Raw genomic sequence first — 115,343 nt, 5'->3', positions numbered from 1 at the left:
ATTTACCAAACTCACAAACCTTGCAAACAGCCTTAAAAAAGAGCTTCCTACCATCAAAGATATAAATCACAAAAATTTCGTCAGCGAAGGCACTCTAAGGCTATTTGACGAACTGCTAAAGCAAAACAAGGCTGACTTAAACCTGCTTGAAACTTCCAAAAAGCTGTTTGATAATTTAATCGAGCAACTTGACAGCTTCAAACTCTACGTTTAGTCTAAATTTAGCGTTTGCAATGTAGCTGTTATTAAATTTTCGTTATAATCTCGCAATTTGAAAATAAGGAAATTTTTATGAATGCGCAAGAGATGATAACTCAAATGCTAAATTTACAGCAAATTTTAAACGACGAAACCAACGGCATAGGCTGGGAAGAAGGCATAAATAAAAACGGCAAGCTTATAAACTGGAGACGCTGCATATATATGGAGTGCGCCGAGCTCATAGACAGCTTTGCATGGAAGCACTGGAAAGACATAAACGCGCCTACGAACAAAGAAAATTTACGCGTTGAAGTTGTTGATATCTGGCACTTTTTGATGAGCCTTATGCTTGAACAATACAAGATAAAAAATTTAGGAGATATAACTAAGCTAAGCGAAGATATCTGCGCCTCAAGCGGATTTAACGAATTTTGCAAAGACGCTTACAATATCGAAGACGAGAGCATTTATGAAGTGATGAACGACATAGAGATGCTCATACACAAATCAAGCGGATTTGAATTTCAGCTGTTTGACCTGCTTAAAGTGTATTTTGCGATGAGCCTAAAATGCGGCGTAAATTTACACTCGCTATATGAATGCTACATCGGCAAAAACGTGCTCAATCGCTTCCGCCAAAACAACGGCTATAAAGACGGCTCATATAAAAAAGTCTGGAACGGCAAGGAAGATAATGTCGTCATGAGCGAAGTTTTAAAGCTAAATTTAAACGGCATAGACGAGATATATGAAGCCCTTGAAACAGAGTATAAAAAAGTAAAATGATAAAGAATTTTAACCTCGCCGTTAAGGACTTCTTAACGGCTAAATTTCTTATCCTTTCGACCCTGCCGCTTGTGCTTAGCATTATTATTTTAGGTGCGCTCATGATATTTGGCGGCAAGGAAATTTACACAGCCTTAAGCATGGGTGCCGCAAGCGGGGATTTTAGCTTTTTAGACGAAAGTGCTCATCCTTATATCACCACGATTTTATCATACGGCGTTACGAAGTGGATAGTTTCTGCCCTCTTTTATCTAACGGGTACATTTTTCGTGCTTATACTTTCGGTTTTTATAGCGCTCATCGTGGCAGGGTTTTTAACTCCGGTAGTAACTGACGAGATAAACAAAAGACACTACAAACTGCCCAAATTTGAAACCATATCGCTAGCTAGATCATTAAAGCTTATGGCGATCGTGATAGGCAAATTTAGCCTTCTTTTTCTCATAAGCCTCCCGCTTTTATTTGTGCCGGTCTTAAATTTATTCATCATAAACGTGCCGTTTTTTTATCTTTACTATTCGCTTTTATTTATCGATATCGGCTCAAATACGCTTAGCAAAAACCGCTTTGAGATAGCTCTGCTTGACATGGGTGGATATGAGTATAAATTTACCGCTCTTATATTTTATCTGCTTTGTTTGATACCGCTTGTCGGACTGTTTTTGCAAATTTTCTTTGTGATTTACTTTTCGCACTTTTTCTTTCAAAAAGAGCAAATTCATCTTTAAATTTGCTACAATTTGCATTGACTTAAGTCATCTTGGCTTTTTAAATTTCAAGTTAAAATAAGCAAAATTTCAAAAAGGATTTATAATGAAAATAAACGGAATGTATGTGTGTAACGTCTGCGGAATAACCAGCGAAGAAAACTCAAACGCCGTATTTATCCATGCCCACAAAAACGGTCAAGAGGTTGAAATTTGCACGAGTTGCATTCCAAGCGTAGTGCATGGCTCAGGAGTAGTCGTTAAGTCAAACGAAGAGTTGCTTGACGATATGGACTAATCTCAGGATGGAAGATGGCAACTTGCACTACCACCTCAAAGATAAACTGCGATATCAAAAGAGTTTGGCAAGTTGTTACTTCTTTTAAAGAGTGTGCGTGGCGCAGCGATCTAAAAGAGACTAAAATTTTAGATGAAACTCACTTTGTAGAAATTTCAAAAAACTCTCGCCAAACAAATTTTAAAATCACTCTTTCTAAGCCTCACGAAAGGCTTGAGCTTAAGATAGAAAATGAGAGTATAAAGGGAACTTGGATCGGAATTTTCAAAGAAGAAAACTCGCAAACCATCTTAAATTTCACAGAAAACATAAAACCTAAAAATATTTTTCTAACACCGATTTTATATTTTTATCTAAAAAGACAGCAAAATTTGTATATTTCAGACTTAAAAAGAGCTCTAAACTGCTAAAGTTTGGCTCTTTAACTTTAAAGCGGATAAGTTAAGCAACAACTTCGCTTTACGCTCTCAACGAAGCTTACATCAAGAGCAGTATCGTAAAGCTGGCTTAAATTTTCGCTTTTTATTATCTCGCTTACACTCCCGCACTAGACTTCTCTGCCGCTTTTTACAACCAGTGAGAGCCGAACTAATCAAACACTATCAGTTTAGATCAGCGGTAGATATTTTCAAAGCACAAATTACAATTTAATACTTTATACAGATAAATTTGTAAATTTATATCTAAAATAAAAAAACCAAAATATGGGAAACAAAAAAGTAAAGAAAATTGTTCCGACTTAAAGACTCACAAAAAAACTAGCAAGATAACTTAAGCAAAACAAAATAGCATAAATCACAGGATAGGCAAAGCCAAATTTCTTTTTAAGATAGATACTTGAGATGATTAAATATATCCACAAAAAAGCTTGCAGTGCAAAACAAAACAATACTAGCAAATCTTTTTTATCTGTCTCGCTAGAGTTTGCAAATAGATAGATAAAAAATACTACAAATGAAGTTAATATAGCAAATAACACTCCAGTTGCATTTGTGCGAATTTGAGTTTGTTTAAGTAAAATTAAATAAATACAAAAAGCTATAAAAGCAAGATCAAAAGTAAAGTCCGAAAATCCCCAAGCAAAATTCCATCCTAAGCTTTCTAATCTAGACATATTTTCCGGAGTAATAATTGCCATGTAGATTAAAATACAATAAAGCGCTTTAAGCCCTACAAACGAAAGCGTCATAGCAAGAGGACTTAAAAGCAACTTTTCGCGTAAAAAATGCTCTAAATTTGTAAATTTCATTTTTTGTCTTTAAGATTATAAAAGCCTGATAAAACGGCGATACTAATTAAATCTACAATAGCTAAATTAAAACCCGTGCAGCCTCTTTAACTCTTCATCAATCGGCTTTTTAACTCCGTCTTTCGTCACACTTACGTAGGTTGCGATCGCGCTTGTTACGTGTATACACTCACGGAAACCGTCTTTATTTAGTCTTTGAGCCGTTACTTCTATCTGCGTTTTTATCGATGTTTTGCCCACTGCAAGAATTTTAGCGTAGCAGCTAACCACATCACCGATAAAAACAGGCTCTTTAAAAATAACCTCTTGCATAGATATCGTCACAACTCTCTCAGGCGCTACCTCACGAGCAGCCGTAGCTCCCGCAAGGTCGATTTGACTCATTATCCAACCGCCAAATATATTGCCCGCAGAGTTTGTATCCTTTGGTAGCGCAACTACTTTTATGCGCGGTTCTCCCATAGCCTCTATCACACACTCTCCTTTTTGTATATTTCATTCGCTCTTTCTTGCCATCTTTCCCACTCGCCGCTATTATCGATCTCATTGCCGATTTTTTGGTACAAGTCAAAGTAAAATTTGACAAATTCTCTTACATTTTCATCTTTTGGCAGATAGCTTTGTCCGTCAGGTTCGCAAAATTTAGCCAAAAACTCGCCCGCTTCAGCCTTTTTAACATAATGAGTGGCTAAATCCTCATAATTTTTCATACAAATTTCTTTGAATTTCTCGTAGCTTTGCAAGCTAAAATTCACGCTTAATTTCTCATCTTTAAAACCAAGCACACCCGCTTTAAAAAGCAAGCTAAGATGGATAAGCCCTTCGCAATAATACGCTCTAACCTCATCAACCTCACGCCAAGCTATAAGCCCCACGCAGCGCGCTATAAGCTCATGGAATACGGGCAGCTTATACTTTTCTTCTTCGTGCAAAAAGAAATTCACAAGCCCGCCGGTTGTTGCCTTATACTCTTCTATAAATTTAAACACGCCACCAGTATTCATCTCTTTTTCGCTATCTTCGCTAACAAAAAGCACGTGTCCGAATTCATGTCCGATCGTTGAAATTTCATAAACTCTTCTCCAAACTTCAGGCTTGGTAAACAAAATTTCTCTTCCGAAATTTAAAAAATCTTTATCAAAAATTTCGCTTGAAAGCCTCATGAACGGTCTTGCTTTAGCGCTTTCATAGACGTGATTTACAAAAGCAAAAATTTTCTTACCGCATTTTTTGCTTACGAATTCGTCATTTGGAACGACTTGTGCCGAAAATAGTCCGTTAAGCTCGGCACCGTAATAAATCATAGGATTTGAGATGTAAAGCTGAGTTTTATTTATGTTTGAAAGCACCAATTCATGCATTTTCAGGCTATTAGCAACTACTTGTTTGTAAATTTTTTCAAAGCTATCTTTTATATCTTGCTTAAATTTATCCTCGTTAAATTCACTTACTTCAGCAAGCCTGATATCCCATTCAAGCGCGACTGCATGGGTATAAGCATCCTCATAGTATTCAAGCGGATGTCCGACTTGAAGAGGCGAGCGCACATCCATCCATGCTATTTCCGCCTCTTGCCATACAGAGATTACTTTGGAATTTTCCCTTTGGCAAAACGCCTCTTTAAGCTTTATAAAATAGTTTATATAAGCGCTTTGCTCCTCGTTGGTAGCTATTTTTTTAAGAGCGGCGATCATCTCGTCAAATTTGCTCTCAAGCCTATTAATGTCACTTTCAAACACTGCCGCATAAGGCTTAAACTCAAATTTTTCGCCGTTTTTAACGACTACACCGTAAGTCCTATCGCAAACCTCGCCGTTGGTATCAAGCTGAAAAAGCCCGTTTTGAGAGATAAAGTCACGCGCCTCGTTCATATCCTTAAATTTAGCCTCAAATTCTTTATTTATCCCGTCTATTATATGAGCTTGCCACGACTTTTGCATATCGTTTATCACTACTCCGACGTTATGTACGCCATTAATAAGCTCAAGATAAAACTCGTCTAAAATTTGCTCTTCTTTTATCTTTTTTATAAGTTCAGTATGCAAATTTTCATGAATTTCTCTTGTATAGTCATACATCTTTTTGCGAATTTCAAGGATCTCTTCTTCATTTCGTCCAAGCTTTTTAAGCTCATTTATCAAAGGATCAACCTTAAGATCTACAATTCGTCTTAAGATAGCTGTTTTTTCACTCTGGCTTCCTTGAAATTTAGCTATCTCAAGCCCTCTTTTTACAAGCTCGTTATCATAGTCTTTATAAAGGGAATTTAGCTTGCTTTTAAGCTCTTTGTTTAACTCGTTTAATCTTTTAAAATCATTCATACATTTCCTTTTAAAAGGCTAATTTTATCACATAAGTGTTAAATGAAAATAATATAACAAGATAATATAATAAGAAATTTTAGCCCGAAAAATTCGGGCTAAAATCGTTAAAGAGATTGAAGTATGACAGGTTTTGAAAACGCCTTAATAGGCTTAATCTCACCTTTAAATTTCTCAATTTGCGCCAAAGTCGTGTGAGCGGTGTTGCTTTGAGCAAGCTTACTTGTACCTTTGTCTATAGTTAAGACGTTTACGCAACCGTGTTGGCAAAGGCTCTTTTCTCCCCAAACCTCAGGATCATACCAAGCGCCTTCGCATATAGCCGCTACTTTTTCTTGAACAAGATCAGTTACCAGCACGCCGGCTAAAATTTCGCCGCGATCGTTAAATACTCTTACTATATCGCCGGTGGCAAGTCCGCGATCTTTAGCATCTTTTGGATTCATCAAGATAGGCTCTCTACCGCTAACTTCGGCAAAGCTTCTGATGATAGAGTTGTTTAGCTGAGAGTGTAAGCGATATCTTGAGTGAGGGCTTACGATGTGAATCGGATACTTAGCCGTCTTTTTTGCATCCCCCAACCATTCGATAGGCTCGATCCAAGTAACGTGACCAGGGCAGTCTGCATAGCCGAATTTCGCTATCGTAGGCGAGTAAATTTCTATCTTACCCGATGGCGTTCCAAGGCGATTTTTAGTAGGATTTTCTCTAAAAGCTTCAAGTCTGGTGTAAAGCTCGGTCTCTTTTTTATCTTGCTCAAATCTCACAAAGCCTTTTTCCCAAAATTCTTCAAATTTAGGCATAGATATATTAAGCCCCTTTGCTTGCGCCATAGCGTCTTCATATAGCTCTTTTGCCCATCCTAGCTCATCTTTGCCTTCTGTAAACACCTCTGCCATGCCCCAGCGTTTGCAAATTTGCTCACAAATCCAAAAGTCGCTCTTGCTCTCGCCCATCGGCTCTACAAGCGGTCTATACGCTACGATATATTCGCCGTTTGGAGCGGTTTGGTTGATATCGTTTCTCTCAACTTCAATAGCCACAGGAAATACTATATCGGATAGTTTTGCAGTGCTGGTCCAATAAGGCTCTGCAGTGATAACGGTCTCAAACTTCTTCCATTGTTTAACGATATTATTTACATCTTGATGGCGTGTAAACATAGAGCCTGACGCGTTAAAGGCCACTCTCATGTGCGGAAGCTTGATCTTTTTGCCGTTATAGTCAATCTCCTTGCCCGGATGCTCAAGAGCCTCGATAGAGCGTGATGAAGGAATGGTTACGTTTTTAAATTTCTTCCAAGGAGCGTCAGGAGTTTCGTATTTTTCACTAATTCTTGTGCTTAGTCCTTTTAAGATAGGAGCTATCTTATCGCCTGCGCCTGCTGAGTTATAACCAAGGCTAAACTCAAAGCCAAGTCCTTGTTTGCCCACATGTCCAAGCATCGCACTAAGAGTTACTAAAGCCCAGAAAATTTGCTCGCCGTGATCTGCTCTTTGAAGTGCGCGACCTATTACGATAGTGCTTGGCTCTTTTGCCAGTTTTTCTGCAAATTTAGCGATATATTCGGGCTTAACGCCACAAATTTTACTCGCCCAATTTACATCTTTTATCACCTTATCTTCAGTTCCTAGGAAATAATCTTTAAATTTGTTAAAGCCTACGGTGTAAGTTTTGATAAATTCCTCATCATAAAGCTTATTTTCATATAGATAGTGGCACATTCCGATTATCATTGCGGTATCGGTATTTGGCTTAACGATGACGTTTTCAGAGCCAAGATATCTTGAAGTGTCGTTAATCATGACGTTTACGCTATAGGTTTTAATGCCTGATTTTTTAAGATCCATAACTCCAAGATAGTTATCGTGCGTCGGAGGAACGGAGGCGATTTGGTTTGTAACTATGGGATCAGTACCCCAAAATACTACGTTTTTAGCGTTTTTAACGATAGCTTTCCACTTAGTAGGCGTGTCATAAACCGCACTTCCGCCAACAACGTGAGGCATGATGACAAGCCCTGCACCCGTTGAATAATCCCCGCTTTCTTCAACATATCCGCCAAGAATTTTTAGCATTCTATGCACTACGGTTCTACCCCAGCTCACTTTACCGCTACCACCCCACCAGTAGCACTCGCCGTAAATACTCTCAGGACCGTATTTGTCGAAATTTTCTTTTAACGCTTTTGCCGCTAGATCAAGCGCAACGTCCCAGCTAACGCGCACGAACTCATCCTTGCCTCTTAGTTCGCTTTTTGAAGGACCTTTGGCTTTTAGATAGCTTTTTCTAACCATCGGGTAAAGCACTCTGTTTTCGTTTTGTATAACGTCAGGAAGCGAGTAGTTCATGGTATTTGGGAACTTATCGCCCTCGAATTTGTCCACGGAAACAATTTGTCCCGAATTGATGTTCGCCCAAAACGTACCGAATCTATTTGCGCCAAACAGCTTTTTGTTATCAAAAATCGTTTGCGTTACGCCTTCGATCCTGCTTGCGCTTAGCGTACTAGCGCCCAAAACGGCTGAAGTCTTTATAAAGTCTCGTCTCTTCACCTTTTCTCCTTTATTAAAATTGATTAGCTTTTTCAAGTAAAGAACAGTATAAAATTTGATTTTTGTGGTTGCAAACTTTATATTTTTCTATTTTTAAAAATTTATTTAAAAATAGTTTATTGAAATTTTATAGATTTTGTACTTAAAGTTATATTGGTATATTTTAAAATTTTTTTATGGGTGTCTTTAGAATTATTAATTTAAATTGTAATTTTAGCTTTGTTTTTTGAGTATAAATAAAAGCTCGTTTACATGCAAGCTTCGGCTTTTTAGATTTCTACTTCCGCGAAAAGCGTTATACTTCTGCTCTTTTAATTCTACCTTGCCAAATTTCTTAAGATTTTTTTCAAAGCTCTCTTTTGAGATAAACCCTTCGGAGTTAAAAGATATGATCACAAATTTAGCCTTCAGCTTGCCAATGAGATCAAAAAACGCTTCGGCAGTGTTTGCTCTTTGATTATAAACGGAGCGATTCCAATTTTTAGCTATGCCTGAAACTTTTGAAATTTCACTTGGACGCTCGTATTTGGCAATCAAATTCAGCATAAAATAGTTTGAGCCGTAAGGGTGCTGGTTATAAGGAGGATCAAGATATGCGAGATCAATCTTGCCAATCTCGCCTGCCAGTAAATTTGCGTCCTTTTGTATAACTTCAAATTCAACGTTAAAATTAGAAAAAACAGGCATTTTAAGCTCAATAGGAGCTAGAATTCTTTTTAACGCGTTTTTTCCTTCGCCGCCAAACTGCCCTATTTTGTCTTTATTTTTATAAAAGCCCTTAAAAACGCCGCTCGTATTTGCATGCACGCTAGCAGAATGCAAAAGCGGGGCTAGAAAAAACGGCTTTATCTCTTCATCCAAAAGCTCAATGCCAGCTCTTGCGGTATCGATATAGCGCGCATTATAAGGTGTATAAAAAACCCTATCATTTGGCGCTATGCTAGCTTCATCTTTTGGGGAGTAAAGCTCTGTTATAAAGCCGCTTTTAAAATTGCTTTTTATCTCTTTTTTCAGTTTTGCCAAAGTAGTTTTGAGTTCGGCTTTAAGCTCGGGTGTTAAATTTGCAAGGTAGCACTCATTTGTGATTTTAGAATATAGCTCAAGATCGTTTGCAACGATAAAATTTGCATGTCGCTTTAAAAATCTGGCCACAATTCCCGAGCCCGAAAAGACATCCGCGCAACTTAACTTATCTCGCCTTAATTCGCTTTTAGCGTGCAATACGCCCTGCTCTATAAAGCCAAGCAAGGAGCGCTTATTGCCAAGATAGGTTAAAATTTGCTCGGTTAGAAAAGCCTTATTTTCGCTTGAAATTTCAGGCTTTACATCGCTAATCATCTGCGTCAAATTTAACTCACAAGCCCATAGCTTTTAGATCAAGTCTTATCTCGTCGTTGTTAATGATGCCAAGTCCGCTTTTTAAAATTTTATTTGCGATTGTATGCGCCTCTTCAAGCGAATGCATCTTGTAAGTACCGCACTGATACTCGTTAAGCTCCGGAATTTCGCTTTGGTTTTTTACGTTTAAGACATCGCTCATTGATTTAAGCCAAGCTTGCTTTACGTCTTCTTCGCTAGGAGTTCCTATCAAACTCATATAAAACCCCGTTCTGCAGCCCATCGGCGAGATATCGATGATCTCAACTCCGTTGCCGTTTAAGTGATCTCTCATAAAGCCCGCAAACAAATGTTCAAGAGTGTGAATTCCTTTTTCAGGCAAAATTTCCTCGTTTGGCTTACAAAATCTAAGATCAAAAACGCTTATATCATCGCCTTTTGGCGTTTTCATCGTTTTAGCAAGACGAACTCCAGGCGCGTTCATCTTTACGTGATCTACGCAAAAACTATCAAGCAATGGCATCATATCTCCTTTTTTTCGTGAGATTGTAGCGAAAATTTAATAAAATACAAAAGTTTTTAAGCTAAATTTGAAGCTAAAAACGCCCAAATTTTAGCTATCTTTTTGGCTATTAAAAATTCCATCGGGAATAATATTTAAGATGAGAATATAAAGAAAATTTAAAGCGATCAAAGCCTTATAAATAGCAATTTCACTAAGCTCTTTGTATGTGCCGTCAAAGCCTGTAAGGAGGTTAAGCACGATATAAAAATCAACCATAAATATCACAACAAAAAGCATCAAAGCCCAAAAATAAAATCTCTTAAAAAATGTAAAAATCTTGATAAAAATATAAATAGCAAGAGCGAAAAAAGCAAATTTCATCGTGTCGCTAGTCTCTGCAAATCCGCCTGAAGCAAAATCAAATTTCAGATCTATCATAGCTATCAAAGCTAAAATCATACTTGATAAAACAGCTAAGAATAAAGCCGATTTAAGCTCTTTAGTACTTATAAAATTCCTTAAATTTCTAAACATCTCTATCCAAATTTTAAATTTTAAAAGATTTTATATATTTTGAAGTTAAATTTGTATGAATTTTAAAAAAGAAAGGCAAATTCCCCAAAAAGGGGAAAGATGTATTATGCAAATTGAGGTTTTATCTGCTCGATCCAAGCAAGAATTCTTGGCTCTGTTTGATCGCTTTCATTATCCGCATCAAGCGCAAGTCCTACGAATTTGCCGTCGCGAACAGAATCGGAACTATCAAAGCTATATCCGTCTGTTGATACGCTACCTACGACTTTTCCGCCTTGTTTGACAACATAATCGTAAAGCTTGCCCATAGCATTGCAAAACTCGTCGCTATAGCTCTCGCTGTCGCCCATTCCAAATACTGCAACAGTTTTGCCGCTAAGCTCAAGACCTTCGAAATCAAACGCATCCCAATCATCTTGCAAATCGCCGCTTCCCCATGTAGAAGTGCCAAGGATCAGCTTATCGAAGCTGTTTATCTTATCCGCATCGCAATCGCTTACATTCAAAAGCTCGTTTTCAAGCCCTAAATTTTCAGACAAAAATTTTGCCGCCTCTTCAGTATTTCCCATACTGCTTCCAAAAATTATTCCTATCATAAACTTTCCTTAAATTAAAATACGTTATGAACGATGGTGTAAGGAACGAGCTTAAGCCTAGCCTCACCGCCATAGTTTCCGCAACAAGTATTAACCTCTATGTGTTTTAAGAAGTTTGTGTTGCGCGGAAAAACAACAAACATCCTATCAAATCCGTTCTCATCAAGAGCCTTAAAAGCCCTTGCGATTTCGTAATTTGCAAGATGAAACCTATCTTTTGAAATCTCCTTAAAGCTAGGCAAAACTCCAAAAATTTTTCTGCCGTTATGCTCCGCAAAGATTATGCCGTCTTGAAAATAAACATTTTTATCAAGATGTTTTTTACGGATTTTATCATAAACAAACTGAGAAAACATTATATCCGCATCAAAACAAATTCCGTTTTGTGATTTAAGTAGCATGAGTAGCTTTGCGGCAGGGTGTTTAGGAGTGCCTGCGATAACGGGGATTTCATCTAAATTTCCATTTTTAAAAGCATGGATTATAGCGTTTGAAGCCACACAAAAGCTAGTTGGTTTTTTAAAGCTTTGATGTTTAAATTTGCATAACTCATGAACTCTTTTCAAAAAGATATTTTGCAAACTAAGCCCGAATTTATAATAATTCTTAGGGATTTTTAGCTCATCTTCTACGCATGAGTTATACAAATTTATAAAAATTTTTGCTTTTTTTACCCTATCAAGCTTTGAAAAAATATTTGGAGTTATTTCTCCAATATCTGATAAAAAGCCGAATTTCATTTAGCAATCTTTTGATTTGCATTTGAATTCCTTGTCTAGCCCAAAGACCTTGCAGTATTCGCAAAATACGCAGCTAACGCTTCTTTTTGCGCATACTATCGGGATATTTCGTTTTTTGGCTTGAGTTTTGATAGTTTTCATCGTATTGTGATTTAAAAAGCTCGTTAGCATCACTACGCATTTAGTATCTTGCGGGATTGGTTTGCGATTTACTCTGTTTTCGTTTCTTGCATCCCAATGCTCTATCTTCTCAGCTCCCAAATCTCTTAAAACCGCTTTTATCGGCGTTATCTCGTCGGCTCCGATTACTAAAACTGACATTATGAACTCCTAGCTTTTTATTTGTCTTGATATCGATTATTATAAACTATCTTTGCTAAATTATTTCTTAGTCTTGATACCTATTATCAGTTTAGTGTAAATTTGTAACCTTTATTAAAGACAGTAAAAATTATATTTAATCACTTTATTTTTACTTTTTGGTTCATTAAATTTGTATTGTTTACTTGAGGGTTGTATAAATTTAGTAGTTTTGTTTTATTAATTTTAACAGTATTTGCATTTACAAAGTGAGAAATAATGCGAGAATATCTGCTTACTGCTTTTATAACAGTCGGTGAAAACGCTCTCGCAAAGGTCGTTTTTTAAGAAGTATTCATTTAAATGTCCTTGCCGTCAAAATAATCCCGCCACCACAGAGCTACACCGCACTCTGCATTAAACTCGTGAACAATCTTGGACGGCAGAGGTTTAGCCTTGGATAGACTGCACCCATCGCATTTACGCCGTAGAGCTCCACGGCGCTGTAATGTAGCATTTAGAGCTTACCGTCATAAAGCTTGCCATTTACGTAGTAAAGCCCGTTTTCTCAGTCGCTTTTGGCTGAAATTCGTATTTTGGCTCTAATGCTTGCGCATCGATCGCCACAAGCGGAAGCAAGAATAGAAATTTTAGGTTTTTCATAGTTTTCCTATTTTATTTATTTTAGGAAATTTTAAAATTTGAAACTAAATTTAAGATGAAGTTCATGCCGCTGGTTTTTGTTTCTTAATAATTAATTCGCAAGTTGCTTTTTGATAATATTTCACATAATATAAATTTTAGTACATACCTGATAGCGAGGCTTAAAAGTGGTTTTAGATATAAATAAAATTTTGGAAGCGCAAAAAGAAAAAATTGAGCAAAAAGAACTTGAAAGATTTCAGGAGCTTGGGATTCTCAGTGGCAAAGTAGATATTTGGTATGCATTAGGAGATAACGATGCGGGATGTTATGTTAGAAAATGCAAACACGAGGGGCAAGTTTTCTTTATTTTTAATTATTTTGTCTTTGATTCAGAATTAAAAGATAAAAATAGCATAAATTTAGAAAAATATCTGCAAAGCAACGAATCAAACTTGATCCTTAGAAATTGCCAACGAGTAAAAAATCAAGAAACTATAAAAAATTTAAATAAAATCAAGCAGGCAATCATAGTTGTTGATTCTGAGATTCCCAATATCAGTTCTTGCGAATTTGAAAATGAAGTATTTTTACGCAATATTAGCAATAACACGTTTAGCAGATGTAAATTTACAAAAGAAGTTTACGTGGATGGATATGCGTGTTTTCATTCGTGCACATTTAACGATGATTTCGTATCCAAACACGCCAGAGAAGACATAGATTTTATAAATTGTGTTTTTAATAAATCTTTTGAATTGGCTACAATAAATAAATTACGGGGTATAAATTTTGAAGGAACGCATTTCAATCAAAAATTTACTATGGATATTAGAGAATTTAATGATTTAAATTTTCACACACCGTATTTGATTGTAAATTTAACTTAAAATCCAAACAGATTAATGGAGAAGTGGTAAATTTTGCTGAAGCCATATTTAAAAAAGAAGTAAGTTTTTATCGAAAAACAATTAACTGTAGAATATATTTTGAAGAAGCTTGTTTTGAAAGTAACTTAATCTTTACTGAAGCTAATTTTAATAATGAAATAATTTTAGATAAAGCAAACTTTAAAGAGGAAGCGAAATTTTATGGAACTAAATTTAAAAGAGTAATATTAACAGGAACAAATTTTGAAAATAAAGCCAATTTTTCAAATGCAGTTTTTAACGAAAAAGCGTATTTTACAGATGCCGTTTTTGAAATGAGTGTAGATTTTAGTTCCGCTACTTTTGCCAACGAAGCAAGGTTTTTCAATACAAATTTTAAAGATACCACGACTTTTGCAAATGTCAAATTTGAAAGCAAAGCAGACTTTAAAACAGACAGAAATCTTGCTTTTGAAAATGAGGTAAATTTCAGCAATACGACTTTTCAAGATAATGCTTATTTTAATAATAGAATTTTTGAAAATTTTGTTGATTTTCATGAAGTTGATTTTAAAAAAGTCGCTTGCTTTTACGGCGTTATTTTTAAAAAGCCGGTTAATTTCTCATCAAGTATTTTTGACGGCGCTTTAAATTTCGTAAATGCAAAAACAGATTTTACATACGAAGAGCTCAAAAAGCTTATAGAGGTCAAAAGCGCAAGCAATGAAAGCGTCAAAAATATAGATAAATGTATAAGTATGGCAAATGATTTTAGGGACGGTTTTAGGCTTATGAAACACGCTTTAAACAACAAAAGCAATGCGCTAGACGCAAGCTTGTTTCATCGCCTAGAACTGTATTGTAAAGAGTTAGAACTAGAATTTACTCTCGAAAATACAAAAGCCAAAAATAGCGAAAATAGTAAAGAAGTAAAATCTGCCGATGAAGTAAAAGTCGAGCATAAAAATAAAAATAGTATTGATATTTTTTTAGATTTGATAACATTGAAATTATATAGAAACACTAGCGACCATCATACAAATTTACTACAAATTATAAATTTTATGGTTTTAACTATTGCGGTATATGGATTTTCTATTTATATGTATGAAAATTATATTTTAACTTGGCTTGTTAATTATTCATATGAATGGGCGTGTTTGGTATTAGTGCTTTCATTGGCTCTTTGTATGATATGTCGCAAAACTACCAAATACAATATAACGTGGAAAAATATGCTTATAGAGTTTATCCTACTTGCATTGATGTCTATGCTTATAGTCTTTTTGGTCAATGTTAAATATATTGCTTATATTGCGCTTTTTGTTGCATCATATTTATTGCTGTATTTTTTTGCTATTTTAAAATCTAAACATAACTGGGTATATCTGTTTTATTATGGTTGCTTTATCGCTATATTTTTTATAAAACCATTTTTAATAGCGCCATTTATAGGCATGTTTACATCAGAGCAAATAGTCGAAAGCAAATTTAAAGAATACACCATAAGATATAACGAAAACGGCTTAGATGATATGCTCTTGGATGCAAATCTCACTAATACAAAAAAAGAAAACAAATTAGATTTTATAGTTAAAAATAGAAAAATAATTTTAGAAGAGTTGGATTGCGATAAAACTCTATTGATTAACTCGAAAAATAAATGCGCCAAATATACTAATGAACTTATAGACCTCAACGCAAGTGACAAAAACACACAAGATACTCTTAAAAAACCGTATGTCGAAGCTCTAAACGCTCTAAAATACGACGAGATAATGCAATCAACGCAAAAAAGTGCAAACTTCCTTTACGGCTTCATCATGCTACTCGTTATTTATTCGCTTACAAAAACTGCGCGAAAAAATTCAGTCGTGCCTAGCTAGCGATTTATGTTATTCTACTAAGCGATGAGCTAAACATTTTTTAAATTTGTACTGAGCCCCACTGGAAGTGATTTTATGGATCTGCGTAGTAAAATCCAAATTTACGAGAAACGACAGATGGGAAAGAGTTAAGAATTAAAATGTTATATTTTTGTTGAGAATCGGTTTAAAAGGATAGGTTTGAATTTCACTCATTGTGAACCTTTTAAATGTTTTTAAAACTAATGTCGCTAAATTTATCCGCCACTTTCACTTCTTAGACTATATTAATTTAGTATAAATTGTAACCAAAGAGACTAAAATTTTGCCGCGCAAAGTCACCTACGAAATTTATTATAATTTCGAGATAAAAAAGCAAATTTGGCCGTTAATTGGCAACTAAATTTAAAGGTGTAAACTAAAAATCTCGTATCCCAAATTTCATTAAATTTAAAGCCAAATCCTCTCGCTCGTAAAATTTGAGCGAGAGAAAGTCTTACTCGCCGTTTTGGCTAGGCTAGGCTTCCCGCGCTAGCTCAACCTCATCGCTAAAATCAGCTACAGACAAGCGTTTTAGCTGGCGATAGCGACGTTTAGCGTCATCCTCGTTTTTCTTTAAAAGTGCGTCTGCGTGCTCAGGATTTGTCTTCTTAAGCGCGCTATATCTAACCTCATTTAACAAGAACTCCTCATAAAGGCTCCAGTCAGGCTCTTTAGATGTCATCTTAAGCGGGTTTTTACCCTCTTTAGCTAGCCTTGGATCATAGACATAAGTTGGCCAGTAACCGCATTTTGTCGCAAGTTCAGCCTGATTGCCGGAATAGCTAAGTCCGCCTTTAATACCGTGAGCGATACAAGGCGAGTAGGCTATCACAAGGCTTGGTCCGTCATACGCTTCAGCCGCTAAAATCGCTTTTATCGTATTTGCTTGGCTTGCGTTTGAGTTTATCTGCGCTACGAAAATATTTCCGTAAGTCATCGCGATATAGCCTAGATCTTTTTTCTGAGCAGGCTTTCCCGAAGCGGTAAATTGGGCTATAGAGCCTGCACGGCTTGATTTTGAACTTTGACCGCCTGTGTTTGAATAAACCTCAGTATCAAGCACAAGCACATTTACGTTTTCTCCGCTTGCAAGCACGTGGTCAAGTCCGCCAAATCCGATATCATACGCCCAGCCGTCGCCGCCGATGATCCATTGAGATTTTCTAATGAGGTATTTTTTAAGGCTTAAAATTTCTTTTACACCTTCAACTTGCGAATTTTGCTCTAAAATCGGCACTAAAATTTTAGCTATCTCTTTGGTTTTAGCGCTATCGTTTTTAAATTCACACCAGTCGGTATAAAGTGCGCTAAGCGCGTTTGGCACGATATCTTTTGTGCGAAGCATTATATCTTCTATGCGGTGACGAATAGTTTGCGTAGCTACTTCCATACCCATACCAAATTCGGCATTATCTTCAAACAGCGAATTCGCCCAAGCCACGCCGTGTCCGTCTTTATTTGTGGTGTATGGCGTAGAAGGCGCGCTTCCTCCGTAAATCGAGCTACAACCTGTCGCATTCGCCACTATCATATGATCGCCAAACAACCTTGTAATAAGTCCTAGATAAGGAGTTTCGCCGCATCCCGGGCAAGCTGCGTGGAATTCAAAAAGAGGCTGAGCAAAGCTTGAGCCTTTGACGCTTTCTTTGCTCATAAGATCGTCTTTATAAGTTACATTTTTAAATAGATAATCGGCATTTACCTGCTCGTTTTTCTCTTGCTCTTCCTCAAAAGGCACCATTACAAGAGATTTTTCTTTGCTAGGGCAGTTTTGCGCGCACAGCTCACAGCCGGTACAGTCTAGAATACTAACTTGAATTTTATATTTTAGACCTTTTAGCTCCTTGCCTTTTGCGTCCAGTACGTGATCTTTTACGGTTTGAGGAGCCGCTTCAAGTTCGTTATCATCTATCAAGAACGGTCTTATGACGGCATGCGGACATACAAATGCGCATTGGTTACACTGGATACAATTTTCCTCTATCCATTTTGGCACCATCACTCCTACGCCGCGCTTTTCATAAGCCGTTGTTCCTGACTCGAAGTGTCCGTCTTCATAGCCCAAAAACGCGGATACCGGCAGGCTATCGCCCTTAGCCGCATTTATTGGTTTTACTACCTTTTCGACAAAATCGGTTCCGATATATTGTTCTTTCGTATCGCTCTCATCGTTTAAATTTGCCCAAGCAGGATCTACTGGTACTTTTACAAGCTCACCGGCACCCATATCGATAGCCTTATAGTTCATCTCGACTATCGCTTCGCCCTTTTTGGAGTATGCTTTGTGAGCGTATTCTTTCATGTATTTTTGCGCATCTTCAAAAGGTATGATATCTGCAAGCTTAAAAAAGGCTGACTGCATAATAGTATTTGTGCGATTCTTAAGCCCGATATCATGAGCCAGCTTAGTAGCGTTTATGATGTAGAAATTTACGTTTTTGCGAGCCAAAATTCTCTTGACTCTGTTTGGAATTTTAGCCAAAGTCTCCTCTGCATCCCAGATTGAGTTTAATAAAAACGTTCCGTTTTGTCTTATGCCGTCTATAACCTCGTAAAGTTCAAGATACGCCGCGACCGAGCAAGCTACAAAATGCGGGTTTGAGACAAGATATGTCGAGCGGATAGGATTTTTGCCAAATCTTAAATGCGAGCGTGTGTATCCGCCTGATTTTTTACTATCGTATGCGAAATAAGCCTGAGCGTAAAGGTCGGTCTTATCGCCGATAATTTTAATGGAGTTTTTATTAGCTCCAACCGTTCCGTCCGCGCCAAGTCCGTAAAACAAACACTCTTTTACACTATCGTCACTCAGTGAAATTTTCTCTTTTACCTCAAGCGAAGTAAATGTAACATCATCTACGATTCCTACGGTAAAGCCGTTTTTAGGCTCATTTAGTTTTAAATTTTCAAATACGGCTATCATCTGAGCAGGATCGACATCTTTTGAGCTAAGTCCGTATCTACCGCCGACTACGACAGGCTTTAATTCGCTTTCATAAAATGCAGCTTTTATGTCAAGATATAGCGGTTCGCCCAAGCTTCCTGGCTCTTTTGTGCGGTCTAAAACGGCGATTTTCTTAACGCTTTTTGGCATAACATCAAACAAGTATTTTAAGCTAAACGGACGATACAAATGAACTTTGACAATGCCTACTTTTTCGCCTTTTTCTCTTAAGTGATCAACAACCTCCTCAAGAGTTTGAGTTACCGAACCCATAGCTATTATAATTCGCTCCGCTTGCGGATCTCCATAGTAGTTAAACGGCTTATACTCGCGTCCTGTTATTTTTGAAATTTCAGCCAAATAATCAGCAACTATATCAGGAACCGCGTCATAAAAGCGGTTGGTTAGTTCTCTGGTTTGAAAGTAAATATCGTCGTTTTGAGCAGTACCTCTAGTCTTTGGACTCTCGGGGTTTAGCGCCTCATCTCTAAATTTTTGAACCGCCTCTTTATCCAAAAGTCTATCAAAATGAGCATAATCCATAACTTCAATCTTTTGAATTTCGTGACTTGTTCTAAATCCGTCAAAGAAGTGCAAAAACGGCACGCGACCCTTAATAGCCGCCAAATGCGCAACGCCTGCGATATCCATAACCTCTTGAACAGAACCGCTTGCCAGCATCGCAAACCCCGTTTGGCGACAGGCATAGATATCTTGATGATCACCAAATATAGAAAGCGCCTGAGCGGCGATAGAGCGAGCACTCACATGAATAACTCCGGGAAGAAGCTGCCCTGCGATCTTATACATATTAGGAATTTTTAAAAGCAGACCTTGAGAAGCCGTGTAAGTAGTGGTAAGCGCGCCTACTTGAAGTGAGCCGTGAACCGTTCCTGCCGCGCCTCCTTCGCTTTGCATTTCAACGACTTTAACGGGCATTCCAAATAAATTTTTCTTTCCTGCCGCAGCCCAAGCGTCAGTGTAATCAGCCATCGGAGAACTCGGAGTAATAGGATAAATTCCCGCAACCTCCGTAAATGCGTAAGAAGCGTAAGCCGCCGCCTCGTTACCGTCCATAGTTTTCATAATTTTGCTCATATTTTTCCTTAAATTTCTTTCAATTATACAATTTTTTTAATTATAAAACGAAATTTCAAAATAGATGTTTAATGCAATTAACTAATAATTATTTTAAATTTGGTTCAAATTTTCTCTATTTTACGATAAATTAAATATATTTATGAAAATAGAAAAATTAAAACAAAAACTAAATATGCTTTGTTTAATTAAAACTAAAGATTTTGAATATATCTAACAGCCTCAAGAGAGTTGCTAAAAATTTTATCAGAGCAAGTTTGTAAAACATCAAACGTGCCATAACCGCAAAGTAGCGCTAAGCCATTAACCTTAGCCGCTCTTGCAGCACACATATCCATACAGGTATCACCTATCATAAAAGTATTTGCTCTATCTTGAGGACCATCTTTGCCAAGCCTTGCTAAAGCTAAATTTATAGGCTCAGGATTTGGCTTTGGATTTGCCACATCATTTCTTCCGATAAGAGTTTTAACATACTGCATAATGTCAAGATGCTCAAGCAATATCGCCGAAAATTTAGAAGTCTTAGTAGTAACTACACCAACATCTGCTATCTGGGAAGCTAGTTTAACTGCCTCTTTGGCAAATTTTAAAAGCGTAGTTTGATCTAAATAGATTTCCTGATATCTAGCCTTATAAGCCTCTATATAGCTATCTATGAGTTCATTATTTACGCCTAATCTAGCAAACATAATATCAAGAGGGTGCCCTACAAGCGATTTTATATCTTGGCTATTTGGTTCAAAAGCACCGTGCGCTCTAAAAGCCTGATTAAAGCCGTCTAAAATAGCAGGAGTTGAATCAATAAGAGTTCCGTCAAGATCAAAGAGTATAGTTTTATTCACTCTGCTTCTTTTGTGGATAGTGGATATTAAGTTGAGGGAAAGGTATAGAGATGCCTTGATTATCAAACTCTAATTTTACAGCTTCAAGCATACTAAACTGAACATCCATAAAATCTCCACTCAAACACCAAAGTCTAGCAGCTAAATTTACACTATTGTCTCCAAGACTACTTACTCCTACGAAAGGGACCGGGTTTTTTAAAACTTTTGGATTTTCATTAGCTATTTTTAAAATAATCTCCTTAGCAAGCTTTAAATCATCGTTATAGTCAATACCAAATACTATTTCAACGCGTCTTGTACCCTCTTTTGAGTAATTTATAATATTATCGTTGATAATCTGCCCGTTTGGAACGATAATAGTTTTATTGTCTCCTGTTTTTAAGATAGTGCTAAATATACTTATTTCGCTAACTACCCCCAAAACACCTGAAACTTCAACGGTATCACCGATCTTAAAAGGTCTAAAAAATACTATCAAAATACCCGCGCCGATATTAGAAAAAGTATCTTTAAATGCCATACCTATAGCAAGACCAAGGGCTCCAAATGCTGCTACAAACATAGAAGTTTCTATGCCTAAATTTGATATAGCGGCTATGATTACAAAGACTATTAGAAGAGTTTTTATTACATTAAGTATAAATCTTGAAAGAGTTTCATCAAATTTTGAAACAGTTATAACTTTAGAAAGAAGTTTAGAAACTCTATCGACAAGCCACTTTCCTATAAGCAGGATGGCGATAGAGCCTAAAATTTTAAGCGAGTATGAGGATATCAAAGACCAAATAGTATCAAAATTAATATCGCCCATACTCATAATTTAATTTAATTATTTATTAAATCTAGCTTCAACACGTCTGTTTTCAGCTCTACCTTGTTTTGTTTTATTGTCAGCTATAGGCTTAAGCTCACCATAACCTACAGTTGTGATTTTGCTTGCGCTTACACCAAGACCCTCAAGAGCTTTAGCAACGGCATTTGCTCTTTTTTCAGATAGTTTTTGGTTGTAAGCCTCAGCGCCCGTGCTATCAGTATGTCCTTCTAGTACAACACGGTAGCTTGGATTTTCGCTCATAAATTCAGCAACCTTTTTAATCTCCTCAAAATATTCAGGAGTTACTTTATAGCTATCAAATGCAAAATTTACACCGATATCTCTAAGAACTATAACCTTATCACAACCAGTCTCATCAACTACAACACCTGCCGGTGTATTAGGGCATTTATCAACGTCATTTAAAACGCCGTCGTTGTCATCGTCAAGATTTACAGGTTTTGGTGCCACTGGATTAGCAGGTACTTTTATAGGCTCCGTTACAGCAGCAACTACAGGAGAAGCTTTCTCTCCAAATCCTACAGCAAAACCAAGCGTATAGAATAGATTGTGATCTCCATGCTCAAATTTGATAGCATCAACAGCTTCTGCACGAAGTGCAAAGTTGTCTGTAACTTTATACTTTAAACCTAAGCCGTACTGACCAAATCCGCCATCTTCATTATCTACAAATTTAGCAGACACATCTTCCCAACCGGCACCAAGTAGTCCGTATAGAGATAGGTTGTTTGTGAGACCAAAATCTTTAATAACGTTTACAAAATACCTTGCAGCCTTACCTTTTTCGTTAAATTCTTTAACATTATTTGAATAGTTGAAGCCTAACTCAACTTGATCAAGGAAAAAATTCTCAAGATTTCTGCCAACTCTTAAACCGATAGCAGCATGATCGTTTGTTCCAAGATTTCCTTCAGGGTGAACTCCTCCAATAGTTGGAGTCAACTCGTAGTTATATGCCGAATCAGCGGCAAAAAGCGCAGTAGCAGCAACTAAAGCAATAGCAATCTTTTTCATAGAATGTCCTTTCTTTGCATATTTTTAAATGCAAGTTGAAATGTTATCACAAATTTTATAAATGTTATTTAAACACTTTGTCTATTATTATACAAAAAAATAATTTATAATACAAATTTACTGTTTTTTATCATAGAATTTAAAAAGATAAAACGAGTGAAATCGTATTTAAGAAGAATAAATTCAAAGCCCCAAAAAGGAGCTTTGAGAAGTATAAATATTGATTAACGTTTAGAGAATTGTGGGCTTCTTCTAGCTTTTCTTCTGCCGAATTTTTTACGCTCAACAACGCGTGAATCACGAGTTAGCAAGCCTTTTGGTTTAAGAGTAGCTCTGAAATCAGCATCCATCTCTGCTAAAGCTTTTGAAATTCCGTGTCTTAAAGCCTCGGCTTGTGCTGAGTATCCACCGCCAAGAGTTGTAGCGGTTACGTCTATGCTGCCGTCTTGCTTTGTTAAAAGAAGTGGTTGAACAACTTTTAGCTTGATCGCCTCATGACCGCCAAGCCAAGTATTAAGATCCATTCCGTTTACTATGATTTTACCGCTTCCTGATTTTATCCAAACCTTAGCTACAGCAGTTTTTCTTTTACCTGTTGCATAAACTTTTGCCATAATTATTTTCCTTCTTTAGCAATTTGAGCTGTATGAGGATGTTCGCTACCCGCATAAACTTTTAATTTCTTAATCATCTCTTTACCAAGCTTTGTCTTTGGAAGCATTCCACGAACGGCAAGCTTAAATAGTTTTTCCGGTTTATTTGCAAGCAAATCACCGAATTTCTCGCTCTTTACGCTACCAAAATATCCAGAATGTCTGTGATAAAGCTTATCTTCGGCTTTATTGTTGCCTGTAAATTCTACCTTTGAAGCGTTTATTATGATAACATAGTCGCCACAATCAACGTTTGGAGTGAAATTTGGCTTATTTTTACCGCGAAGTATAGTTGCAACTTCGGTTAATAATCTACCAAAACGCTTGCCGGATGCATCAAGCAAAATCCAATCGCGCTTAACTTCGTTTGGCTTTGTTATTTTTGTCATTTTCTTACCTTTGCCAATAATTTTAGAGTGTGATTGTATTTAAAAATAGCTTATATTAACCTTAATTTAAGTAATATTTAAATTTCAATCCACTCTACCTTATCCTTAAAGGCATAAAACAGTGCGGCTCTAACATTAAAATTCGGATAAAACTGCCCTATAGCATCTTTATACTGCGTTATTTGAGCGATATTTTCCTCAGTATTTTTCTTTGAAGTTTTATAATCAATTATACAAATTTCATCATCTTTAAAACATAGCAAATCAATCTGTCTAAGGGAGTTTTGAAATCTAATAGGCTGCTCTTTAAACACAAATTTAGAATTTGTAAATTCTTTAAATTTCTCATCTTTAATCAAATTTAAAGCACTCTTATAAACATCGTCAAGCTCGTTTTGCGTAAGAAATTTACTAAATCTATTTTGCATTGAAATTTTCGCTATTTCAAGCTCATTTTCATCAAATTTAGCCGTCATTTCAAGCAGGTAATGAAGCGCCAGCCCGACATAAATGGCATGCAAATTCTTGCTACTTTGCCTTTGGGATTCATCAATTTCTTGCTTTGAAATTTTAACTATGTCAAGATGATCGTGTGATATTTTCCCATTTGCACTTTCACTTTTACTAGGCAAAATTTTTCCAAAACTAAAGTCATTTAAATTTAGATACTCCACATTTTTTCCGCTTGATTCATACGTGCTAAAAAAGCTAGGATTTTTGCCGTTTGCTTCCAGTTTTTTTACAACCACAAGCGAACAAATAGCGCGTGTAAAAGCAACATAGAGTTTATTGATATCCTCTGCGTATTCAAGCTCTTTAACTCTTTGTTTAAGACTTGCAAATTCATCGTCAAAACTCTCTTTTTTTACATTATGTCTTATCTGCCAACCGCTGTTTATATCGTATTCGGTGATAAAATTTGAACTATCGTTTTTATCTCCGCCTATCTTATCACATACTATCACATGCTCGAACTGAAGCCCCTTTGACTTATGTACGGTCATTATTTTTACGCCGTTTTTACTTTTTGAGCTAGCTTTTTCTTGGGTTTTTTCAAGGTTAAATATAAAATTAGCCAAATTTCCAAACTCTTGCGCCATCTCATAAAGCCTTAAAACATCGCTATTATCGCTACTTACTCCAAGTTTATCGGCTAAGTATTTTAAGCTTTGAAACGCCGGTTTAGCTTCATCTATTTTTAGCCTTACGGCTTTTACATCCAAAATCGCTTCTGTATTTAGCTTATAAATTTCATCGCCAAACAGGCAAAATTTAGCATACTCCAAGAGTGCGCCCACATAAGGGCTTTTGATTAGCTCGGTAGCTCCTTCGCCTAGACTTTTTATGTCGCTAGATTCAAGTGCTATGCTAAGGCGATCTATGTCTTCGTTTTTCCAGCAAAGTATCGTTATATCATCTTCTTTTACTCCGTTTGCAAGCAGGTTTTTAGTCTGCTCTACCGCCTCGCTTACGATATCTTCACTGCTTACGACACGCAAAAATCCATGATCGTTAGACTCGCTTTTAAAATACTCGCACTCATCCAAAACCTGCACGCCATCTATGCGCTCATCATTTTTTACAGATGCTTTTTGCTCTATAAAATTTGCGATCTTATCCTTAAAAACCGCATTTGAAAACTTCACAAGAGCCTTGAAACTTCGGTAATTCGTATCTAAATTTTCATTTTCTATCTGGATAAAATCGCTCTTTAACTTATCAAAAAGCTCCTTTTTCCCACCGCGAAATCCGTAAATACTCTGCTTGGTATCACCCACATAAAAAAAGCTTCCAAGCCCGTTTTGTCCGTATCCCGCAACTATTTCGGCAATTAATGGCTTCATAATCTCATACTGCGTCACGTTTGTGTCTTGAAATTCATCGATCAAGAGGTGATTTATCCTACCGTCAAGCCTAAAATAAAGCATCTGGTTATCAAGCTTGCCACAAAGCAGCTCATAAACAAGTGCGTTTATGTCGCTAAAAGTAAGAGTATTTAGCTTTTGATTAAGCTCAAGTTTTACTCGTTTATATATTTCTAAAAACCGCCCAAGCTCATTTATCTTATAAGCTTCAAGTTCGTCAAAATAGCTCTTTAGCTCATTTTTAAGCTCAAAAAACAGCTCATCAAGCTTAGGGGTGTAAATTTTAGAGTAAGTGCGGTATTCAAGGCTTTCTTTGCTTATGAAAGAACGTTTGATAAGCTCTATTGGCTCCGCCTCGCTAAATGAATCAACCGCCGTTTTTGAACCGCCATTATTTTCAGCATATTCGCGCAAATTTAAAAGAGCTTTTTTAACTCCGTCAGGATTTGGAAATTTGGCATTTTCATCCCGTTTTAGCGAGCTAAAATTCTCATAAAACATCTCAAGCGTTTCAAAGAAGTTGTTTTGGCTCTTTTGTGCAGTTGCGATTGAAGCGGCAAGCGCTTTTAAAAGCGCATTATCTTTTGAAATTTGAGCTATAAATTCTGCTCTTTGAAGCTCTTTTAAATTTGAACTTATATCAAAATCGGAGCTTAACCCCAAATTTAAGCTAAACTGCCTTAAGATGCTAGCAAAAAACGAATCAAAAGTGCCTATTTTAAGATTTGATTCTAAAAATTTAGCCTTTTGCTTGTCGCGCATTTTTAAAATTTCTTCTTCGCTTTTTTTAAGCATTTTTGATAGTTCGGCAAGCTCGGCTACGTGAGTTTCAAGAGCTAAAAAAGTCTTGATGATACGCTCTTTCATCTCGTTTGCAGCTTTTTTAGTAAATGTAAGCGCAACTATCTCGTTTGGGCTTGCTCCGTTTAAAATCGTAGCGATAAATCTCACGCTAAGCGCAAATGTCTTGCCGCTTCCCGCACTTGCTTCAAGGGCTAAAAACGGCTTCATAGTTCGCCCTTACAAATCGTTTTAAACTCACAGTATCTGCACTCTGCGGAGATATTTTGAGCGAAATTTATATGAGTGTTATTTATGCTTTTTAGATTTTCCATCTCTGCTTGAAGTTCATCTAAATTTGAGCTATTTTCTAGCAAATTCATCTCGTTTTTAAGGTCATAATATCTTGTTTCGCATTCTTTGCCGATAAGCGCTTGATAAAATGGAAGCTGTAAGGACTTTTTTTCTATCAAGCCGCTTTTATAATCAATGAGCATCATCTGCTCATTTTTAACGTCAATCCTATCTATAACGCCGATTATATGCACGCCACAAAACGTATTTTCAAGCCTCTTTTCACACTCCAAAACTCGCCAACCCTCTTTAAATCTAGACTCCTCAACTTCGCTAAATTTTTCAAATTTAACCATCAAAATTTCAAAATCAAGCGGGCTGATATCTTTTTGCAAAAGGATATTTTTAAATTTGCTTAAATCAAATTCCTTAAAATTTTGATAATACTCGCAAAGTGCGGCATGAAGCTTTAATCCTACTTCAAAGCCTCTTTTTTCATAAGGCATATTAGCAGGCTTAATGCCATTAATATAAGCATAATAATACTTTCTGGCGCACTTTAAAAATGTGTTAAGTCTTGAAAAAGAAAGCGGTCTAGCAAAAAAATCATGCTTTAAAACAACCTCTTCATCAAAGCCATTAAGAGTAGCCGAATTTGAACCGCCAAGCAGTTTCATATAGCTTTCGTCACTAAATTTAACGTCCTCAACCACACTAAATTCGTTTAAAAATCTCGAAGCTATCTTTTCTTCGTTTAAGACATAACCGATCGCTACTTTTTTGGCTGAATTTATAAGGCTTTCATAATAAAACCTCTGCAAATTTTCACGCTCGGCGTAGCTTATAAGACCTGCTTTTTCTCTAACGCGAGAGTTTAAAAACATCTCATTTACACTTCTTTTTGGTATTAGATCGTCGTTAAAATCAAGCAATATAACGCCCTCAAATTTCATACCGCGACTTTCAAGAACGCCGATCACGCTAACCTTTCCGCCGCCTACATCATCAAGGCTAAGCGCTCTTAGACGTATTAAAAATATCTCGCAAATTTGCCTTAAACTAAAGCTAAAATAGCGCGATAAATTCTGCACGAAAAAGAGCTCTTCAAGTACCTTTTCTTCTACTCTAGTATCATTTTGCAAGGCTAAAATTTCATCCATTAGCTCTTTAAATTTTTCAAACGAACAAGCACTTTCATAGCCGTTTTTAAATTTATTAAAAAGTTCGTCGCTAACGCCAAATGAGTTTAACACAAACTCGAATTCACTAAATTTTAGGCTGTTTTCGGAACTTAAATTTATGCTTTTCTTATCGTTTATCGCGTCGTTTATATAGCTTAGCGTCTGAAAAATTTTAGTATGCGTAAAGCTCTCGCCCATTGCAAAGTTAAATAGCCTGTTAAAATCATGCAGTTTTAAAATCTCGCCAAAGCTCTCGTCAGGTAATATGACAGCTATCTTTTCAGGCGCGATACCTTCGCGTACAAACTCGCTAACTTTAGCCATAGCGTAAGCGCACTGCAAGCTTCTAACACTAAACGAGCGAGCCTTAATAGCTCTTTTTCGCTCTATTTTTTCAAGACTTTTGAGGCTTTTTGCGCTGAGATTTAGCTCAAATTTTGTATAAGGGGTGAAATTTTCTATCTCGATGCTTGAAATTTGAGCTATCTTCTCAATAAGTTTTTTATTAAATTTACTTGTTTGAAAGATGATTTTTAGAGTTGTTAAATTTGAAATTTTACCGATGAGCTCCCATTCAAATTCGCTTAAAAATCCGTCTATTTCAATTATAATTTCACTATAAGAGCCTATAAACCGAGTATTTAGTTCATAAATTTCACTCAAAGTTATCTCATCGTATAAATTCTCGGCTTCAAGCAGAGCTTTATACTCTTTAAAAACCGCTTCAAGAATATCAAGGTGCTCCTCAAAATCAGCGTATATATCGCTAAATTTGATGTCTGAGATAGCTCTTTTTTGGATAGCAAGCTCTTTAAAAAAGCTAAAAAGATAGTCGTTGTTTTTTAAAAAGGCAAAAAATTCATTCGGGATTTTTAGCTTTAAATTTGCTTCTTTTACGCTTGACGTGGCTCTTTGCATCAAAACAAGCAGATAAGTAGGATCAGCCTCAAATTTATCTCTTACAAAAACCGCCTTTTTCTCAAATTCAGCTATTGTAAGAGCTTTTGGTATGAGTTTGTTTTCAAAATTTGAGTTAAATTCGCGAATTTTTCGTGAGTTTGTAAATACAAAAAGCGAATTTTGTCTATCTATCACGCGCAAGCCTTTTGAAATCTAAAAAGCGCAGTTAGCTATCTAGTGGCGTTTATATCGAATTTATAAAACCCCGTATCCGCACCGTCATTTATCTTAAGCAAAATTTGCCATCTGCCCTCTTTGGCTAATTTTACCTTGGCTGTTTTTAAAACTTCCTTTTGTTGAGTTAAGCTTAACTCCTCGTTAAATTCGTTCGTTTCAGGCTTAGTAAGCAAAATTTGCGTTTTGAAATTCGGCACTTGGGCACTTTTAGGAGTGATTTTAAACTCAAACTCGCCCTCCATAGCCCTTGGATTTGGATTATCAAACGCAACTGCGTATTTGGCTTCAAAGCGTTTGTGAGTATCCCTTATCTCGTTTATGTTTTCATCGACATTTTGATATCTATCCATATAAAAGTTATCCATCTGCACTGGATTTTTAAGCGCGATAACGATAGTTGCGATGCAAGCTATCACTATGGCGATGATGGAAAGCACTATCGCGTGAGGCCAAAACGTCTTTGTGTTATTTTGCATTTCTTCTCCTAAATTTAGCAAACATTATCACGCCTATAACTAAAATAACCGACCCGTAAACGGCAAATCTTAAAATATCAAGCGTGATTTTATTTGAGCTGCCGATAGCATTTTCTAGTTTAACACCTTTTGATTTTGCGATCTGCTCGGCGATATCGGCATAGCCATTTAACATAGAAGCGTTATAAATATCCTTGCCGTTTTTTGAAGTAAGTATCGGAAGTATCGATCCACGAGCCGGATATGGGCTTAAAATTTGCTCTTTATCAAAAAGCTTTAGCGTATCTTCATCGGCAAAAATTTCAAGCTTATGCTCGCTCTTTGCAAGCATTAAAAATGCATACGGCGGCTTTAAATTTAACTCTTTAAATTTCTCGTTTATGCTTTTACCGCCCAAATTTTCAAAAATTCCAAGCCCCGCATAGATGCCGGTTTTTTCGCGTAACTCCTCACCGATAGTTGAAATTTTACTCTCAACTTTATCGCTTAGGATGTTTTGGTTAATAAGGACAATTTTATTTGCAAAAATAGGTGATAGAAAAAGGATAAGGGCGAGAAAAACGCCCTTAAAATTTAAAATTTTCATCCTACGAATAGATGATTTGGAGTTAGAACCGACCACGCGCAAATCGCTGCTGCGACGATAAGCAAAACAAGTATAGCTTTTTCTAAAATTGCCGACATAACCTACTCCTTAATTTTCACGTGCTTGGCGTTTTCAACGCTTTTCATCTGAATACCGCTTGGGTTTTCTAAGACATAAGGCTTTAGAGCAACCTCTTTTTGAGCCGAAATTCCAAGACAAGTAAGCACCGCCAAGATAGTAAGCAAAAGCACCGTGGCTATAAGCATACCAGTTACGCCGTTTAGCGCAAAAACGTTTCGATTTGTATTTTCCACTTGCCGCCTCCTTATTTGCTAAGCGAGAGTATATACTCGCCTACAGCTTTTTGCTGGATATCGTTTAGCCTGCCGTCGTCAAATTTAGGCATAGCGCCGATCGCGCCTTTTTTGCCACGTCTTAACACGTCCATCACAAACTCGCTAGTGCCATATTTTGTAAGATCGGGACTCATGCCGTCCATTCCTTTGCCATCATCCCCATGGCATGACGCACAGACCGCAAACTGCGCTCTGCCGACTTCAACTAAATCTTCATTGGATGTTTTTTTAATACCCGAAAGCTCTTTGGCTATGTAAGCGGCGATAGCTTTTGCACCCTCCTCATCGGCCATTCCTCCAGGCATTTCACCCATAGGATAATCAAGTCCTTTTGAGCCGTTTAATATCACATCGACAAGTGCTTTTTCGCTTCCCCATGCGGTAAGATCAGCCGCCTTTCCGTTAATGCCGTCAGCCGTTATGCCGTGACACGCAGAGCACTGAACCAAATAGATACTCTCGCCCATTGCGTGAAGAGTTTTTAGATCAGGGTTTGCCCACTCTTTTTCAAATTTGGCGTTCATAGTCTTAACCTCTTCGTTGTATTCGCCGATTTGAGAATACGAATTAAGCGGATAGCCCACCAAATAGTACCAAATCGCCCACACAAGAGTAAGCACAAACATCACCGCCCAACCTATAGGAAGAGGGTTTTTATACTCGCCTATACCGTCCCAATTATGCTCGCTAAGCTCTCCTTCGGATTTGCTCTCTTTCATCTGTTTCATATATTTGCCAACCACAAAAACGGTAAGCAAGATGATAGCCAATGCGCCGATAAGAGAGAGGAGATTGATATTGTCTTCTAAATTAAACCATTGCATTTTAACTTTCCTTTTTTGTATTATCCGAGGATACAGACTCTAAAATTTCGCTATCAAGGTTGTCGTTAAGTGCTAAATTCGAGTACTTCTCGTAGTTTCTTCTGCCCGTTTTTTCGGATTTATAAAGATGATAATAATAGCTATAAAGCACGATTACCAAAAATACGGTAAAGAAGAAAAATCCATAGCCCTGAAGCTCTCTTATAGTCTGCATATCCATCGTTTTTCCTATTTCAAGCTGTTTAAGTATGCGATTATTGCGACGATCTCTTTGATCTCGCCTCTTGCAAACGCATCTTTTACGCCTTGATCTTTCATCTCATCAACTATAGCCTGAGCCTCTTCTTTTACGATTGCTTGAGTCTCTTCCCAAGAACCAAGTTTAGGCATGTCCTCGGTATCGTAAGGAACTCCAAATACTTTTTTTGCAGTAACCGCTTCGCCGTAAGCCGTCTCTATGTCGGCATTGTTTTTAAACATATGCTTATAGGCAGGCATGATAGAGCCAGGAACTACGGATGTAGGATCTAGCATATGGTTTTCATGCCAGTCTGTCGTGCGGTAGTTGCCTACGCGTTTTAGATCAGGTCCGGTTCTTTTTGAACCCCAAAGATGAGGACGATCATAAGCATACTCGCCGCTTAGAGAATACATACCGTATCTATCGGTTTCAGATTTAAACGGACGGATCATCTGCGTATGGCAGGCGTTACAGCTGTCTTTCATGTAGATATGCTTGCCTGCAAGCTGAAGCACCGTAGGGGGCTTAACTCCCTCAAGCGGTCTTGCACGATTTGCAAAATCAGGCAAAATTTCGATAATGCCCGCATAAGCGATAACTATAAAAACCGCAACAGCAAAAAAGAATGGATTTTTTTCTAACCAACTAAACATTTTTTGCCTCCTTTACGCCACAGCAAATTCCTGCCGGGCTTGCATTTGCAGGCTCTTTATCAAGCACTCTTGCAGACATGGATTTGTAGATATTGTAAGTAAATATAAAAAATCCTATCAAGTAAAGCAGTCCGCCAACCGCTCTAATCCAATAATAAGGGATAAGAACCGTAACCGTATCTATAAATGAATAGGCTAAATTTCCAAACTGATCAGTCGCTCTCCACATCATACCTTGAGTGATGCCCGCCACCCACATTGACGCGAAATACAGCACGATACCCGTAGTTTGGATCCAGAACTGAACTTCCATTAAGGATTTTGAGTAAATTTCACGCTTCATAATGCGCGGAGTCATATGATAAAGTGCCGCCATAGTCATAAACCCAACCCATCCAAGAGTACCGTCATGAACGTGTCCCGGGATCCAATCCGTAAAGTGAGCAAGAGCGTTTACCGATTTGATAGAAAGGATCGGTCCTTCAAGCGTTGAGAACATATAAAAAGTTGAAGCCAAAATCATAAATTTGATCAACGGATTTTCACGAAGCTGAACCCACTCGCCCTTCATCGTAAGAAGCATGTTTATCGCAGAACCCCAAGACGGAAGGATAAGAACGATAGAAAATATCGATCCCATAGTCTGCATCCAGTCAGGAACGGTCGAGTAAATAAGGTGGTGTCCGCCCGCCCAAAGATAGACAAACATAAGTCCCCAGAATGCAAAAAGCGATAATTTATATGAAAATACAGGCTGTCCGCTCTCTTTTGGAAGAAAGTAATAAATTTGAGCTATGATTGCAACGGTAAATACGAAAGCAACCGCGTTGTGCCCGTACCACCACTGAACTAAAGCGTCGTTTGTGCCGGCATACATGGAAACCGAATGCCACCAGTCGCCGTATCCTGAAATAAATTTCGTAGGAACCGCCATATTGTTAAACAAATACAGCATAGCAACGCCAAGAAACGTAGCTATATAGTACCAAAGCGAGATATAAAGCGTCTTTTCACGGCGAATTCCGATAAGTCCAAATATACTAACACCCCAAAGAACCCACACCACAACTACGCCTATATCAAGCGGCCACTCAAGCTCGGCATACTCTTTTGATGTGCTAACACCTGCAAAAAGGCTGATTACGGCGACTATCATCAAAACCATATAGAGCCAAAAATGAAGCTTGCCGATAAACATCAAAAACGGCGATTCGTTCATAGAGACCTTTAAAACTCTTTGTCCTATGTAGTACCAAGTCGCAAAAATTCCCGAGAGCATAAATCCAAAGATAACGCCCGAGGTATGAAGCGGTCTAAGACGGCTGAAAGTTCCATATTCGCCAGCCAAGTAGTTCAGGTCAGGATATGCCATCTGAAACGCTATAATCACGCCGATAGCCATACCGATGATACCAAACAATATGGTTGCAAACATAAAATACTTAGCTACCGTGTAATCGTAGTTTAATGCATTTGATGGTCGCATTAAAAACCTCCTTTTCAAATTTATCACTTTAACGTAATTTTATAGTGATATTTTAAAGTAAATAATATATAAATATTCTTAAATTAAGCAAATTTTTATAAATTTATTTCAGATCTATCTTGTATCCAAGTCCCGGGATGTTTTTGATAAATTCCGCTCCAACTTTGTCTCTAACACGCTTTACAAAGGTTCTTATAGCAGCTTCGCTTACTTTTTCGCCAACCCAAACGACATTTTTTATCTCTTCAATCAAAACAAGAGTGCCAAGGCGCTTAACGAGTAAAGATATAAATGCAAGCTCTTTTTTCGTAAGGGCTATCTCCACTCCGTCTTTAACTAAAACTCTTTTGGTCTGATTGAAAAAATATCCATCCGCAATATCTATCAAGTTTGCACTTTCTATCTTTGATTTTGCTATGTTTTCAAGCACTGTAAAAAGCTCATCCATATCAATAGGCTTCATCAAATACTTATCTATGCCCACATCTATGGCTTTTAGCAGTCTTTCTTTCTCGCTAAATGCGCTTAGAACGATTATCGGAGTGTTTTTAGAAATTTCTTTTATCTCTTTTGACATATCAAGTCCGTCCATGATAGGCATGGCGATATCCGTTACCACGATATCAGGACTAAATTTCTTAAATTTCTTAAGCCCCTCATCTCCGTTGCCAGCAGTTATTACCTTCTTAAATTCGCTTGCAAAAACTTCGCCCATAGACTCTCTTACTCTATGTTCATCCTCTACCAAAAGTATTGTTAGATCTTTTAAATTTCCCATTATCCCTCTTTCTTAATTATCTTCGTCTGCAATAGGTAATCTTATCTCAAAGCAAGCTCCAAAGGGTTCGTTTCGCACATTTATACTTCCACACATGTTCTCAACTATAGTCTTAAGCATATATAGCCCTATACCTGTTCCTGCGCTTGGATGCTTAGTAGTAAAATAAGGCTCAAAAATTTTATCTATAATCTCATCTTTGATGCCGCCGCCGTTATCCAAAACCTGAATTATTACAAATTTATCCTCTATATTTATTGAAATGGTAACAACTTTATCATAATTTTTATCCTTCATCGCATCTTTTGCATTACTAAGCAAGATGATTATAGCTTGAGCAAGTTGCGAATGAAAGCCTAAAATTTCAGCTTCATTTTCCAAATTTAACTTTAGCTCAATGCCTTCTTTTTGATAGGTCTTTTCAACCATCTGCATAGCGTTTTTAACCGAAATCGAAGGCAAAAAAAGCTCCTTATCCCTATCCACGTTAAAGAAATTTCTAAACTCTTCAATAGTATGAGACATATCCTTGATAATCCGCTTTGAGTGATCATAGCCACTCTTAAACCTCTCATCATCCTTGCCCGCAGCCTCTTTGAGTTTAAAAAGCGTTATACTAAGCTCATTTAGAGGCTGCCTCCACTGATGAGCTATATTTGAAAGCATCTCTCCCATGCTCGCAAGACGAGATTGCACTATAAGCATCTTGGTTTTTTCTTCGTTTTTCTTTATCTCTTCTTGCACGAGTCGCTCTAAATTTTCATTTAGATTTAAAAGCTCTTTAGTCTGCTCTTTGACCCTTTTTTCAAGCGTTTTATTAAGATCCTCAAGCTCTTGTTTGGTCTTTAAAAGCTCGTTATTTAAATTTATCGTATCGGTTATGTCGTGACGGATTGCCACAAATTCTTCTATCTCGCCGCTTAAGTCCAAAATAGGAATTATGGTCGTATTTAGATAGACGTCTTTGCCGTCTTTAGTGCGGTTTCTAACGATAGCCTTATGAACTTTTTTGGCTAAAATCGTATTCCAAAGTTTTTTAAATACATTTTCATTAACTTCGGGATGGCGAACTATGTTGTGATTTGCACCGATAAGCTCCTCTCTTGAAAAGCCGGAAATTTTACAAAATTCATCGTTTACAAAGGTAATAATGCCGTTTATATCGGTTTTTGATACGATATTACTAGCCTCTATCGCCTCTTGATACTGCTTGAATTTCTTTTCTATTTTATTCATACTCTTAACTCTAATTTAATTTACTTCGTCGCCATAAATCCCAAAAACGCCAAATAAATACCGTATCCTACGATCAAAACGCCGGATACGTAAAGCATAAAATTCCTAAATTTATCACTTAGCAGTTTAAACAAAAGAGCATACGTACTCATCATAACCAAACTAACAGCGCCAAAAAGTCCCATCACAAAAGCTCCTTTTGCTGCACTTCCTGAAGCGATGGCAAGCGCTAGGAAATAATACACCACGCCGCAAGGCAAAAAACCGTTTAAAAACCCAAGTATCAAAAAGCCAAATTTGCTCTTCTTAGATATCAAAGCTCGCATATTTGAGTTTATAAACTTATAAAACGGCGAATTTGTCTCGATCAAATTTAAAATTTTCCCGCGACGAATAAGCGCGATTCCTAAAATCACTAAAAAAACTCCAAGAGCAAAAAACAGATATCCTCTTGCCTTTAAAGAGAGCACAAACACTCCTCCAAATGCACCAAAAATAGCACCTTGCAGGATATATGCGCTAACTCTTGAAGCATTATAGCCTACAATGACAAATATATTTTTTACTGATTTTTTTTGATCTAAAAAGCTTGAAAGTGCGATTACAAAGCCTCCACACATTCCTGTGCAGTGGGCCAGTGAGCTAGATAGCGCAACGGTTATGATCGAAAAAACTGTCGCACTATCCATAAATTTTATAAAATTTCAACAAATTGCTTAAATATATACTTGCTCTCATTTGGTCCTGAACTAGCTTCAGGGTGATGCTGGACGGAAAATACGGGGTAGTCTTTGTATTTAACCCCTTCGATAGTGCCGTCAAATAAATTCTTGTGAGTTATTTCGGCAACCTCGCAAATGTTTTCCGGCACGTTGTAGTTATGATTTTGCGCTGTAATTTCAACGCTTTTTGTGTCTAAATTTATAACAGGGTGATTTGCGCCGTGCTGTCCGAATTTAAGCTTGTAAGTCTCGTAACCAAACGCATTGCTAAGCAGCTGATGTCCAAGGCAAATTCCAAATATCGGCATTTTAGCTTCAACTAAAATTTTTATCTGCTCTATCTCGGTTTTTAAGCTCTTTGGCTCGCCCGGTCCGTTTGATAAAAATACGCCGTGAATTTCGCCTTTTTTAAACTTGTCTATTAAAATTTCAGCCTTCGTATCGTAAGGATAAACCTCAACATCAAGACCAACTTCACAAAGCTCGTTTAGTATATTTCTTTTAACGCCAAAATCAATTACCGCGACTTTTTTGCCGACATTTTTTGAAGACTCAAAAGGTTTTTGTCCGTATTTGCAAGGTGATTTTTCATAAGAGTAAATTTCTTTTGTGCTAACCTCTTTGACATAGTTTATTTCGGATATATCAGGCGACGCTTCAAGGCGTCTTTTAAGCTCGTCTTTATCGCTAATTTCAGTTGATATAAAGGCTCTAATATTACCTTTATCTCTTAAAATTTTAGTAAGATAGCGAGTATCCACGTCATAAACGCCGAATTTGCCCTTTGATTCGAAAAATTCGGCTAAATTCTTTTGAGAGCGGAAATTTGAAGTCATCTCGTTATAGCTTCTCATGATAACGCCGCTTGCATAAATATGAGAGCTTTCCATATCGTCGTCATTTGTGCCCACTATACCGATTTCAGGCATAGTAAATACTATAAACTGCCCGGCATAGCTTGGATCGCTCATTATCTCTTGATAACCGCTCATGGATGTGTTAAAGACTAGTTCGCCAAATGCGCTTCCGCCCTTACCAAAAGCTTTAGCTTCTAAAAATACGCCGTTTTCAAGATAGATATAAGCTTTCATTAAAGCATTCCTTTTTTTCTTAGCTCTTCTTCATAAAGTTTTTCAAACACGATATCATACTCTTCGGTACCTGGTATCAGCTTGCGCTTATAGTTATCAATCTTTGCAATAACCTCATCTTCAAGCTTTTCGTAGGTTTTGATATAGTTTTCTATCGAGCCGTAAATTATGTTTTTAATTCTATTTTCAGAAACGGTATAGTCCATCAGGCTTTTTTTCCAAGCGGCCTCAAGGATAAGGTGAGCAACGTTATTAAAACGATCTTCATAAGCAAGTATCACGTTATACTCTTTTGCGAGTTTTTTCTTAACGAGCCAAAACATATTTTTTCGATCCACTTGCATAAATTCCATCTCGTTTTCATTCTCTTCCAAGACCTCATTAACTCGCTCTTCAAGCGCTCTTTCGCGGTTTAAATCATCATCTAAAATTTCTTTAGCAAGAGCTGCAAGAGGCTCAACGCCTTTATTTAAAGTAACAAATCCGGATTTTAATAGATCAATTGCGATTTTTTGTGCAATATAGGGAGTGTGTGGTAGTTTAATACGCATATTTACCTCTCTTTTTGGCTGAATTTTAGCCAAAAAAAGGTAAAAGTAGGTTAAATTTTAAAAATTTAGCAGATTTCCCGCAGGTCCTTCGGGCGAACTCTCACTGCCTGAAGTCGCGTTTGATTCGCTATGCATAAACGGCGGACCCTTTTGAAGCAGCAATGTTATCTCCGAAGCTATATTAGGCGGCATTTTAGCCATGATAGTTGAAATTTTTTTAGGAGCTAGCGCATACATTATAGTAGCGGCATTTGCTCTATCCATAGCGCTTAGCACGTCGGCGGCGGATTGATCCTTCATCTTGCCGTAAGCTTCGCTAACCTTATCGGTAGTCATCGTCTTAAGCTCGGCTAAAATTTCATCGTTTCTCTTGAGCAAATTTTCGATATCTTTCTTTTTCGCTTCGATTTTTTCGAGCGTTGCGTTTATCTCGGCTTCTTTTTTAGCAAGTTGGGTATTGCGCTCGTTAAATAGAGCTTTTGACGAAGCCTGAAATGCCTCAAGTCCTTGTTTGGCTTCATCTATCTTTTCAACTTCTTTTAAAAGCTCGGCTTTTCTGGATTCAAATATAGAAACACAATCAACCGGCACTTCAAAACCAAAAATAGCCAAATTTAGTAGCGATAAAATTAAAATTTTTTTCAATTCCCACTCTCTTTAAGATAGGTGTGTCTGATAGAGCCGAATTCATCAAGCATATTTTGCTCGGCTCTTTTTATCTTGGCGATTTGAGATTTAAAATCCTCGCTTTCAAGATACTTGATCTTTTCATACTCTAAATTTGCGTTTTTATATTGGTGCTCATAGTGCATTATGCTTTTTTTGGTAAGCTCAAGCCTTTGAGTTAAAATTTCTTTTTCCTTGCGAGCCAAATTTAAAAGCTCCAAAGAGCTTTTCATTTGCGAAATTTGACCGCTTTGGGGCAGCTTTATGGAGGCTATCTGCTCGTTTGCTTCAGCGATAAACCCCTCTATCATCACGGCTTCAGCCCTACTTCTTGCAAGACGCATGCCTATTTTATCCAAATTTTGTTTTTTTACTTTTATGATTTGGCTAAATTTGCTCTTCATCTTATGATAGTATCTTCTCTTTCAGGGCTCGTAGAGATGATGCCTACTCTAACTCCGGTTAGCTCCTCTATGCGTCTTATGTAAGCCTTTGCATTTTCAGGAAGGTCTTTAAATTCACGCACGCCGACTACGCTATCCCAACCGTCAAGCTCTTCGTAAACCGGCTTTACGTTTTCCAAATCGGTAGGAAAACAATCCGTTTCCCTGCCCTTGTACTCATACGCTCTGCAAATTTTAACCTTGCTAAATCCATCAAGCACGTCAAGCTTCATAAGCGCAAATTTATCCACTCCGTCAAGTCTGGCAGCGTATCTTACGGCAACCGCATCAAACCAACCACAGCGTCTTCTTCTGCCTGTCGTAGTGCCGACTTCCTTACCCACATCACACATACGATCGCCATCTTTTCCAAAGTCTTCAGACGGGAAAGCTCCGTTGCCAACGCGAGTAGTGTAAGCTTTGATGATACCGATTACCTCTCCTACTTCTTTAGGGTTTATGCCTATACCTGCGCAACTACCTGCGGTTACGGTGTTTGAGCTGGTTACATAAGGATAGGTGCCGTGATCTATATCAAGCAAGGTTCCTTGCGCACCTTCAAGCAATATCTTTTTATTATTGTCAAGCTCTTTCCAAACAAGCCTTGTGGTGTTGGTTATAAATTTCGCCAGTTTCTCTTTATAAAATTTAAGCTCTTTTAAAAGCTCCTCTTCGCTTGGAATTTCTATTTCAAGCGCGTCAAGAAAGCACCTGTTTTCTTCAAAATCACTCATTATAGCCTTGGAAAGTTTATCAGGATCGTTTAGTTCGCCCATTCTATGACCGCTTCTGCTTATCTTATCGCTATAAGCAGGTCCTATGCCTTTGCCTGTAGTTCCTATGGCGTTTTTGCCTTTTAAACGCTCTTTTGCACGATCTATGAGTGCGTGATGAGGTAAATTTAAATGCGCCTTGTCACTTATAAAAAATCTTCCCTCAAGATCCTCAAACTGCTCAAGCTCTTTAATTAAAAACTCAGGACTTACTACGACACCGTTGCCGATCACGTTTATAATATTTCTATGCAAAATTCCCGAAGGCACAAGGTGAAGCGCGTATTTTACGCCGTTTGTCCAGATGGTATGACCGGCGTTGTGTCCACCTTGACACCTGCAAACCACATCGTACTTGGCACTTAGCATATCAACTATCTTGCCTTTTCCCTCGTCTCCCCATTGAACTCCGACTACAATATCAGCTTTAGTCATCTTAAATCCTTGATTAGTTTTTATTTCAAATTTTCTAATAAAGCGTCGGTATAAACACCAAAACCGCTACTTTTAATGCCTTCTATATCGTAATTTCCGCCGCCGCTTAAAATTTGATTACCGCTTAAAAATCTAAAAAACAGATTATCGTAATATCTCATTTTAGAGTAGTATAACGGCACTATTCTTAAATTTTCATATCGCGACAGACTCGCAAGCTCTTTTATCTCGCAAAGAGGCTCTTTTAACTCATTTGGCACCATGCTTAAAATTTCTTCGATGTCTTTAATCGAATTTGCAAAAACAAGCTTTCTTAGCCACTCTTTATCCTGATTTAGAATTTTCTCAAGCTCGCCATGCTCAAATATACTAATAGGCAAATTTAAAAGTTCGCATACGATATGAGGTATCTTTATGTGGCTTATTTGAAGATAGGGTTTTAAATTTAACCTTTCAAAGAGACTTTTAGCGATATTTACGCTTGTTATAAGATCTTTTTCGCCTATTAACTCGGCTCCTATCTGATAAAATTCGCTACTTGGGTATTTAAAAATCGGCTGGATATAAAACCATCTTTTCGGCTCGCTATCTTTTAGCCTTCTTAGCACTATCCTTACGACATCGACGGTGCTATCGGCTCTTAAGCTTACTTCGTGATTTGCATGATCGCTAAATCTAAGAAGTTGAGTAGGAGCTACGCTTAAGTGCTGATGGTGTGAAAAATAAGGCGTTACTATCTCATTAAAGCTGTTTTGGGTTAAAATTTCACTGGCTATACTTTCAACTTCTCGCTTAAGAGATGCGCTCTTGCCGAAATAAAGCCTGCTTCCTACCGGGATCTCATGCTCAAATATATTTGCGTCAAAATTTTTAAACTCCATAGCCCGTCCTTACTCTAAATCAAGCAGCTTATCTCGCTTAGTTTTTAAATTTAACACAAGTTTAGAGATATCTTGCTTGCTGTCAAGATTTGTCAAAATATTCATGATTATATCGCTTATCTCTACATGAATGGCTACTTTGTGCGTATCCTCTATATGTTTTTTATAAGAACTTATCATTGCGTTTGAATACTCTTTAGCAAAGACCTCGGTATCGAATTTTGCCAAATTTTTAGAGCTTAACATATCAAGTAAGCTTCTTATCCAAACTCTATGCATAACGGCTAAATTACACCATATCATATCCGTTTCGCTTAGCGCTTTTAACTTTTTGAACTGTTCAGGAATTTTATATCCCTCATACCACTTTTGAATACTGTCAAATTTAATAGGAGGGGTAATATATCCGCCTTGAAGATTCTCGTAGCCGGCCTTTATAAGCAAAGACATGCTACCTGCGGTTTCAACTCCCTTGGCTATAACATCTTTAGAAAAAGCATTTGAAAGAGTAAGTATAGTACGAAGAATAATAAGACTATCGGCGCCATTTACCGCACTTAGACTTAAATATTTAGATACTTTCAGTCTATCTGCATATATATCTTTTAAAATTTGCAATGAGGCGGAGTTTGAACCGAATTCATCCAGTGCAAAAGTAATGCCTCTTTCTATATAGATATCTAAAATTTCATCCGCATCTTCAGGCTGCTTAAATGAATTTGAGTTGTTTATATTAAATTCTATCATATTAATATTATCGCAATTTTCACTCTCTAATAGCAATTTGAACTTCTCTATAAAACTCATCTTATACAATAACTCAAGAGTAACGTTTATGCTTATTTTTAAATTTAGCCCATAATCTTCAGCAAGAATACTTTGATCTCTTAATACGTTCTTAATATTCCAAATAACCAGATCATCATATATGTAGTCTTTAGAAACGACAGGCAAAATTTCATCGCTTAATATAGAAGAGTTATTTGATTTCCATTTGATAAAAGATTCAATACTTGAAATTTTACCCGTCTTAATATTAATGATAGGCTGATATACTATTAAAAAGTCATTATTCGTAAGGCTTGTCGCTATTCTATCGGCTACAGCATAATAATCTCTAAAATTTTTATCCGTTACCGGATTAAATATATAATATTTATTTTTACCGGATAGCTTTGACTGATACATTGCCCAATCGGCTTGCTCTAAAAGAATATCTTGCTTAACCTCTGTTTTTTGAGGATATAAGCTTACGCCTATACTTACGCTTACTTTTAGTCTTTTGTAATTTATAAATATGTCTTTATTGGCAGCTCTTAGTATGTTATTTAGTATCTGCTCAACTTGTTTTTTATCATATAAATCACCTATAATAGCTACAAACTCATCTCCTCCTATTCTAGCAAGAGTGTCGGAGCTTTTAATAACGCTATTTATATTTCTTGTCGCTTCGATTAGAAATTGATCTCCTATGGTATGCCCATAAAGATCGTTAATAGGTTTAAAGTCATCTATGTCTATATAAACCAGCATCAAAAACGTATTTGATTGTATCGCATGCCTAATTGACTCTTCAAGTTTTCTAGAAAATAAAAATCTATTTGGAAGTTTTGTGAGAGGATCATAGTATGCTATCTGTTCAAGTCTATCCTCCCTGGCCTTCATTCTTGTAATATCTGAAAAAATAGCCAAAAAGTACTCTATACCCCCACTACCGTTATAAATCGCACTTATTGTTAAAAATTCAAGATATTTCTCGCCATTTTTTCGCTTATTCCATATATTACCGCTCCAATAACCCGTTTCAACTATTTTTTTCCAAAGAGATGAGTAAAATTTCTGATCATGAACTCCTGATTTTAAAATCCCCGTACTACTACCTATAGACTCTTCTTTGCTAAAGCCAGTAATTTCTGTAAATGCATCATTTACATCTATAAATTTAGCATCCGTACTTACTATAGCAATTCCCTCTTTTGAATGTAAAAATAAATTTGAAACTATATTTTTATATTTGTGTGCAATTGCTCTATAGTCTTTTACTGTGCGCTTTTTACTAAGCTCTATTGTCTTTTGTATTTCTGTGTTTTCATTTTCTATGCGAGATATAAGTTCGTTATTTATAAAATAACCTATTACCTCATCCACATATCTACCGTCTTTTGAGATAAATTTAATAAATATATTACAAACAATAACCTCTAAATTTTTCTTAACAAGCCTGCACACATGTAAAGATTCATAATCTTTCTTTGCGAAATTTAAACTAAAAACACGTAGTTTTATATTAAATTCATTAAACACCTTATCGAAATCCTCAGGATGTATAATGTCTCTAAAGTTAAAACTATCGCTTAGCATCTCTTCGATCTTATAGCCTAGAACTATCTCGCTATTTGGCGAAACACTTAGGATCTCTTCTAAAAAATTATTTTTCCAAGAAACGGTAAACATAGGGGAGTACAAATTGGTCTTGTTTTCATTATCTAAATTTCTTTTAACCAAATTTGAATACGTTATATCGTTTATGATACAAAAGCCTATTTTATATCCGCTTAAATCTATACTCTTCTTACTGATCAAGATATCTTTAATCTCAGAATTGGCAAGTCTATGTTTGGTTTCATAAACCATCATATCATCGTCATTGCTGTAAGAGATGATATTCATATCCTTTACATCTATAGCATTTAAAGAGTTTAAATTTTTGCCGTTCATCTCATCTTGACTAAATCCATAAAATTCCAAAGCCTTAGAGCTCGCCTCTATAATACCCCCTGTTTTTAGGTCGATAAGCAGTATAAGAAGAGGGCCTTTTTTAAACAAATAGCCAAATTTTCGTTCATACTCCAAATAAGTAGCTTTTCTCTCTTCAAAGTCCTTGTTTATCTTAACTATACTACCTATAATATCATTAAAATCTTTTATATACTCAGAATCGGGATATCCGGTTATACTCTCTTCATTTTCAACTTTTTTTATCAGTTTTTTTATCGTAAGTATAGGCTTAACTATACTGTCTCTAGTTGATCCTACGTCAATTAATATAAAAAATAAGCATAAAAATAAAAACGTAACACATATCAAAATAAACCAAAAATTTTCCATAAATATGCTGTCAAATGAGCGATAAGTAACCACGGCTACTCCATCTTCCGGCATAAAACTAATCATATATATGTCAAAATTTTTAGATCCGAAATCACTTATTTTAATACCGTTATCCGATAGATAATCATCTTCCACATCATAAAGATCAAATATAGTCTTATTTTTTAAAACCAGATCAATATCTTGATGAAATAAAATTTTTCCATCTTTATCTATAATAAAAGAGTTTGCTCGCTCATCATCATATGTCTGCATGAGCTCCTCATATACAAAATCGTATTTAATTTCGGAAATTAAAAATTTTTCACTTTCAAGCTCTTTGACTATAAACCTACGAGGAACATCGCTAGCATGAAAACTAAATTCGGACTTATAGATTCCGCCTGCAAGATTTCCATTCCAAGGCTGAGAAGCAAAGAATTCTCTATGATGTTTATTTATTTTTCTTTCTTCCAAAGTTGAAAATTTAATATTACCTTGACCGTCCACTATATAAAGAGCATAACACTCCTGCCTACTATTTAAAGCATAGTTTATAACAGTCTTAGAATCCATATTTTCAGACAATATATATCTTTGTAAAAGCCCTAGTTCGATACTTATATTCTCTGATTTATAGATGAGTGTATTTTTTAAATGCTGATTATTTGAATAAAGATTCTCTTTTACATCATAAAATTTTAGACTAATTCCAAATATAATAATGCAAAAAATGGCTACAGTAGTTATTAAATTTGCAAAATATATCTTATTTAAAACGGTGAAAGATAAATTTTTATTTTTATACAAAAACATAACCGACTAATTCCTAAATTTATAAAGACTCCATTAAACTATCGTATTATATCGGATTTTTCTTTTTTTAATATAATTTAAACATTAAAATAAAAATGTAATTAGTTAGGAATTGGCGAGAGGATGAGAGAATCGAACTCCCCACGAAGCGGTCAACCGCCCCGTCATCGGATTTGAAGTCCGCGAGCGCCACCAGATCGCTTTATCCTCCAAAGACTATGTGGATTATATCAGATTTATATAAATTTTAGTTTGAATTTTATACGATTTCAGGCAAATTATTAACGAGTTGTTTATGAAATTTAGATTTGTATTTATAAATTTGTTTTTTGCACTGTTTTTAAACGGATGTTTAGAAATTTTTACCAGCATCCCATCTCCGCTTACAGGACTAAACGTCTATGACGCATATCTCATCTCTCAAGACGAGCGAGGAATTTACGCAATAACAAAAGACAAGGTTATCAAAACAAAAATTCAAAGCAAAATTTTAGCCTCATCGGGACTTAGCAACCTTGATATCGACGTAGAGAGCTTTTACGGCAACGTCTATCTAATAGGCATAGTGCCTGATATGGATCATAAAACAAAACTCATAAATTTAGCCAAAGATACCGCCGAGGTTGAAAAAATTTACACTTATATAAGATTTCCAAGCGACGAAAAAGAGTGCAAAAGTAACCTAAACATAATGCTTGCGCTTAAAAACAACCTCTTTGCCGATAGCAAAATAAGCGGCACTAGCGTAAGGGTTAGCGTAGTGCAATGCAATGTCGTATTTACAGGCATAATAACCGATATTGAGCAAGAAAAGCATGCGATATGGTATGCTAAGCATATCGAAGGCGTAAATGACGTTTATTCGTTTTTAAGAGTTATAAAGTAAAGTTTCTACTTGGCAGCGCTTTTTGCATAAAACGTATGAATAAGCGCAGGTAAAAGCACCAATGCACCAAGTAGCATCATAACCATAACCAAATCAGTAAGAAGTCCAAAGTAGATAGTCGGGATAAAGTTACTCGTAACCATCACGCTAAAGCCTAAAAATATAGCAAAGGAAGTGTAATACATCGCGTAACCTATGCTTGCGTGCGAGGCTTTTATACTCTCCGCCACACTCTTGCTTCGTCGCTCTTCGCGGTATCTATGGATATAATGAATAATATCATCCACACCGATACCGATACTTATGGAAGCTATAGTAATACTCATGATATCAAGCGGAATCGCCGCTGCACCCATCACTCCAAAGACTACGCAAAGCGGGATGATATTTGTGATAATGCTGATAATCGCAAGTTTTACACTCTTAAAAATAACGCAAAATATCACAAAAAGAGTTAAAACGACAAAACCGAAAGAATCAATCTGCGAGTAAATAAGGCTTTGAAGCATATTGTTATAAAGCACCATTGCGCCGCTTATCTCTACCTTCACATTATCGTCTTTGGTTAAATTTACGATCTCGCTTTCAAGCGTTTTTAAAAACTCATCTCGTCTAAGCCTCTCATCAGAGTCAATAGTCCTAAGCGAAAATCTCACTTGATTACCCACGATGCTAACATAAGGGCTTAAAATGATATCTTTATAAATTTCAGGCATCTGCTCATACATAACGCTTAGCAAGAAATCATCAATCACTCCGTTGTTTAAAATCTCAATGATCTCTAAAAGCGTGCCAAGACTTGAAACCTTGCCGACAAATTCCTTGCCTTCAAGATGAGTATGCACCTTTTTTACAATATTCATCTTGTGGCTGTTAAACCAATACTTAGCCTCGTTTTCATTAGCCTTAAACTCATCTTCAAATTCATCTTTCGCTTCGTTTATGCCCTCGTCTTTACTTGTGTCTTTAAATGTTATAAGTACATCCACAGGCACTGTGCCGCCGAGTTTAGTGTCGATTATCTGCATGCCTTTATTGATCTCGGTTGAGCTTTTAAAATACTCAATAAAGCTATTTTCAACGCGAAGTTTTGAAATTCCGTAAATTCCAAAAGCAAGCATAAGTCCGCTTACGGCAAAAACGGCAAATTTGGATTTCAGAGCAAATTTTGCACAAATTTTAGTAAAGTTAAATTTGCTCTCAAACGTCCTAACAGGAGCGAGCTTATCAAGAAGAGAGACTACGCTGCCAAATAATAAAAACGCAAGCACAAGCGAAATGGATATGCTCGTACTCATCATCACTCCAAGCATTATAACGGGCTTTATGTCGGAAAACGCAAGCGATAAAAAGCCGATAACGGTCGTAAATATCGCAAAGAAAGATGGCTGAAATTTATCCCTAAGCGTTAGATATACAAGCTGGTGCTGATTTAAGCTCGGCTTGGTTATAAAAAATTCCCTATAGCTAACCGTTAAGTGAATCACCACAGAGATAGTAATGATAAGCTGAAGAGCTATGAAATTTGATGAGATAACCGTTATCTCCCAGCCCAAAAAGCCAAAAAGTCCCGTTGCAAATATAACGCTAACCGCGCATATAAATATAGGCAGCACGATCCAGCGAATTTGCCTAAAAAAGAGCCAAAGGCTAAATATCAAAAGCAAGGCGACACTTATACCGTAAGTATAAAGATCCGATTTTACGAAGCTTACCATGTCGCTTGCGATCATATTTACTCCGCCTAAAAACAGCGTCTCATCGCCTCTAAATTTATCTATCACGCCCCTTATATGCTCTATACTAGCCTGCTCTTTTGCACGTAATGAGTCGCGATAGGATTTAAACTCAATATTTACACTTTTTAAATTTTGCTTATCGCCTTTGCTTAAAGTACCGTTTAGTTCTTTATTTAAGAGCAAATTTCTAGCGTTTAAAAGCTCCGTGTATCTTTTATCGTCTTTTAAATTTAAGATGATCGCCGTTGTTTTTAGGTCTTTGCTTACAAGGGCGTTTGTATATAGCGGACTGCTCGCAAATTCCAGCTTCACGGCGGTTTTATTTATATCTTGATCTTCAAGAGTAGGAACTCGCTTTACGATATCGCTAAGCGAACCGCCTGAGCTTTGAAGCAGAGGGACATTTAGTATGGATACGACATTTTTAACAAGCTCGTTTTGCTCAAATTCGCTTGATAAATTTCTAATCTTTTCAAGCGTAACGTCATCTAAAAGCTCGTTTTTTGGAGTGTATGCGACAACTAAGTAGTTAGGGCTTGCATATCTTTTAGCAACATCCCTAAACAAAGCCAAGTCTTTATCGTTTTCAAGCAAAAGCGTCTCAGTGGAGGCATCAACGGCAAGTTTTGTGGAAAAATATCCAAAAACAAGCGTTAAAAGCAAGACTGAAACAATAACTCGCTTGGGATAAAAAACGATAAATTTAAAGATGGATTTCATTAAATTTATTTGCTATCCTCAGGCAAATTTACGCTTTCTAACCTTTTTAACAAATCATCAAAGCTGCCATTTTCAAGCAGGCTTCCAAACTGACTTCGATAAGTCTGAACTATACTAACGCCTAAAATATCAAGGTCATATATAAGCCAACCGCGCTCTTTAGCGTCATAAAATTTATAGACAAAAGGATAGCTTTTACCTTCGCTTACAACCTCGCCGTTTAGCCAGTATCTTTTATCGTTTGGTTTTGTGTGCTCTTTTAAATTTATCTCTTGGTCGTTATAGCTTAAAAGCTTATCCACATACGAGCTTTTAAGTCTTGTTTCAAACGCCTTGTCAAACTGCTGCTTTTGAGTATCGCTTAAGGCGTCGTATCGCTTTGAAAGGCTTATTTTAGCCATTTGTTTATAGTCAAAAAACGGATCAAATATAGCAAAAATTTTATCGGCTTTTTGATCGTTGTTTAAACCCTTATTCTTTAAAACCGAAATAGCGTTTTTTGTCGCCGCCTCAACACTTGGCTTTATCTCACTCTCGGTTATAGCATAAAGTGAAACGCTTAAAAACAAAGCGCAAATAATTTTAAAAAATTTCATCTTATTCCTTTATCAAATAATTACGACGCTGTTCGTATGCATCTCGTAAAAACGGATATAAATCAACCGCGTCTTTTTTTAAATTTTCATAAGCATCAGGATCAAGCGACCATGAGTTGCCTCTTCTATAAATTTGAATACCGCTCGCCCTTGAACTAGGATTTATATAGCTTATAGGATCGGCGAAATAATCTCCCGCTAAGCCCACTATATCGCGTAAATTTGAAGGTCCCAAAATCGGCAAAACCACGTGAAAACCGCTTCCGACACCCCAATATCCAAGAGTTTGCCCAAAATCCTCATCATGTCTTTGCAAGTCATAGTATTTAGCCCCGTCGGTTAGTCCGCCAAAGCCTATTATCGTATTTGCGACAAACCTAAGCGTCTCTTCGCCCGCTTCTTTAAATTTAAATTGAAGCAAGTTATTTACAAACCTAAGAGGAAATAAAAGATTATCAAAGAAATTTCCAGCAGCTTCTCTTGCAGGCTGTGGAACTACGTAGTTGTAACCTCTTATAGCGGGATTAAAAATATTTACGTACAAAAAGTCATTTACGTTTGTCATTACTCTATTGTATCCCGAAAGCGGATCAAACACTTCAGTCTTATCTTTGAATTCATCATCAAATTCATCAATTTCATTTCCAAAAACCAAAACAAAACCAAGCATTAAAGATATAAAAATTTTCATAGCTTCCTTTCAAACTGCTAATATTAGCAAAATAATTATAACAAAATCAAAAATATTAAATTTTTACGGCTATTACAAATTTATAAAATCTTTTTTAGATCGGAGTATTTGAGTTTTGTTTTAAGTTGCTTTTTATATATACTATTTTATACTTAAAAGCTTTTTTATATATAAACCGATTAAAGTTAGCATTATAATTAAATATACAAATATAATATAAGGGATAAGAGATGAAAGCAGATATAAGTTTAGAGTTATTTTTAGATAGCGGAGTGCCTGTTTTAACTAAGCATATAAATTTGCTAAAAGCGATTGACGAGACAAAAAGCATAACTAAAGCAGCCGAATTCGTAGGCATTTCATACAAAAACGCCTGGGATAGCCTAGATGCGCTAAACAACCGCTCGGATAAGCCTCTAATAGCCCGCATGCAAGGAAATAAAAAAAACAGCGGAAGCGAGCTAACCGAATACGGCAGAAAGATGATCAGCCTATATGAAGCTATGCTTGAGTCGCAAAAAATATTTTTAGAAAAAGTATGTGCAAACATAGATATCTCTACTGCCGAAATAGCAAATTTACAACGTATGAGTATGAGTTTAAGCGCTAGAAACCAACTATCGTGCGAAATAATTGAGATAAAAACAGGAGCGGTAAGCTCTGAAGTAGTAGCAAAACTCTCAAATGATGAAATTTTAAGAGCGGTCATAACCGTAGAATCCGAAAAGAGCCTAAATTTGCAAGTCGGCAAAAAAGTAGTATTTATATTTAAAGCCCCAAGCGTTATGCTTGCCAAGGACGAAAATCTAAACATAAGTGCAGCAAATCAACTAAAAGGCAAGGTGATAGAGGCTAAAATCGGCTCGGTAAGCGCTGAAATAGTCCTTGAGATAAACGATCATCAAACCATCACCGCAATCATAACAAAAGATAGCGCAATGGAGATGAAAATAGGCGTTGGCGACGAACTAACAGCCTTAATTAAATCAAGTCAAATCATAATAGGAGTGTAAATATGAAAAAAACTTTCTTTTCGTTAGTTTTAGCGGCAATCGCGACTTTTAATCTAAACGCTGGCGAGATCAACGTCTTTGCCGCAGCAAACGTAACTTATGCGTTTGATGAGCTAAAGGCTGAATTTGCCAAGACAAATCCGGACACAAAAGTAACCGTAACGCTTGGCGGAAGCGGCGCTTTGACAACTCAGATCAAAAACGGCGCACCTGCTGACGTATTTATGGCGGCAAATATGAAATTTGTTGAAAATCTCGATGAAGCCGGCTTTTCTGCGACTCGTCCGATAGTTTATGCCCAGGGTGCGCTTGCACTATTTAGTATCCGCGACATAGATTTTACAAAAGGCATCAAAGCGGTTGAGGGATTAAAAGCCGTTGCTATCGCACTTCCCGAGTCAGCTCCTTACGGCAAGGCAAGTATTGAAGCGCTTAAAAAAGATGGAATTTTTGATAAAGTTGAAAAAAACATCATCTACACAAAATCGATTTCAGAGGCTCTAAGCTCGGCTCTAAGCGCAGCAGATGCGGGATTTATCGCAGCTAGCGCGATGTACGATCCGAAAATGGCCAAGTATAAAGAGAGTAAAAATTTCATCCTAGTTAATCCTGATCTTTACACTCCGATCGATCAAGGCGTAATCCTTCTAAAACGCGGCGAAAACAACCCTGAAGCCAAGGCGTTTTATGATTTTATCTTAAGCGAAAAAGCAAAAGAGATCTTTAGAAAATTCGGATACAACATATAATGATAAAGGCCCAAGTTTCAAATATAACCGGTAGCGAGGATGTAAATCTCTTTGAATTTACTTCAGGCGAGATGAAATTTTATATGCTTGGGCTTGAAAATTTAGATGAGTTTAAAATAGGCGACAGCGTAAAACTCGCATTTAAAAGCTCAGATGTCATCATCGCAACAACTCCTTTGAAAAACTGCTCGCTTACAAACGAGATAAAAGCGACAATCTCAAATTTAACCAAAGGCAATATCACAAGCGTTTTGCATTTAAAGTCTTTAAATTTCGAATTTGAAAGCATAATAACTACAAAATCTTGCGAGAGGTTAAATCTTAAACAAAATGACGAAATTTACGCTTACGTAAAAGCCACTTCACTTTATATCAGCGATAAAAACCGTGATTGAATTTAGATGCAAAAAGACCTTAAACGGGTCTAGCGGACAGTTTTGCCTTGACATTGATCTAGATATCAAAAAAGGCGAATTCGTAGCACTTTACGGCAAAAGCGGAAGCGGCAAAACTACACTTTTACGCTTGCTTGCAGGCTTTGAAACTCCTGATAGCGGAGTGATAAAAGTTAAGGACAAATTCTTTTTCAAGGCGGGAAAATCATTGCCGCCTCAAAAGAGAAATATAGGATTTTTATTTCAAGATTACGCTCTGTTTGAAAATATGAACGTGCTTAAAAATTTGCTTTTTGCAAACAATGATTTAAAGCTTGCAAACCACTTGCTTGATCTGGTCGAGCTAACATCGCTTAAAAACGCTCAAATTTCAAAGCTCTCAGGCGGTCAAAAGCAACGTGTGGCGCTAGCTAGAGCGCTTATGCGAAAGCCTGAGATCATGCTGCTTGACGAACCGCTTTCCGCGCTTGATATATCTATGCGCGAGAAGCTGCAAGACTATCTACTTAAAATTCACCGCGAATTTGATATGACGACCATCTTGGTAAGTCACGATATAGCTGAAATTTATAAACTTACTTCAAAGGTATTTGTCCTAAGCGAAGGTGTGATAGAGCGCTGCGGAAGTGCTGGCGAGATATTTTTAAAGCACTCAAATTCCCAAAAGCTTAGCTTTCATGCCAAAATTTTAGAAATTCAAAAGCGCGACTGTATCTATGTGGCGATCACTCTTGTCGGACAGCAGCTTTGCGAAGTAGTCTTAAGCCATCAAGAAGCGGCCAATCTAAAAGCGGGCGATGAGGCTACGCTTAGCGCAAAAGCATTTGCGGCAACTCTTAGAAAAAGCAAAAGCGATGTTTGATATATCAAGTATTGATTTTACGCCATTTTATCTATCGTTAAAACTTGCTTTTGTCACGACGATTATATTGTTTTTTGCCACTCTGCCGCTTGCCTACTGGCTAAGCAGATCAAATTTCAAAGCAAAACCGATAATCGAGTCTATAGTGGCTCTTCCGCTTGTTTTGCCACCATCGGTGCTTGGATTTTATATGCTTGTATTTCTTTCGCCATACAATTTCTTTGGCAAATTTATGGAAGAAAATTTCGATATACGCTTGGTTTTTAACTTCTCAGGGCTTGTAATAGCTAGCTGTATCTACTCGCTTCCGTTTATGTTTCAGCCGTTGCAAGCAGGCTTTTCAAGCTTGCCAAAGAGCCTTTTTGAGGCAAGTTATTCACTGGGTAAAGGCAAATGGGCTACGCTTTTTATGGTTGCATTGCCAAATATCAAGCCTTCGCTTTTAACTGCGCTTATCGTTAGCTTTGCCCATACTTTGGGCGAATTTGGTGTAGTACTGATGATAGGAGGAAGTGTCGGTGATAAGACAAAGGTCGCAAGCATAGCCATTTACGAAGCGGTCGAGCTGATGGATTATCAAAAAGCGCATGTTTACTCCGCACTCATGCTCATAATCAGCTTTGTGGTGCTATTTTTAGTCTATTTCTTTAACGCTAAACAGAAAAAAGCCTAAATTTTAAGCTCAAATTTTACTGATTGTAGCTCTACCCGCGCAGCTTTAGCGCAAATTTATGCTATCATAAAATCAAATTTAACAAGGATAAAGTATGAGCGTAAAAGATATAAACGGAAACGAAATTGATTTTTTAGAACTGATTAAAAATAAAAACTGCGTTTTAATCGTCTATCCCAAAATGGGCGAGAGCGGTAAATTCCTACCTGAAGAGCTAAAGCAGACAAAAGGCTTAACGGGTTGTACAAACCAATGCAAAGCTTATGAAGCTAATTTAAAAGAGATTGAAAAATTTGGATTTGAGGTTATCGCGCTTGGGGCTTTAAACGTAGCAAAAACGAAAGAATTTAAAGAGGCTTTAGGCGTGAATTTCAGCTTTTTCAGCGATGAAAATTTTAATCTTGCGGATAAATTAAATTTAAAAACCTTTAGCACGGATGACGGAAAGAAATTTTATCACCGTCAAACTCTAATAATAAAAAAAGGCGAAATTTTAAAGCGATTTGATCTTGTAGCAAACCCCGAAGAAGACGCGCTAAATGCCCTAAAAACTCTAGCTGAAATTTAAGAGGCGAACATATAAATCGCCTCTTTATTTATCAAGCTATTTTATCCAAGTAACCACATCGCTCATTTCACGGCGATATTTTGGCGGTTGAGGGTTTAGACGATATCCAAACGGTATCATCACGGCGACACGCTGTTTGGTCGTATCAAGATTTAATACTTTATTTAAAGCGTCCGCGTCAAATCCTTCTATAGGGCAACTGTCTATACCCAGAGTCGCGGCTGCGGTCATCATATTTGCAGCGGCGATGTAGCACTGCTTACTTGACCAGTGATATGTAAGTTCGTCGTCATTTTTGAAATTTGCGGTTAGAAAATCTTGATAAAATTTCTCTCTTTGAGCGATTAGCTCAGGTTCCTTATCAACTCGTCTTGAGATGATCTTTTTTATGTATTCATTTCCCGGTTTTACTTCAGATATCTTTGCCAGTATCACAAGAAGGTGCGAGCAAGAGGTCATCTGAACCTGATTCCAAGATACTTCACGGATCTTTTGTCTTAAATCCGCATTTTGTACCACAAGAAAGTCCCACTGCTCAAGTCCTGTCGAGCTTGGGCTAAGCCTTCCGGCTTCTAAGATAAGACCAAATTCATCATCGCTTATTTTTTTATTTTCATCAAAAATTTTGCAAGCGTGGCGAAAATTCATAGCTTCTAAAAAATCCATACAAACTCCTTTATAAAATTTACAAAATCATATAAAAAAGGTATTGATTTCTAGCTTAATGCTAAAAAGCTAAATAGATGAAAATTTAAGTTAATAATATAAATTTAATCTATCCATTTGACTACATCGCTCATTTCACGGCGATATTTTGGCGGTTGAGGGTTTAGACGATATCCAAATGGCACAATGATAGCAACGCGATGCTTAAGCGGATCGATTCCTAAAATTTTACCCACCTCATCACGCTCAAAGCCCTCCATCGGACAACTGTCTATGCCGATACTTGCAGCGGCATTCATCATATTTAGCGCAGCGAACAAGCACTGCTCATGAGACCACTGAAAAATTATCTCGTCGTTGTTTTGAAGCTTTTGATGAAGTCTTGTCTTGTAAAATTCCTCTTTAGCCATACGATCTTGCTCGGAACTAAAAGCAAGACGATCAATCATCTTATCGATATACTCGCTTCCACTTTTTAATTCGGCAATCTTAGCAAGCACGACAACAAGATGAGAGGAAGTAGTTATCTGAGGCTGACCCCATGATTTTTCTTTTATCTTTTCACGCAAAGCTTTGTTTTGCACAACGAGAAAGTCCCACTGCTCAAGTCCGAGCGAGCTTGGACTAAGTCTGCCTGCCTCAAGGATGAACTCAAAATCAGCTTTTCTGATCTTTTTATTTTCATCAAAAATTTTGCAAGCGTGGCGAAAATTTATGATTTCCAAATAGTCCTTATTGTCCAAAGCGTCCATGTAGTCTCCTTATCGTAGATAAATTTACGCGACTGGCAAATTATCTTTTAAAAAGTTTAACCAAGGCAGGCATGATTAAATTTCTATCTATGAAGCTTATCAATGCGTCAGCGATTCTGCCTTGGTTTATAAATTTAAGCTCGTTTGAGACATCAAATCCGGGATCGTTTAAAAGCAGTCTTAATTTAGCCTCTTCAAGCCTTAATCGTTTTTTATTGTTATCTCTTCCTTCAAGCATAGATACTACTACGCTTAACTTTTCTTTTGTCATTTTGTTTTCCACAGCGCAACCCTATAAAAAATAAATGCCGAAATAAAAGCTATACAAGCGGTAGTTAAATATGCCGCAACTTCGTTAAACATCGAAACTAAGAGTATGTTTAACCCTATGAGGAAAAACACAAATCCTATTATCGCCAAAATATGCGCCACCACAAGTATCAAAAAGCTATCGGCACTCTTAAAAAAAGAGTGCCTGATATCATCTGCTTGGGCTTCTACTAGCTCTACGACAGAGACTAGGAATTCAGATATATTTGCCATTATTTTTTAAGTATCCAACCTATTAAAAACCCAACACCTGCGGCTATCGCAACGCTTTTAATCGGATCTTCTTTGATAGTATCATTTACGGTTTCTATGCCGTCTTTGCCTTTTGCCTTAAGATCGTCGATGTATTTTTTGATCTCTTCGGTATCCAAGTGATCTAAAATTTTATCTTTGCCGGCTTCAATCTGCTTGGCTCCGATATCTTTTATAGACTTAACTATATCTTTTAGATCAGTTTTTAGCGAATCGATATCTTTTTTTAAACTCTCTAAATTTAAATCTTGTGCAGCCATTTTACATCCTTTTATTTGAAATCTTTCAGACTTGCCGTGCATGCAAAACAACAAATCCTTAAGTTTCACTTTACAATAGCTTTGATAACACTTATTAAATCAAAACAAAATTTGAACATATTCTAACCGCAATTTAACAAAAAGAAACAAATTGAAAATTTAGGATTTTAAAAGAGGAATTTGAGCGGTTAAAATTCGCCGCTCAAATTTAAATTTTAATTACATTAAAGGATTGTCAAGCTCGACAACTTCTACTTTACCGTCTTTGTGAGCTAGAGTAAATAAGCTATCGCCTTTTATAGCAAGTCCTGATATATCACCGATCTGAGGCATCTCATAAGCGTCAATAACCTTTGCGCTTGCAAGATCTATCACAAGCAAGGTGTTGTAGTTTTTAGAGTATGCTAAGAATTTACCGTCAGTTATATCGCCTGCCGTTACGTAATAATCCTTAATATCACGCTTTTCTTTAAGAGCAAGCGATGAAGTAATGATGGTTTCGCCGCTTAGCAATCTATCTTTAGTATCAACTTTTATAAGTATCATACCTTTAACACGATCATTTGGCACGGATATCATATACATAAAATTGCTGTTTTGATCCTTGCTTAGCGTCAGGATGTATTGTTTTTTGGCTCTTATGGTAAGAAGTGCAGGACGATCTGTATGCCAAGGCATCTCAAGTCCTCCGGTGGTCTCGCGGAACGTTACCCACTCTTTATAAGGATCAATCTTGTCTTTTGATACTTGTTTTACTGCAAAAATCGTCTTATTAAACCCTGAAGTTACCAACATATCGCCTACGAAAGTTGAAGCGACTGATTTTTTGATATTTCTGCCGTTTGGCTTATCTATGATGGCATGAGCTATCTCTTTGAAATTCGCATCTGTAAAATAAACACTTCCTTCGGTGTTTGAGATACCGAATACATCGTCTTTAGCGTTATAAGCAAGTCCTGATGTAACACCCTTGCCGAAAATTCCTTTTGTAATAAACGGAAGCGGGAAGCTATTTTTAACAGCTATGGCAGGTTTTACATCTACAAAAGCACCGTCTTTAGCGTTTGCGCTAAATTTAATGCTCTTTTCTTTTGGTTCGCCAGCTATAAACGGATCCTCAACTACGTTTGAACCCGTAAATGAAAACGGCTTTTCAAATCTCTTCCAAACGCCTGTAGTCCAAGTGTTGTTTAGGCTTATTCTCTCAGGGCTTCCCTTACCGCTATATGGAGGGTATCCTGCCGAAATAAGCGCTTGAACCGCGTTTGAAAGCACTACGATAAGGCTAAGTGCGATAACGAAGGTTGAGTATTTAGAAAGCGGTTTTATACGAGTATGTTCTCTTGATATATCTTCGGCCACTACTTTATCTTTTGCAAATAGCATGAAAATTCCCATTACGACAACCACAACCCAATATACTAAAATTCCCCAAGTATAAGTGTGAGCGCCGAAAATATCTCCGCCAAAGCCCATACCAACGTCTCTATACACGCTAAAGCTTGCATGACGAAGCGTCATAAATATACCGTAAGCCGCCGCAAATAAAATAGCTGCGATATATCTTGCTCTAAGTCCGTATCTAAGGATAAGAATTCCGGCTCCTCCTACTACTACCATACCCATTCTCTCCCACCAGCAAAGCGTGCATGGACCTTCGCCGATCACATATCCAAGATAAAAATTTGCGATTCCAACAGGTATAGCAAGCACTAAAAGCACTGCCGTCGCCATAAAAAAGTCAAAATTCTTTTCGTTAAAAAATCCCACTTTTAACCTCCTAATAAGCCGCATAAGGTAGCAACGACGGCCAACTGGCGATAAAAAACATAATAAAGCAAACCGCCGTGCCAAGCACGAACGCACCAAATGCAAGCCCCTCTTTTTCGGGCTTCTTCCAAGCAATAAAAATCGAAAGAGCAAAGAATAAAAATCCCAACAATTCCATATTTATTGTCTCCTTTCTTAATATTTTTAAAATTAACTTGCTGATTTTATTTTAAATTTATTTATATCTTTCTTAAAGAGCTTCTCTTGTAAAAGATATACTTTAATTTCATATTTTAATATCATAATCTTGTGTCATTTTATAATAAAATATGCACTAAAAAGAGTATTTTATAATATAAATTTCAGATATCAAGAGAGAATTTATAAGCATTAACGGTTTTAAAGTTTATATTTTGATTGTAAATATCAATAGCTATTAAATAATAGTAAAGTATGATATATCTTTTAAATTATTATATTTATTTCATAAAATTTATATTATATTTCATATTAAACTTAAAATATTATATATTAGTTACTACTTGTCCGAGTTAAATTTGCCACAAGACTGATAGGAGGATAAATTTATTTCACGATACTAAAAGCGATAAAGATATATGCAAAGTCTAAAGTGGCATTAAACCAATCTGATACGGCAACTGCCGCTTTTTACTACGCCAACCGCTTGACTCATCTCATATCCTGCTTCTTTTAGTCGCTTAAGAGCTAAATTTGCATGTTTTTCATCAACCGCAAGCAAAAGTCCGCCTGAAGTTTGAGCGTCGTAAAGCAACATATCGGCCTCCTTGCCGCTTACAAATTTACTAGCAAATTCGCGATTTTTATAACTTCCTGCAGGCAAGAGTCCCATCGCTGCAACTTCTTTGGCGCTGGATAAAATCGGGACTTTATCGGCAAGAATTTCAAAGCCTATATCAGCTCTTAGCATCTCGCTCAAATGCCCTAAAAATCCAAATCCCGTTACATCAGTCGCCGCATTAACGCAAATTTCACTCATCGCCTCTACGGCATAAAAATTTAGCTGAGCCATATAGCTAACAGCCTCTTTGATTTGGTCCAAATTTAGCATATCGGCTTTTATGGCAGTGCTTAAAGCCCCCATCCCAAGCGGTTTTGTAAGGATCAGCACATCGCCCTCGCAAGCCGTATTATTCGCCCAAAATTTATTCGGTCTAACGCTTCCTGTTACGCTAAGTCCGTAATACATCTCTTTAGTCTCTATCGTATGTCCGCCCACAAGAGCACCGCCGCACTCACGCACTTTACTTAACCCGCCTTGCAGAATTTCGCTTAAAATTTCAGGCTCAAGGTTGCAACTATCAAAACCAACGATATTTAGTGCGTTTATTACTTTTGCGCCCATTGCAAATATATCGCTTAGCGAATTTGCCGCGGCAATCTGCCCATAAAGATACGGATCATCGACAACAGGAGTTATAAAGTCAAGTGTCTGCACAAGCGCAAGCTCGTCGTTTATCTTAAATACGCTTGCATCCTCGTTGGTGTCTATGCGAGTAAGCAAATTCGGATGGCCCAGATCAAGCTTGCCGACACTTTTGTTTAGACCCGACGGGTCCAGTTTGGCAGCTCAACCCGCAGCGGATACAAATTTAGTAAGTCTTTTATCGTTATATATCATAGCTTTATCACATCGTATTTATCAAGCAGACTCACGACTTCATACGCGTTTGTCATCTCGCCGATACTTAATTTATCAACCAGTTTATAAGCCTCCAAACAGCTTCCGCAACTTAGAATTTTTACGCCTGCTTTTTCAAGCTCTTTTAACGGCGCAAAGCTGACGTGTCCGCGGTCAGTCGTCATTTTAACCGCGTTATTTACGCAAATCACCGCATAAGGCTTGGTTTCAAGCTGAAGAAGAGCGCCTATAAATTTGCTCATAAGCCCAACGCCCACGGCTCCGCTTCCTGCGTACTCTTCGTTTATATACACAACTTTACCGACCTTGCTAGGAGTTTTGCAAAGAAATTCATCAAAATTTTCACTCTTTATCTCAGCCCCGCTTTTAACGGCTCTAATTATCACTTCATCATTATCTTCGGTCATAGTAAATTTGATATTTTGAGAAGTTAAAAAGCGACTGATATTTTCTTTTGGAGCTACGGCATTTACTAAAATTTCTAAAATTTCGCCGTTTTTTAGCTCATTTAAGGCGTTTTTCGTGTTTATAACAGGCTGTGGACACTCTAAATTTCTACAATCTATTTGCATATTTTTCCTTTTTACTGTCTCTTCAAACCGGCTCTGGCCGATAAACCTTGAAGCTTAGAAGTGATTATAACATTTTAAATTTTAAATAGTTAAAAGAGATTTGTGAATTTTATTAGAAATGATTTTAGAAGTGACGGCGCCCGGGTTTATTGAGCGCCTTTTGTGGTTGTTATTTGTTGATGAAGTTTTTCTCAAGCCATTCTATAGCTTTTGCTTCGCTTTCGAATTTTCCGCTCTTTGCAACTTGATTTTGACCTTCGTAAAAGCGAATTCTGATACCGTCTTGAACGCTATCAACTTTTACTCTGGTGATCTTATCTTTGTTAAGATAGACTCTGTCGTTTAGTTTGATATACATATTTTCTCCCTTGTATAAATTTGGTTGTTATTTCTCTTCTTTTTTTATAAACAGCTCTTTAAAACGCTTGTTTGCATACTCTTCGATATCGGCTTGAAGCTGCTTATAAGCGTTAATAAGCTCATAAGCTCTTTCATTTAGCGTAGTTCCCGCGTTATCCCCGCCACCTTGCTTTGTGTTTACAAGATCTTCTTTCATATTTTTTTGTAAAATTTGCAGGTGATTCCAGCATTTTTTATAATTCATTCCTAAAATTTCAGCTGCTTTTGAGATCGAGCCCACTTGAGCTATTACTTCAAGAACTTCGGTTTTGCCTTTGCCAAAGATTAATTCGCCCTCTGCGTTTTCTATCCATGTTTTAGTTTTTACTACCATTTTCTTGCCTTTTTTTTCTTTAAAACAGCCTAGCTTGCAGTACTTGACATCTATTTTATAATCTTTTAAAGTTGAGCGAATTTTCTTTAAGCCTACCCCTTGCGCCGCATTTCTTCCATCGGCGCAAAATATTCTTCTTTTATCATCTAAAAACGGCTCAAGCTTGGACAAAACCTCTACGCTTCCACTATCACAATCAAGCTTTCCAAACTGTCCAAGCTCGCAGTTATCGATCTTAACCCCGATATCTGTGGCTATCTTGCCAACTTCTTCTATAGGCGTGTTTGTCTTGGCTGAAATTTTAAAAGCCGAACCGCAATCAAGTCTGCCGTTTGAATTTAGCAGATCATTTATCAAATTTTCGACCTCTTTACTCATCCTATAATCCTCTCAAGACCGCTATAAACGTTCATATTTTCGCCCCTTGCAAATCCGCAAAGAGTAAGGTTAAATTTACGCGCTATCAGCACTCCAAGGCTAGTCGGAGCCGTTCGTGAAATAAGTGCCGGCACTCCGTGCATAACAGCCTTTGCCACCATTTCAGAGCTTAATCTTCCGCTAACCATCAAAAACGTCTTGCCAAGATCAACTCCTGCTAAACAGGCCTTGCCAACGGCTTTATCAATAGTGTTGTGCTGAGCGATATCCTCTCCGATAAAGAAAGTATTTTCATCCACATAAAGCTTTGCCGTATGCACGCAACCCGTCATCTCATAAAGCTCGCACTGCGTGTAAAACTGCCCCATCTGCTTTAAAATTTCATCTTTTTTAAATTTGACATCGGCTTTTACCACTCTTGCCGCCATCGCCTCCGGATCAATGTTAGCTGTTTGTCCTCTACCGCATCCGCTTATGATGATAGCCTCTTCATCAAAGCGTTTCATACTCTTTTCATTTACTTTTGCGGCTATTTTTACCGTAAGTCCGTCATCCTCAAGCCTAACTTCGCTTATATCTTTTGGACTAGCTATTATATTCTCGCTTATAAGATAACCCACGGCAAGTGCTTCTTGATCCACAGGTGTCGCCATCATAGCACCGAAGCGTTTGTCGTTGATCTGAATTTCAAGCTTGATCTCACGAACCAAAATATCATCTTTTAAAATTTGCTCATCACCCTTAAATTTGGTAATTTGCGTAGTATAAATCGGTTGCATCGACTTCCTTTAAATTTTAATAAAACATAGTTATTCTATTAAAATTTACATTTGAATTGTATTAGATTTTAACTTAAATAAAGCATAAAACTTAAACTTATTTTATATCGTAATATTGGGTATCTTGAAGCTATTTGTTATGATTTTTTAGCACATTTCTTAAATTTTAAATTTAAAGGGAATTTGAATCCAAATTCCCCTATTTATAAATTTAAATTTGACCTTTACTTTGAAGCTCTTTATACCAATAGCTATGAAGTATAGCCACCTCTTCTTCCTCTTTATAGCCCGTAACCATAGACCAAATCGCTCCGTGAATAGCGATTGCAGCCATATAGATATGCACAAAGAAGAAAGTAGCGCAAACTATACCAAGTATGTTGTGGATGATAGCTGAAAGTCTAAGAACCTCTATCTGACTCATTCCAAGCCAGCCTGCAACGTTTGGAGTTGAGAAGTCTAGGAAATACATCGCTGCTCCCGTTGCTATCATGACAAGACCGCCGGGAATCGCTATCCAATACCACGCCTTTTGACCGGCGTTAAATTTACCAGCAGGCACAGGTCGCTTAACCTTTGAAAGATAGCCGCCCACTATCATCATCCATTTGATGTCATAGATCGCAGGAAGCATTCTTTTTGTCCAGTAAATCATCATCGGAGGCACGGAAACCGCAAAGATAATAGTTGCTATACCGTGCAAATTCTTACAGACTCTAACAAACGTTCCGCCACCAAACAAATCGCCCCACATCATGATTATGCCCGTTGGAACAAGCACTATCCAGGATACCGCCGCAAGAGCGTGAGATACGCGCTCAATCACTCCAAAAGCGTAAATTTTCTTTCCGTCATGACTGAAATGCTTTGGACCTATGATCAAAAAGTGAAGAACAAAGGCAAATACAACGGCAGCAAGTATGGCAACTACGCCAAACGCGAAGTAGTCATTTCCTTGGATAAAAGTAAAAAGGGGACCAAATCCGTCTTCGTAAGGCTTGATGTTTTCTACTCTACCCTCAGCCCAGATGTTGCTGTTGTATTGATTTACGCTGTTACCGGCAGATAACGCGAAACTAAACATTACAGAGATTAAAGCAAAAATTCTTGTCATACTCTATCCTTTGTGTAGTAAGCGATCTTCCAAGAAGGCGATTCTTTGATATTTTTCACGCCGTATCCTCTTGCACTTACTCTATCTTGATAAATTTGCTCAATTATATCAGATTCTCCCACAAGCAAAGCTTTAGTAGAACACATAGCCGCACAAACAGGAACCTTACCCTCAGAAATTCTGTTTTGTCCATACTCTTCGCGCTCATGTTCGCTATTTGTAGGCTCAGGACCTCCCGCACACATCGTACACTTATCCATAGAGCCCTTAACGCCAAATACGCTGGTTTTTGGAAACTGAGGAGCACCGAAAGGACAAGCATACAAGCAGTATCCGCAGCCTATACAAATTTCTTTATCATGAAGAACGATTCCGTCATTTCTTATATAAAAACAATCAACAGGGCAAACCAAAGAGCACGGAGCGTCTTCGCAGTGCATACAAGCAATAGAAGTCGAAACCTCTTTGCCCACTACGCCTTCGTTTAAGGTTATAACACGGCGGCGGCGAACCCCCATAGGAAGCTCATGCGCTTCGTCGCACGCTACCGAACAACCGTTACAATCGATACATCTATCATCATCGCAATAAAATTTAAGTCTTGTTATCGCACTCATCTTACGCCTTTTCTATGCGGCATAGACCGCCTTTTGTCTCTGGAATTTGAGTAACTATGTCATATCCGTAGTTTGTTACCGTATTTGCGCTTTCGCCCCATGCATACGGCTTTGTTCCATCAGGGAAATTTCCTGTCATATCGACACCTTGCATAACGCCCGTAAAGTGAAACGGTAAAAATACCATATCCGCTGCAACGGAATGTACTATTCTTGTCTTAACTTTGATCTTGGTTCCCTCAGGTGAGTGGATCCAAATCATGTCGCCGTTTTTAAGCTTATATTTGCTAGCTAAATCAGGATGCACATCGGCAAACATTTCAGGCGTTAAGCGCGCTAGATACATACTAGCCCTATTTTCCATTCCCGCACCGTTTAGATTTACAAGTCTGCCCGTAACCAAATTTAACGGGAATTCTTTAGCGAAATCCTTGCTTTGTTGCAAGCTTTCATACTGCGTAAATACACGGTAGTGGTTTGGCTTATCTTTAAAGCTTGGATACTTCTTAGCAAGATCCGTTCTTGGAGAGTGAATCGGCTCTCTGTGGATAGGAATTTGATCCGCAAATGTCCATACTATAGCCCTTGCTCTTGCGTTTCCGTAAGGAGCGATGCCTTTTTCCATACATTTTTCGGCTATTATATTGCTATCATCAGTAGCCCAAGTAGCCCCCATCTTGGCTTTTTCTTCTTCGGTTAAAGTAATACCCAAAACGGATTCTATATTCTCTTTAGTAATCTGAGGATATCCGCCTTTTACTACCGAATCCACAGGCGCAGAACCGTCCGCAGCAAGCTGATTTACGCCGTTATGCTCTAAACCGAAGCGATTTCTAAAGCCCATTCCGCCATCACTTACAGGTTTATTTATAGCATATAAATTTGGACTTCCGCAGTGGCTTGTAGTCCAGCAAGGCCACGGCAAGCCGTAGTATTCGCCCTCTACAGGAGTGCCCTTTTTACCCATAAGTGTTTTTTCATCGAATTTATCCCAGTTTTCTTGATGTTTTTTCAGCCTTTCAGGAGTCCAGCCCGTAAGTCCGATGCTCTTTACTATGCTTGCAATTTCTCTAGTAGCGGCTTCAGGCCACTCAATTTTGCCGCTTTCATCGCGAATAGTTCTAGTTAGCTCGTCATAAAATCCTATGCGCTTAGCAAGCTCAAATAAAATTTCTTGATCTGGCTTGCTCTCAAACAAAGGCTCAACAGCTTGAGATCTCCATTGACCGCTTCTGTTTGTAGCTACGACCGAACCGCTTGTCTCAAATTGAGTAGCAGAAGGAAGCAAGAATATATTATCTTTTTTGTTTGTTATGATACCCGCTTCATTTACAAAAGGATCGGCTAGTATTAAAAGCTCAAGATTATCAAGTCCTTCTTGAACTTTAGCTTGCTGAGCGGTAGATGTGATACCGTTTCCTATTACAAACAGAGCTTTTAAGCTGGTTCCAGCGTTATCTATCGGATCGTTTCCGTTCTTTCCGTCAAGCGGTCCCGCCCACCAGCGAGCAAGAGTAAAGCCCGGCTTAAACATCCACTCAGGTTTTACGAAATTTCCTTGCAACCACTCGTAATCAACCTTCCACATCTTAGCAAAATATTTCCAAGAGCCTTCATTCTTAGAATAATATCCAGGCAAGCTGTCAGGAGCGTTTGCCATATCGCTTGCGCCTTGAACGTTATCGTGTCCGCGAAGGATGTTACATCCGCCGCCGCTTACGCCCATATTGCCAAGTATTAGCTGAAGTATAGGAGCTATACGAGTGTTTGAGCTTCCTATAGTATGCTGAGTTAGACCCATAGCCCACACGACGGAACCCGGTTTGTTTTTAACAAAAACTTCCGTTATCTCTTTTAGTGTGCTAGCCTTTACTCCCGTTACGTCCTCAACCACTTCAGGAGTCCATTTTTTAGCCTCTTCACGGATAAGATCTATACCGTAAGTTCTATCTTCTATGAATTTTTTATCTTCCCAGCCGTTTTCAAAGATCAAATGCATCATTCCATACATAAACGGTATGTCCGTTCCTGGACGAATTTGAGCGAAATAATCAGCCTTTGCCGCAGTTCTTGTATATCTAGGATCTACAACTATTAGCTTAGCTCCGTTGTTTTCCTTAGCTTTTAAAAAATGTCTAAATCCCACAGGGTGATTAACTGCCGGATTTGCGCCTATTATAAATATAGATTTCGCGCTTTGGATATCTCCAAGGTGGTTTGTCATAGCGCCGTAACCCCAAGTATTCGCCACACCGGCGACTGTTGCACTATGTCAAATTCTAGCTTGATGATCCAGGTTGTTCGTTCCAAACATAGCAGCGAATTTGCTTATATAGTAGCTTTGTTCGTTGCTAACTTTGGCAGAACCCAGAAACATCACTTGCTCTGGATTTTCCTCTCTATATTTTTTAAGTTGAGCGCCTATTCTGTCAAGAGCTTCTTCGTAGCTTATTCTTTTCCACTTTCCGTTTTCTTTAACCATAGGGTATTTAACGCGACAATGAGAGCGAACCATATCGATCATATCGCTGCCCTTACAGCAGTGTCCGCCTGCACTTACAGGGTGGTCTTGAGCTACTTCTTGACGAACCCAAACGCCGTTTTCAACTTCTGCTATAACTCCGCATCCTACGGAACACGCCGTACAGACGCTTTTTACAATGCGAGAATTAGAAAATGGATTTTTCATCTCCTCGTTGCTTGCCTCTCTAGTTACTCCGCTCGCGGCAAGTCCGCTAACAGAGCCAATAGCCGTAGCAAGCGACGCCATCTTGAGAAACGATCTACGACCGATTCTGTTTGGCGCAAGTGTGCTAGGTGTATTAGCTTGCGACATATATTTTCCTTTTTTAAAATTTCTTAGATTTTATTAGTTTGCTTGTTTATAATAAAATTCCCAAGTTTTGCTTCTTGTATAAAGCACCTCGTTTTTCTTACTCTTTCCGCTTTTTAAATTTGAGCCGGCTGCATATGCCGCCCCTGCGGAAGCTACGGCAACGCTACCTGCAACGCCGAGCTTTTTTAAAAACTCTCGTCTGTTTTTCTCCATCAAATCTCTCCTTGTGATTTTAGTTTTCTAACTCTATTTTTCTCTCGTCTAATCATCTCAGAGCGTGCAAGCCCTGAGCTTTTTTTACTAAGTTCGCTATCATTGATAGGTCTTGGCACATCATAGTAGATTCTTTCAAACTCTATGAAATTTCCAAGCAAAATCGCAACGTCTTTATAGATTTCAGAAGCATCGTGCATAAATAGCTTATCGCAAAATTCATCTATGCAAGGGTTTATAATATCCTTAAAAAGCTCAGCCGAAATCTCTTCATACTCGCTTTTTCCATCTATCACTCTTTGTATAAATTCGCTCATAAGCGTAAATACAAACCCTACACTATCTTCGTTTTCTTTAAATTTCTTCTCATCTCTTCTAATATCTGTTTTTAGAAGCAGTTTTTTGATCTGAACACAGGCGTTTCCGACCTCATAGCCCTCATCATAATACGAAAATGTATTTCTAAGCGGCCTTGGCGGAGAGTGAAATATATCATCATACTCCTGCACTACGCTTTGCGGATTAGGCTCACTAAAATTTAAGCTAAGCCTCATAGCTGCAGCATTTGACTCCTCGTCCAAACTAGCCGCGCTAATAAGCCCAAGCATCTTGCTTACGCCGTCAAATCTATCTTCTTTAAAGCTAAATGCAAAAAGCCTTGAAAAAAGAGAATAGTAAAGCGCTCTAGCAGCAGCTATATCAGAAGCGTTCGCCACAAAAAATCCTTTTAAATCATCTAGTCATCGAGCTCTCACGCTTTTTGACAATGAAACTATACTACCAAAAAGCTTAGCTAATATACTTAAAAAAATATAAATTATAAAAATTAAAGTTGCCTTAAATATGCCTTAACAGCATAATGTTTAAATTGCGAATTTTGGGTAATCTTTATAAAAATTTAAGGAGACAGGATATAGTGTATTTTGATAACAACCAAAGCAAAATTTAAACTTTGGCAGTTATCAAAAAATGTTGAATTTGAAAAAATTTAAGGACTAATTTCGTCTTTTATACTCTTCGTAACCAAATTCTCTAAGCGTTTTTATCTCGCCGTCTTTTGTCAAAAGGAGCAAATCAGGCAGCTTAATGCCGTTAAAAGTCGTATTTTTTACGATAGTGTAGTGAATTTGATCTTCAAATATCACCCTATCGCCAATCTTAAGCTCTTCATCAAATTTATATTCGGCATTGCCGGCGTCAATTCCGACGATATCGCCTGCAAGACAGGTATTGCCGCCAAAACGATAGCTAAATTTACCGTTTTTACTCTCGTTTCTAACGGCGGGTCGATAAGGCATTAGTATAGTATCTGGCATATGCGCTTCTGCGGAAGTATCTAAAATAGCGATATTCTTTTCGTTTTCTACGATATCAAGGACGCTTGAGATCAAAAATCCCGTCTGCCAGCCGACCGCTTCTCCGGGCTCAAGATAGACCTCAACGCCGTATTTTGCACGGAAATTTTTAATCAAATTTATAAGAAGCTCGATATTATAATCTTTTCTGGTTATGTGATGTCCGCCGCCGAAATTTATCCATTTCATCTTAGGTATAAACTCGCCGAATTTCTCTTCAAACGCCATAAGTACAGTCTCTAAGCTCTCGGCGCTCTCCTCGCAAAGAGCGTGAAAATGAAGTCCCGTGATGCCATCAAGTAGATCGGCTCTAAAATTCTTAGCCGTTATGCCTAAACGGCTAAATCTACCACATGGATTATACATATCAGTAGGCGCAACCGAACTTTCAGGATTTACTCTAAGTCCGCATTCAACTCCGCTTTTTAAGGCTTTATCTTTAAATTTTTGCCACTGATTAAAGCTATTAAAAACCACATGCTTTGAGATAGCCAAAATTTCATCAAATTCCTCATCTTTAAAGGCCGGGCTGTATGTGTGAATTTCGCCTTTTATATAGTCTTTTGCAAATTTCGCCTCATGCAAGCCGCTGCAAGTGGCTCCATCAAGATACTCACTTACGATATCCATCACGCCGCTTAATGCAAAGCCTTTAAGAGCTACTAAAATTTTAGCTCCGCTTTCATCTTTAACACGCTTTAAAAGCTCTAAATTTTTACGCAATAAAGCCTCTTCGCAAACATAAGCCGGAGTTTTTACGGTATTTAAAATTTCATTCATTTTTATCTCTGGTTTTATAAATTTTTGATTATAAGTATATCCAAATTTAATAATTTTAAGTAAAATGGCGAAAATTTTAAAAAGGATATTTATGGTAGAGGTTGAATTCTTGGGACCTATAAAATTTGAAAACATAAAGCTTGAAGCCTCAAATTTGGGCGAGCTAAAGGACGCTTTAAAAGGCTATCATGAGCTTGAGCTTAGCGAGTGGCTTAAAATTTGCGCAGTAGCCGTAAATGACGAGATAATTAGCGAGCTTAACACCCCTCTTAAAGACGGAGATAGAATTTCTATCTTACCACCTGTTTGCGGAGGCTGATATGCAAATTTACGAAGGAAGTTTGGATGTAAATCAAATCACAAATTCTTGGTACGATGAGTTTAAGGATAAAAACTGCGGAGCTTTGATAACTTTTGTGGGTATCGTGCGCGAAGAATGCGGTATAAGCGCGCTTAGCTTTGATATATATGAGCCGATTTTAGCTAAATGGCTAAAAAACTGGGAAGAAAAAGCCGCAAAAGAAAACGCTTATGTCCTCTTTGCGCACTCAAAGGGCGATGTAGCAGTTCATACAAGCTCGTATGTAGCAGGAGTCGTAAGCCCTCAAAGAAAGGTAGCGCTAAGGCTAATCAACGAATTTGTCGAGGACTTTAAAGCAAACGCTCCTATCTGGAAATACGACGTGATAAACGGCGAGAGAATTTACGCTAAAGAGCGAAGCCAAGCGATAAAAGGCGCAGGGCTTTTGGCTTAAAACTGCAAATATTCCAGACGGAATGTATGTAGTTTAATCGAAATTTTAATACCTGCAAAGGAACATACGCAAAAAGTATATGACTGAAACGGGTATATGAAATTTCGATTAAAATCCGGCCCGAGCTAGGGAATTTAAACCTACCTTTTAAAAAGCCCGACATAAACGGCAAAAACAAACCCCGCTATCACGGCATAAGGCGCATTTGCGGTTATTCCGCTTGGAGAGCTTGCCAGCATAAAGTTATGAGCAAAAGCAGCTCCCGTCATCATCCCAATAACAAATATAACAGAGTTTAAATTTCCCGTTCCCATCTGCACTAAATGCTTGCCCGGACACCCCTCGCTAAGGCTAAAGCAAAGCCCGGCAAGTGCCATTCCTAAAAAATTCCATATATAATCATTGTGCGCGATAGGCTGATCTTCAAAGCCGAATTTATACTGCCCAAGGGCTAAATTTGCAACGCTTGCAAAAAATATAATACTAAGCAGCCCCGCAAACATAGAAAAATCGCCCTTATAGATGTGTCCTATCGCTCCTACGCTACAAAATTTGCTCTTATGCATCAAAATTCCTATCAAAACTCCCGCGCCAAGCGATATCCAAACGGCTGCGTGCATTGAGCCAGGACCCTTTACAGAGGCAAAAAGCGCACCGCTTTCGCCAGCTTTAAAGCCAAATATCAACGCAGCAAATAAAGCCGCGGCAATAACCACAGGCAAAATTCCAAACGCCTTGCTAGTAACTGCTCCGCCATCAAGCTTGTAGCCCAATTTCTTAAACATCACGCCAAAGCTAACTCCTACTATAAGTCCGCCAAAGCCCGCTAGTGCGCTTAAATCGCCTCCGCCAAGACGCAAAAACGCCCTCCATGGGCAACCAAGAAATACAAGACATCCGATCATCGCAAAAACGCCCAAGAAAAAGCGCAAAAACGGCGAGGATCCCGTAGTTGGAGCAAATTCTTTCGTCCAAAGCACGCTTGCTATAAACCCGCCTATGACAAGCCCCATGATCTCAGGACGCATATACTGCACGACGCTTGCTCTGTGAAACCCAAGCGAGCCCGTTATATCTCGCAAGAAGCAAGCTGCACATACGCCCATGTTGCCCGGATTGCCAAAAAATACAAGAAGAGCTGCCACCACGCCAAGCGCTCCGCCGGCTACGATTTGCCATTTTAAAGTGTTCATGAAATTTCCTTGAGGATAGGTAAAATCAGCCTGATTTCTTAAACTTTATTTTAGCTTGTGAAAAATAAAAAGGTGATAAATTCCATAGCCATTTAAGGCTAAGATGATAAAATATGCAAAATTTGCGCTTTGCGTAAATCAACTCGTTATTTAAGACAAAAACGAGATTCTAAGACTATTAATGCAACCGCCGGAAGGAAAAAAATGAAAGAATTTATGAGTTATGAAGCAAGCTTGGACATACTGCGCTCCACGATCACGCCTTGGGATAAGATTCAAAAAGTAGCCATTACCGAAGCGCTTGATCGCCATATCGTCACAGATGTAGTTGCAGCCGATAACTACCCGCCAAAACCGACTTCGGCTATGGACGGATATGCATTTGCCTGGAGTGAAAATTTAAATGAGCTTGAGCTTATCACCGATCTTCCAGCAGGAACCGATAAGGACATAAACGTAAGCGGCGCAAAATGCGTAAAAACCTTCACGGGCTCGCTTATGAGCGAAGGAACCGATACTCTTATACCCGTTGAAAACGTCGAAGTAGCAGGCTCTAAAATAATTATAAAAAAGCCCGTAAACAAGGGCTTTGCCGTGCGAGAAGTGGGCGAAAGCTATAAAAAAGGCGAAATTTTAATCAAAAAAGGCACCAAAATCGGCTACGCAGAAATTGCATTAATGGCCGAACTTGGGATGTTTCACATAAGCGTATTTGTGCGTCCTAGAGTTGCTATACTGGCAACCGGAAGCGAGATAAGAGATCTTGGCGAGCCGCTTTTAAACCCTGCTCAAATTCACAGCTCAAACCATATCGCAATCGCCCAAATGGTGCGCAAAATGGGTGCCGAGCCTATCATCTGCGAAATTGCAAAAGATAATGCAAACACCGTAAAAACAGCCATAATCAATGCCTTAAAAAGTGCGGACGTACTTGTAACCACGGGCGGAGTCAGCATGGGGGATTACGACTTCGTAAAAGGCGCGCTGAATGAAAATTTTAAACTAATAATAGATGGAGCGGCGATTAAACCGGGCAGGCATATAAAAGTAGCAAAAAGCGAAGACAAATACATATTTGCGCTTCCAGGATTTCCATATTCGGCGATGGTTATGTGCGTGCTTTACGTGCGAGTTTTGATAAATTCGTGGTTTAATCTGCCCGAGCCAAAGATAACTGCGATAATGGATGAGGATTATAAAAAACGCTCTCCGTTTTTGGAATTTACGGCTGCAAATTTAGTAAATCGCGACGGCAAAATTTACCTAAATTTAGAGGGCAAGAAGCTTGGAAGCTCCGCGATCGTAAATAACCTGCTAAATGACGCCGCGCTTTTAATCATCCCAAAAGAGACCGATTTTATAGCTCGTGGCGAAGTGGTCGAAGTTCTAAAGATGGTTTAACGAAATTTTGCGAGAGGTTAAATTTGGCTCTTGCGCAAAATTTGCTTGAAATTAAGTTTTGGATTTTAAAAGATTCCAAAAGACTTTATGGAAGTCTTAAATTTAAATAATTGGCTAAAATTTTCGCGCTTGTAAAAGCAAAATGCAAATTATATCCGCCAAGCATGCCCGTAACGTCTAAAACCTCGCCGATGAAGTATAGGTTTTTAACGCTTTTACACTCAAAATTTTCATCTATTTCATCTGTGCTAACGCCGCCTTTAGTAACTTCTGCGCGTTCAAATCCAAAGGTTCCCGCAGGTGCAAACGGATAATCAAACAGCTTTAAAATTTTAGCCTTCTGTTCTTCGTTATATTCGCCAAAAGCCCTATCCTCTAGCTCGTTTGCCTTTAAAAATTCAAGCGTAAATCGCCTTGGAAGCGGCAAAATCGTAGAAAGTTGCTTTTTTGTACGGCTTAAAAATTTCGTATCAAAATTCGGTAAAAAATTTATCCTAACAGCGCCTTTGCTCCAAAACAAAGATGCGCTTAATACGGCAGGTCCGCTAATGCCTTTGTGAGTAAATAAAACGTCCGCGCTAAATTTTCGCTCGCTTAAAGCCGTTTTGTTATCTGAATTTGGCTTATCTTGGTCTTTAAATTTTAAACCGGATATATTTTTTGTATTTAAAGAAATTTCGGCATTTAGGCTAACGCCGCTTAAATTTTTAAACCAAAATTCATCCTTTTGAACCGTAAAACCGACCAGCGCGGGGGCGGGTTTAACCACTTGCAAGCCGAAATTTTGAGCGACAAGATAGCCTATATCGCTTGCACCAAGAGCTTTATAACTAAGTCCGCCGCTTGCTACCACAAGATTTTTGGCTCTAAATTTCTGCCCGTTGTGGGTTAAAATTTCAAAAATTTCATTTTGAGAATTTAACAAGTCGCCATAAACGCCCACTTCGCAATTTTTAGAATTTGAAATTTTAGCAGCACTCTTTACGTCGCAGTTATAAAATATCTTCGCTTTGTTTTGCTCAGACGATCTTAAAAGCACTCCCAAAACGTCTCTGGCAGAGCTTGCGCAAAAAAATTGATTTTGCTTTATCTCTTTAAATTTAAGCTCTGCGAAGAATTCAAGCACATCGCAAAAACTTAAATTTAAAAGCGCTTTAGCGATAAATTCTTCATCGCCAAGATAGTTTTGTGAGCTTATGTAGCGGTTTGTGATGTTGCATTTGCCTCCACCACTTGCTAGAATTTTTTTGCCTGCGCAGGAGTTTTTTTCTAAGATCGCAACTTCCAGTCCGTGCAAATTTGAGGCTAAAAACAGTCCGCTAGCCCCTGCTCCGATAATTAAAACATCGTAAATTTTACTCAAATTAAAACCAAAATTTAGTTTTTGATCCTATCAAATAAAGCGGCTTCATCTATCATTTTAGAGTTGTATTTGATAACGTAATTGTTTGCGGTTTTGTAACACTCAACAACTTCGTCGAAATTTGAAATAGCCTCTAAATTTACGTTATCCTCAAGCCCAAAATAGATATTTTTAAAGATAACGGGATTATCAAGCCATCTTAAAAGCACAAGCCAGATCACGCAAAGCACGATAAAAACGATGCAAAGCAGGTTTAAATCATAATATTTCAGCAAAGCTCCCGCCCCTATGCCGCCTATGAAAGTTCCCATAAAGCCGGATGAGTTAAACACGCCAAGAGCGGCTCCCTTTTCGCTTACTTTGGCAAATTTTGAAGCGATTGACTGCATGATAGGCTCGTGAAGGTTAAACCCTACGAAAAACAGCACCACACCGATACAAAACACAAGCTCGCTCTTTGCCAATGCAAAAAAAAGATAAGAGGCTATGAAAAATACAACTCCTACTACCAAAAGATGCTTGCCAAGACCTCTTTTTTCGCCTATTGCTCCACCAAGCCCCATCGCAATGAAGCCAAACACGGTAGAAACTGCGTAAATTTTCCAAAGCTCGTCTTTAGAGCCTCCAAAATCATGCACTAAAACGACGGGAATAATGAAAAAAGCCACAGACATAAGCATTTTTTGCATGAAATTTGTTAGATTCATCAAAAATAAATTTCTATTTGATATGAGCTTAAAAAACGGCGTTTTCTCTTCATAATGCTGAATTTTAGGGTCTTTTGGCACAGCAGTATATAAAAGCACTATACAAAACGCAGTAAGCGCAGCACTTAGATAAAAGAGGCTTGAAAGTCCGAATTTCGCACTCATGCTAGGAGCGATAAGCATCGAAAGAGCGAAACTTACGCCGATAAATACGCCCATTATCGCCATCGCCTTGCCTCTAACTTCTTCTTTTGTATTATCGCTTATCATCGCGGTAGCAACGCCCCCGATAGCGCCCACACCCTGTATAAAACGCCCCAAAATCATCGTATATATATCGGTTGCCTGCGCGCAGATTAAAGCTCCGATAATAAAGATCACAAGCCCTAGACAAAGAGTGATCTTGCGCCCGAATTTGTCCGAAAAATAGCCAAAAGGTATCTGAAAAATCACCTGAGTTAGCGCATAAACGCCTATTAAAACTCCTACAAAAAATTCGCTTGAGTACTCAAGCTCCAAAGCATAAACGCTGATAACAGGCAGTATGATAAATATCCCAAAAAATCTGCTTCCGATGATAAAAGACAGAGGCAAAACGCTTTTTAACATAAAATTTCCTTGATATAAAAGAGTGATTTTACCCTAGATAGGCTTAAATTTTTTATCAAAATTAGCTAAAATATGAAAAATTTTGCCGATTGCGGTAGCCTACTTGCAGGAGAGCAAAATTTAAATTAAGCCTTGAAATTTCGCATAAATTTGAGCGATTTACCGTACCCGCACGGCTAATAAAAGGCTAAATTTATAATACGCCAAAAGATAAGTCGCAAAAAGGATAAAAAAGTGAAAATAGTTCTAGCCACGTCCAACAAAGGCAAGGTTAAAGAGATAAAAGATTTCTTAAAAGAGTATGAAATTTACTCGCTTAACGAGATTTGCGAGCCTTTTGATATAGCTGAAGATGGGACGAGCTTTAAAGAAAATGCGCTTATCAAAGCAAGAGCCGTTTATAATAAAATTTGCGAGCTAAATTTGCAGGATGAATTTATAGCCCTAAGCGATGATAGCGGCATTAGCGTAGATGCGCTCGGCGGCAAGCCGGGAATTTACTCTGCCAGATTTAGCGAGCTTGCAACGGACGAGGCAAACAGAGCCAAACTGATATCCGAACTAAAAGCGCTGAATTTACATAGCTCGCGCGCTTACTACACGGCTTGTATCGCTATAGCTAGTAAATTTGGGGAATTCAGCGCGCATGGGTTTATGCACGGAACTGCGCTTACCGAAGAAAGGGGCAAAAACGGCTTTGGCTATGATGCGCTATTTATACCAAACGGCTTTGATAAAACTCTTGGCGAGCTTGATGATAAGATAAAGCTTGAAATTTCTCACCGATCAAAAGGGCTTGAGTTAATTAAATTTGTGCTAAGGAGCATTGAGAAGAAATTTATATAATACATCTTTGCGCTTTGTACAAGGCGCTTTTGTAGATTAAAAAGTCAAACGAGAAGGAGCGCTTTGAACTCTTGATTAAATTTTAAATTGAGGCAAATTTATGGCGATACTATTTTGCCTGTAATTTTTACTAAGCTTTAAACTTATCTTACATTACATAATTTTTTGATAAAATCAAAATAAATTTCAAAACTAAGGAAAAACATGGCACATATTTTAATTATCGGAGCCGGTGGAGTAAGCCAAGTAGCGACCGTAAAATGCGCGATGAATAGCGATGTTTTCACGACTATCACGCTTGCAAGCCGCACAAAGAGTAAATGCGACGCTATAGCAAAATTTATCAAAGAGCGCCTTGGAGTTACGATAAATACGGCTCAAATCGACGCTGATGATACCGATGCGGTTGTAGAACTCATTAAACAAACCAAAGCCGATCTGCTACTCAACGTGGCGCTTCCGTATCAGGATTTGACACTTATGGACGCTTGCGTAAAAGCTAAAATTCCCTACATAGACACCGCCAACTACGAGCATCCCGATACTGCTAAATTTGAATACAAACTCCAATGGGCAAAAGACGCTGACTTTAAAAACGCAGGCACGATGGCGCTTCTTGGAAGCGGTTTTGATCCTGGTGTAACAAACGTATTTTGCGCCTATGCACAGCAAAATTTGTTCGATGAAATCCACGAGATAGACATCCTAGACTGCAACGCAGGCGATCACGGATATCCTTTTGCGACGAATTTCAACCCGGAGATAAACCTGCGCGAAGTTAGCTCAAAGGGCAGGTATTGGGAAAAAGACGAAAGCGGCGAAGGTAAATGGATAGAAACCGAGCCTATGGAGATAATGTTTAAGTGGGACTACCCGAAAATCGGCGTAAAAGACAGCTATCTGCTATATCACGAAGAGCTTGAGAGCCTAGTTAAAAACATCAAAGGACTTAAGAGAATTCGCTTCTTTATGACTTTTGGACAAAGCTATCTAACTCACATGAAATGCCTTGAAAATGTCGGCATGCTGCGCATAGACGAGGTTGAGCATAACGGAATGAAGATAGTGCCTATCCAGTTTCTAAAAACCCTACTTCCGGATCCCGCCAGCCTCGGTGCAAGAACGAAAGGCAAGACAAACATCGGCTGCGTCATAAGAGGCATAAAAGACGGCAAAGAGCGCCAAGTCTATATCTATAACGTATGCGATCACGAAGAGTGCTATAAAGAGACGGGTGCGCAAGCCGTTAGCTACACGACGGGTGTTCCTGCTATGATAGGTTCTATGATGGTTGCTAAAGGAATTTGGAATGGCAAAGGTGTATTTAACATGGAAGAATTTGACGCTAAGCCTTTCATGGACGAGCTTATGAAGCAAGGTTTGCCATGGGAGATAATAGAGATGAAACCCGGCGAGCGATATGAGGTTGAGAGGAAAATATAATAAATTTAGGGCTATATTTAGCCCTTTTTAAATTTTTATTTAACAAAAAACAATTTAAATTTTTACTACGAAATCCCCTTAAAATAGCACTTTCTATAGTAAAATAAAACAAAATTCAATTTTATATTTAGAAATTATTAAATTTTATTCTATAATTGCCGATTTAGAAAATCGAAAATAATAAACTAAAAAGGATGGTATTTGAAAAAATCACTAAAAAACAAATTACGAAAAACTCAAATTTTACTTTTGGCTGTTCCTCTTACTATGTTTCCTTCCGATTATTTTTATGGAGTAGAAAGATCTTATAAAATTATAAACCTACCAAATGCATATCAAAACAACCCGCGCATATCAGGAAATGGTGTTGCAGTTGGTATTGTTGATTCGTTCTTTTACACAAATCATCCAAGCATAAAAAATAAAGATATTGAATTATTTAACGTAGATCAAAATAATTTAAACGATATAGGAGACGGAGAAAAACAAGACAGCATTAGGCACGGAACACACGTAGCGGGTATTATACTTGGTAGAAAATTAAGCGATGAAGACCCTTACGGAATAGCACAAAATGCAAAATACTACGGAGTAGGATATGTAAATTTATACTCAAAATATAAAGGCAATCTTTATGATGATTTAAGAGGAAAAAACATAAGCATTATTAACAATAGTTGGAGTTCACAAAGATATCCAAGTATCGGAGTTGGAGATATGTCGAATGGCTACAGTGCTTTTAACGAGAATTTGGATGCGGAAAAATTGGCTCAAATAAATGAAAAAAGCCCGGGGGTCGCAAGCCTAATAAGACTTTCTAAAGAGGAAAAGACTCTAATAGTAATGGCAGCCGGAAATGACGGTATGCTTGCTCCAAGCTCAACGGCTATCGTCCCATCTTACGATAAATCAATTAAATCATGGGTGGTCGTAGGGGCTCTAGGTCCATTAGATACAAACGTGGTTGATTCTGACGGCAAAAGACAAATAAAGTTTGTAAGCGGCAAATGTGCGCCTAGATTTAAAGACTATGAGTGTGACAGTTTTGCTAAATTTTCTAACGCCTTTAAAGGAGCTTCTTACTACTCTATAATAGCTCCGGGAAAAGATATAGAATCTGCAAATTCATATTACAATCATCCGACTTTACTTAAAGGCAAAGATGAATTTTTTGTTATGAGTGGGACATCTCAAGCTGCGCCTATGGTAAGTGGAGTGGCAGCCTTACTGCAACAAAAATTTCCGTTTTTAAGCGGAGTCGATATGGCAAATATAATCTTAAGCACCGCAAACGATAATGTGATACTACCAAAACTTACCGTAAAATCCTTTAATAATAAAGGGCATTACCATATTATTTATATAGACAATGATATTCCAATGAAAAATAATGAAATAGACATAGAAAAGGTAAAGCAAGATCTAGCTGATATCGGATATACCAAAAGAGATATTAATACCTTTTTTAGACCTACAAAACTTTTTCCGAAAGACGGTATTATAAGACTTGACAAAAAAGATTTGATAGGTCAAGGTGTCCTAGATGCGGATAAAGCTTTAAAAGGTTTAGCGGTAATTGATGCAAATAGATTTGATTCAGAAAATATAGTTGAATTTAACGGAGAAAAACAAGCCCTTTATACCATTGATACAAAAGGACACGATGGAGAATTTACTAATGATATAACACAAAGGGTATGGGATAGCAGCTTGCATGTTGCAGATGCGTCAAATTCTCCCGCTGCGGACATTAAAAATATGGATAAAATAGGTTTTAGAAAAATAGGCGAAGGAACACTGACATTAGCAGGAAATACCGACTATAAAGGCTTAACTATAGCTTCTGGCGGAACCCTAAAGATAAAAGGCGAGATGACAAATAGCAATCTTTGGGCAGTAGATAAAGGCAATCTTGATCTTGAGGCAAGTTCAAAAATAAAACAAAATGTCTATGCACAAGATGGTGGAAATATAAATTTAAAAGGTGCGGACATCACAGGAAATGCTGTCATCTATAAAAACGGAAAGCTCATAACATCTAGTCAAAATGATCATAATATACGTGGCTCGGTTGTCGCGGACGCAGGAAACATAGAGCTTAAAGAGGGAAAGCTCATAACACCTAATGTGACGCTCAGAAATCAAGGCGTCTTAAGCGGAGAAGGCACTATAAAAGGCGATCTTATCAATGAAAGCGGTATAGTTAAAGCAGGCTTTAAGGACGGAAGTCTTGCGATAGGAAATTTAAACATAGAAGGCAAATATACTCAAAATGCAAATGGCGATCTTGAAATAGGATTTAATCCTCAAGCAAGACACACTAGCTTTAACGCAAACGGTTATGATATTTTAGGCGGAAAGCTTATATATACGCCCGTTTATGATAAAAACAGCCAAGATACGTTTGCGAACAATTTTGAAGTTATCGTAAATCTAGGCAACCTTCCAACAGATAACTTGACTATAGACGTAAAAGATACAAATTTATTTGATTTTACGGTTAAAGATAAAAACATTATAAAAATAAATAAAAAACAAGATCCTTTAGCTGAAAACAAGAACGAAGAAGACTTTAAAAACTCGATCAATAAAATTTTAGACATAAAGCTAGGTAAAGATTTTGAGAAAAATAATCCTCGTGCAACAGAGTATAATAAGTTTTTTAAAGATCTAGACAAAGCAAGCAAAAGTGAATTTGCCAAAACATTAGATAGTATTGAAAATTCGCCTGTTCCTAGTGATGCCAAAGATAATCTATGGGCGCAAGAAAAACTTACGCTAGATAATACAAATTTCTTGCTTTCAACATTTTCTCCTATGCTTTTACCAAGCGAGCCTATGGCATCATTAAGCTCTGACGTAACCGATCAGATAGCATATGATGCGCTCCAAGACAGCAGAAGAGATACTCAAATTTCTTTAAATTCAAACTACATAAAACTAAATCATGATGAGTATAAGAGCAAAACATACTCTACAAATTTACAAGCCAAAAAGCTGATAGATGAAAATTTACTTGGCGGCTCAATAGCTCTAGCAACCTCAAAAAGCACGCACAAATACTCATCAAGCGAACAAAAAAGAATTTCTGTAGGTATAAGCGGCCTTTTAGATCTTGGCAACAACTACTCTTTCATAGCTCAAGGAAATTTAGGCATAGGATTTAACGATCTTACAAGATATATAGTAGGCTCATCAAGCGACTTAAAAGCTGACTATAAAAGCTATTTAGCATCATCTCAAATAGGAATTTTAAAGAATTTCAACTTTGAAAATTTATCTATAAAACCTGTTGCGACATTAAACTACTCGACAGTAATGCAAAATAAATTTAATGAGCAAGGCGGAATTTTTGCAAAAACCTATGATAAAAAGAGACACGAAACCCTATCAACATCAATTGGGCTTCATACAAGCTATCAACTATCGCTAAATGATTACACGAAGTTAAATTTAAACGGCTTTGGATACTATACTCTAAGATTAAATGACGAAAAAATAAATAACAAAACTCATTTCAGCGATTTTGCAGACAAAAGCTTTGATCAGAAAACAACTGCGGGCAGACACAGTGTGTATTATGGAATGGATGCCGAACTAATACACAAAAGATACTTTACTCGTATAGGTCTATCTAGCGAACAGGGTAAAAATTATTCACAAATCAATGTTTTATTAAGCGTTGGTATGGAATTTTAATAGGCAATTTAATTGCCTATTGCCCCCCCCCTACTCCACTTTTCCTTTTTCTTTGATCTCTATTTTATATCTCTTGTATCCAATTAGGTCTCACATTTAGCGATAGAATTTCAAACTGAGATTGCCATGGGAGATAATAAAGATGAAGCCTGACAAGAGATATGAGATAGTAAGAAAAATATTTATTTTAAGAAGGCTACGCTTTGTAGCCTTTCTTCTAAAATCTTATAGGTTCATCACTTAACATAATATCGTTAAATTGATTAAAATTAGTATATTTTAACTTCTTACCATAAAACGAATTTATGGAAATTAGACTCTCTATAAAGACTGCATTATTATTTAGCTCAACCGCGGATTTTAATTGAGCAAAAGAACTATCCATCTTTAATACCATATCATTCTTATAAGTATCTATTAGATCTTTTATCCTTTCATTATCTTTTATAAGCTCAGGAAGTACTTCATCAACCAAAACCGAAATTTCTGCTTTTTTTGCCCGAGACTTTTGAAGCTCGGCATAAACCCCAAAAATATAACTTAGTGAATTTTCTATAATCTTTAATCCTAAAACAACAACGGTAGCTGAAATCACTACAGTAAAAACACCCGAAAGTACGCTAGCTATATCTGAAGGCATAAATGCTATTAAATACTGCATTATCATAGTATCTATAGTTTCAGCCATTAGCACCATAAGTATCGAAAAAATGGATTTAACTATATTAACTATAAGATCTTGAAAGTTTTTAATTTTACCTTGCACATATAAAAGGATAGCATTGTACACGGACTTAGCAGCCGTTCTTAAATTTTCCCATAAATACATAAATTTCGTATGTAAAGTTTTAAAACAACTAGAGATAACGTTTACAAGAATATCGATCACTGCAAACCCCGCGCCATTAATGAAGCCGTCTTTTAGTGATTTTAAAACGCTTTGAAAAAGTCTAGAAATCCTAGATAACAAATCACTTTTTCCACTCTTGCAATAGTCTTTTATTTCATATATAACACCACTTCCGAGAGTCTGTAAGGCTAGTGCAACGGCTCCACTTATAGCAACTCCTGCACTATTTTTAGCCATATATTTTATATCTGTTTTAATAGTAAAATTTCTTGCGTTTTCTTTTTTGCTAGTTTCGTAATCAACCATTCCCTTCTCTATTTTTTCAAGCATCATCCTCGCTTCTTTTATAGCATTCTGATCTTTGCTTTTTTCTATTATTTTTTTGTAATGATTTATATCCTCTTGATATCTATCCGAATTTACAACAACCTTTAAACCTTCGGCATTCATATACTTTTTATTTTTGCCCTTTAAGTCATTTGATTTAGATATTACTTTTGTTCTAGACTTTCTTTTTAATTGGCTATCTTTACTCTCAAAACTCTTATGTTGCATCTCTCCAAAAATATCAACCTCATCCCCATCAAGAGCTTTTACTATATCGCTTTTTCTAATAAGAGAAACATCTACCAAAGGATCATTTGCTTTTGTTATTTCATCATGCCTGATATATCTTAAATCATTTTTATTTTTTGCGTTCTCTATATTTCTCATCCCTACATCCAATGATTCAAATAAGAATCCGTGAGAAGTAGTATCATTTTCTCGGTTTTTGTTTTTTACTCTTTCCGAGTCATACACTTCTTTTGTATCTATACGCATTCTTGTAGCTTCAACACTTTGAGCATAACTTGAAGTGTCAAAAATATTCAGTCCAAATCTAGCTAAAGTCTGTGTTCCTATCTCATCAATTATCTCTTCATATATCGCTTTACTCATGATGCATCCTTTTAAATTTAAAGGGCTTTATGCCCTTTAATTATACTTATCGTTTATATCTTTTAGTTGTTTTAATAACTTTTCGGCCTTGCGTTTTGTTTTCCGTATAGCTACAGAAATCTTACCGTTTTCTTCAAGCAACGGAACGGATATTAAATTTTTTATGCTCTGAGCAAGCAACACTGTGTTATGAACTAGGTGCTGGTCCTCTTTAGAATAACTTGCATAGTTGTTATTTATAGATACTATATTTTCTAATTCACTCAAAAACTTACTAAAATACTTCTCGGAAAGCTCATTTAAAGTAATTTGTACAGTATTTGCAACATCTTTTACATGAGATAGTTCAAGTATAGCGGTTTGATTTGTCTCCGCTATACTTTTTGCTTCTTGTAAATTAGAATATGCGTTATTTTTAGCAGTTTCGGCCTTAGATGATAAAACCCAGCCTGCAACAGCCAAAGCAGGACCCGCAACAAGACCTCCTAAAACCATTGTTCCTCCTGCCATGCCAAGCCCTCCTGTAGCCAAAGAACCTCCTCCAAGCCACGCCAAAGTAGCATTCGTTGCAGCTACTCCGCTAAGTGAACTTATAGCAGTGCCCGTGCTTGCGGTAGCCAAAGCTCCGGTTAAGCCAAAAGCACCAAACCCAGCAGCAGCACCTGCTCCAAGAGCTGCCGCTCCGCCAAATGCTGTCCGGATATCTAGTATCTGGCTTTTTAATTCCTCAAATTCTTTGCTACTTATATCCATTGCGCTATCAAATTTCAAACCGCCTTCAGGTTCATAATTTTTTATCCTAGAAAATATCTCTATAAAATCTATCATATACATATCAAAAACTTCTTTTTTGTATTCGCCAAGCCTAACTATAGAAGTATTTGTAGCCTCTCTTGATGTATTGAGATTTTTTTGAGACTCTTCAAAAATATTTCTTGCTCTTTCATTATAGTTTTTTGCATATTTCGTATCCGAATAAGCATCATAGCCCTTTTTTGCCCCAAAGGCTGCTGCTGCTAAACTAGCTCCACCAAAAAGTACAGGTATTAACGGTAATGGCATTTTTATCCTTTAAATCTCTCTTTTAAAATTTTACAAGCAGTTTCATTTATATCGTAAAATTCATCTTTACTAAAGTATTTATAATACTCAACTTGATACATCTCATCCACTCTACAAATAGCGGGCCTAGCATCGTAAATCTTACATAAATTATTGGTTTTATCTAAATTTATGCAAGAGCCGTCTTCACATAAAAACTTAGCAAGCTCTCTTATTCCTTGTATATTCACACAACAAAGACCGCAGCTATCGCATTTAAACATAACTATCTGTCTATAATCTTATTTAAAATCAAACTATAATTAGTCATATTTAAAGACCAATTGTCACAAAGCTCTATCACCTCATTACTAGCTTTTAGCTTCTCTTGCATAATCTCTTTTATAAGTATATTTTTAGGATTTAACGAATCGGCTTGAATATACATGTTAGCTTCAAGATAAAATTTGATATCAATATCATCTATAATATCCAAAATTTCCTCTCTAAATTCATCCGTATCGTCGTTAAAAAAGGCATTTATATCTTTAGATTGTTCAACCAAATCATCAACCAAAGTATCAATTCCACTTTCGTCTATTAAATCTTGTAATAATTTATTATTAGTCAGAATATTTTTACTATCATCTAGAACGATAATGGCTACAAGTTTTAAAAAATTTTGTTTCTTATACTCGTCAAATTTACTTAAAAACATCTACTCTCCTTTTGTTTTTTCGTGTATTAACTCTATATCTTGAACTATCTTTAGTCCGCTTGCAATACTTAAGGCGCAACTCTCTATAATAGGCACTTCAAAATCACCTTGATACATCTTTTGTTTAAGTCTATCTAAGATATCTTGTTCTATGGGCGTAATGACCCCATCCGAATAAACAAGAGAAATGAGTTCAAAGTAGATCTTTTTGTAATCAACAGTGTTAGTACTGCTACTGTTAAATATATTGTCTATTTTACTTTTATACTCTGCCTCATCATCGTCAAAAGCTTCTACGATATGATCATATTTTGCCGTTCTTTGAGGCATCTCTATTTGCATCTCATCGCAGTACTGCCTTAGTAAAGCCGACTCCTCTTCTTCTATCTTTCCATTTGATTTAGCGCAAATTATGGCAAATGCCAAAAATTTTTCCTTACTGTCATCTCTCATATTTTTCAAAAACATTTTTTTCCTTTTTTATATAATCTTCAAGCTCTGCTAAAAGTTTATTCTTTAGTTCTATTGGCTCCAATATACTAATATAAGGAATCCAATACCTAAGTGTCCCCATAAAGTCTTTCAAAAAAGCTACTTTTGCTTCAACTACAAGATCGCCATTTTTCAAGTGTCTTACTGCCGACTGCCCTTTAAAAATTTTACGCCTAAGAATAAATTCACTAACCTCCTTTTTTACTTTTAGTTTTATATTAATCAAATTTTCACTTATAAATTGATCGCTGTTTTTCTCTATAAAATTTTCTATATCCTGATTTTTCTTAAAATTATTGCCTCTCCTTAAATTAATTATTTTTGAGATTGCATAATTTTTTATCTTACTGTTTTCAGTCGCTATAAGATACCAAACTCCATTAAAACTAATAAGCTTATATGGTTTTACATTTCGTTCTTTTTTCTTGTATATAAAATGGGCTATATTTGAGCAGGAAATACAAATTTCAAGAATTTTAAATATATCAGAGTTTATATGCTCATAAGAGAATCCGACAACTTTTTTATTGCTATCAGATAAATGGTTTATAAAATTTTTACTTGGATAAAGATCCTCTATGCCGCTTTTTTGGCTAAATTTAAGAAGTTCATAATTTTTTAACCTATTATCGCAATCATCAAGATAATAAAATCCGTCTTTAAATACAATAGATAAATTTATAAGTCTGTTATTTAAATCTCTTTGTATAGTACGTTTTGAAACACCGAATTCATCGGCAAGTTTAGGAGTATAGAGCTTTTTCCCACAAAGAAGTTCTGAAATTATATAGGCTAGCCTAAAAGCTAACTTGTCGCTACCCCCCCATTTTTTTAATTCCTATACCCACAAAACCTCTTTTTAAATTTTTAAAATATTATACACAACCCATACGACAAGTTGTGTCGCAAATATCACTTTATTTTTAGAATTTAACTAAAATATTTGTCCTTTTAAAACCAATATATAACTGCCTAAATTTATCGCTTATTTTTAGATTTATCACTTTCTTGTAGTTGTTTTTGGGTGTTTATATTTTGTAGCTTCTCTCTTAAAAGATTAAAAATTTCATATTTTGATTTTTCGTATTTGTCTAAGATTATCGCGTCGTTTTCACCGATTGGTTGTATAAGCCCGTCAGCGGCTTCCCTATCAAGCCTTCCTCTTTTAAATTTCACGTTTAAAACCTGAATATCTCGCTTTTTATCCACAACGCGAGTGCTTATCTCATCGATATCTTTAAAATAAAATTTATGTTGTTTAGAACCCTTTTTTACGCCAAATCCGTCATCAAAAATTTCTATAAAACTCTCTTGAGCTATCTTTTTCAAGCAAAAAACGGCACATACTAAAGTTACTATCATGGTAAAAATCGCAGAAGCCGCAAGTTCATAATAAACATATCCCAAAAAACCCGCCACAAATAGCAAGACAGACATTATAAGCGATCCTATAGCGCCCTTTTTATTCTCTTTTATCTGCATATTTTTCCTTTTTGTTTCAAAAATTTCGCGTTTAAAAGCTAAAAATTAAAAAATGATTATATCAGAACAAGCCCAAATTTAAAGCTTTCAAACCGACACTAAAATTTAGCCGCTAAGCTAAATTCCGCTATAATGATATCGCTTTTAAAAAGCTGTTTTTAGCATTTGCACTCTAAATTTCAGGAGTAAAAATGAATGCAAAATTTATAGTTTTATCTCTTTTTTTGCTGCTTGCAGGTTGCGACAAAAAAGCGGGCGACACACATTTTAACGGCTATTTAGAAGGTGAATATATCCACATATCGCCTTATTTTAGCGGACGCATAGTAAAAATTCACGTAAAAGAAGGAGAGATTATTGATTCGGGCAAGTTGCTATTTGAGCTTGAAGATACTTTGCAAAAAGCGAATTTAAACATAGCTAAAGCGAATTTAGCCTCACTTGAAGCAAAGCTTGAGGATCTAAATTTAGGCATGCGAAAAGAAGAGATCGAGCGTATCAAAGCCAAGCTAGACGAAGCCAAAGCGGCAAGTTGGCTTGCTGATAAAAACTGGCAGCGAACTAAAAAATTAATAGCCAAAAACTCGGTTTCTAATAAAGAAGCAGATATCGCAAAAGCCGAATTTGAAAGAGCAAGAGCCGTAGTAAACGAGCTTGAAGCCTCTTTAAAGATCGCAAATTTGCCCGCCAGAGTAAATCAAATAAACAGCCTAAAAGCGGACATAAATGCACTTAAAGAAGATATCAAAGCCAAAGAGTGGCAGCTAAATGAAACCAAAATTTACGCCCCAAAAGCGGGCAAGATCGAAGAGATTTTTTATAAAGAGAGCGAGTGGGCGTTAAACTCAAAGCCCGCTATCCTGCTACTTCCTACAAATGAACTAAAAGCCAAATTTTTCGTGCCGATCACTTATATCGGCGAGTTTAAAGAGGGACAAAAGATAAAAATCGGCTGCATTGGATGCGAAAATTTAACCGCAACCGTTAGCAAGATAGCCTCCAAGCCCGAATACACCCCGCCTATCATATACAGCGAAAACACCCAAGATACGCTTACGTATCTCGTTGAAGCCGTGCTTGATAACCCAAGCGAGTTTTTGCACCCCTCACTTCCCATTAGCGTAAGGCAAAATCAATGAGCGAGTACGCCATAGACGTGCAAGGGCTTTCAAAGAGATTTGGCAAGCGCGTGATAATGGACAACGTAAATATCAGAGTGCAAAAAGGTAGCGTTTGCGGATTTTTAGGACCAAACGGAAGCGGCAAGACGACCACGATAAGAATGCTTTGCGGGCTTTTAAAAGCCGATAGCGGAAGCGGGCAGTGTCTCGGATATGATTTTTTAACGCAGTCTGACGCCATAAGGCTAAACACGGGCTATATGACACAAAAATTCGGCTGGTACGCTGATCTAACCGTTAGAGAAAATTTAGAATTTGTAGCGAAACTTTTTAAGATCAAAAATCAAAAATTTGAGATAGACAGGACGCTTGACGAGCTTGGTATTGCAGCTAGACAAAACCAAAGTGCAGGCGCTCTCTCAGGCGGCTTAAAGCAACGCCTTGCGCTTGCGATGTGCCTTGTGCATAGCCCTAAACTGCTCTTGCTCGATGAGCCTACCGCGGGCGTTGATCCAAAGGCTAGAAGGGAGTTTTGGGATATCATACATCGCCTTGCAAACGACGGCGTAACGGTGCTAGTTTCAACCCACTACATGGATGAAGCCGAGCGCTGCCATGAGCTTATCTACATAGCTTACGGCAAAATTTTAGCCCAAGGCAGTGAAAATGAAATCATCTCCAAATACAAACTTGACATCTGGGATCTAAGCGGCTCGCGCGCAGCTGAAATTTCAAGGCTAATAGCCTCAAGCAGAGCGGTTCATACAGTTTCTGCTTTTGGAAACAGCTATCACATAGTAGTGCGAGATGCGAATTTGCTCCAAAGCGAGATAAAAAATCTTGGATACTCAAACGCTCAAGCAAATTTAAAGCCGACAAAAACGAGTTTGGAAGATATATTTATCCATCTTTTAAACATTTTTGAAGATGAGCGTGCGTAGGAAAATTCATGCAAAAATTCTCAATCCTTAGAATTCACGCCGTAGTTATCAAGGAATTTCGCCAAATTTTAAGAGATAAAGGCACACTCGCTCTTATCATCATGATGCCGCTTATGCTCATGCTGCTTTTTGGCTATGCGATCAACAACAATCCAAGAAATTTGCCAACCGCACTTGTCATAAATTCGCAAGGAGAGCTTAGCAGATCGCTTATTAAGGCCATGCAAAACACGGGATATTTCCATATAAAGAGCGTTACGAGGGATTTAGAGCTTGCAGATGAACTGATGAGAAAAGGCAATGTGCAGTTTATTATCCACTTCCCGCATGATTTAGAGCGCGATCTGACAAGAGGCTTTGTGCCAAAAATTTTAATCGACATTGACGCTACCGATCCTGCGTCATCGGCTCAGGTTTCAAGCGCGCTTATAAGAGCTTTTAACCAAGCCATCTCAAGGGATAAATTTAGCACAGAACATCAAAACAGCGAATTTGAGCTGATAGTTCATACTAAATACAACCCTGAACTTTTAACAAGATATCAGATCATCCCGGGGCTAGTGGGCATACTTCTTACGCTTACGACTATCTTGCTGGCGGGAATTTCGATGACCAAGGAGTATGAGCGCAGTACGATGGAAAATTTGCTCGCGACACCGCTATATCCGACCGAGGTGATGCTTGGTAAAATTTTGCCCTATCTTTTTATCTCGTATCTGCAAATTTGCGTGCTTTTGTTTATCGCGCGATATCTTTTTGAGCTTCCCATCATAACTAATTGGGGCTCTCTTATAGCCTGCTGCACTCTTTTGATGCTTGCAAATTTGGGAGTTGGATTTACCTTTAGCACGCTTGCTAAAAATCAGCTTCAAGTTATGCAGATGACTTACTTTTTCTTTTTGCCTTCACTACTACTTTCGGGGTTCATGTTTCCGTTTTACGGTATGCCAAAGTGGGCGCAAATTTTAGGAGAATTCTTTCCGCTGACGCACTTTTTACGTATGATTAGAGGAATTTGGCTTAAAAACGCTCTTATAACAGACTACGTCTATGACGTGATAGCTATGTTTGTATTTTTATGCGCTAGTACTGCTTTATCGCTATATAGATATAAAAGAACGCTTGATTAGATTAAAGCCCAAATTTGGGCTTTAAATCATTTTTCAACAGCAAGCTTGAGGCTAACTTCAGTTTCACTCCAAGTTTTACCTGCATAAAGAGCCTTACGCATCTACTACTTTAGCCATTATCGGCTCTTTTTTAAATATCTCTATACTCTTTGCAAAATCGGCAAATTTATCGCTTTTAGTCGATTTAAACTCAAATTTCTTACTCCGGGTCGTCACTAAATTCGTTATTTTTAAAAATTTTATAAAAATCAACAAACCATAAAACAAAAGCGATTACGATCAAAGTCGCCGGCAGATGTATATAAAATCCACTCCAAGCATAGGCAAAAAACCCTCTAAAAATTCCCGCTGCCACGACCAAAGCAAAAGCTATCTTACTAAGAAGCAAAAACTCAAGCTCCTGTCCGCTATGACGAAGCCCGGCGATATTAAAGATAAGCATAATGCTAAATATCATGCCGTTAAGCGCAAGGATGTGAAGCATGTTTGCCTCAAGTCCAAGACCCAAAATTCCGCTTATGCCAAAGATAGCGTAAGCAGCCGCCACAAGAAGCTGCATAAGGTAGTAAAAAACGATGAAATTATGCCTTAAAAGCTCTTTGTAGTGCCACTCCTTAAGCTTGGCAAACACCGCTGCGCCGCACGCTAAGGCAGCGTAGCTTATCGCGCCGCTTGATTCAAAAAATACACTTAAAATTAAAAAAGCGCAAACGCAGCAAATCGCGATATTTTTATAGACTAAATTTGGCACAAATACCGCTTCTTCCATATCGCTTTCGCGCTTTATCGCCTCGCGTCCAAGCACCATACTAACGCGAAATGATATAAGCAAAATAGCGATGATATGTAGATGAATTTGTAAATTTAAAAATTTCTCCTCGCTACTTACGAGATAGCAAATTTCAAAGAGCAAAATTCCAAGCAAAAAGCCCATAACTCCGAACTGATCGTCGTTTTTATCAAGCCAGATCATATAAACGCAAAGCATCACCAAATACGCCCAAAAAATCGCCATAAAAAGATGAGCAAACCACAAATTTATAAACGCGCAAAAGAAGCTAATAGCAAAAATTCCAAACAAAATATAAGCGTGAATTTTAAGCGACTTAGTAAAATTCGTCCAATCCGTAAGCCCCGTGAGCAAAAATCCAGCATAAGCAAGCGCGCCCACAAGGTGTAAAAATATAAATTTGTGAAGGCTTATAAAATCAACCGGCGCAAAAAATATAGCTCCGCCAAGCGCAGCGCAAATCGCACTTGAAAGGAAAAATATCCGCATAGGATAGGTAAAAAAATCATTAATCATAGTAAATTTTCCCCTTGAAATTCTCGTTTATCACGGCATTTAAATATTCAAAGCTTCTGTCTTCAAAGCATTTTTCAAGCTTTAGCTTGCGCTCGATGACTGCACCCTTGCTTTCAAGGAAGCAAATTTCATCGCTCATCTTGGCAGCTTCCATCCTATCATGCGTCACAAGCACTACGCTCATGCCGTTTTTCACGCGGTTTGCGATCATCTCCATCAAAATTTCTTTCATATCATAATCAAGCCCCGAAAACGGCTCATCCATCAAAAGCAGATCAGGCTCGGTCACGATAGCACGCACGAAAGCGACCCTTTGGCGCATTCCGCCGCTTAATTCATCGGGATATTTTCTGGCGTCTTTTTTGCCAAGACCAAGCCTTTCAAAGTAGCTAAGCACCAGATCTACGTCAGGTTTAGCCATAACCAAAAGGACGTTTTCAAGGGCGTTTTTCCACTCCAAAAGGCGGTTTTCTTGGAAAAGATAGGTTGTGCGGGCGAATTTGTTGATTATGCGCCCTTTTCTTGGCTCTATAATACCGGAAATCAGCCTAAGTATCGTGGTTTTACCGCACCCGCTCGCACCAAATAAAGTTACGACCTCTCCGCTTTTTATCTCAAGGTTAAAATTTCTTACGACCTTATCGCGCAAAATTTCATATTCTACATTTTTAAGTTCCAGCATTATCGCTCCTTAGCGCTTCCAAGGCATCAAAGCGATTTTTAAAGGCTCGATAATGAGGTATTCAAAGAGCATGATAAGAGTGATAACAAGCACCACGTAAGCCATCACCTCGGTCGTATCAAGCATAACACGCGCACTTGCTATCTTTGCGCCCATTCCTTCATTTGCTCCCAAAAGCTCCGCCATAATGACTATCTTAACACCCATCGCCACAGCCACACTTAGCGAGCTTATGATATACCCCGTAAGATGCGGGATATAAAGGTGGCGAATTTTCCTAACAAGCCCAAGATGATATGCGTCAAACATCTCTTTTAGCTCTTCACTAACGCTCATCATACCTACCGCCGAGCTTGCAAACGTTAGCGGCAAAACGGTTATGATGATGGTAAAGATAGTGCTAAAATTTCCAAATCCAAACCAAAATATCGCCATCACTATCCAAATGATCGGCGGCATGGCTAAAAGCACCGTTATAAGCGGCTTTAAAAGCGCGGCAAAGCTCTTATAAGCACCGGCAATAAGCCCAAGCGTGATACCGATGATACATGCAGTTCCCACGCCCACAAACGATCTAAACAGCGTTACATCAATCTCACTTGCCTTGTATTCAAGCAGAAGCGAATACGCCTTAAGAAAAACGACCTTCGGTGCAGGCAGCATAAATTCGCCGAATTTCTCGCTACCAAGCTGCCAAAGAGCGATCAAAAGACATATCGTGGCAAATCCGCTAAATCCGCCCCAAAGATAATCAACCACGCGGTTTATCGCCGCGCGATCTTTTTTAACGTTATCGATTAAAATCATAAAAATAGGCTCTTATCAGGCATTTTTCCGCCTAAAATTTTTGGATTTAGCTCAAACAACACTTCAAAAAAGCTCATCAGCTCATCAGCCAAATCGCTTGCTTTAGTTACGGTTAAATTTGAGCGCTCAAATGCGTTTGCAAGAGCGGGTTCCGGCGCAGGCAGATACTGAGCGCCGATCTTAGCGGCACTTTGCTTGTTTTGTAAAATCCACTTAAGAGCGTTTTGCAAGTCGTTATGAAATACCTCAAAAACCTCTCTGTTAGCATTATAATAATCCAAACTCACTATAAGACCCGCTTGCGGGATATATGGCTTTATGCCAAAGCTCTCGCCCCACATTTCAGGCAGTTCAAAGCCCACGCTTACATCCACGCCCATCTTTTTGCCCTTAAGTATGGCAGCCGAGCTCATAGGCTCGATAGATAGTGCAGCGTCATAGTCTTTTTGCAAAAACAGCCCAACCGACTCAGGCGGAGTTTGCACGTAGGTGATGTCGATCTTTGAGATGTCTATGCCGCGCTTTTTGCAAATGGCGCGAAAGACGAGATCTGGCATATCGTTTTTAAAAGGCATGATGAGTTTTTTACCGACCAAATCCTCTATGCTTTTTATACTTGCGTCTTTAACAAGGACGTTTTGAAGTCCGTTTGTCATGATGTTTAGCATGCCAAATTTTATGCCTTGGTTGGCTAAATTTACGCCCACGTTACTAGGTGCGGCGGTTAGCTTCATATCTCCGCTTGCCACACCTGCGCGAAGCTGGTCGGGGTTGCTCCAAATTCGCAGTTTCATATCGTGAGTTTTATTAAGCTCGCCTTGCATAGTCGCAACCGCAAGCATAGTGCTTGGGATGGCAGGCATTCCCCATATATCAAACCTCTCTTTTGCAAACAAATTTGGAGCAAACGCCGTTACTCCAAGAGCTGCGCCTAAACCTAAGAAATTTCGTCTTTTCATCTTTTATCCTTTGTGTTGATCTGAATTTTTAACTAAAATAAAGTCGTAAAAGCAAAGTATCGCGAGATGATTTTTTGAGCTTTGAAGCAAAATTAAGCAAAGCTAGGCAAGATAGCCTGCTGCAGTGAAAATTTTGCAAAATCTCAAAAAAGCGCTTGCGAGACTAGCTTTTATCAAAAGCTTGAGTGAAAACTCACAAACACCGTTCTGCCTGGAGCATTCACCCTCCTTGGATCAAGAGCTGCGACATGATCGCCGCTTATAAACTCCGCATACTCTTTATCAAAGATATTATTTACGCCAAATCTTAAGCCGAATTTATTTCTAAATTCAACCGCACCGTAAACGTCTATGAGCGTAAACGCTTTTGCCTCTTTGCTGTCTATGCCAAGTCCGGTGCTTTTATCAAAATCGCCTCTGTTTTGCTTTGCCACATATCTAAGCGCACTTCCTAAACTAAAGCTTCCAAAGCTTGCGTAGCTCTTGTAATCAGCTGCCAAATTCGCTTCAAACGGGCGAATTTGATAAAGGGCTCTGCCGTCTGTTTTGTTTTGTCCGTAGTTGTAAAAAAGCGCCGCTTTTAAGCCGAAATTTTGCAAGAAATTATAGCTTGCGCTTAAATTTGCGCTGTAAATTTCAGCATCAACGTTTCGAGAGATAACGGCGTTTTTGTTCATCGGCATAGTCGCTTTTGAGTGCCTGCGATCATAGATGATGAGATCTTTTACGTCGCTTGCGATAAGATGAGCTTTAATCGCAAAGCTATCCTCGCCCTGCTTTGAGCTTAGGTACTCTTTGAAAAACTCGCTTTTATACTCAAGTCCCAAATTCACGCGGTTGTGGCGCTCGGGTTTTAAGAACGGATTTGATATCCAGCCGTTATCAAGCGGTCCGTAAAGAATGTTAAAGCGCTCCATATTTGAAGGCATCCTGCTAATGCTCTCAAGTGCCGCGTAGTAAAGATCCTTTTCATTTGGGCTAAATTCGTATTTCAAACTCGCGCTTAAAGCCTTATGCTTGATGTCACCGTCTAAATTTTCGCCGTAAATTGACTTAACCAGCCCTTTTATCGTTGAAATTTGAGGCATAGGCGCTGAGTATGCGTTGTTCGCCGCGCGCAAATTCGAGCTCATCCACTCGTAGTTAAGCGCCAAATTTAGCTTGTTTGCTTCGTTAAATTTATAAGATATCTCGTCAAACACTCTCACGCTTTGGTTTTTAACATCACCGAAGCGATATCCGTTAAATACCCATTTGCCGCCCATAAATGCGTATCTTTTGCCCTCATGCAAATCACGCTGATAGCTAGTGCCTATCATGTTGTGAAAATTGCCAAAATCAGCGTCATAGCTAAGCTTCGCGTCAAAAATTTTCCTCTCTACTTCGACTTTTACTTTTTGAGCCGAATTTCTTAGCTCGTAGTTGTTTGCGTCGCGGTTGATATCTCTTAGCATAAGCTCTAAATTTAGCGTATTAGCAAGACTTTCTTCGCCTAAACGAGCGTTAAATTTCGCTATCTTACGCTCGGTTTTAACTGCGTCCATCGCGTGATGAGGTTCTTTTTCGTTATCTATATTATCACGCAAAAAAGTAAAACGAAATTCGCTTATATCGTTTGGCACAAAGCCCAAAATAGCGCTTTGACCTTGTCTTGAGTAGCCAAAATCAACTTCATTGCCACCACCGTCTTTGTAGCGGTTGCCCTTTGAAAAATTTGCGTTGAAGATGGTGTAGAAATTTGCCCCACGGTATTTAAAAAGAGTCGAGCTATAAAAATCTCTACCGGAAAATCCGCCTGAAACGTGAAATTTATCCATCGAATCATCAAGCAGGTCGGTTACGAAAAAATACTCATCCCTATTCGTACGATCAAACTGATGTGCGGGAAATGCGCTTTGAGCGATATTTGGCGTATATGGCTTAGGTGGCGCGAAATCTTTTAACGGAGCGATATTATCGGGGTTTGCGCTATTTGCTACAAGCAAGCTAGCCAATGCGGCACAACTTAAAACTACTCTCATCTTGCGTCCTTTTTGTATGAAATTTATGAGAAATTTGATTTCTTTTGATTTTGATTAAGTATATCATTATTAAGCAGTTAAAGATATTGATATATATCAACCCTAAAATATACACTAAAAGCCGAATTTGAAATTTAGCTCGATAAATTATAAGCGTAATCTAAAAGGATAAAGGCTTGCAAAGAGAGCTTATCCACCCTCTCTACAAACAAAATTAATAAAAGAAGTTGATTATCTGAGTAGCTATCTTATCTTCTACAAAAGGCATGATGTAGCTTGGAGAATATACGTTTTTATCGCTTTGCACATCAAGTATGGTGCGTTGCTCACGCTCTTTTGTAGCGATTGAGACGCTAACCGTTGCCTTGTAGATATAGTGGCGAGTATCGTAATAATCATCATAAAAAGGATCTCCAAACACCATGCCAACTCCTGCTGAGCTCCTACGTCCAAACGAGCCAAAGCCGTAGCCTAAATTTATAAAGACATTAGGATCTTTTCGCTCCACTCTCTCAAGCATCATAAAATCCCCAAGCAAGACGATATCCGCACGCTTTTTATCAGCTACGGGCACGAAGCCCTTACTTACAAATTTCTTCCTAACCGTCTCTTCAAGAGTGTTTTGATGTCCCGATGAGTTTTTAAAATTTATAAAGACCGTTTGGTTTGCGTCTAAATTTGTAATAAATACCGGCGCACTAGAATTTAAGTATAGTTTTGGCGTGCTGTTTGTGCTGCAAGCCGCAAAGAAAAAGGCTATAAATAAAAGGAGTAAAATTTGAACATACCTCATCTCAAATCCTTTGATTTTATGATTTTACATAAAATTATAACTCGCTGCGATTAATGAAAGATAAAATAAAAGCTAAATTTTAAAGGATAAAAGAGAAGAAAAAGGGGCAAATTTGCCCCTTAAATTTAGATAGAAAAGCCTGTATTGCGAAGTGTGACGCGTTTGCGATATACGTTTGCAACTTCGGTTGCGTCTCCAACTAAAAGAGCGTTTGTCGCACAAACCGCCGCACACATAGGCACTTTACCTTCTGCGATACGGTTTTGTCCGTATAGTTCGCGCTCTTCGTGAGAATTTGTCTCTGCAGGACCACCCGCGCACATCGTGCATTTATCCATCTCGCCCTTGATGCCAAACGCCCCGTCTCTTGGAAACTGCGGCGCACCAAACGGACAAGCATATAAGCAGTATCCACAGCCTATGCACTTGTTTTTATCATGAAGAACGATACCGTCCTCGCGGATATAAAAGCAATCCACAGGACAAACTTGCTCGCAAGGAGCGTCCGTGCAGTGTTGGCATGCGATGGTTGTTGAAACCTCCTTGCCCTCAACGCCGTCATGCAGCGTGATAACCTTACGGCGGTTAATGCCCACAGGAGTTTCGTGCGCCGAAGAGCAAGCTACTTGACAACCGAAACAACTTATACATCTGTTGTTATCTACGAAAAATTTCATTCTTGCCATGGCTTACTCCTTACGCTTTTTCCAGACGGCATAGACCTGCGTTATACTCTGAAATTTGAGTAACAGGGTCAAATCCGTAGTTTGTTACGATGTTTGAAGGCTCGCCTATCGTATATGGCTTAGTTCCTTCAGGATAGCGGTGGCTTAGATCAACGCCTTGCATCACGCCCGCGAAGTTATAAGGTAAGCAAATTCTATCTGGCGTAACGCTTCTGTTGTGATAGCATTTTACCTTTATCTTGGTGCCTTGCGGAGAGTGAATCCACATCATATCGCCGTCTTGTATGCCGTATTTAAGCGCTAGTTCAGGGTGAACGTTAGCAAACATCTCAGGCGTGATAGCCGCTAGATATTTACTTGTTCTTTCAAGCATTCCCGCACCGCTTAAATTCACCAAGCGCATTGAGCTGATGATAGTAGGGAAATCCTTGCTCCAATCTTGCTTTTGCTGCTCTGATTTAAATTTCGTCTCAACGCGGAAATTTCTAGCCTGATCGTCGATAGCAGGATACTTTTGCACCAGATCCCATCTTGGTGAGTGTATCGGCTCTCTGTGTTTTGGAATTTGATCTATAAATTCCCAAACTATAGCTCTTGCTCTTGCGTTTCCATAAGGAGCAACGCCTGCTTCGCGGCATTTTTGATTTATGATACCGCTATAATCCATAGTCCAGTTTTCACCGATCTTAGCCTTTTCTTCTTCGGTTAAGGTTATGCCAAGCACCTGCTCGATATTATCCTTAGTGATTTGAGGATAGCCGCCTTTAACCTTAGAACCTTTTAGCTGAACGGCTTCAGATGCGATTTGAGAAACGCCGTTATGCTCTAGACCAAATCGATTTCTAAATCCGCAACCGCCCTCGGTATAAGGCTTATTTAGATCATAAAGTATAGGAGTTCCCGGATGCTGCTTATCCCAGCAAGGCCAAGGCAAGCTGTAGTATTCGCCTTTTACGTCTCCGCCTATTCCTATTAGCGTATCAGGATCGAAATTTTCCCAATTTTGCTGATGCTTTCTTAATCTTTCAGGCTGCCAACCTTGAAGCCCGATAGTTTGACCCATTCTGGCTAGCTCTCTTGTAGCGTCATCAGGCCACACGAAGCTATCTTTTACTACTTCAAGATCATCATTCATCTTTAAGGATTTGGTGTAATCCTCATAAAAGCCCCATTTTTTAGCAAATTCAAACATAACCTCATGATCAGGCTTGCTCTCATAAAGTGGATCTACAACTTTCGTTCTCCATTGTGCAGCTCGGTTTGTAGCCACAACGATACCTTCGTTTTCAAACTGAGTCGCAACAGGAAGGATATAAATTCCGTCTTTTCTGTCGCTTAAGATAGCAACTTCATTTACAAACGGCTCTGCAATAACTAGCAAATCAAGTTTATCTATCGCCTCTTGAATTTTTGCCAGGTGAGCCATAGAGGTAATTCCCGTTCCTTGAACCCAAAGCACCTTAAGCTCGCCGCTTGTAAAAGTATTTTCCTCTTTTAAAACGCCCTGCCACCATTTTGAAAGCGACCAGCCTTTTTCATTTCTCCAGTTTCTATCTTCAGGATTTTTAGGATCGTGGTAATAATACTCCTCAAATTTCGTTCCTTTTATAGGAGTACCGCCTTTTTTAGGCTCTTTGGTTGAAACGGCAAATCGTTTTACGAATTCGTCAAATTCTACGCCCCAACCCTTACAAAAGTGCTTCCAAGCCTTATCGCCAAGCCCGTAGTATGTAGGCAAGCTGTCGGCTAGGTTGCCCATATCGGTTGCACCTTGAACGTTATCGTGTCCGCGGATAATGTTACATCCGCCGCCCTCTACGCCCATATTTCCAAGCACAAGCTGAAGGATAGGCAAAATTCTCGTATTTGAGCTGCCAATACTGTGCTGAGTCATTCCAAGAGACCATGCGATAGAAGCCGGCTTTGTATGAGCGTAAATATTTGCTACTTGCACAATCAAATCGGCAGGAACTCCGGTAACGTCAGACGTTACTTCAGGTGTCCAGTGCTCGGCCTCTTTGCGAACTTCATCTATGCCGTAAGTTCTATCGGCGATGAAATTCTTATCCTCCCAGCCGTTTTTAAATATGATATGAAGCAGTCCATAAACAAAAGCTATATCCGTTCCCGGTCTAACACGCACGTATATATCGGCTTTTGCCGCTGTTTTTGTGTAGATAGGATCTACAACTATCAGCTTTGCGTTGTTTCTATCTTTAGCTTGAAGGAAGTGCTTCATGCCTCCGACTGGATTTGCAACTGCGGAATTTGCTCCAAACACCATAATGGCTTTTGAATTTGCCGCCACGTCTCCAAAGTGGTTTGTCATCGCGCCATAACCCCAAGTATTCGCCGCTCCGGCGACTGATGCGCTATGTCAAATACGTGCAACGTGGTCTATATTATTTGTGCCCCAAAATGCTGCAAATTTTCTAAAATAAAACGACTGCTCGTTGCTAAATTTCGCAGAGCCTAAAAATTCGACACAATCAGGTCCATGCTCTTTACGAATTTCAAGCATCTTATCGCCGATCTCGTTAACCGCAGTCTCCCAGCTTATGCGCTCCCACTTGCCGTTTACCTTTTTCATAGGGTATTTGATGCGTTGCTTGCTCTTGGTTAGATCGATTTGATCTATGCCCTTACAGCAGTGACTGCCTTGAGATACGGGATGATACATCGCCATATCTTGACGAACCCAAACGCCGTCTTTTACCTCTGCTTCTATACCGCATCCGGCAGAACATATCGAACAGATGGTTCTAACTTTTTTTGAGCCCTCAAACGGATTTTTTATCTCTTCGTTCGTGGCTTTTCTAAAGACTTCATTCTCTCCAAAAGCGACCGTGCTACCCGCTCCAAGGGCTGCAAGCTTAAGGAAAGAGCGTCTTCCTATACGTGAATCACTCATAGTATTCTCCCTTAGTAAGCGATTTTATAGTAGTACTCCCACTCTTTGCTTTTTTGATAAAGCACCTCTTTTTTGCTTGACTTACCAAGCACTACTCCGTTAGAATCAGCTTGTAAGCTAGCCTTACTGCCGCTATTTGCGATAGCAGCAGTAGCTATCATCGTGCCGCCCACGGCGCCAATTTTTAAAGATTTTTTTAAAAAATCTCGTCTTGATCCCTCCATCTTTTCTCCTTTCAGCTTTTAAATATATAAAAGCAACTTGTCTATATTAAAAAGCAAAATTCAATTTAAAATGTTCAAAATTAGCATATTTATAATTGGAAATCGCTATCAAATAACGTTAAATAGCTAATTTGAGCCACATAAATATTAACTATGCAAATTTAGCATATCTTATAATTGGAAATCGTAAAGAACTGATATTAAATAATATTTTTTAAAAATCTTTAAAAATATAAAAAAATAATAATATTTATTCAAAGATGAAATTTCAGCATCAATGCCGAAGCAGTTAAGCGGACGAAAAAGAAAATTTAAAATTTAAAGTGGCTAAATTTGATAAAAGCCCTCAAAAAGAGAGCTTTTGTAATGAAGTGTTATTTTTTAAGATCTTGTAAATTTATTATATAAGGCACGCTTCTAACGCCTGCCGCAAGGTATTTCGTGCGAAGATCATCCATCGTTTTAACCTCATCATCGCTTACTGCATTATCCGCTACTTTATAATCTTCAGCGAAATATTTTCTTAGAATTTTGATCTTTTCGCTATCGGTTTTTGCCTTAACCGCATCTTTATATATCAAAAAGCTCTTTTGAAGAGCTGATTTATCATGTACAGGAGTTAGGATTATATGGACATTTGCCTCTTTTAGAGTCGTCTCGATCTTTTCAAGCTCCATTCTGCAGTATGGGCATTCAGGATCTGAAAACATAACATAAGTAGGCTTTTTAGAGTCATTACCAAGCATTATGATATTTTTCTTTTCTTCTTTATTAAACTGAGCTGCGATATTTTTAGCAGTTATCTTCTCTTTCATCTCGGCTTTATAAGCTTTTTTGTTTTTTAGATCGATGATGTCAGGAAGAAGCAGATCGCCCTTGGTAAACATTATCTCATCTTCGCTAAGTTTGCCGTTGCTGATATTTACTACAACCATCTCGTATTCAGGATTTTCGGCTAGTTTTTGACGCTCCGTAACCTTAAACATAAGTCCAGGCTGAGCAATTGACTTATAAAATTCGATTATCTGCTCATTGCTGGCAGCAAATAGACTTGTAGCCGCAACTACAGACGCTAATATAATTTTTTTCATTGTTTTACCTTTGTTGAAATTTCGCTCGATTATAATAACTTTTTTTAAACGGATAGAAAATCACCCCTTCATCACTCTATCATTGCCGTTTTTTACGATATCAGGCATAGTATCGAGGTATTCAAGATATGCGATTATGTATTTTCTGCTTAAATTTAGATGATCTTTTGCATTTGTTACGTTTACGAAGCCTTCGGTTTTTATTATCTCTTTAAGCTTACTAGTCGCTTCGTTTAAAGCCTTTGAAGTTACGAAAAGATTATGCGCAAGCCTTACTACTCGCTTTATGCCTGTTAGTTTTTTAAGCGCGTTATCTCCGCTAAGCCTATCTATCTCAAGTTCGTCATAGATGTTATAAGGCGCGGCTGGAGCTAAATTTGAGCTTTCCAAAATTTGATAAATTCGCTCTTCAAGCCTTACTTTAAGCTCTTTGACATCAACCCCTGTTTTTGTATAAACGCCTTCATTTTGAGCTATGAGGCTGCTTTTGCAAAGCTCGTCGATAGCCTTTTGACATAGCTCCTCGCTCGCCCAAGTTAGCTTTAGACTGATACTTGAAGCCGAAAATATCGCATAAGGATTTTTTTCTATCATAAATTTTATAATCTCTTTAATGCGAGAAATCGCGCTTATATCGTAGATATTTAAGGCTTTTTCATCTACATAAACGCTTGGAATTTGCTTTGCTATATTAACCGCTTCTTCGTGAGTTAAACCAAATCTTTGATAAGAGGAGATAATGCCAAAGCCGTTTTTATGCGTGTCCTTAAGCAAAGTAAAAGCGTTTGTGAAATCTTTTTTAAAAAGATGATTTAAAAATAGAATTTTTTGCGCCTTTTTAAGCGGTTCATTTACCGAATTTAAAACCCTACCGCCGCCTATCACGCGCGAATTTGCAACCAAGACGAAAGGCTCGTCAAATTTTAAAAACATATCCTTTTCAAATTTAAAAGTTACAAAACAACTATCGTCTTTTTGGCTCAAAATAATCGCTTTTGCACTTGCGGTTTGCGCTCCCACGCAAAACGTCACGCTTTCATTGTGAGTTAAATTTTTTGCATTTACGAAGCAGTCAGCCTCCCTAAATCCCCTAAAAAAGCTTTTTTTGCTTAGAAGCTGTCCTTTTTTAAGCTCATTTAGCTCAATACCTGTTAAATTTAGCGCTACGCGGCTGCCTTCATACGCGACATCAACGAAACTATCATGAATTTGCACGCTTCTTACAATCGCTTCTTTGCCTGAGCCGTAGTTATAGACCTTTTCGCCTTTTTTTACGCTTCCTTCTATGATAGTTCCTGTTACTACGCTACCGATTCCTTTTAGACTAAAGACCCTATCGATGTAGTAGCGAAATACGCCGTGTTCGCTTTTGTTTTTTGGCTTTAGGGTAAAGAGATAATCTCTTAATTCGGCTATGCTTTGGGCGTCTTTTATACTAACTGCAAAAAATTCTAAAATTTCAAGATTTTTTAGTCTGCTTATAGCCTCTGTAACTTCAAATTTAACCTGCTCTATCCTGCTTTCATCTACCAAATCACACTTTGTTACGGCGATAATCAAAGACTTTATCTGAAGCAAATTTAAAATTTGCAAATGCTCTAAACTCTGAGGCATAAGCCCGTCGTTTGCGGCAACTACAAACAAGCACGCATCAAATCCATACGCCCCACTTATCATCGTCTTAACCAAGCTTTCATGTCCCGGAACGTCGATAAATGCGATATTATCTTCGCCTCGCCTTAAATTTGAAAAGCTAAGATCGATAGTTATACCGCGCTTTTTTTCCTCTTCAAGCACGTCGCCTTCAAAGCCGTTTAGCTCTCTTATAAGTGCCGTTTTACCGTGATCGATATGCCCTGCGGTTCCGATTATGAGGCTATTCATCGCACTCTCCTAAAATTTCGTTTATCGAATTTATGAGTCTCGTTTCATCCTTATGCAAAACGCTTCTTAAATCAAGCAAAAACGCCCCATTTTCAATCCGTCCGATGATATTTTTAGCTCTAAATTTCGCCTCGTTTAAATTTGCGTTACCGCGCACTTTAAGAGCAATGCTCGGTATAGCCTTATTTGGCATAGTGCCTCCGCCCACAAAAGTTTTGGTTTGCACCACTTCAAGCGGTTTTTCAAGAGCAAAATTTATCCTAGTCGCGGTATTTTCAAGCTCGTTAATGTCTTTATAGAGCTGGTTAATTGTGGTTATAAGATTAAATTCTTTATTTATATAAGCCTTTACCGATTCGCTTAAAAGCGATATTATCACTTTATCCACTCGAAGCATTCTAAGGAGTTGATTTTGCTTAAGCTTTGCTATTAGTTCGCGTTTGCCAAGGATTATACCGCACTGAACCGAGCCAAACAGCTTATCGCCGCTAAAGCTTAGTAACGAAACATCGCTAAATTCCCTCGCATTCGGCTCATTTTTGCCTAGATTATAAGGAAGCTCGCCGACATATCCGCTTCCAAGATCGTAATAATCAATTACTTCATGCTTTTTAGCCAAATTTAAAAGCTCGTTTATACAAACATCCTCGCTAAATCCGACTATATCGAAATTTGAGCGGTGCACTTTTACGATCATCTTGGTGTTTTCACCGATAGCCGCTTCATAATCTTTTAAATTTGTCCTATTTGTAGTGCCGACCTCGCGCAATAAAGTTCCCGAATTTGCCATCACTTCAGGTACTCTAAAGCTTCCTCCGATCTCAACCAGCTCACCCCTGCTGATAACCGCTTCACCGCCTTTTGCAAAGGTATTTAGCACGAGAAAAACGGCGCTTGCGTTATTATTTACGACGATTGCGTCTTCAAAGCCAAAAAGCTCCGCTAAAAGCGAGCCGACGTAATCGTATCTGTTTGAGCGAGTCCCTCTTTCAAGGCTGTATTCTAAGTTAGAATACCCCGTGATGACGTCCTTTGCGCGCATCAAAATTTCTTCATCTATTACGCTTCTGCCTAAATTTGTATGCACAGCAACGCCTGTTGCATTTATCACGCTTTGCAAAGATGAAATTTCAAATTTTGCGTAGCGTTTTAGGATATTTTTTATAATATCTTGCAACTGATCGCAAGTTTTATTCGCTATGATTTTTTCACGCTGAAACTCAAGTTCTTCTCTGGCAAATTTGGCTACGAAAGCTGGAATTTTATCTTTAAATTCGGGCATTTTTAAAATTTTATCTATCTGCGGTAGGCTTTTAAATTCGCTCATTTCAACTCTCCAAGTAATTTTGTTTTACTACGAGGATTGTATCATAAATTTTGCAAGAGATTTTAGCTTATATATTAAAAATAGATTTTTAAATTCAGTACTCATTAATGACATAAGTATTAAAATGCAGTAGTTTTTGATAATGGAGAATATTAATGAAAGAATTTGGCTTTTACAACGATTTTGACGACTCTTTGATGCTAAACGAGCAGATTGAAATAGCAAAAGAAGGCGAGTATCTGATCTCAAATTCGGATAAATTAAAGGCTGATATCATAGCCCCTGAGATAAATTTTTATCTCAAAAACAGTAGCGATAGCGTACTTGACAAAGCCAAAAACACGCTTTTATTATACGAAGCAAGAGCTCACGGATTTGATCTTGCAAGAGATGTCGAGCATGAAAAAGAAGTCGGCAAAAACGTCGTCATCGTAAGCAACACAGGATGCGAAAATTTGGCTGAAATTTTAAAAGAAAACGGATTTAAGGTTATTGAAATAACGCACTTTGAGATGAAATTCGTATATGGTGCGGCAGGCGAATTAAGCGTGATAATGCTAAGAGAAAATGATGAGTTTGAAGTTGATTGCGATTTCTTGCTTGTTGAAAACGCAAGAGATTATATGCTTAAGCAAAGCGGCTGCTACGAGATAGCGGGCATGAGCGATGAGAACGTGCTAAATTTTATGCTTGAAAAAAGCCCGAAATTCAAATACAAAACCCATATTTTTTATGATTCTACCATTTGTCAATACCATGAGCGCAGACAAGAAATTTGCGGAAGATGTGCGGATGTCTGCCCTACGGTTGCGATTTTAAAAGAGGATGCGACAAAACATCTTGTATTTTCTCACATAGACTGTCTTGGATGTGGCGGCTGTATCAGCGTATGCCCTAGCGGTGCGCTTGATTACTCATATACTCCGCGTGTTGCGTTTGCAGAAATAGCAAAGATGTATAAAGGCAAAATCGCGCTGATCGTGCCTAAGAAAATGGATCTAGCCAATTTAAGTCTGAATTTGCCTGCGGGCGTGCTTCCTTTTGCCATAGAAGGCGAAAAATGGCTACATGAGGCGCACTTCATGACGCTTTTGCAAGAAAGCGGAGCAAGCGTGATATTTTATACCGATTTCGTAAGTCGCGGCTCAAAAGACGCCATTGACATAGTAAATCAAATTTATGAGATCAAATTCGCCCGCAAAGCGGTCTATGTCGCCATGAATGAAAAAGAGCTTAAAGACGCTCTTAGCAAAGCGACTCTAATAGAAGGCTCACAGCATTCGGTTGCCGAATACGCAATGCCAAAAAGAGAAATTTTTGGCAAACGACTTGAGTGGCTTGTCGGAGATGAAAATTTAGGAGTAGTAAAAACGGGTGAGAACATAAGCTACGGCACGGTTGAGATAAACCGCGACACATGTACGCTTTGCTTAAGCTGCGTGGGCGCATGTAACGTAAGCGCTCTCGTTGCGGACACCAAGACGAATTCCATAATGTTTAACCCGAGCATATGCACCAACTGCGGATACTGCGAGGTAAGCTGCGCCGAAAAAGACACCATAGTACTTAAACGAGGAGAGATAGAGCTAAAACCGGAATATTTCGTATATAACGAGCTTGCACGCGACGAGCTTTTTGCCTGCATAGAGTGCGGCAAAGAGTTTGCGACTAAAAAAGCCGTTGAGAAAATCGCCTCTATAATGGGTCCGAAATTCGCCTCCGATCCGATAAAGCATAAGACGCTTTACTGCTGTGCGGATTGCAAAGCCAAAGTGATGGTACAAGCGCAAATCGAGATGATGCAAAAGGATATTTTCAATGGATAACAATATCACCAAAGCGCGCTCATATTTTTACGAATTTTTAGCCTTTCCGCTGTTTTTTAATACTGATAAATCAAAATTTGAAAAGTGGCTACAAAAGCTTGAGTATCTAGCTTCAACACCGATCTCCGAGCAATCGGACGAGGCGTTTGCTCATCTTAAGAAATTTGATTTTGAAACGTTTTTGCGTGAGCAAAACGACGTGCTTTTTGACTTTGCTTACTCAAATATCCCGCTAAACGCCTCGTTTTACGAAGAGGGTCGTGATGACGGCGCAGCAAGGCTTAGAGTGATAGAGTGCCTTAAGCTAAGCCCGTATAGACGGGATGTGCAAAACTGCAAAGATAGTGAGGACTTCATCGGTTTTGTGTTTTTGGCGATGTCAACTTTTTTAAACGATGAATTTAGCGGCGCAAAAAACATCAGCGACAAGCTATTTTCAGGGGTTATAAATAATTTTGTAGATGAATTTGCCTTGCTTTTGCATAATCACAAAAATTCAAATTTCTTTAAAGCCTACGCTCAGATAATAGAAATTTTTATGCAGATTGAGCGTACGATACTTTCTATTGAGGCGCCTGCTAAACCTATCGGCGATAGCGTAGCGGTGGCTTCGATGAAAAAAGAGCCGTTTCAAAGCAAGATGCCTACGGCAAAAACCAAGCTTCACTGGGAAGAATTTACTCCCGTTATACAAAATGAATTTTAAGCTATCCGCTTAAAATTCATCACTTCAAAAGCTTATAAAAATTCGCTCTAGTAGAAGTTCGCATAAGCTTTAATATCAATAATTTATCTTAAAAAGAGATTTTGTAAATTTTAATTTTATTTAGCGATAAATTTATTATGTTGCTTTTAGAGAAATTAACAACTCAGTAGTTTGAGCCAAATTTAGCTCTACTGAAATTTAAATTGTTATTTAATACAAGCCAAACTCAAGCCTTGCAAAGCCCAAATTTAAATATCTCGCACACCACGAATCACTTGCGCTTTAAATTTTACATTTTGGGCTGTTTTGAACGAGATTTTAAAAGTCTTGCCTCTTTAAAAAATATTCTAAGCGATTTTCGCTCTTTAGGCTCTATCTTGTAGCTGATAAACTCAAGGTACCATTTTATATCTTCTTTGCCGATACCTCTGCTTTTAGCATATGTCGCTAGTATGTAGTTTGGAATTTTGATTTTTTGGTTTAAGAATTTCTTGGTTAGCCTTTTGTATCTACTGAAATTTTTCGTGCATGAAAATCTGCCAAATACAAAAGGTAAATTTGTCCGCTCATGCCACAGCCCGGCTAAGTCGTAAAACCGCTCGCCGCCTTCGCTAATATAAGCTTTAAGGGCCCTATCGCCTATGATAACCTCGCCTTTGACATCTAAAATTTTAGCAAGCAAATTTGAAGATGCGGACGCCGGATCGCTCTTTGGAAGAGAATTTTTGCGTACCAGAACGCTTTTTACATCGCGTTTTGCGACTATGCCGAAATTAAGCTTTTTATATCTTTTTTGATAGCTCTCTATGCTAGAAACGACTGCGGCATCGACTCTGCGAGCGCGTAAATTTTTATTTAAGCGACTTGGAACTCCCTTTTTAAATTCAATCGTTTTTTTGGTGTAGCTTTGAAGTGGTGAGCGCTTAAGATATATGTGAAAAGGAAGTAAATTCAGATAATCAATCTTGCCAAAGATCACAAATTTCCTTCAAAATTTCAGGAGAAACCTCCTGAAATTTACTCCTCTATAGGCTCGTTTTGAAGTAGTTTTACGTATTTTTCGACGCACTCTTTTATATCATCGTCATTTGCACTGAACGAGCCGCCGTTTATAAAAATTCTATTAAATATCATCCCGCAATAATCAGCCGTGATCTGTAGAGGCAAAAGCACTTCGCTAACGGTATGCTTGATACTGCCCTCTTTTGAATAGGCAGCCTCTGCGCTTCCTAAGCTAACCACTATCTGAAGCTCTTTGCCTGCAAGCTTATTTCCCGTGCTTCCATACGCCCAGCCGTAAGTAAAAATTTCATCTATATAAGCTTTTAGCATAGCAGGAGTCGCAAGCCAAAACATCGGAAACTGAAAGACTATCCTATCGGCACTTTCTAAAATTTTTTGCTCCTCTTTTACGTTAAAAGCCTTTGTATCATATCCGTAGATAGCTTCTAAGTGTCTTACGGTAACATCATTGATAGTTTTTGCAGCCTCAAAAAGAGCCTTATTCATTCTTGAATTTTGATAATCCGGATGTGACATAATGACAACGGTTTTCATTACTATTCCTTTCAGGTGTATTTAATTTATCCGTTTTTAACATATAAATTTAGATTAATTATATCCACAATATCTTTACTAACGGCTTTAAATTAGCTATATAAACCAGATAAATTTAACCCAAAAAATGCTACTGATTACTTCGCTTCTTCAAGTACGAAAAATTCGCCCATACTGTTTTGAAGCAAAGCATTTTGCCCCTTGATATGGATGTTTACTCTTTTATTATCAGCCACTAAAAACAACCCCTTAGGAGTATCTTTCTTCTTAAGTTCATAAACATCTCCGTCGCTATCTTCCATAGTTGCGGTCTGCCAGCCGTCGCTGCTTGTTAGTTTAACCGCGTAAAATACGCTTGAAAACTGCCTTTCTTCGACTTTGGCACTAGATTTTGTCGCGCTAGAAGCAGCACAACCTGCAATAAAAACAGATAAAAGTAAACAGGCTAGAAAATTTCTCATTTTATTCCTTTTTATAAATTCATTAAATTTCACGAAAATATCTGCTTATAGTGTGTTAAACACTCTATCTCCCGCGTCGCCAAGACCCGGAACTATATAATTTCTCTCGTCAAGTTTCTCGTCTATCGCCGCGGTAAAAACCTCAACATCAGGATAAATTTCACTAAATCTTTTTAGCCCCTCGGGAGCTGCTATGATAGAGATAAATTTGATATGCTTAACGCCGTTTTTTCTTAAAAATTTGACCGCATCTATAGCCGTACCGCCCGTAGCAAACATCGGATCTATGATTATAGCAACGCGATCTTTGGCGTCCTTTGGAAGTTTAGCGTAAAAAAACTCAGCCTCAGCCGTCTCTTCATTTCGCTGAAAGCCCAAAAAGCCCACGCTTGCATCAGGAATCAGCGTAAAAACACTATCAAGCATACCAAGAGCGGCGCGCAAGATCGGGCATATCATGATTTTATCGGCTAGCTTTTTAGCCGTCGTATCGGCAACGGGGGTTTTGACGCTAACTTCACGCAAACCAAGATCTCTGGTAGCCTCAAATATCATCAAGTGGCTTATCTCATCCACAAGCATTCGAAATTGAAACGGCTCTGTCGATATATCTCTTAAAATGGCCAGCTTATGCTCTATGAGCGGATGAGAGATGAGCTTAACGTTTTTCATACTATACCCTTTGCAAGTCTAGTCGTATAAGCGTTTATATCGAAATTCTCAACTCTTGCCACGCCGTCTTTGATAGCGGCTTTTGCAACGGCAGGAGCAACGGCCGTTAAAACACGCTTATCAAAAGGCTTTGGTATGATGTAATCCTTACCGAATTTTAACTCATCTTCGCCTGAAGCTCTACAAACCTCCTCAGGTACAGGCTCTTTTGCCAAGTCGGCTAAAGCGCGGGCAGCCGCCATTTTCATATTTTCCGTTATCTTTCTGGCTCTTACGTCAAGCGCTCCGCGGAATATAAAAGGAAAGCCAAGCACGTTATTTACTTGATTTGGATAATCGCTCCTGCCCGTTCCCATCATGACATCGCTTCTTACTTCAAGAACTTCTTCGGGGAAAATTTCAGGCGTCGGGTTTGCAAGAGCAAATATAATAGGCTCTGGATTCATGCTTTTTACCATATCTTTTGTAAGCACTCCCGGCTTACTAAGACCTAAAAACATATCAGCGCCCTTAACCGCATCAGCCATAGTTCTATCGCTTGTTTTTATCGCAAATTCTTGCTTTTCGGCGGTCAGATCGTCTCTTTCATCATGCACTACGCCCTTGCTGTCTATCATCACTATATTTTTAGCGCCAAGCAGTCTATACATCCTAGCGCAAGCTACTCCCGCAGCGCCTGAGCCGCTTACTACGATCTTAATCTTTTCTATATCTTTGCCTGAAATTTCAAGCGCGTTTATAAGACCCGCACTTGTTATCATCGCCGTTCCGTGCTGATCGTCATGCATTACGGGGATATCAACGGCTTCTTGAAGCTTCTTTTCTATCTCGAAGCATTTTGGAGCTTTGATATCTTCTAAATTTATACCGCCAAAGGTAGGAGCAAGCGCTTTGCAAATTTCAACTATCTTATCCGGATCTTTTTCATCAAGCTCGATATCAAAGGCATCTACGTTTGCAAATTTTTTAAACAAAACAGACTTGCCTTCCATGACGGGCTTGCCTGCTACAGCCCCTATATCGCCAAGTCCAAGTACTGCCGTGCCGTCGGTTATGACGGCTACTAAATTCGCTTTATTAGTGTATTTATACGCAAGTTCATTATCCGCCTCAATCGCCTTGCAAGGCTCTGCAACACCGGGAGTGTAAGCCATAGATAGATCCCTTGCGCTCTCGCACGGAGTTTTTACGTTGATCTCTATCTTGCCGCCAACGTGATAAGCTAAACTCTCCTCTTTCGTTACATGTGTCATTTCGTTTCCTTGTATTTTATGATATTTTCTATTCTTTTTTTTATCTCCGCGCTTCCAAGTACTTCAAGCACTTCAAATATCGAAGGAGAGACGCTTGAGCCCGTTAAACTCACTCTTAAAGCCTGAGCCAGATCTTTTAATTTCAGACCGTTTTGTTCTAAAAATTTAGTAGTTATCTCCTCATAGCCTGCAGCGCTTAGATCATAAGTTAAAATTTCTTTAAATTTAGCCAAAATTTCAAGGCTTTGCTCGGTTATAAATTTGCCAAAAGCCTTTTCGTCATAAACGCTTGGCGCATTAATGATAGTCTTTGCGCTTTCACTCATCTCAAGCAAGGTTTTAGAGCGCTCTCTTAGCGAATTTAGTAGAATTTCACCCTTTGGCATAGCCTTAAAATCCACTCCAAATTCAAGCATATCCTTAGCCAGCCTATCGTAAGGCAGAGTTTTGATGTAGTGAGCGTTTAGCCACTCAAGTTTTTGCGCGTTATATGTGCTTGAGGATTTGTTTATATGGTGCGGATCGAAGTATTTAAGCATATCTTCCATGCTAAAAATTTCATCATCTCCATGACTCCAGCCAAGTCGCACTAAGAAATTTAAAAGCGCTTCAGGCAGATAGCCCATGCGTTTATACTCCATCACGTCCGTTGCTCCGTGACGCTTGCTTAGCTTCTTGCCGTCTTCGCCGTTTATCATCGCGACGTGAAAAAATTTAGGAGGCTTAAAGCCCAGCGCATCGTATAAAACGATCTGCTTTGGAGTGTTTGAGAGGTGATCATCGCCTCTTATAACGTGAGTTACGCCCATAAGTATATCATCTATAACTACCGTAAAGTTATATGTAGGCGTGCCGTCGCTTCTGGCGATAATAAAATCATCCAAGATATCTTCGGCTCTAAATTTAACTTCGCCTTTTATGCCGTCATCTATCAAAATTTCACCCGTTAAAGGCGCTTTTATGCGTATAACAGGATCGATTCCTTCAGGCGGCACACCCGTAAAGTCGCGGTATCTGCCGTCATATTTAGGACGCTCTTTGCGCGCTTCTTGTTGCGCTCTAAGCTCATCAAGCTCCTCTTTGCTCATATAATCCTTATACGCCTTGCCCTCTTCAAGCAGCTTTTTAACATACTCTTTATATATATCAAAGCGCTTTGACTGATAAGTAACCTCTCCGTCATAATCAAGCCCGCACCAATCAAATGCCTCTTTTATAGCGACGGTAGCTTCTTCGGAGTTGCGTTTTAAGTCGGTATCTTCGATACGAAGTAGAAATTTCCCGCCGTTTTTCCTAGCGTAAAGATAGCTATAAAGCGCGGTTCTAAGTCCGCCTATGTGTAAATACCCTGTCGGACTCGGGGCAAATCTCGTAACTATCATAATTTTGCCTTTATTATCAATCTTAAAAATTAAAATGTTATAATTGCGGATAATTATATTTACTTTAAACTTAAATAAGGGTTTTATATGTCTAAAAAGATGTTTTTTCTGGCTTTTTTACTCAGTGCAAATTTCGCTTTTTCGCAGCAACTCGTAAACGGACTGGCGGCCATAGTAGAAAACGAACCTATAACGATGTATGAGGTTTATAAAACTTCGCAAATTTTAAAAACAGATGAAAAAAGCGCTATAAATTTTTTGATTAAAGATAGACTTGAGCAAGCACAGATAAAAGCTTTAAACATCGACGCAAGCAGCTTTGAGATAAATGAAAGAATGCAAAAAATTGCACAAGAAAACGGTGTAAATTTAGCCGATCTTAGCAGCGTACTATCGCGTCAAGGCATAAACTATAGCGATTTTAAAGAGGATGTCGCAAAGAGTATCAAACAAGAAAAGCTCTACCAAAACATCTTCAAAGACGCAAAAGTAAATGTTAGCGAAGAGGGAGCGAGAGCCTATTTTGAGCAAAACCCTAGTCAATTCGTAAAATTCGCAGAGGTTAAAGCAACAAGATATATATCAGGACAAAGAGAGCTTTTAGAATCTATTCAAGATTCGCCACTAAGCGTAAATCCTGCCGTAAAAACCGAAATTTTAGAACTTAAAAGCGAGCAAATTCCGCTTCAACTAAGACAAATTTTTGAGATGACAAAAGACGGTTCATTTACTCAAATTTTCCAAACGCCAAGCGGATTTGAGATGTTTTTAGTTAGTTCAAAATCAGGCGTAACGATGCCAAGATTTGAAGACGTAAAAAACGAAGTCATGAGTAGCATATATAGACTCGAAGAAGAGCGCGTCATAAGCGAATACTTCAACAAACTTCGCGCCAGAGCAAATATAAAAATGCTTAGATGAATTAATGCTTTTTAATTCATTTGAGTTTATATTTTTCTTTTTGCCATTTACATTTTTTGTATATTTTTACCTGAATGCCAAAAAACTGACTGTTTTAGCTAAATTGTATTTAGTTATAAGCTCTTTATTCTTTTATTCATGGTGGAATATTACGTACTTGCCAATCATAATAGCAAGTATGCTTTTTAACTATTTGATAGGGATTAATTTTAAAAAAAATCGATATAAAAAAATTCTGTTATCGACAGGAATTGCTTTAAATTTAGCTCTTTTAGGATACTTCAAATATGCTGATTTTTTTATAACCAATTTCAATAAAATAAGCGACAAAGAATTCGATTTGCTTTATCTAACGCTTCCGTTAGCTATATCTTTTTTTACATTTCAACAGATTTCATATTTAATAGACAGCTACAAAGGCGAAATAATAGATAAAGATCCTTTAAATTACGCTCTTTTCGTTAGCTTTTTCCCACAACTTATAGCAGGTCCTATAGTGCATCATAAAGAGATGATGCCACAATTTGCAAATATAAAAAACAAGATAAAAAACCAAAAAAATATTGCAAGTGGAGTTTTTATATTTTCCATAGGGCTTTTTAAAAAAGTAATCATTGCAGATAAATTTGCAATATGGGCAAATAAAGGGTTTGAAAACAGCGAAATGTTAAGTCTTTTTGAGGGATGGACGACTTCATTAAGTTATACATTTCAGCTATATTTTGACTTTAGCGGATACTGTGACATGGCAATTGGTCTTGCCCTTATTTTTAATATCAAACTACCTATAAATTTCAACTCCCCATACAAGGCAACTAATATACAAGACTTTTGGCGAAGATGGCACATAACGCTAAGTCGTTTTTTAAGAGATTATGTCTACATACCTCTAGGTGGCAACAAAAAAGGAGCTTTTAGAACCTATGTCAATCTTCTTGCAACTTTTTTAATAGGAGGTTTTTGGCATGGGGCGGGATGGACTTTTATTTTTTGGGGATTTTTACATGGAGTTGCGCTTGTCGTTCATAGGTTTTGGAGCGGTCTAAACATCAAAATAAATAAAGCTATTTCATGGTTTATTACATTTAACTTTGTTAATATCGCATGGATATTTTTTAGAGCAAAAGAGTGGGATGATGCGATAAATATTTTAAACGCTATGTTCTTTGGAGATGTTTTATTTCAGTTTATTAAAGATAATAGAACTAATAGTATATGGGTACTAGCAGGGATAATTATGATATTAAGTTGCAAGAATAGTATAGAACTACTTCGTAATTTTAAAATCAACAAAAAAACTCTTTTATTTACTATTGTTTTACTTGTCTATTCACTTCTATCTTTTAATAGAATAACAGAGTTTATATACTTTAAGTTCTAAAGGATAACAATGAGCTCTAAGAAATGGATATATCTTTCAATAAGCATTCCTGCTTTATTGCTTTTTATTATTGGAATTTTCAATTTCATTATAGACCCTTTGCAACAATACAGAAAAGCCGGGTTTTACAATGTATTTTTTAGAGATGAAAGACACTTAAATCCAGGCCTTGCAAAAAACTGGACTTATAACTCAATATCAACAGGAAGTTCTGTAACAGAAAATTTTTTAATTTCCGACTTAGCCAACATTATCAAAAATCCTATCAAGTTACCAATGAGTGGGGCAACTGCCAAGGAGATCAATTTAATACTAAATTTAGCGTTAAGCGAAAACCAAAATATCGGTGATGTTCTAATAAGTCTTGATATATTTTCTATGAGCGGTAATGAACATAGAACAACAATACCTCCACCTCTTTATCTATATAAATCAAATTTTTTAAACAGTGCTAAATATTTATTATCACTAGACACAGCAAGAACATCTTTTAAATTTTTAAGAGAAAATCAAAAAAACAAAAATAATCCAAAACTTCAATATGAAACCATGTATCAATGGCAGCATGAAAAAGAAGATGATTTTAGCAAGAAAAAAGCAGTAGAACACTGGAGGAAAGATAGCAATCAAAAATTAAAAAAATTTGAATTAACAAACGGAAGTTACAAACTAGAAATACTAAAAAAATCATTCAATTCAAATTACTTATCTTTATTTGAACATTATAGCAATGTAAATTTTGTTTTGTTTTATCCGCCCTATTCGGTCTTAGAATTCAAAGATTGGCTTGACTATGAAGTTATTGAAGATATATTAGAACTAAAAAGATATATATCGCAAAAAACAAGCAGATATCAAAATGTAAAAATTTATGACTTTCAAAACAATCCTGCTTTAACAACACATTTAGATAACTATTCAGATGCTATCCACTATCATCAGAAAATTAATACTTTGATAATAGAAGAGATAAAAAAAGACAATTATCTTATAGATACAGAAAATTATGAAACAGATCTAAAAAATTTCATAAAATATGTTGAAGAATTCAAAATAGAAAGATAGTCCCTGAAAGGACTATCTTTTATCTTGA

Annotated in this window: 114 protein-coding genes, 1 tRNA gene and 2 pseudogenes (2 of these 117 cut by a window edge); 28 read left to right on the top strand and 89 right to left on the bottom strand. The window is 37.8% G+C overall.

Annotated elements, in window-relative coordinates; all coding sequences use genetic code 11:
• The 5 genes from ACHJH3_RS00855 to ACHJH3_RS00835 form a co-directional block, all read left to right on the top strand.
• Window positions 1-214: the 3' portion of an ATP/GTP-binding protein gene (locus ACHJH3_RS00855; protein WP_407063193.1), read on the top strand. It extends 299 nt beyond the left edge of the window; only the last 214 of its 513 coding nucleotides appear in the window; the start codon falls outside the window, past its left edge; the stop codon is at window positions 212-214.
• Window positions 215-291: 77 nt separating this feature from the next.
• Window positions 292-987, top strand: coding sequence for a dUTPase (gene dut, locus ACHJH3_RS00850; RefSeq protein ID WP_407063192.1), 696 nt, complete (start codon window positions 292-294; stop codon window positions 985-987).
• On the top strand, window positions 984-1,715 hold the full coding sequence (locus ACHJH3_RS00845; RefSeq protein WP_407063191.1) for an EI24 domain-containing protein: 732 nt from the start codon (window positions 984-986) through the stop codon (window positions 1,713-1,715). The genes dut and ACHJH3_RS00845 overlap by 4 nt, the downstream gene beginning before the upstream one ends.
• Window positions 1,716-1,800: 85 nt before the next feature.
• Window positions 1,801-1,992 carry a hypothetical protein gene (locus tag ACHJH3_RS00840; RefSeq protein WP_407063190.1) on the top strand — a complete coding sequence of 64 codons (192 nt, stop codon included), beginning with the start codon at window positions 1,801-1,803 and terminating at the stop codon, window positions 1,990-1,992.
• 14 nt (window positions 1,993-2,006) lie between these two features.
• The gene (locus ACHJH3_RS00835) at window positions 2,007-2,402 is read left to right on the top strand and encodes a polyketide cyclase (RefSeq protein WP_407063189.1); all 396 of its coding nucleotides are present in this window, start codon (window positions 2,007-2,009) and stop codon (window positions 2,400-2,402) included.
• Window positions 2,403-2,731: 329 nt separating this feature from the next.
• Here ACHJH3_RS00835 and ACHJH3_RS00830 read toward each other — a convergent pair whose 3' ends face one another.
• The 10 genes from ACHJH3_RS00830 to ACHJH3_RS00785 all read right to left on the bottom strand — a co-directional run bounded on the left by ACHJH3_RS00830 (window position 2,732) and on the right by ACHJH3_RS00785 (window position 12,151).
• A complete protein-coding gene (locus ACHJH3_RS00830) occupies window positions 2,732-3,241 on the bottom strand; it encodes a hypothetical protein (protein WP_407063188.1) in 510 nt (169 codons plus the stop codon).
• A 66-nt stretch (window positions 3,242-3,307) separates the two neighbouring features.
• Entirely contained in the window at window positions 3,308-3,712 is a 405-nt protein-coding gene (locus ACHJH3_RS00825) for an acyl-CoA thioesterase (protein WP_254064969.1), read from the bottom strand.
• Window positions 3,712-5,562, bottom strand: coding sequence for an invasion protein CiaB (gene ciaB, locus ACHJH3_RS00820; RefSeq protein WP_407063187.1), 1,851 nt, complete (start codon window positions 5,560-5,562; stop codon window positions 3,712-3,714). The genes ACHJH3_RS00825 and ciaB overlap by 1 nt, the downstream gene beginning before the upstream one ends.
• A 107-nt stretch (window positions 5,563-5,669) precedes the next feature.
• A complete protein-coding gene (locus ACHJH3_RS00815) occupies window positions 5,670-8,117 on the bottom strand; it encodes a molybdopterin-dependent oxidoreductase (protein WP_407063186.1) in 2,448 nt (815 codons plus the stop codon).
• A gap of 213 nt (window positions 8,118-8,330) precedes the next feature.
• Window positions 8,331-9,455 (bottom strand): DNA adenine methylase, encoded by a 1,125-nt coding sequence (locus tag ACHJH3_RS00810; protein WP_407063185.1) that lies wholly within the window; start codon window positions 9,453-9,455, stop codon window positions 8,331-8,333.
• Between the two features lie 16 nt (window positions 9,456-9,471).
• Window positions 9,472-9,978, bottom strand: a complete 507-nt coding sequence (gene luxS, locus ACHJH3_RS00805) for an S-ribosylhomocysteine lyase (protein ID WP_407063184.1) — start codon at window positions 9,976-9,978, stop codon at window positions 9,472-9,474.
• 90 nt (window positions 9,979-10,068) lie between these two features.
• On the bottom strand, window positions 10,069-10,494 hold the full coding sequence (locus ACHJH3_RS00800) for a hypothetical protein (protein WP_407063183.1): 426 nt from the start codon (window positions 10,492-10,494) through the stop codon (window positions 10,069-10,071).
• 104 nt (window positions 10,495-10,598) lie between these two features.
• Entirely contained in the window at window positions 10,599-11,090 is a 492-nt protein-coding gene (fldA, locus tag ACHJH3_RS00795; RefSeq protein WP_407063182.1) for a flavodoxin FldA, read from the bottom strand.
• Window positions 11,091-11,104: 14 nt separating this feature from the next.
• Window positions 11,105-11,830 (bottom strand): hypothetical protein, encoded by a 726-nt coding sequence (locus tag ACHJH3_RS00790; RefSeq protein WP_407063181.1) that lies wholly within the window; start codon window positions 11,828-11,830, stop codon window positions 11,105-11,107.
• Window positions 11,831-12,151: a DUF2325 domain-containing protein gene (locus tag ACHJH3_RS00785; RefSeq protein ID WP_170020487.1), complete on the bottom strand. Its 321-nt coding sequence runs from the start codon at window positions 12,149-12,151 to the stop codon at window positions 11,831-11,833.
• A gap of 809 nt (window positions 12,152-12,960) precedes the next feature.
• Between ACHJH3_RS00785 and ACHJH3_RS00780 the strand changes: the two genes are divergently transcribed.
• Together ACHJH3_RS00780 and ACHJH3_RS00775 are read left to right on the top strand one after the other, a co-directional pair.
• Complete coding sequence (locus ACHJH3_RS00780; protein WP_407063180.1) at window positions 12,961-13,662, top strand: hypothetical protein; 702 nt, start codon at window positions 12,961-12,963, stop codon at window positions 13,660-13,662.
• A 23-nt stretch (window positions 13,663-13,685) separates the two neighbouring features.
• The gene (locus tag ACHJH3_RS00775; protein ID WP_407063179.1) at window positions 13,686-15,527 is read left to right on the top strand and encodes a pentapeptide repeat-containing protein; all 1,842 of its coding nucleotides are present in this window, start codon (window positions 13,686-13,688) and stop codon (window positions 15,525-15,527) included.
• Between the two features lie 76 nt (window positions 15,528-15,603).
• On the opposite strand, the pseudogene ACHJH3_RS00770 reads toward ACHJH3_RS00775, so the two are convergent.
• The 27 genes and pseudogenes from ACHJH3_RS00770 to ACHJH3_RS00640 form a co-directional block, all read right to left on the bottom strand.
• A pseudogene (locus ACHJH3_RS00770) lies at window positions 15,604-15,722 on the bottom strand (DNA-deoxyinosine glycosylase); the annotation flags it as partial.
• A 301-nt stretch (window positions 15,723-16,023) separates the two neighbouring features.
• Window positions 16,024-19,590 (bottom strand): pyruvate:ferredoxin (flavodoxin) oxidoreductase, encoded by a 3,567-nt coding sequence (gene nifJ / locus ACHJH3_RS00765; RefSeq protein ID WP_407063178.1) that lies wholly within the window; start codon window positions 19,588-19,590, stop codon window positions 16,024-16,026.
• Window positions 19,591-19,784: 194 nt separating this feature from the next.
• The gene (locus ACHJH3_RS00760) at window positions 19,785-20,435 is read right to left on the bottom strand and encodes an HAD family hydrolase (protein WP_407063177.1); all 651 of its coding nucleotides are present in this window, start codon (window positions 20,433-20,435) and stop codon (window positions 19,785-19,787) included.
• Window positions 20,428-21,249, bottom strand: a complete 822-nt coding sequence (locus ACHJH3_RS00755) for a mechanosensitive ion channel family protein (protein ID WP_407063176.1) — start codon at window positions 21,247-21,249, stop codon at window positions 20,428-20,430. Before ACHJH3_RS00755 ends, ACHJH3_RS00760 begins: the two co-directional genes overlap by 8 nt.
• Window positions 21,250-21,267: 18 nt before the next feature.
• On the bottom strand, window positions 21,268-22,287 hold the full coding sequence (locus ACHJH3_RS00750; RefSeq protein ID WP_407063175.1) for an OmpA family protein: 1,020 nt from the start codon (window positions 22,285-22,287) through the stop codon (window positions 21,268-21,270).
• A gap of 224 nt (window positions 22,288-22,511) precedes the next feature.
• A complete protein-coding gene (gene rpsI / locus ACHJH3_RS00745; RefSeq protein WP_169941284.1) occupies window positions 22,512-22,901 on the bottom strand; it encodes a 30S ribosomal protein S9 in 390 nt (129 codons plus the stop codon).
• A 2-nt stretch (window positions 22,902-22,903) separates the two neighbouring features.
• Window positions 22,904-23,329 carry a 50S ribosomal protein L13 gene (gene rplM / locus ACHJH3_RS00740; protein ID WP_169941281.1) on the bottom strand — a complete coding sequence of 142 codons (426 nt, stop codon included), beginning with the start codon at window positions 23,327-23,329 and terminating at the stop codon, window positions 22,904-22,906.
• 77 nt (window positions 23,330-23,406) lie between these two features.
• Window positions 23,407-26,205, bottom strand: coding sequence for a RecB-like helicase (locus ACHJH3_RS00735; RefSeq protein WP_407063174.1), 2,799 nt, complete (start codon window positions 26,203-26,205; stop codon window positions 23,407-23,409).
• Window positions 26,202-28,544 carry a PD-(D/E)XK nuclease family protein gene (locus tag ACHJH3_RS00730; protein WP_407063173.1) on the bottom strand — a complete coding sequence of 781 codons (2,343 nt, stop codon included), beginning with the start codon at window positions 28,542-28,544 and terminating at the stop codon, window positions 26,202-26,204. The genes ACHJH3_RS00735 and ACHJH3_RS00730 overlap by 4 nt, the downstream gene beginning before the upstream one ends.
• A gap of 35 nt (window positions 28,545-28,579) precedes the next feature.
• A complete protein-coding gene (locus tag ACHJH3_RS00725; RefSeq protein ID WP_407063172.1) occupies window positions 28,580-29,062 on the bottom strand; it encodes a FixH family protein in 483 nt (160 codons plus the stop codon).
• A complete protein-coding gene (locus tag ACHJH3_RS00720; protein WP_407063171.1) occupies window positions 29,052-29,648 on the bottom strand; it encodes a hypothetical protein in 597 nt (198 codons plus the stop codon). Before ACHJH3_RS00720 ends, ACHJH3_RS00725 begins: the two co-directional genes overlap by 11 nt.
• Window positions 29,649-29,749: 101 nt before the next feature.
• The gene (locus ACHJH3_RS00715) at window positions 29,750-29,962 is read right to left on the bottom strand and encodes a DUF4006 family protein (RefSeq protein ID WP_407063170.1); all 213 of its coding nucleotides are present in this window, start codon (window positions 29,960-29,962) and stop codon (window positions 29,750-29,752) included.
• Window positions 29,963-29,973: 11 nt separating this feature from the next.
• Window positions 29,974-30,828 carry a cbb3-type cytochrome c oxidase N-terminal domain-containing protein gene (locus ACHJH3_RS00710; protein WP_407063169.1) on the bottom strand — a complete coding sequence of 285 codons (855 nt, stop codon included), beginning with the start codon at window positions 30,826-30,828 and terminating at the stop codon, window positions 29,974-29,976.
• Window position 30,829: 1 nt separating this feature from the next.
• Window positions 30,830-31,048, bottom strand: a complete 219-nt coding sequence (locus tag ACHJH3_RS00705; RefSeq protein WP_172198082.1) for a cytochrome c oxidase, cbb3-type, CcoQ subunit — start codon at window positions 31,046-31,048, stop codon at window positions 30,830-30,832.
• A gap of 8 nt (window positions 31,049-31,056) precedes the next feature.
• Window positions 31,057-31,722 (bottom strand): cytochrome-c oxidase, cbb3-type subunit II, encoded by a 666-nt coding sequence (gene ccoO / locus ACHJH3_RS00700; RefSeq protein ID WP_407063168.1) that lies wholly within the window; start codon window positions 31,720-31,722, stop codon window positions 31,057-31,059.
• Complete coding sequence (ccoN, locus tag ACHJH3_RS00695) at window positions 31,715-33,208, bottom strand: cytochrome-c oxidase, cbb3-type subunit I (protein WP_169941265.1); 1,494 nt, start codon at window positions 33,206-33,208, stop codon at window positions 31,715-31,717. The genes ccoO and ccoN overlap by 8 nt, the downstream gene beginning before the upstream one ends.
• 103 nt (window positions 33,209-33,311) lie before the next feature.
• On the bottom strand, window positions 33,312-33,986 hold the full coding sequence (locus ACHJH3_RS00690) for a response regulator transcription factor (RefSeq protein ID WP_169941263.1): 675 nt from the start codon (window positions 33,984-33,986) through the stop codon (window positions 33,312-33,314).
• Window positions 33,987-33,998: 12 nt separating this feature from the next.
• Window positions 33,999-35,222, bottom strand: coding sequence for a PAS domain-containing sensor histidine kinase (locus ACHJH3_RS00685; RefSeq protein ID WP_407063167.1), 1,224 nt, complete (start codon window positions 35,220-35,222; stop codon window positions 33,999-34,001).
• Window positions 35,223-35,242: 20 nt separating this feature from the next.
• Window positions 35,243-35,911 (bottom strand): sulfite exporter TauE/SafE family protein, encoded by a 669-nt coding sequence (locus tag ACHJH3_RS00680; RefSeq protein ID WP_169941259.1) that lies wholly within the window; start codon window positions 35,909-35,911, stop codon window positions 35,243-35,245.
• 5 nt (window positions 35,912-35,916) lie between these two features.
• Window positions 35,917-37,035, bottom strand: a complete 1,119-nt coding sequence (gene carA, locus ACHJH3_RS00675) for a glutamine-hydrolyzing carbamoyl-phosphate synthase small subunit (protein ID WP_407063166.1) — start codon at window positions 37,033-37,035, stop codon at window positions 35,917-35,919.
• Window positions 37,035-37,586, bottom strand: a complete 552-nt coding sequence (locus ACHJH3_RS00670; protein WP_169941255.1) for a DUF507 family protein — start codon at window positions 37,584-37,586, stop codon at window positions 37,035-37,037. Before ACHJH3_RS00670 ends, carA begins: the two co-directional genes overlap by 1 nt.
• 57 nt (window positions 37,587-37,643) lie before the next feature.
• The gene (locus ACHJH3_RS00665) at window positions 37,644-38,231 is read right to left on the bottom strand and encodes a MotE family protein (RefSeq protein ID WP_407063165.1); all 588 of its coding nucleotides are present in this window, start codon (window positions 38,229-38,231) and stop codon (window positions 37,644-37,646) included.
• Complete coding sequence (locus tag ACHJH3_RS00660; RefSeq protein ID WP_407063164.1) at window positions 38,228-38,656, bottom strand: flagellar export protein FliJ; 429 nt, start codon at window positions 38,654-38,656, stop codon at window positions 38,228-38,230. The genes ACHJH3_RS00665 and ACHJH3_RS00660 overlap by 4 nt, the downstream gene beginning before the upstream one ends.
• On the bottom strand, window positions 38,653-39,903 hold the full coding sequence (locus tag ACHJH3_RS00655) for an adenylosuccinate synthase (RefSeq protein WP_407063163.1): 1,251 nt from the start codon (window positions 39,901-39,903) through the stop codon (window positions 38,653-38,655). The genes ACHJH3_RS00660 and ACHJH3_RS00655 overlap by 4 nt, the downstream gene beginning before the upstream one ends.
• A gap of 20 nt (window positions 39,904-39,923) precedes the next feature.
• Window positions 39,924-40,784: an ATP phosphoribosyltransferase regulatory subunit gene (locus ACHJH3_RS00650; RefSeq protein WP_407063162.1), complete on the bottom strand. Its 861-nt coding sequence runs from the start codon at window positions 40,782-40,784 to the stop codon at window positions 39,924-39,926.
• 9 nt (window positions 40,785-40,793) lie between these two features.
• The gene (locus ACHJH3_RS00645; protein ID WP_407063161.1) at window positions 40,794-44,690 is read right to left on the bottom strand and encodes a diguanylate cyclase domain-containing protein; all 3,897 of its coding nucleotides are present in this window, start codon (window positions 44,688-44,690) and stop codon (window positions 40,794-40,796) included.
• 113 nt (window positions 44,691-44,803) lie between these two features.
• A tRNA-Sec gene (locus ACHJH3_RS00640) sits at window positions 44,804-44,901 on the bottom strand.
• Window positions 44,902-44,985: 84 nt separating this feature from the next.
• On the opposite strand from ACHJH3_RS00640, the gene ACHJH3_RS00635 reads away from it, so the two are divergent.
• Window positions 44,986-45,576 (top strand): BON domain-containing protein, encoded by a 591-nt coding sequence (locus ACHJH3_RS00635; protein WP_407063160.1) that lies wholly within the window; start codon window positions 44,986-44,988, stop codon window positions 45,574-45,576.
• A 5-nt stretch (window positions 45,577-45,581) separates the two neighbouring features.
• On the opposite strand, the gene ACHJH3_RS00630 is transcribed toward ACHJH3_RS00635, so the two are convergent.
• The 3 genes from ACHJH3_RS00630 to ACHJH3_RS00620 are packed head-to-tail and all read right to left on the bottom strand — an operon-like array spanning window position 45,582 to window position 49,322.
• Window positions 45,582-48,035 (bottom strand): efflux RND transporter permease subunit, encoded by a 2,454-nt coding sequence (locus tag ACHJH3_RS00630; protein ID WP_407063159.1) that lies wholly within the window; start codon window positions 48,033-48,035, stop codon window positions 45,582-45,584.
• Window positions 48,036-48,040: 5 nt separating this feature from the next.
• Window positions 48,041-48,631, bottom strand: a complete 591-nt coding sequence (locus ACHJH3_RS00625) for a Tgt2/MlaC family protein (protein ID WP_407063158.1) — start codon at window positions 48,629-48,631, stop codon at window positions 48,041-48,043.
• Between the two features lies 1 nt (window position 48,632).
• Window positions 48,633-49,322, bottom strand: a complete 690-nt coding sequence (locus ACHJH3_RS00620; RefSeq protein ID WP_173030509.1) for an MlaA family lipoprotein — start codon at window positions 49,320-49,322, stop codon at window positions 48,633-48,635.
• A 230-nt stretch (window positions 49,323-49,552) separates the two neighbouring features.
• Between ACHJH3_RS00620 and ACHJH3_RS00615 the strand changes: the two genes are divergently transcribed.
• The 6 genes from ACHJH3_RS00615 to ACHJH3_RS00590 all read left to right on the top strand — a co-directional run bounded on the left by ACHJH3_RS00615 (window position 49,553) and on the right by ACHJH3_RS00590 (window position 53,582).
• Window positions 49,553-50,335: a TOBE domain-containing protein gene (locus ACHJH3_RS00615; RefSeq protein WP_169941235.1), complete on the top strand. Its 783-nt coding sequence runs from the start codon at window positions 49,553-49,555 to the stop codon at window positions 50,333-50,335.
• A gap of 2 nt (window positions 50,336-50,337) precedes the next feature.
• On the top strand, window positions 50,338-51,084 hold the full coding sequence (gene modA, locus ACHJH3_RS00610; protein ID WP_407063157.1) for a molybdate ABC transporter substrate-binding protein: 747 nt from the start codon (window positions 50,338-50,340) through the stop codon (window positions 51,082-51,084).
• Complete coding sequence (locus ACHJH3_RS00605; protein WP_172198168.1) at window positions 51,084-51,479, top strand: TOBE domain-containing protein; 396 nt, start codon at window positions 51,084-51,086, stop codon at window positions 51,477-51,479. The genes modA and ACHJH3_RS00605 overlap by 1 nt, the downstream gene beginning before the upstream one ends.
• Window positions 51,472-52,341: an ABC transporter ATP-binding protein gene (locus ACHJH3_RS00600; RefSeq protein WP_407063156.1), complete on the top strand. Its 870-nt coding sequence runs from the start codon at window positions 51,472-51,474 to the stop codon at window positions 52,339-52,341. The genes ACHJH3_RS00605 and ACHJH3_RS00600 overlap by 8 nt, the downstream gene beginning before the upstream one ends.
• Window positions 52,334-53,014: a molybdate ABC transporter permease subunit gene (modB, locus tag ACHJH3_RS00595; RefSeq protein WP_407063155.1), complete on the top strand. Its 681-nt coding sequence runs from the start codon at window positions 52,334-52,336 to the stop codon at window positions 53,012-53,014. Before ACHJH3_RS00600 ends, modB begins: the two co-directional genes overlap by 8 nt.
• 94 nt (window positions 53,015-53,108) lie before the next feature.
• Window positions 53,109-53,582 carry a redoxin domain-containing protein gene (locus ACHJH3_RS00590; protein WP_407063154.1) on the top strand — a complete coding sequence of 158 codons (474 nt, stop codon included), beginning with the start codon at window positions 53,109-53,111 and terminating at the stop codon, window positions 53,580-53,582.
• Between the two features lie 36 nt (window positions 53,583-53,618).
• Here ACHJH3_RS00590 and ACHJH3_RS00585 read toward each other — a convergent pair whose 3' ends face one another.
• The 18 genes from ACHJH3_RS00585 to nspC all read right to left on the bottom strand — a co-directional run bounded on the left by ACHJH3_RS00585 (window position 53,619) and on the right by nspC (window position 68,670).
• A complete protein-coding gene (locus ACHJH3_RS00585) occupies window positions 53,619-54,248 on the bottom strand; it encodes an NAD(P)H-dependent oxidoreductase (protein ID WP_407063153.1) in 630 nt (209 codons plus the stop codon).
• A gap of 104 nt (window positions 54,249-54,352) precedes the next feature.
• Entirely contained in the window at window positions 54,353-55,000 is a 648-nt protein-coding gene (locus ACHJH3_RS00580) for an NAD(P)H-dependent oxidoreductase (RefSeq protein ID WP_407063152.1), read from the bottom strand.
• A 40-nt stretch (window positions 55,001-55,040) separates the two neighbouring features.
• Window positions 55,041-55,271 (bottom strand): hypothetical protein, encoded by a 231-nt coding sequence (locus ACHJH3_RS00575; protein ID WP_169941218.1) that lies wholly within the window; start codon window positions 55,269-55,271, stop codon window positions 55,041-55,043.
• Window positions 55,268-55,543 (bottom strand): hypothetical protein, encoded by a 276-nt coding sequence (locus tag ACHJH3_RS00570; RefSeq protein ID WP_169941215.1) that lies wholly within the window; start codon window positions 55,541-55,543, stop codon window positions 55,268-55,270. The genes ACHJH3_RS00575 and ACHJH3_RS00570 overlap by 4 nt, the downstream gene beginning before the upstream one ends.
• A complete protein-coding gene (locus tag ACHJH3_RS00565) occupies window positions 55,543-55,842 on the bottom strand; it encodes a DUF883 family protein (RefSeq protein WP_172198192.1) in 300 nt (99 codons plus the stop codon). Before ACHJH3_RS00565 ends, ACHJH3_RS00570 begins: the two co-directional genes overlap by 1 nt.
• Window positions 55,843-56,061: 219 nt before the next feature.
• Window positions 56,062-57,612, bottom strand: a complete 1,551-nt coding sequence (locus ACHJH3_RS00560) for a disulfide bond formation protein B (RefSeq protein WP_407063151.1) — start codon at window positions 57,610-57,612, stop codon at window positions 56,062-56,064.
• 10 nt (window positions 57,613-57,622) lie between these two features.
• Window positions 57,623-57,790 (bottom strand): hypothetical protein, encoded by a 168-nt coding sequence (locus ACHJH3_RS00555; protein ID WP_169941209.1) that lies wholly within the window; start codon window positions 57,788-57,790, stop codon window positions 57,623-57,625.
• Between the two features lie 459 nt (window positions 57,791-58,249).
• A complete protein-coding gene (selD, locus tag ACHJH3_RS00550; protein ID WP_407063150.1) occupies window positions 58,250-59,272 on the bottom strand; it encodes a selenide, water dikinase SelD in 1,023 nt (340 codons plus the stop codon).
• Entirely contained in the window at window positions 59,269-59,865 is a 597-nt protein-coding gene (gene yedF / locus ACHJH3_RS00545) for a sulfurtransferase-like selenium metabolism protein YedF (RefSeq protein WP_407063149.1), read from the bottom strand. Before yedF ends, selD begins: the two co-directional genes overlap by 4 nt.
• 169 nt (window positions 59,866-60,034) lie before the next feature.
• Window positions 60,035-60,223 (bottom strand): sodium-dependent tyrosine transporter, encoded by a 189-nt coding sequence (locus tag ACHJH3_RS00540; RefSeq protein WP_169941203.1) that lies wholly within the window; start codon window positions 60,221-60,223, stop codon window positions 60,035-60,037.
• Between the two features lie 27 nt (window positions 60,224-60,250).
• Window positions 60,251-60,976, bottom strand: coding sequence for a winged helix-turn-helix domain-containing protein (locus ACHJH3_RS00535; protein ID WP_169941201.1), 726 nt, complete (start codon window positions 60,974-60,976; stop codon window positions 60,251-60,253).
• Window positions 60,973-61,755: a formate dehydrogenase accessory sulfurtransferase FdhD gene (fdhD, locus tag ACHJH3_RS00530; protein WP_407063148.1), complete on the bottom strand. Its 783-nt coding sequence runs from the start codon at window positions 61,753-61,755 to the stop codon at window positions 60,973-60,975. The genes ACHJH3_RS00535 and fdhD overlap by 4 nt, the downstream gene beginning before the upstream one ends.
• 211 nt (window positions 61,756-61,966) lie before the next feature.
• On the bottom strand, window positions 61,967-62,869 hold the full coding sequence (locus tag ACHJH3_RS00525) for a formate dehydrogenase subunit gamma (protein ID WP_407063147.1): 903 nt from the start codon (window positions 62,867-62,869) through the stop codon (window positions 61,967-61,969).
• Window positions 62,866-63,486, bottom strand: a complete 621-nt coding sequence (gene fdh3B / locus ACHJH3_RS00520; protein WP_407063146.1) for a formate dehydrogenase FDH3 subunit beta — start codon at window positions 63,484-63,486, stop codon at window positions 62,866-62,868. Before fdh3B (ACHJH3_RS00520) ends, ACHJH3_RS00525 begins: the two co-directional genes overlap by 4 nt.
• A gap of 1 nt (window position 63,487) precedes the next feature.
• Complete coding sequence (locus ACHJH3_RS00515) at window positions 63,488-66,322, bottom strand: formate dehydrogenase subunit alpha (RefSeq protein WP_407063145.1); 2,835 nt, start codon at window positions 66,320-66,322, stop codon at window positions 63,488-63,490.
• A 33-nt stretch (window positions 66,323-66,355) separates the two neighbouring features.
• A complete protein-coding gene (locus tag ACHJH3_RS00510) occupies window positions 66,356-66,535 on the bottom strand; it encodes a twin-arginine translocation signal domain-containing protein (protein WP_169941191.1) in 180 nt (59 codons plus the stop codon).
• Window positions 66,535-67,251 (bottom strand): TorD/DmsD family molecular chaperone, encoded by a 717-nt coding sequence (locus ACHJH3_RS00505; RefSeq protein ID WP_407063144.1) that lies wholly within the window; start codon window positions 67,249-67,251, stop codon window positions 66,535-66,537. Before ACHJH3_RS00505 ends, ACHJH3_RS00510 begins: the two co-directional genes overlap by 1 nt.
• A 279-nt stretch (window positions 67,252-67,530) precedes the next feature.
• A complete protein-coding gene (gene nspC / locus ACHJH3_RS00500; RefSeq protein WP_407063143.1) occupies window positions 67,531-68,670 on the bottom strand; it encodes a carboxynorspermidine decarboxylase in 1,140 nt (379 codons plus the stop codon).
• A gap of 91 nt (window positions 68,671-68,761) precedes the next feature.
• Between nspC and ACHJH3_RS00495 the strand changes: the two genes are divergently transcribed.
• Together ACHJH3_RS00495 and ACHJH3_RS00490 are read left to right on the top strand one after the other, a co-directional pair.
• The gene (locus ACHJH3_RS00495; RefSeq protein WP_169941185.1) at window positions 68,762-68,989 is read left to right on the top strand and encodes a MoaD/ThiS family protein; all 228 of its coding nucleotides are present in this window, start codon (window positions 68,762-68,764) and stop codon (window positions 68,987-68,989) included.
• 1 nt (window position 68,990) lies between these two features.
• Window positions 68,991-69,425, top strand: coding sequence for a molybdopterin synthase catalytic subunit (locus ACHJH3_RS00490; RefSeq protein ID WP_407063142.1), 435 nt, complete (start codon window positions 68,991-68,993; stop codon window positions 69,423-69,425).
• Between the two features lie 140 nt (window positions 69,426-69,565).
• Here ACHJH3_RS00490 and yedE read toward each other — a convergent pair whose 3' ends face one another.
• The gene (gene yedE, locus ACHJH3_RS00485) at window positions 69,566-70,618 is read right to left on the bottom strand and encodes a YedE family putative selenium transporter (protein WP_407063141.1); all 1,053 of its coding nucleotides are present in this window, start codon (window positions 70,616-70,618) and stop codon (window positions 69,566-69,568) included.
• Between the two features lie 204 nt (window positions 70,619-70,822).
• Between yedE and ACHJH3_RS00480 the strand changes: the two genes are divergently transcribed.
• Window positions 70,823-72,019, top strand: a complete 1,197-nt coding sequence (locus ACHJH3_RS00480) for a molybdopterin molybdotransferase MoeA (RefSeq protein WP_407063140.1) — start codon at window positions 70,823-70,825, stop codon at window positions 72,017-72,019.
• A gap of 85 nt (window positions 72,020-72,104) precedes the next feature.
• On the opposite strand, the gene ACHJH3_RS00475 is transcribed toward ACHJH3_RS00480, so the two are convergent.
• Together ACHJH3_RS00475 and ACHJH3_RS00470 are read right to left on the bottom strand one after the other, a co-directional pair.
• Window positions 72,105-73,382, bottom strand: a complete 1,278-nt coding sequence (locus ACHJH3_RS00475; protein ID WP_407063139.1) for a BaiN/RdsA family NAD(P)/FAD-dependent oxidoreductase — start codon at window positions 73,380-73,382, stop codon at window positions 72,105-72,107.
• Window positions 73,383-73,396: 14 nt separating this feature from the next.
• Window positions 73,397-74,698 (bottom strand): MFS transporter, encoded by a 1,302-nt coding sequence (locus ACHJH3_RS00470; RefSeq protein WP_407063138.1) that lies wholly within the window; start codon window positions 74,696-74,698, stop codon window positions 73,397-73,399.
• 234 nt (window positions 74,699-74,932) lie between these two features.
• Between ACHJH3_RS00470 and rdgB the strand changes: the two genes are divergently transcribed.
• The 3 genes from rdgB (at window position 74,933) to ACHJH3_RS00455 (ending at window position 80,686) form a co-directional block, all read left to right on the top strand.
• The gene (gene rdgB / locus ACHJH3_RS00465) at window positions 74,933-75,544 is read left to right on the top strand and encodes an RdgB/HAM1 family non-canonical purine NTP pyrophosphatase (protein WP_407063137.1); all 612 of its coding nucleotides are present in this window, start codon (window positions 74,933-74,935) and stop codon (window positions 75,542-75,544) included.
• 204 nt (window positions 75,545-75,748) lie between these two features.
• The gene (locus tag ACHJH3_RS00460; protein ID WP_407063136.1) at window positions 75,749-76,987 is read left to right on the top strand and encodes a saccharopine dehydrogenase family protein; all 1,239 of its coding nucleotides are present in this window, start codon (window positions 75,749-75,751) and stop codon (window positions 76,985-76,987) included.
• A 201-nt stretch (window positions 76,988-77,188) separates the two neighbouring features.
• Complete coding sequence (locus ACHJH3_RS00455) at window positions 77,189-80,686, top strand: S8 family serine peptidase (RefSeq protein WP_407063135.1); 3,498 nt, start codon at window positions 77,189-77,191, stop codon at window positions 80,684-80,686.
• Window positions 80,687-80,903: 217 nt separating this feature from the next.
• Here ACHJH3_RS00455 and ACHJH3_RS00450 read toward each other — a convergent pair whose 3' ends face one another.
• From ACHJH3_RS00450 to ACHJH3_RS00420, 8 genes and pseudogenes are all read right to left on the bottom strand, one after another.
• Window positions 80,904-82,475, bottom strand: coding sequence for a hypothetical protein (locus tag ACHJH3_RS00450; protein WP_407063134.1), 1,572 nt, complete (start codon window positions 82,473-82,475; stop codon window positions 80,904-80,906).
• Window positions 82,476-82,511: 36 nt separating this feature from the next.
• Complete coding sequence (locus ACHJH3_RS00445; protein ID WP_407063133.1) at window positions 82,512-83,537, bottom strand: hypothetical protein; 1,026 nt, start codon at window positions 83,535-83,537, stop codon at window positions 82,512-82,514.
• 2 nt (window positions 83,538-83,539) lie between these two features.
• The gene (locus ACHJH3_RS00440) at window positions 83,540-83,800 is read right to left on the bottom strand and encodes a YkgJ family cysteine cluster protein (protein WP_407063132.1); all 261 of its coding nucleotides are present in this window, start codon (window positions 83,798-83,800) and stop codon (window positions 83,540-83,542) included.
• Between the two features lie 2 nt (window positions 83,801-83,802).
• Window positions 83,803-84,234 (bottom strand): hypothetical protein, encoded by a 432-nt coding sequence (locus tag ACHJH3_RS00435; protein ID WP_169975587.1) that lies wholly within the window; start codon window positions 84,232-84,234, stop codon window positions 83,803-83,805.
• Complete coding sequence (locus ACHJH3_RS00430) at window positions 84,235-84,702, bottom strand: tellurite resistance TerB family protein (protein WP_407063131.1); 468 nt, start codon at window positions 84,700-84,702, stop codon at window positions 84,235-84,237.
• Window positions 84,677-84,952, bottom strand: coding sequence for a WCX domain-containing protein (locus ACHJH3_RS11300; protein WP_455424387.1), 276 nt, complete (start codon window positions 84,950-84,952; stop codon window positions 84,677-84,679). The genes ACHJH3_RS00430 and ACHJH3_RS11300 overlap by 26 nt, the downstream gene beginning before the upstream one ends.
• Before the next feature lie 90 nt (window positions 84,953-85,042).
• Window positions 85,043-85,513, bottom strand: a pseudogene (locus ACHJH3_RS11295) (WYL domain-containing protein); the annotation flags it as partial.
• A gap of 191 nt (window positions 85,514-85,704) precedes the next feature.
• Complete coding sequence (locus ACHJH3_RS00420) at window positions 85,705-86,208, bottom strand: molybdate transport repressor (RefSeq protein WP_407063130.1); 504 nt, start codon at window positions 86,206-86,208, stop codon at window positions 85,705-85,707.
• A gap of 191 nt (window positions 86,209-86,399) precedes the next feature.
• Between ACHJH3_RS00420 and ACHJH3_RS00415 the strand changes: the two genes are divergently transcribed.
• The 3 genes from ACHJH3_RS00415 to ACHJH3_RS00405 are packed head-to-tail and all read left to right on the top strand — an operon-like array spanning window position 86,400 to window position 89,400.
• Window positions 86,400-87,347, top strand: coding sequence for an HlyD family secretion protein (locus ACHJH3_RS00415; protein WP_407063129.1), 948 nt, complete (start codon window positions 86,400-86,402; stop codon window positions 87,345-87,347).
• Complete coding sequence (locus ACHJH3_RS00410) at window positions 87,344-88,270, top strand: ABC transporter ATP-binding protein (RefSeq protein WP_407063128.1); 927 nt, start codon at window positions 87,344-87,346, stop codon at window positions 88,268-88,270. Before ACHJH3_RS00415 ends, ACHJH3_RS00410 begins: the two co-directional genes overlap by 4 nt.
• A gap of 8 nt (window positions 88,271-88,278) precedes the next feature.
• Window positions 88,279-89,400, top strand: coding sequence for an ABC transporter permease (locus tag ACHJH3_RS00405; protein WP_407063127.1), 1,122 nt, complete (start codon window positions 88,279-88,281; stop codon window positions 89,398-89,400).
• A 93-nt stretch (window positions 89,401-89,493) separates the two neighbouring features.
• On the opposite strand, the gene ACHJH3_RS00400 is transcribed toward ACHJH3_RS00405, so the two are convergent.
• The 13 genes from ACHJH3_RS00400 to selA form a co-directional block, all read right to left on the bottom strand.
• Complete coding sequence (locus tag ACHJH3_RS00400) at window positions 89,494-89,616, bottom strand: hypothetical protein (RefSeq protein ID WP_407063126.1); 123 nt, start codon at window positions 89,614-89,616, stop codon at window positions 89,494-89,496.
• On the bottom strand, window positions 89,600-90,706 hold the full coding sequence (locus tag ACHJH3_RS00395) for an NnrS family protein (protein WP_407063125.1): 1,107 nt from the start codon (window positions 90,704-90,706) through the stop codon (window positions 89,600-89,602). The genes ACHJH3_RS00400 and ACHJH3_RS00395 overlap by 17 nt, the downstream gene beginning before the upstream one ends.
• Entirely contained in the window at window positions 90,699-91,388 is a 690-nt protein-coding gene (locus tag ACHJH3_RS00390; protein WP_407063124.1) for an ABC transporter ATP-binding protein, read from the bottom strand. Before ACHJH3_RS00390 ends, ACHJH3_RS00395 begins: the two co-directional genes overlap by 8 nt.
• Before the next feature lie 9 nt (window positions 91,389-91,397).
• The gene (locus tag ACHJH3_RS00385) at window positions 91,398-92,195 is read right to left on the bottom strand and encodes an ABC transporter permease (protein ID WP_407063123.1); all 798 of its coding nucleotides are present in this window, start codon (window positions 92,193-92,195) and stop codon (window positions 91,398-91,400) included.
• Window positions 92,192-93,154 carry an ABC transporter substrate-binding protein gene (locus tag ACHJH3_RS00380; RefSeq protein WP_407063122.1) on the bottom strand — a complete coding sequence of 321 codons (963 nt, stop codon included), beginning with the start codon at window positions 93,152-93,154 and terminating at the stop codon, window positions 92,192-92,194. The genes ACHJH3_RS00385 and ACHJH3_RS00380 overlap by 4 nt, the downstream gene beginning before the upstream one ends.
• A gap of 173 nt (window positions 93,155-93,327) precedes the next feature.
• Window positions 93,328-95,175: a TonB-dependent receptor domain-containing protein gene (locus tag ACHJH3_RS00375; protein WP_407063121.1), complete on the bottom strand. Its 1,848-nt coding sequence runs from the start codon at window positions 95,173-95,175 to the stop codon at window positions 93,328-93,330.
• Between the two features lie 214 nt (window positions 95,176-95,389).
• A complete protein-coding gene (traT, locus tag ACHJH3_RS00370) occupies window positions 95,390-95,968 on the bottom strand; it encodes a complement resistance protein TraT (RefSeq protein WP_169941149.1) in 579 nt (192 codons plus the stop codon).
• Window positions 95,969-96,093: 125 nt separating this feature from the next.
• A complete protein-coding gene (gene fdh3B / locus ACHJH3_RS00365; protein ID WP_169941147.1) occupies window positions 96,094-96,654 on the bottom strand; it encodes a formate dehydrogenase FDH3 subunit beta in 561 nt (186 codons plus the stop codon).
• Between the two features lie 10 nt (window positions 96,655-96,664).
• Window positions 96,665-99,565: a formate dehydrogenase subunit alpha gene (locus tag ACHJH3_RS00360; RefSeq protein ID WP_407063120.1), complete on the bottom strand. Its 2,901-nt coding sequence runs from the start codon at window positions 99,563-99,565 to the stop codon at window positions 96,665-96,667.
• A gap of 11 nt (window positions 99,566-99,576) precedes the next feature.
• On the bottom strand, window positions 99,577-99,789 hold the full coding sequence (locus tag ACHJH3_RS00355; protein ID WP_407063119.1) for a twin-arginine translocation signal domain-containing protein: 213 nt from the start codon (window positions 99,787-99,789) through the stop codon (window positions 99,577-99,579).
• A 374-nt stretch (window positions 99,790-100,163) separates the two neighbouring features.
• Complete coding sequence (locus ACHJH3_RS00350) at window positions 100,164-100,880, bottom strand: thioredoxin fold domain-containing protein (protein ID WP_407063118.1); 717 nt, start codon at window positions 100,878-100,880, stop codon at window positions 100,164-100,166.
• Window positions 100,881-100,940: 60 nt separating this feature from the next.
• Entirely contained in the window at window positions 100,941-102,764 is a 1,824-nt protein-coding gene (gene selB / locus ACHJH3_RS00345; protein ID WP_407063117.1) for a selenocysteine-specific translation elongation factor, read from the bottom strand.
• Window positions 102,757-104,091 carry an L-seryl-tRNA(Sec) selenium transferase gene (selA, locus tag ACHJH3_RS00340; protein WP_407063116.1) on the bottom strand — a complete coding sequence of 445 codons (1,335 nt, stop codon included), beginning with the start codon at window positions 104,089-104,091 and terminating at the stop codon, window positions 102,757-102,759. Before selA ends, selB begins: the two co-directional genes overlap by 8 nt.
• A gap of 155 nt (window positions 104,092-104,246) precedes the next feature.
• On the opposite strand from selA, the gene ACHJH3_RS00335 reads away from it, so the two are divergent.
• Together ACHJH3_RS00335 and ACHJH3_RS00330 are read left to right on the top strand one after the other, a co-directional pair.
• Complete coding sequence (locus ACHJH3_RS00335) at window positions 104,247-105,917, top strand: 4Fe-4S dicluster domain-containing protein (RefSeq protein WP_407063115.1); 1,671 nt, start codon at window positions 104,247-104,249, stop codon at window positions 105,915-105,917.
• Entirely contained in the window at window positions 105,910-106,623 is a 714-nt protein-coding gene (locus ACHJH3_RS00330) for a TorD/DmsD family molecular chaperone (RefSeq protein WP_407063114.1), read from the top strand. The genes ACHJH3_RS00335 and ACHJH3_RS00330 overlap by 8 nt, the downstream gene beginning before the upstream one ends.
• Window positions 106,624-106,912: 289 nt before the next feature.
• On the opposite strand, the gene ACHJH3_RS00325 is transcribed toward ACHJH3_RS00330, so the two are convergent.
• The 6 genes from ACHJH3_RS00325 to gltX form a co-directional block, all read right to left on the bottom strand.
• Window positions 106,913-107,602 carry an MqnA/MqnD/SBP family protein gene (locus tag ACHJH3_RS00325; RefSeq protein WP_407063113.1) on the bottom strand — a complete coding sequence of 230 codons (690 nt, stop codon included), beginning with the start codon at window positions 107,600-107,602 and terminating at the stop codon, window positions 106,913-106,915.
• A 38-nt stretch (window positions 107,603-107,640) separates the two neighbouring features.
• Window positions 107,641-108,180 carry an NAD(P)H-dependent oxidoreductase gene (locus ACHJH3_RS00320; protein ID WP_172198298.1) on the bottom strand — a complete coding sequence of 180 codons (540 nt, stop codon included), beginning with the start codon at window positions 108,178-108,180 and terminating at the stop codon, window positions 107,641-107,643.
• Between the two features lie 137 nt (window positions 108,181-108,317).
• The gene (locus ACHJH3_RS00315; protein ID WP_407063112.1) at window positions 108,318-108,641 is read right to left on the bottom strand and encodes a hypothetical protein; all 324 of its coding nucleotides are present in this window, start codon (window positions 108,639-108,641) and stop codon (window positions 108,318-108,320) included.
• Window positions 108,642-108,686: 45 nt separating this feature from the next.
• The gene (gene upp / locus ACHJH3_RS00310) at window positions 108,687-109,313 is read right to left on the bottom strand and encodes a uracil phosphoribosyltransferase (protein WP_169941122.1); all 627 of its coding nucleotides are present in this window, start codon (window positions 109,311-109,313) and stop codon (window positions 108,687-108,689) included.
• Window positions 109,310-110,566, bottom strand: a complete 1,257-nt coding sequence (locus ACHJH3_RS00305; protein ID WP_407063111.1) for a malic enzyme-like NAD(P)-binding protein — start codon at window positions 110,564-110,566, stop codon at window positions 109,310-109,312. The genes upp and ACHJH3_RS00305 overlap by 4 nt, the downstream gene beginning before the upstream one ends.
• On the bottom strand, window positions 110,563-111,948 hold the full coding sequence (gene gltX / locus ACHJH3_RS00300; RefSeq protein ID WP_407063110.1) for a glutamate--tRNA ligase: 1,386 nt from the start codon (window positions 111,946-111,948) through the stop codon (window positions 110,563-110,565). Before gltX ends, ACHJH3_RS00305 begins: the two co-directional genes overlap by 4 nt.
• A gap of 87 nt (window positions 111,949-112,035) precedes the next feature.
• Between gltX and ACHJH3_RS00295 the strand changes: the two genes are divergently transcribed.
• From ACHJH3_RS00295 to ACHJH3_RS00285, 3 genes are read left to right on the top strand one after another with little or no spacing between them, the layout of a single operon-like run.
• Entirely contained in the window at window positions 112,036-112,869 is an 834-nt protein-coding gene (locus ACHJH3_RS00295; RefSeq protein ID WP_407063109.1) for a peptidyl-prolyl cis-trans isomerase, read from the top strand.
• A gap of 4 nt (window positions 112,870-112,873) precedes the next feature.
• Window positions 112,874-114,250: an MBOAT family O-acyltransferase gene (locus ACHJH3_RS00290; protein WP_407063108.1), complete on the top strand. Its 1,377-nt coding sequence runs from the start codon at window positions 112,874-112,876 to the stop codon at window positions 114,248-114,250.
• 9 nt (window positions 114,251-114,259) lie between these two features.
• A complete protein-coding gene (locus ACHJH3_RS00285; RefSeq protein WP_407063107.1) occupies window positions 114,260-115,315 on the top strand; it encodes a hypothetical protein in 1,056 nt (351 codons plus the stop codon).
• A 19-nt stretch (window positions 115,316-115,334) separates the two neighbouring features.
• On the opposite strand, the gene ACHJH3_RS00280 is transcribed toward ACHJH3_RS00285, so the two are convergent.
• A protein-coding gene (locus ACHJH3_RS00280; RefSeq protein WP_407063106.1) for an acetyl-CoA carboxylase biotin carboxylase subunit crosses the window boundary here: on the bottom strand, window positions 115,335-115,343 show its final stretch. It continues 1,320 nt past the right edge of the window; the window shows 9 of its 1,329 coding nt (coding positions 1,321-1,329); its start codon lies off the right edge, out of view; it ends in the stop codon at window positions 115,335-115,337.

The sequence above is a fragment of the Campylobacter canis genome (assembly GCF_045504005.1).
In the GTDB taxonomy this organism is placed as follows: domain Bacteria; phylum Campylobacterota; class Campylobacteria; order Campylobacterales; family Campylobacteraceae; genus Campylobacter_A; species Campylobacter_A canis.
This window is presented reverse-complemented; position numbering and strand designations above follow the sequence as displayed.

Coding starts and splice junctions, on each gene's coding strand:
- dut (WP_407063192.1), top strand. CDS start 292: ATGAATGCGCAAGAGATGATAACTCAAATGCTAAATTTACAGCAAATT.
- ACHJH3_RS00845 (WP_407063191.1), top strand. CDS start 984: ATGATAAAGAATTTTAACCTCGCCGTTAAGGACTTCTTAACGGCTAAA.
- ACHJH3_RS00840 (WP_407063190.1), top strand. CDS start 1,801: ATGAAAATAAACGGAATGTATGTGTGTAACGTCTGCGGAATAACCAGC.
- ACHJH3_RS00835 (WP_407063189.1), top strand. CDS start 2,007: ATGGCAACTTGCACTACCACCTCAAAGATAAACTGCGATATCAAAAGA.
- ACHJH3_RS00830 (WP_407063188.1), bottom strand. CDS start 3,241: ATGAAATTTACAAATTTAGAGCATTTTTTACGCGAAAAGTTGCTTTTA.
- ciaB (WP_407063187.1), bottom strand. CDS start 5,562: ATGAATGATTTTAAAAGATTAAACGAGTTAAACAAAGAGCTTAAAAGC.
- ACHJH3_RS00810 (WP_407063185.1), bottom strand. CDS start 9,455: ATGATTAGCGATGTAAAGCCTGAAATTTCAAGCGAAAATAAGGCTTTT.
- luxS (WP_407063184.1), bottom strand. CDS start 9,978: ATGCCATTGCTTGATAGTTTTTGCGTAGATCACGTAAAGATGAACGCG.
- ACHJH3_RS00800 (WP_407063183.1), bottom strand. CDS start 10,494: ATGTTTAGAAATTTAAGGAATTTTATAAGTACTAAAGAGCTTAAATCG.
- fldA (WP_407063182.1), bottom strand. CDS start 11,090: ATGATAGGAATAATTTTTGGAAGCAGTATGGGAAATACTGAAGAGGCG.
- ACHJH3_RS00790 (WP_407063181.1), bottom strand. CDS start 11,830: ATGAAATTCGGCTTTTTATCAGATATTGGAGAAATAACTCCAAATATT.
- ACHJH3_RS00785 (WP_170020487.1), bottom strand. CDS start 12,151: ATGTCAGTTTTAGTAATCGGAGCCGACGAGATAACGCCGATAAAAGCG.
- nifJ (WP_407063178.1), bottom strand. CDS start 19,590: ATGAGCAAAATTATGAAAACTATGGACGGTAACGAGGCGGCGGCTTAC.
- ACHJH3_RS00755 (WP_407063176.1), bottom strand. CDS start 21,249: ATGGGCGATATTAATTTTGATACTATTTGGTCTTTGATATCCTCATAC.
- ACHJH3_RS00750 (WP_407063175.1), bottom strand. CDS start 22,287: ATGAAAAAGATTGCTATTGCTTTAGTTGCTGCTACTGCGCTTTTTGCC.
- rpsI (WP_169941284.1), bottom strand. CDS start 22,901: ATGGCAAAAGTTTATGCAACAGGTAAAAGAAAAACTGCTGTAGCTAAG.
- rplM (WP_169941281.1), bottom strand. CDS start 23,329: ATGACAAAAATAACAAAGCCAAACGAAGTTAAGCGCGATTGGATTTTG.
- ACHJH3_RS00735 (WP_407063174.1), bottom strand. CDS start 26,205: ATGAAGCCGTTTTTAGCCCTTGAAGCAAGTGCGGGAAGCGGCAAGACA.
- ACHJH3_RS00725 (WP_407063172.1), bottom strand. CDS start 29,062: ATGCAAAATAACACAAAGACGTTTTGGCCTCACGCGATAGTGCTTTCC.
- ACHJH3_RS00720 (WP_407063171.1), bottom strand. CDS start 29,648: ATGAAAATTTTAAATTTTAAGGGCGTTTTTCTCGCCCTTATCCTTTTT.
- ACHJH3_RS00710 (WP_407063169.1), bottom strand. CDS start 30,828: ATGCAATGGTTTAATTTAGAAGACAATATCAATCTCCTCTCTCTTATC.
- ACHJH3_RS00705 (WP_172198082.1), bottom strand. CDS start 31,048: ATGGATATGCAGACTATAAGAGAGCTTCAGGGCTATGGATTTTTCTTC.
- ccoO (WP_407063168.1), bottom strand. CDS start 31,722: ATGTTTAGTTGGTTAGAAAAAAATCCATTCTTTTTTGCTGTTGCGGTT.
- ccoN (WP_169941265.1), bottom strand. CDS start 33,208: ATGCGACCATCAAATGCATTAAACTACGATTACACGGTAGCTAAGTAT.
- ACHJH3_RS00690 (WP_169941263.1), bottom strand. CDS start 33,986: ATGGGAAATTTAAAAGATCTAACAATACTTTTGGTAGAGGATGAACAT.
- ACHJH3_RS00685 (WP_407063167.1), bottom strand. CDS start 35,222: ATGAATAAAATAGAAAAGAAATTCAAGCAGTATCAAGAGGCGATAGAG.
- ACHJH3_RS00680 (WP_169941259.1), bottom strand. CDS start 35,911: ATGGATAGTGCGACAGTTTTTTCGATCATAACCGTTGCGCTATCTAGC.
- carA (WP_407063166.1), bottom strand. CDS start 37,035: ATGAAAGCTTATATCTATCTTGAAAACGGCGTATTTTTAGAAGCTAAA.
- ACHJH3_RS00670 (WP_169941255.1), bottom strand. CDS start 37,586: ATGCGTATTAAACTACCACACACTCCCTATATTGCACAAAAAATCGCA.
- ACHJH3_RS00660 (WP_407063164.1), bottom strand. CDS start 38,656: ATGAAGAGCAAATTTAGCCAAATCATAAAAGTAAAAAAACAAAATTTG.
- ACHJH3_RS00655 (WP_407063163.1), bottom strand. CDS start 39,903: ATGACTAAAGCTGATATTGTAGTCGGAGTTCAATGGGGAGACGAGGGA.
- ACHJH3_RS00650 (WP_407063162.1), bottom strand. CDS start 40,784: ATGGAGTTTAAAAATTTTGACGCAAATATATTTGAGCATGAGATCCCG.
- ACHJH3_RS00645 (WP_407063161.1), bottom strand. CDS start 44,690: ATGTTTTTGTATAAAAATAAAAATTTATCTTTCACCGTTTTAAATAAG.
- ACHJH3_RS00635 (WP_407063160.1), top strand. CDS start 44,986: ATGAAATTTAGATTTGTATTTATAAATTTGTTTTTTGCACTGTTTTTA.
- ACHJH3_RS00630 (WP_407063159.1), bottom strand. CDS start 48,035: ATGAAATCCATCTTTAAATTTATCGTTTTTTATCCCAAGCGAGTTATT.
- ACHJH3_RS00625 (WP_407063158.1), bottom strand. CDS start 48,631: ATGAAATTTTTTAAAATTATTTGCGCTTTGTTTTTAAGCGTTTCACTT.
- ACHJH3_RS00620 (WP_173030509.1), bottom strand. CDS start 49,322: ATGAAAATTTTTATATCTTTAATGCTTGGTTTTGTTTTGGTTTTTGGA.
- ACHJH3_RS00615 (WP_169941235.1), top strand. CDS start 49,553: ATGAAAGCAGATATAAGTTTAGAGTTATTTTTAGATAGCGGAGTGCCT.
- modA (WP_407063157.1), top strand. CDS start 50,338: ATGAAAAAAACTTTCTTTTCGTTAGTTTTAGCGGCAATCGCGACTTTT.
- ACHJH3_RS00605 (WP_172198168.1), top strand. CDS start 51,084: ATGATAAAGGCCCAAGTTTCAAATATAACCGGTAGCGAGGATGTAAAT.
- modB (WP_407063155.1), top strand. CDS start 52,334: ATGTTTGATATATCAAGTATTGATTTTACGCCATTTTATCTATCGTTA.
- ACHJH3_RS00590 (WP_407063154.1), top strand. CDS start 53,109: ATGAGCGTAAAAGATATAAACGGAAACGAAATTGATTTTTTAGAACTG.
- ACHJH3_RS00585 (WP_407063153.1), bottom strand. CDS start 54,248: ATGGATTTTTTAGAAGCTATGAATTTTCGCCACGCTTGCAAAATTTTT.
- ACHJH3_RS00580 (WP_407063152.1), bottom strand. CDS start 55,000: ATGGACGCTTTGGACAATAAGGACTATTTGGAAATCATAAATTTTCGC.
- ACHJH3_RS00575 (WP_169941218.1), bottom strand. CDS start 55,271: ATGACAAAAGAAAAGTTAAGCGTAGTAGTATCTATGCTTGAAGGAAGA.
- ACHJH3_RS00570 (WP_169941215.1), bottom strand. CDS start 55,543: ATGGCAAATATATCTGAATTCCTAGTCTCTGTCGTAGAGCTAGTAGAA.
- ACHJH3_RS00565 (WP_172198192.1), bottom strand. CDS start 55,842: ATGGCTGCACAAGATTTAAATTTAGAGAGTTTAAAAAAAGATATCGAT.
- ACHJH3_RS00555 (WP_169941209.1), bottom strand. CDS start 57,790: ATGGAATTGTTGGGATTTTTATTCTTTGCTCTTTCGATTTTTATTGCT.
- yedF (WP_407063149.1), bottom strand. CDS start 59,865: ATGCAAATAGATTGTAGAAATTTAGAGTGTCCACAGCCTGTTATAAAC.
- ACHJH3_RS00540 (WP_169941203.1), bottom strand. CDS start 60,223: ATGTATATCAAACTAAACGACAGAGTCTATCTTAACAAAGATAAGATC.
- ACHJH3_RS00535 (WP_169941201.1), bottom strand. CDS start 60,976: ATGAGTAAAGAGGTCGAAAATTTGATAAATGATCTGCTAAATTCAAAC.
- fdhD (WP_407063148.1), bottom strand. CDS start 61,755: ATGCAACCGATTTATACTACGCAAATTACCAAATTTAAGGGTGATGAG.
- ACHJH3_RS00525 (WP_407063147.1), bottom strand. CDS start 62,869: ATGACAAGAATTTTTGCTTTAATCTCTGTAATGTTTAGTTTCGCGTTA.
- fdh3B (WP_407063146.1), bottom strand. CDS start 63,486: ATGAGTGCGATAACAAGACTTAAATTTTATTGCGATGATGATAGATGT.
- ACHJH3_RS00510 (WP_169941191.1), bottom strand. CDS start 66,535: ATGGAGAAAAACAGACGAGAGTTTTTAAAAAAGCTCGGCGTTGCAGGT.
- nspC (WP_407063143.1), bottom strand. CDS start 68,670: ATGAATGAAATTTTAAATACCGTAAAAACTCCGGCTTATGTTTGCGAA.
- ACHJH3_RS00495 (WP_169941185.1), top strand. CDS start 68,762: ATGGTAGAGGTTGAATTCTTGGGACCTATAAAATTTGAAAACATAAAG.
- ACHJH3_RS00490 (WP_407063142.1), top strand. CDS start 68,991: ATGCAAATTTACGAAGGAAGTTTGGATGTAAATCAAATCACAAATTCT.
- yedE (WP_407063141.1), bottom strand. CDS start 70,618: ATGAACACTTTAAAATGGCAAATCGTAGCCGGCGGAGCGCTTGGCGTG.
- ACHJH3_RS00480 (WP_407063140.1), top strand. CDS start 70,823: ATGAAAGAATTTATGAGTTATGAAGCAAGCTTGGACATACTGCGCTCC.
- ACHJH3_RS00470 (WP_407063138.1), bottom strand. CDS start 74,698: ATGTTAAAAAGCGTTTTGCCTCTGTCTTTTATCATCGGAAGCAGATTT.
- ACHJH3_RS00460 (WP_407063136.1), top strand. CDS start 75,749: ATGGCACATATTTTAATTATCGGAGCCGGTGGAGTAAGCCAAGTAGCG.
- ACHJH3_RS00450 (WP_407063134.1), bottom strand. CDS start 82,475: ATGAGTAAAGCGATATATGAAGAGATAATTGATGAGATAGGAACACAG.
- ACHJH3_RS00445 (WP_407063133.1), bottom strand. CDS start 83,537: ATGCCATTACCGTTAATACCTGTACTTTTTGGTGGAGCTAGTTTAGCA.
- ACHJH3_RS00440 (WP_407063132.1), bottom strand. CDS start 83,800: ATGTTTAAATGCGATAGCTGCGGTCTTTGTTGTGTGAATATACAAGGA.
- ACHJH3_RS00435 (WP_169975587.1), bottom strand. CDS start 84,234: ATGTTTTTAAGTAAATTTGACGAGTATAAGAAACAAAATTTTTTAAAA.
- ACHJH3_RS00430 (WP_407063131.1), bottom strand. CDS start 84,702: ATGTTTTTGAAAAATATGAGAGATGACAGTAAGGAAAAATTTTTGGCA.
- ACHJH3_RS00420 (WP_407063130.1), bottom strand. CDS start 86,208: ATGCAGATAAAAGAGAATAAAAAGGGCGCTATAGGATCGCTTATAATG.
- ACHJH3_RS00415 (WP_407063129.1), top strand. CDS start 86,400: ATGAATGCAAAATTTATAGTTTTATCTCTTTTTTTGCTGCTTGCAGGT.
- ACHJH3_RS00410 (WP_407063128.1), top strand. CDS start 87,344: ATGAGCGAGTACGCCATAGACGTGCAAGGGCTTTCAAAGAGATTTGGC.
- ACHJH3_RS00405 (WP_407063127.1), top strand. CDS start 88,279: ATGCAAAAATTCTCAATCCTTAGAATTCACGCCGTAGTTATCAAGGAA.
- ACHJH3_RS00395 (WP_407063125.1), bottom strand. CDS start 90,706: ATGATTAATGATTTTTTTACCTATCCTATGCGGATATTTTTCCTTTCA.
- ACHJH3_RS00390 (WP_407063124.1), bottom strand. CDS start 91,388: ATGCTGGAACTTAAAAATGTAGAATATGAAATTTTGCGCGATAAGGTC.
- ACHJH3_RS00385 (WP_407063123.1), bottom strand. CDS start 92,195: ATGATTTTAATCGATAACGTTAAAAAAGATCGCGCGGCGATAAACCGC.
- ACHJH3_RS00380 (WP_407063122.1), bottom strand. CDS start 93,154: ATGAAAAGACGAAATTTCTTAGGTTTAGGCGCAGCTCTTGGAGTAACG.
- ACHJH3_RS00375 (WP_407063121.1), bottom strand. CDS start 95,175: ATGAGAGTAGTTTTAAGTTGTGCCGCATTGGCTAGCTTGCTTGTAGCA.
- traT (WP_169941149.1), bottom strand. CDS start 95,968: ATGAGGTATGTTCAAATTTTACTCCTTTTATTTATAGCCTTTTTCTTT.
- fdh3B (WP_169941147.1), bottom strand. CDS start 96,654: ATGGCAAGAATGAAATTTTTCGTAGATAACAACAGATGTATAAGTTGT.
- ACHJH3_RS00355 (WP_407063119.1), bottom strand. CDS start 99,789: ATGGAGGGATCAAGACGAGATTTTTTAAAAAAATCTTTAAAAATTGGC.
- ACHJH3_RS00350 (WP_407063118.1), bottom strand. CDS start 100,880: ATGAAAAAAATTATATTAGCGTCTGTAGTTGCGGCTACAAGTCTATTT.
- selB (WP_407063117.1), bottom strand. CDS start 102,764: ATGAATAGCCTCATAATCGGAACCGCAGGGCATATCGATCACGGTAAA.
- selA (WP_407063116.1), bottom strand. CDS start 104,091: ATGAGCGAATTTAAAAGCCTACCGCAGATAGATAAAATTTTAAAAATG.
- ACHJH3_RS00335 (WP_407063115.1), top strand. CDS start 104,247: ATGAAAGAATTTGGCTTTTACAACGATTTTGACGACTCTTTGATGCTA.
- ACHJH3_RS00330 (WP_407063114.1), top strand. CDS start 105,910: ATGGATAACAATATCACCAAAGCGCGCTCATATTTTTACGAATTTTTA.
- ACHJH3_RS00320 (WP_172198298.1), bottom strand. CDS start 108,180: ATGAAAACCGTTGTCATTATGTCACATCCGGATTATCAAAATTCAAGA.
- ACHJH3_RS00315 (WP_407063112.1), bottom strand. CDS start 108,641: ATGAGAAATTTTCTAGCCTGTTTACTTTTATCTGTTTTTATTGCAGGT.
- upp (WP_169941122.1), bottom strand. CDS start 109,313: ATGAAAAACGTTAAGCTCATCTCTCATCCGCTCATAGAGCATAAGCTG.
- ACHJH3_RS00305 (WP_407063111.1), bottom strand. CDS start 110,566: ATGACACATGTAACGAAAGAGGAGAGTTTAGCTTATCACGTTGGCGGC.
- gltX (WP_407063110.1), bottom strand. CDS start 111,948: ATGATAGTTACGAGATTTGCCCCGAGTCCGACAGGGTATTTACACATA.
- ACHJH3_RS00295 (WP_407063109.1), top strand. CDS start 112,036: ATGTCTAAAAAGATGTTTTTTCTGGCTTTTTTACTCAGTGCAAATTTC.
- ACHJH3_RS00290 (WP_407063108.1), top strand. CDS start 112,874: ATGCTTTTTAATTCATTTGAGTTTATATTTTTCTTTTTGCCATTTACA.
- ACHJH3_RS00285 (WP_407063107.1), top strand. CDS start 114,260: ATGAGCTCTAAGAAATGGATATATCTTTCAATAAGCATTCCTGCTTTA.